General features: G+C 49.3%; 111 protein-coding genes, 7 tRNA genes, 2 rRNA genes and 3 pseudogenes (1 of these 123 running past the window's edge). 112 read left to right on the top strand and 11 right to left on the bottom strand.

The window, feature by feature from the left end:
- From OLM33_06190 to OLM33_06425, 48 genes are all read left to right on the top strand, one after another.
- A 23S ribosomal RNA gene (locus OLM33_06190) occupies positions 1–99 on the top strand; the annotation flags it as partial.
- Positions 100–427: 328 nt separating this feature from the next.
- Positions 428–543, top strand: a 5S ribosomal RNA gene (rrf, locus tag OLM33_06195).
- A gap of 323 nt (positions 544–866) precedes the next feature.
- A complete protein-coding gene (locus OLM33_06200) occupies positions 867–1,175 on the top strand; it encodes a hypothetical protein (protein ID MCW1713261.1) in 309 nt (102 codons plus the stop codon).
- A 5-nt stretch (positions 1,176–1,180) separates the two neighbouring features.
- Positions 1,181–1,801 (top strand): PilN domain-containing protein, encoded by a 621-nt coding sequence (locus OLM33_06205; GenBank protein MCW1713262.1) that lies wholly within the window; start codon positions 1,181–1,183, stop codon positions 1,799–1,801.
- On the top strand, positions 1,798–2,343 hold the full coding sequence (locus tag OLM33_06210) for a hypothetical protein (GenBank protein ID MCW1713263.1): 546 nt from the start codon (positions 1,798–1,800) through the stop codon (positions 2,341–2,343). Before OLM33_06205 ends, OLM33_06210 begins: the two co-directional genes overlap by 4 nt.
- Before the next feature lie 14 nt (positions 2,344–2,357).
- Positions 2,358–2,939 carry a hypothetical protein gene (locus tag OLM33_06215; GenBank protein ID MCW1713264.1) on the top strand — a complete coding sequence of 194 codons (582 nt, stop codon included), beginning with the start codon at positions 2,358–2,360 and terminating at the stop codon, positions 2,937–2,939.
- Entirely contained in the window at positions 2,906–4,765 is a 1,860-nt protein-coding gene (locus tag OLM33_06220) for a type II and III secretion system protein (protein ID MCW1713265.1), read from the top strand. Before OLM33_06215 ends, OLM33_06220 begins: the two co-directional genes overlap by 34 nt.
- Positions 4,766–4,820: 55 nt before the next feature.
- Positions 4,821–6,527, top strand: a complete 1,707-nt coding sequence (locus OLM33_06225; GenBank protein MCW1713266.1) for an ATPase, T2SS/T4P/T4SS family — start codon at positions 4,821–4,823, stop codon at positions 6,525–6,527.
- Positions 6,528–6,550: 23 nt separating this feature from the next.
- Positions 6,551–7,630, top strand: a complete 1,080-nt coding sequence (locus tag OLM33_06230) for a type IV pilus twitching motility protein PilT (protein MCW1713267.1) — start codon at positions 6,551–6,553, stop codon at positions 7,628–7,630.
- Positions 7,627–7,962 carry a hypothetical protein gene (locus OLM33_06235; GenBank protein MCW1713268.1) on the top strand — a complete coding sequence of 112 codons (336 nt, stop codon included), beginning with the start codon at positions 7,627–7,629 and terminating at the stop codon, positions 7,960–7,962. Before OLM33_06230 ends, OLM33_06235 begins: the two co-directional genes overlap by 4 nt.
- Before the next feature lie 40 nt (positions 7,963–8,002).
- Entirely contained in the window at positions 8,003–8,866 is an 864-nt protein-coding gene (locus tag OLM33_06240) for a hypothetical protein (protein MCW1713269.1), read from the top strand.
- Entirely contained in the window at positions 8,863–9,459 is a 597-nt protein-coding gene (locus tag OLM33_06245) for a hypothetical protein (protein ID MCW1713270.1), read from the top strand. The genes OLM33_06240 and OLM33_06245 overlap by 4 nt, the downstream gene beginning before the upstream one ends.
- Before the next feature lie 103 nt (positions 9,460–9,562).
- Positions 9,563–10,138: an elongation factor P gene (gene efp / locus OLM33_06250; protein ID MCW1713271.1), complete on the top strand. Its 576-nt coding sequence runs from the start codon at positions 9,563–9,565 to the stop codon at positions 10,136–10,138.
- Positions 10,139–10,152: 14 nt separating this feature from the next.
- Positions 10,153–10,557, top strand: a complete 405-nt coding sequence (locus tag OLM33_06255) for a hypothetical protein (GenBank protein MCW1713272.1) — start codon at positions 10,153–10,155, stop codon at positions 10,555–10,557.
- Between the two features lie 63 nt (positions 10,558–10,620).
- Entirely contained in the window at positions 10,621–11,103 is a 483-nt protein-coding gene (locus OLM33_06260) for an Asp23/Gls24 family envelope stress response protein (GenBank protein ID MCW1713273.1), read from the top strand.
- A 74-nt stretch (positions 11,104–11,177) separates the two neighbouring features.
- On the top strand, positions 11,178–11,651 hold the full coding sequence (locus OLM33_06265) for a hypothetical protein (GenBank protein MCW1713274.1): 474 nt from the start codon (positions 11,178–11,180) through the stop codon (positions 11,649–11,651).
- Positions 11,652–11,660: 9 nt separating this feature from the next.
- A complete protein-coding gene (gene nusB / locus OLM33_06270) occupies positions 11,661–12,089 on the top strand; it encodes a transcription antitermination factor NusB (GenBank protein ID MCW1713275.1) in 429 nt (142 codons plus the stop codon).
- A 6-nt stretch (positions 12,090–12,095) separates the two neighbouring features.
- Positions 12,096–13,346, top strand: coding sequence for an exodeoxyribonuclease VII large subunit (gene xseA, locus OLM33_06275; GenBank protein MCW1713276.1), 1,251 nt, complete (start codon positions 12,096–12,098; stop codon positions 13,344–13,346).
- Entirely contained in the window at positions 13,309–14,340 is a 1,032-nt protein-coding gene (mtnA, locus tag OLM33_06280) for an S-methyl-5-thioribose-1-phosphate isomerase (GenBank protein ID MCW1713277.1), read from the top strand. The genes xseA and mtnA overlap by 38 nt, the downstream gene beginning before the upstream one ends.
- 281 nt (positions 14,341–14,621) lie before the next feature.
- Positions 14,622–15,872 carry an adenosylhomocysteinase gene (locus tag OLM33_06285; GenBank protein MCW1713278.1) on the top strand — a complete coding sequence of 417 codons (1,251 nt, stop codon included), beginning with the start codon at positions 14,622–14,624 and terminating at the stop codon, positions 15,870–15,872.
- Positions 15,857–17,152 (top strand): amidohydrolase, encoded by a 1,296-nt coding sequence (locus tag OLM33_06290; GenBank protein ID MCW1713279.1) that lies wholly within the window; start codon positions 15,857–15,859, stop codon positions 17,150–17,152. The genes OLM33_06285 and OLM33_06290 overlap by 16 nt, the downstream gene beginning before the upstream one ends.
- 160 nt (positions 17,153–17,312) lie before the next feature.
- Positions 17,313–19,967 carry an alanine--tRNA ligase gene (gene alaS / locus OLM33_06295; GenBank protein ID MCW1713280.1) on the top strand — a complete coding sequence of 885 codons (2,655 nt, stop codon included), beginning with the start codon at positions 17,313–17,315 and terminating at the stop codon, positions 19,965–19,967.
- A 4-nt stretch (positions 19,968–19,971) separates the two neighbouring features.
- The gene (gene ruvX / locus OLM33_06300; protein ID MCW1713281.1) at positions 19,972–20,388 is read left to right on the top strand and encodes a Holliday junction resolvase RuvX; all 417 of its coding nucleotides are present in this window, start codon (positions 19,972–19,974) and stop codon (positions 20,386–20,388) included.
- Between the two features lie 2 nt (positions 20,389–20,390).
- Positions 20,391–22,973: a DNA mismatch repair protein MutS gene (gene mutS, locus OLM33_06305; protein ID MCW1713282.1), complete on the top strand. Its 2,583-nt coding sequence runs from the start codon at positions 20,391–20,393 to the stop codon at positions 22,971–22,973.
- Positions 22,970–24,694 (top strand): DNA mismatch repair endonuclease MutL, encoded by a 1,725-nt coding sequence (mutL, locus tag OLM33_06310; GenBank protein ID MCW1713283.1) that lies wholly within the window; start codon positions 22,970–22,972, stop codon positions 24,692–24,694. The genes mutS and mutL overlap by 4 nt, the downstream gene beginning before the upstream one ends.
- Entirely contained in the window at positions 24,691–25,653 is a 963-nt protein-coding gene (gene miaA / locus OLM33_06315; protein MCW1713284.1) for a tRNA (adenosine(37)-N6)-dimethylallyltransferase MiaA, read from the top strand. Before mutL ends, miaA begins: the two co-directional genes overlap by 4 nt.
- Before the next feature lies 1 nt (position 25,654).
- On the top strand, positions 25,655–26,488 hold the full coding sequence (gene ispH, locus OLM33_06320; protein ID MCW1713285.1) for a 4-hydroxy-3-methylbut-2-enyl diphosphate reductase: 834 nt from the start codon (positions 25,655–25,657) through the stop codon (positions 26,486–26,488).
- A 17-nt stretch (positions 26,489–26,505) separates the two neighbouring features.
- On the top strand, positions 26,506–28,056 hold the full coding sequence (locus tag OLM33_06325) for a S1 RNA-binding domain-containing protein (protein MCW1713286.1): 1,551 nt from the start codon (positions 26,506–26,508) through the stop codon (positions 28,054–28,056).
- 216 nt (positions 28,057–28,272) lie between these two features.
- Positions 28,273–28,764 carry a peptide deformylase gene (gene def / locus OLM33_06330; protein MCW1713287.1) on the top strand — a complete coding sequence of 164 codons (492 nt, stop codon included), beginning with the start codon at positions 28,273–28,275 and terminating at the stop codon, positions 28,762–28,764.
- Positions 28,764–29,699 carry a methionyl-tRNA formyltransferase gene (fmt, locus tag OLM33_06335; protein ID MCW1713288.1) on the top strand — a complete coding sequence of 312 codons (936 nt, stop codon included), beginning with the start codon at positions 28,764–28,766 and terminating at the stop codon, positions 29,697–29,699. Before def ends, fmt begins: the two co-directional genes overlap by 1 nt.
- A gap of 37 nt (positions 29,700–29,736) precedes the next feature.
- A complete protein-coding gene (locus OLM33_06340) occupies positions 29,737–30,276 on the top strand; it encodes an NUDIX hydrolase (GenBank protein MCW1713289.1) in 540 nt (179 codons plus the stop codon).
- On the top strand, positions 30,266–31,192 hold the full coding sequence (locus tag OLM33_06345) for a tyrosine-type recombinase/integrase (protein MCW1713290.1): 927 nt from the start codon (positions 30,266–30,268) through the stop codon (positions 31,190–31,192). The genes OLM33_06340 and OLM33_06345 overlap by 11 nt, the downstream gene beginning before the upstream one ends.
- A 65-nt stretch (positions 31,193–31,257) precedes the next feature.
- A complete protein-coding gene (locus OLM33_06350; GenBank protein MCW1713291.1) occupies positions 31,258–32,079 on the top strand; it encodes a purine-nucleoside phosphorylase in 822 nt (273 codons plus the stop codon).
- Entirely contained in the window at positions 32,076–33,386 is a 1,311-nt protein-coding gene (locus OLM33_06355; protein MCW1713292.1) for a thymidine phosphorylase, read from the top strand. The genes OLM33_06350 and OLM33_06355 overlap by 4 nt, the downstream gene beginning before the upstream one ends.
- Before the next feature lie 46 nt (positions 33,387–33,432).
- Positions 33,433–33,529, top strand: a tRNA-Sec gene (locus OLM33_06360).
- A 70-nt stretch (positions 33,530–33,599) separates the two neighbouring features.
- Positions 33,600–34,220 carry a dTMP kinase gene (tmk, locus tag OLM33_06365; GenBank protein ID MCW1713293.1) on the top strand — a complete coding sequence of 207 codons (621 nt, stop codon included), beginning with the start codon at positions 33,600–33,602 and terminating at the stop codon, positions 34,218–34,220.
- Positions 34,210–34,953, top strand: a complete 744-nt coding sequence (locus OLM33_06370; protein MCW1713294.1) for a hypothetical protein — start codon at positions 34,210–34,212, stop codon at positions 34,951–34,953. Before tmk ends, OLM33_06370 begins: the two co-directional genes overlap by 11 nt.
- Positions 34,925–36,193 carry a regulatory iron-sulfur-containing complex subunit RicT gene (gene ricT, locus OLM33_06375; GenBank protein MCW1713295.1) on the top strand — a complete coding sequence of 423 codons (1,269 nt, stop codon included), beginning with the start codon at positions 34,925–34,927 and terminating at the stop codon, positions 36,191–36,193. Before OLM33_06370 ends, ricT begins: the two co-directional genes overlap by 29 nt.
- Before the next feature lie 12 nt (positions 36,194–36,205).
- A complete protein-coding gene (gene ftsY, locus OLM33_06380; protein ID MCW1713296.1) occupies positions 36,206–37,135 on the top strand; it encodes a signal recognition particle-docking protein FtsY in 930 nt (309 codons plus the stop codon).
- Positions 37,128–37,664 carry a DUF4416 family protein gene (locus tag OLM33_06385; GenBank protein MCW1713297.1) on the top strand — a complete coding sequence of 179 codons (537 nt, stop codon included), beginning with the start codon at positions 37,128–37,130 and terminating at the stop codon, positions 37,662–37,664. Before ftsY ends, OLM33_06385 begins: the two co-directional genes overlap by 8 nt.
- Before the next feature lie 11 nt (positions 37,665–37,675).
- The gene (gene purB, locus OLM33_06390) at positions 37,676–38,986 is read left to right on the top strand and encodes an adenylosuccinate lyase (protein MCW1713298.1); all 1,311 of its coding nucleotides are present in this window, start codon (positions 37,676–37,678) and stop codon (positions 38,984–38,986) included.
- A gap of 32 nt (positions 38,987–39,018) precedes the next feature.
- Positions 39,019–40,029, top strand: coding sequence for a class II fructose-bisphosphatase (gene glpX, locus OLM33_06395; GenBank protein ID MCW1713299.1), 1,011 nt, complete (start codon positions 39,019–39,021; stop codon positions 40,027–40,029).
- Positions 40,030–40,352: 323 nt separating this feature from the next.
- Entirely contained in the window at positions 40,353–40,814 is a 462-nt protein-coding gene (locus OLM33_06400; GenBank protein ID MCW1713300.1) for an NAD(P)H-dependent oxidoreductase subunit E, read from the top strand.
- The gene (locus tag OLM33_06405) at positions 40,811–42,730 is read left to right on the top strand and encodes a 4Fe-4S binding protein (GenBank protein ID MCW1713301.1); all 1,920 of its coding nucleotides are present in this window, start codon (positions 40,811–40,813) and stop codon (positions 42,728–42,730) included. The genes OLM33_06400 and OLM33_06405 overlap by 4 nt, the downstream gene beginning before the upstream one ends.
- On the top strand, positions 42,720–43,460 hold the full coding sequence (locus OLM33_06410; protein ID MCW1713302.1) for a 2Fe-2S iron-sulfur cluster-binding protein: 741 nt from the start codon (positions 42,720–42,722) through the stop codon (positions 43,458–43,460). Before OLM33_06405 ends, OLM33_06410 begins: the two co-directional genes overlap by 11 nt.
- 184 nt (positions 43,461–43,644) lie before the next feature.
- Positions 43,645–44,121 (top strand): 4Fe-4S dicluster domain-containing protein, encoded by a 477-nt coding sequence (locus tag OLM33_06415; protein ID MCW1713303.1) that lies wholly within the window; start codon positions 43,645–43,647, stop codon positions 44,119–44,121.
- A gap of 1 nt (position 44,122) precedes the next feature.
- Positions 44,123–45,937, top strand: a complete 1,815-nt coding sequence (locus tag OLM33_06420; protein MCW1713304.1) for an aldehyde ferredoxin oxidoreductase family protein — start codon at positions 44,123–44,125, stop codon at positions 45,935–45,937.
- A 58-nt stretch (positions 45,938–45,995) separates the two neighbouring features.
- On the top strand, positions 45,996–46,274 hold the full coding sequence (locus OLM33_06425; GenBank protein ID MCW1713305.1) for a MoaD family protein: 279 nt from the start codon (positions 45,996–45,998) through the stop codon (positions 46,272–46,274).
- 72 nt (positions 46,275–46,346) lie between these two features.
- Here the strand turns inward: OLM33_06425 and cysS are convergent, their stop codons facing one another.
- Entirely contained in the window at positions 46,347–47,750 is a 1,404-nt protein-coding gene (gene cysS, locus OLM33_06430; protein MCW1713306.1) for a cysteine--tRNA ligase, read from the bottom strand.
- Positions 47,751–47,839: 89 nt separating this feature from the next.
- Here cysS and OLM33_06435 point away from each other — a divergent pair, with 89 nt between their 5' ends.
- The 15 genes from OLM33_06435 (at position 47,840) to OLM33_06505 (ending at position 62,934) form a co-directional block, all read left to right on the top strand.
- Complete coding sequence (locus OLM33_06435; GenBank protein ID MCW1713307.1) at positions 47,840–49,315, top strand: excinuclease ABC subunit UvrC; 1,476 nt, start codon at positions 47,840–47,842, stop codon at positions 49,313–49,315.
- Positions 49,312–50,418: a bifunctional diaminohydroxyphosphoribosylaminopyrimidine deaminase/5-amino-6-(5-phosphoribosylamino)uracil reductase RibD gene (gene ribD / locus OLM33_06440; GenBank protein ID MCW1713308.1), complete on the top strand. Its 1,107-nt coding sequence runs from the start codon at positions 49,312–49,314 to the stop codon at positions 50,416–50,418. The genes OLM33_06435 and ribD overlap by 4 nt, the downstream gene beginning before the upstream one ends.
- Complete coding sequence (locus OLM33_06445) at positions 50,400–51,065, top strand: riboflavin synthase (protein MCW1713309.1); 666 nt, start codon at positions 50,400–50,402, stop codon at positions 51,063–51,065. Before ribD ends, OLM33_06445 begins: the two co-directional genes overlap by 19 nt.
- A gap of 15 nt (positions 51,066–51,080) precedes the next feature.
- Complete coding sequence (locus OLM33_06450) at positions 51,081–52,322, top strand: bifunctional 3,4-dihydroxy-2-butanone-4-phosphate synthase/GTP cyclohydrolase II (protein ID MCW1713310.1); 1,242 nt, start codon at positions 51,081–51,083, stop codon at positions 52,320–52,322.
- Positions 52,323–52,346: 24 nt separating this feature from the next.
- A complete protein-coding gene (gene ribE, locus OLM33_06455) occupies positions 52,347–52,832 on the top strand; it encodes a 6,7-dimethyl-8-ribityllumazine synthase (GenBank protein MCW1713311.1) in 486 nt (161 codons plus the stop codon).
- Positions 52,832–54,103: a serine--tRNA ligase gene (serS, locus tag OLM33_06460; GenBank protein ID MCW1713312.1), complete on the top strand. Its 1,272-nt coding sequence runs from the start codon at positions 52,832–52,834 to the stop codon at positions 54,101–54,103. The genes ribE and serS overlap by 1 nt, the downstream gene beginning before the upstream one ends.
- 153 nt (positions 54,104–54,256) lie before the next feature.
- The gene (locus OLM33_06465) at positions 54,257–56,011 is read left to right on the top strand and encodes a WecB/TagA/CpsF family glycosyltransferase (protein MCW1713313.1); all 1,755 of its coding nucleotides are present in this window, start codon (positions 54,257–54,259) and stop codon (positions 56,009–56,011) included.
- A 139-nt stretch (positions 56,012–56,150) separates the two neighbouring features.
- A complete protein-coding gene (locus OLM33_06470; GenBank protein ID MCW1713314.1) occupies positions 56,151–56,462 on the top strand; it encodes a YbaB/EbfC family nucleoid-associated protein in 312 nt (103 codons plus the stop codon).
- A gap of 7 nt (positions 56,463–56,469) precedes the next feature.
- Positions 56,470–57,084 carry a recombination mediator RecR gene (gene recR, locus OLM33_06475; GenBank protein ID MCW1713315.1) on the top strand — a complete coding sequence of 205 codons (615 nt, stop codon included), beginning with the start codon at positions 56,470–56,472 and terminating at the stop codon, positions 57,082–57,084.
- 49 nt (positions 57,085–57,133) lie between these two features.
- Entirely contained in the window at positions 57,134–58,315 is a 1,182-nt protein-coding gene (locus OLM33_06480; GenBank protein MCW1713316.1) for a TRAM domain-containing protein, read from the top strand.
- 1 nt (position 58,316) lies between these two features.
- Positions 58,317–59,486 (top strand): 2-C-methyl-D-erythritol 2,4-cyclodiphosphate synthase, encoded by a 1,170-nt coding sequence (ispF, locus tag OLM33_06485; protein MCW1713317.1) that lies wholly within the window; start codon positions 58,317–58,319, stop codon positions 59,484–59,486.
- A gap of 62 nt (positions 59,487–59,548) precedes the next feature.
- Positions 59,549–61,036, top strand: coding sequence for an IMP dehydrogenase (guaB, locus tag OLM33_06490; protein MCW1713318.1), 1,488 nt, complete (start codon positions 59,549–59,551; stop codon positions 61,034–61,036).
- Positions 61,037–61,425: 389 nt separating this feature from the next.
- On the top strand, positions 61,426–62,508 hold the full coding sequence (gene yedE / locus OLM33_06495; GenBank protein MCW1713319.1) for a YedE family putative selenium transporter: 1,083 nt from the start codon (positions 61,426–61,428) through the stop codon (positions 62,506–62,508).
- A 13-nt stretch (positions 62,509–62,521) separates the two neighbouring features.
- Complete coding sequence (locus OLM33_06500; GenBank protein MCW1713320.1) at positions 62,522–62,737, top strand: sulfurtransferase TusA family protein; 216 nt, start codon at positions 62,522–62,524, stop codon at positions 62,735–62,737.
- 122 nt (positions 62,738–62,859) lie between these two features.
- Positions 62,860–62,934: transfer RNA gene (locus OLM33_06505), tRNA-Val, on the top strand.
- 432 nt (positions 62,935–63,366) lie between these two features.
- On the opposite strand, the gene OLM33_06510 is transcribed toward OLM33_06505, so the two are convergent.
- Positions 63,367–63,870, bottom strand: coding sequence for a hypothetical protein (locus tag OLM33_06510; protein MCW1713321.1), 504 nt, complete (start codon positions 63,868–63,870; stop codon positions 63,367–63,369).
- Positions 63,871–63,899: 29 nt separating this feature from the next.
- Positions 63,900–64,493: a type IV toxin-antitoxin system AbiEi family antitoxin domain-containing protein gene (locus tag OLM33_06515; protein ID MCW1713322.1), complete on the bottom strand. Its 594-nt coding sequence runs from the start codon at positions 64,491–64,493 to the stop codon at positions 63,900–63,902.
- A gap of 376 nt (positions 64,494–64,869) precedes the next feature.
- Between OLM33_06515 and OLM33_06520 the strand changes: the two genes are divergently transcribed.
- From OLM33_06520 to OLM33_06540, 5 genes are all read left to right on the top strand, one after another.
- Positions 64,870–66,438, top strand: a complete 1,569-nt coding sequence (locus OLM33_06520) for a type I restriction-modification system subunit M (protein MCW1713323.1) — start codon at positions 64,870–64,872, stop codon at positions 66,436–66,438.
- Positions 66,435–66,899: a virulence RhuM family protein gene (locus OLM33_06525; protein MCW1713324.1), complete on the top strand. Its 465-nt coding sequence runs from the start codon at positions 66,435–66,437 to the stop codon at positions 66,897–66,899. Before OLM33_06520 ends, OLM33_06525 begins: the two co-directional genes overlap by 4 nt.
- Positions 66,892–68,115, top strand: a complete 1,224-nt coding sequence (locus OLM33_06530; protein MCW1713325.1) for a restriction endonuclease subunit S — start codon at positions 66,892–66,894, stop codon at positions 68,113–68,115. The genes OLM33_06525 and OLM33_06530 overlap by 8 nt, the downstream gene beginning before the upstream one ends.
- Positions 68,112–71,210 (top strand): type I restriction endonuclease subunit R, encoded by a 3,099-nt coding sequence (locus OLM33_06535; GenBank protein ID MCW1713326.1) that lies wholly within the window; start codon positions 68,112–68,114, stop codon positions 71,208–71,210. Before OLM33_06530 ends, OLM33_06535 begins: the two co-directional genes overlap by 4 nt.
- Before the next feature lie 73 nt (positions 71,211–71,283).
- Positions 71,284–72,141, top strand: a complete 858-nt coding sequence (locus OLM33_06540) for a GIY-YIG nuclease family protein (protein ID MCW1713327.1) — start codon at positions 71,284–71,286, stop codon at positions 72,139–72,141.
- A 120-nt stretch (positions 72,142–72,261) separates the two neighbouring features.
- On the opposite strand, the gene OLM33_06545 is transcribed toward OLM33_06540, so the two are convergent.
- Positions 72,262–72,507, bottom strand: coding sequence for a hypothetical protein (locus OLM33_06545; protein MCW1713328.1), 246 nt, complete (start codon positions 72,505–72,507; stop codon positions 72,262–72,264).
- A 731-nt stretch (positions 72,508–73,238) separates the two neighbouring features.
- On the opposite strand from OLM33_06545, the gene OLM33_06550 reads away from it, so the two are divergent.
- The 7 genes from OLM33_06550 (at position 73,239) to OLM33_06580 (ending at position 79,777) form a co-directional block, all read left to right on the top strand.
- The gene (locus OLM33_06550; GenBank protein ID MCW1713329.1) at positions 73,239–74,069 is read left to right on the top strand and encodes a phosphate ABC transporter substrate-binding protein; all 831 of its coding nucleotides are present in this window, start codon (positions 73,239–73,241) and stop codon (positions 74,067–74,069) included.
- Between the two features lie 53 nt (positions 74,070–74,122).
- Positions 74,123–74,962, top strand: a complete 840-nt coding sequence (locus OLM33_06555; GenBank protein ID MCW1713330.1) for an ABC transporter permease subunit — start codon at positions 74,123–74,125, stop codon at positions 74,960–74,962.
- Entirely contained in the window at positions 74,959–75,834 is an 876-nt protein-coding gene (locus OLM33_06560; GenBank protein MCW1713331.1) for an ABC transporter permease subunit, read from the top strand. Before OLM33_06555 ends, OLM33_06560 begins: the two co-directional genes overlap by 4 nt.
- The gene (locus tag OLM33_06565) at positions 75,834–76,592 is read left to right on the top strand and encodes a phosphate ABC transporter ATP-binding protein (GenBank protein ID MCW1713332.1); all 759 of its coding nucleotides are present in this window, start codon (positions 75,834–75,836) and stop codon (positions 76,590–76,592) included. The genes OLM33_06560 and OLM33_06565 overlap by 1 nt, the downstream gene beginning before the upstream one ends.
- Before the next feature lie 62 nt (positions 76,593–76,654).
- The gene (locus OLM33_06570) at positions 76,655–77,806 is read left to right on the top strand and encodes a double-cubane-cluster-containing anaerobic reductase (protein MCW1713333.1); all 1,152 of its coding nucleotides are present in this window, start codon (positions 76,655–76,657) and stop codon (positions 77,804–77,806) included.
- Positions 77,806–78,564 (top strand): acyl-CoA dehydratase activase, encoded by a 759-nt coding sequence (locus tag OLM33_06575; protein MCW1713334.1) that lies wholly within the window; start codon positions 77,806–77,808, stop codon positions 78,562–78,564. The genes OLM33_06570 and OLM33_06575 overlap by 1 nt, the downstream gene beginning before the upstream one ends.
- Positions 78,565–78,811: 247 nt before the next feature.
- On the top strand, positions 78,812–79,777 hold the full coding sequence (locus OLM33_06580) for a TAXI family TRAP transporter solute-binding subunit (protein MCW1713335.1): 966 nt from the start codon (positions 78,812–78,814) through the stop codon (positions 79,775–79,777).
- Between the two features lie 115 nt (positions 79,778–79,892).
- On the opposite strand, the gene OLM33_06585 is transcribed toward OLM33_06580, so the two are convergent.
- Genes OLM33_06585 through OLM33_06600 form a run of 4 tightly spaced genes read right to left on the bottom strand, consistent with a single transcriptional unit; the run spans position 79,893 to position 82,379 of the window.
- Positions 79,893–80,834, bottom strand: coding sequence for an ornithine cyclodeaminase family protein (locus OLM33_06585; protein ID MCW1713336.1), 942 nt, complete (start codon positions 80,832–80,834; stop codon positions 79,893–79,895).
- Between the two features lie 42 nt (positions 80,835–80,876).
- Positions 80,877–81,443 (bottom strand): nitroreductase family protein, encoded by a 567-nt coding sequence (locus tag OLM33_06590; protein MCW1713337.1) that lies wholly within the window; start codon positions 81,441–81,443, stop codon positions 80,877–80,879.
- 2 nt (positions 81,444–81,445) lie between these two features.
- Entirely contained in the window at positions 81,446–81,790 is a 345-nt protein-coding gene (locus tag OLM33_06595; protein ID MCW1713338.1) for a hypothetical protein, read from the bottom strand.
- A gap of 49 nt (positions 81,791–81,839) precedes the next feature.
- Positions 81,840–82,379 carry a prolyl-tRNA synthetase associated domain-containing protein gene (locus tag OLM33_06600; GenBank protein ID MCW1713339.1) on the bottom strand — a complete coding sequence of 180 codons (540 nt, stop codon included), beginning with the start codon at positions 82,377–82,379 and terminating at the stop codon, positions 81,840–81,842.
- 119 nt (positions 82,380–82,498) lie between these two features.
- Here OLM33_06600 and OLM33_06605 point away from each other — a divergent pair, with 119 nt between their 5' ends.
- The 10 genes from OLM33_06605 to OLM33_06650 all read left to right on the top strand — a co-directional run bounded on the left by OLM33_06605 (position 82,499) and on the right by OLM33_06650 (position 94,150).
- Positions 82,499–83,419 (top strand): LysR family transcriptional regulator, encoded by a 921-nt coding sequence (locus tag OLM33_06605; GenBank protein MCW1713340.1) that lies wholly within the window; start codon positions 82,499–82,501, stop codon positions 83,417–83,419.
- Positions 83,420–83,764: 345 nt separating this feature from the next.
- Entirely contained in the window at positions 83,765–86,590 is a 2,826-nt protein-coding gene (locus OLM33_06610; protein ID MCW1713341.1) for an EAL domain-containing protein, read from the top strand.
- Between the two features lie 67 nt (positions 86,591–86,657).
- Positions 86,658–87,146 (top strand): pyridoxamine 5'-phosphate oxidase family protein, encoded by a 489-nt coding sequence (locus OLM33_06615; GenBank protein MCW1713342.1) that lies wholly within the window; start codon positions 86,658–86,660, stop codon positions 87,144–87,146.
- 278 nt (positions 87,147–87,424) lie between these two features.
- Positions 87,425–87,640, top strand: a complete 216-nt coding sequence (locus tag OLM33_06620; GenBank protein ID MCW1713343.1) for a DUF6485 family protein — start codon at positions 87,425–87,427, stop codon at positions 87,638–87,640.
- 139 nt (positions 87,641–87,779) lie between these two features.
- Positions 87,780–89,510 (top strand): C69 family dipeptidase, encoded by a 1,731-nt coding sequence (locus tag OLM33_06625; GenBank protein MCW1713344.1) that lies wholly within the window; start codon positions 87,780–87,782, stop codon positions 89,508–89,510.
- A 30-nt stretch (positions 89,511–89,540) separates the two neighbouring features.
- Positions 89,541–89,729 (top strand): tautomerase family protein, encoded by a 189-nt coding sequence (locus OLM33_06630; protein MCW1713345.1) that lies wholly within the window; start codon positions 89,541–89,543, stop codon positions 89,727–89,729.
- A gap of 201 nt (positions 89,730–89,930) precedes the next feature.
- The gene (locus OLM33_06635) at positions 89,931–90,608 is read left to right on the top strand and encodes a DUF5752 family protein (GenBank protein MCW1713346.1); all 678 of its coding nucleotides are present in this window, start codon (positions 89,931–89,933) and stop codon (positions 90,606–90,608) included.
- Complete coding sequence (locus tag OLM33_06640) at positions 90,608–91,846, top strand: glycosyltransferase (protein ID MCW1713347.1); 1,239 nt, start codon at positions 90,608–90,610, stop codon at positions 91,844–91,846. The genes OLM33_06635 and OLM33_06640 overlap by 1 nt, the downstream gene beginning before the upstream one ends.
- Positions 91,837–92,640, top strand: a complete 804-nt coding sequence (gene otsB / locus OLM33_06645) for a trehalose-phosphatase (protein ID MCW1713348.1) — start codon at positions 91,837–91,839, stop codon at positions 92,638–92,640. The genes OLM33_06640 and otsB overlap by 10 nt, the downstream gene beginning before the upstream one ends.
- Positions 92,630–94,150 (top strand): trehalose-6-phosphate synthase, encoded by a 1,521-nt coding sequence (locus OLM33_06650; GenBank protein MCW1713349.1) that lies wholly within the window; start codon positions 92,630–92,632, stop codon positions 94,148–94,150. The genes otsB and OLM33_06650 overlap by 11 nt, the downstream gene beginning before the upstream one ends.
- Positions 94,151–94,184: 34 nt before the next feature.
- Here OLM33_06650 and OLM33_06655 read toward each other — a convergent pair whose 3' ends face one another.
- Complete coding sequence (locus OLM33_06655) at positions 94,185–94,442, bottom strand: hypothetical protein (protein ID MCW1713350.1); 258 nt, start codon at positions 94,440–94,442, stop codon at positions 94,185–94,187.
- Between the two features lie 268 nt (positions 94,443–94,710).
- On the opposite strand from OLM33_06655, the gene OLM33_06660 reads away from it, so the two are divergent.
- From OLM33_06660 to OLM33_06765, 22 genes and pseudogenes are all read left to right on the top strand, one after another.
- Positions 94,711–94,787, top strand: a tRNA-Arg gene (locus tag OLM33_06660).
- 27 nt (positions 94,788–94,814) lie between these two features.
- Positions 94,815–94,891: transfer RNA gene (locus OLM33_06665), tRNA-His, on the top strand.
- A gap of 12 nt (positions 94,892–94,903) precedes the next feature.
- A tRNA-Lys gene (locus OLM33_06670) sits at positions 94,904–94,979 on the top strand.
- A 38-nt stretch (positions 94,980–95,017) separates the two neighbouring features.
- A tRNA-Lys gene (locus tag OLM33_06675) sits at positions 95,018–95,093 on the top strand.
- Between the two features lie 163 nt (positions 95,094–95,256).
- Positions 95,257–95,538: an N-acetyltransferase gene (locus OLM33_06680; protein ID MCW1713351.1), complete on the top strand. Its 282-nt coding sequence runs from the start codon at positions 95,257–95,259 to the stop codon at positions 95,536–95,538.
- A 124-nt stretch (positions 95,539–95,662) separates the two neighbouring features.
- Positions 95,663–95,746 (top strand) — tRNA-Leu (locus OLM33_06685).
- Between the two features lie 95 nt (positions 95,747–95,841).
- Complete coding sequence (locus OLM33_06690) at positions 95,842–96,237, top strand: DUF488 domain-containing protein (GenBank protein ID MCW1713352.1); 396 nt, start codon at positions 95,842–95,844, stop codon at positions 96,235–96,237.
- Entirely contained in the window at positions 96,234–97,166 is a 933-nt protein-coding gene (locus OLM33_06695) for a DMT family transporter (GenBank protein ID MCW1713353.1), read from the top strand. The genes OLM33_06690 and OLM33_06695 overlap by 4 nt, the downstream gene beginning before the upstream one ends.
- Positions 97,167–97,352: 186 nt before the next feature.
- Positions 97,353–97,862, top strand: a complete 510-nt coding sequence (locus OLM33_06700) for a hypothetical protein (GenBank protein MCW1713354.1) — start codon at positions 97,353–97,355, stop codon at positions 97,860–97,862.
- Positions 97,863–97,871: 9 nt separating this feature from the next.
- Entirely contained in the window at positions 97,872–98,420 is a 549-nt protein-coding gene (locus OLM33_06705; protein ID MCW1713355.1) for a phosphoribosyltransferase family protein, read from the top strand.
- Positions 98,421–98,559: 139 nt separating this feature from the next.
- Complete coding sequence (locus tag OLM33_06710) at positions 98,560–99,192, top strand: glucosaminidase domain-containing protein (protein ID MCW1713356.1); 633 nt, start codon at positions 98,560–98,562, stop codon at positions 99,190–99,192.
- A 56-nt stretch (positions 99,193–99,248) separates the two neighbouring features.
- Positions 99,249–99,620: a holo-ACP synthase gene (gene acpS / locus OLM33_06715; protein ID MCW1713357.1), complete on the top strand. Its 372-nt coding sequence runs from the start codon at positions 99,249–99,251 to the stop codon at positions 99,618–99,620.
- The gene (locus OLM33_06720) at positions 99,620–101,149 is read left to right on the top strand and encodes an NAD(P)H-hydrate dehydratase (GenBank protein ID MCW1713358.1); all 1,530 of its coding nucleotides are present in this window, start codon (positions 99,620–99,622) and stop codon (positions 101,147–101,149) included. The genes acpS and OLM33_06720 overlap by 1 nt, the downstream gene beginning before the upstream one ends.
- Positions 101,150–101,153: 4 nt before the next feature.
- Positions 101,154–101,630, top strand: coding sequence for a tRNA (adenosine(37)-N6)-threonylcarbamoyltransferase complex ATPase subunit type 1 TsaE (gene tsaE, locus OLM33_06725; GenBank protein ID MCW1713359.1), 477 nt, complete (start codon positions 101,154–101,156; stop codon positions 101,628–101,630).
- Positions 101,631–101,644: 14 nt separating this feature from the next.
- On the top strand, positions 101,645–102,304 hold the full coding sequence (tsaB, locus tag OLM33_06730; protein MCW1713360.1) for a tRNA (adenosine(37)-N6)-threonylcarbamoyltransferase complex dimerization subunit type 1 TsaB: 660 nt from the start codon (positions 101,645–101,647) through the stop codon (positions 102,302–102,304).
- 159 nt (positions 102,305–102,463) lie between these two features.
- The gene (locus tag OLM33_06735; protein ID MCW1713361.1) at positions 102,464–102,664 is read left to right on the top strand and encodes a 4Fe-4S dicluster domain-containing protein; all 201 of its coding nucleotides are present in this window, start codon (positions 102,464–102,466) and stop codon (positions 102,662–102,664) included.
- A gap of 2 nt (positions 102,665–102,666) precedes the next feature.
- Complete coding sequence (locus OLM33_06740; GenBank protein ID MCW1713362.1) at positions 102,667–103,797, top strand: 2-oxoacid:acceptor oxidoreductase subunit alpha; 1,131 nt, start codon at positions 102,667–102,669, stop codon at positions 103,795–103,797.
- Between the two features lie 2 nt (positions 103,798–103,799).
- Positions 103,800–104,627 carry a thiamine pyrophosphate-dependent enzyme gene (locus OLM33_06745; protein MCW1713363.1) on the top strand — a complete coding sequence of 276 codons (828 nt, stop codon included), beginning with the start codon at positions 103,800–103,802 and terminating at the stop codon, positions 104,625–104,627.
- Positions 104,628–104,640: 13 nt separating this feature from the next.
- On the top strand, positions 104,641–105,210 hold the full coding sequence (locus OLM33_06750) for a 2-oxoacid:acceptor oxidoreductase family protein (GenBank protein ID MCW1713364.1): 570 nt from the start codon (positions 104,641–104,643) through the stop codon (positions 105,208–105,210).
- 80 nt (positions 105,211–105,290) lie between these two features.
- A complete protein-coding gene (gene rlmD / locus OLM33_06755) occupies positions 105,291–106,655 on the top strand; it encodes a 23S rRNA (uracil(1939)-C(5))-methyltransferase RlmD (protein MCW1713365.1) in 1,365 nt (454 codons plus the stop codon).
- Positions 106,656–107,008: 353 nt separating this feature from the next.
- Positions 107,009–107,620, top strand: a pseudogene (gene prxU, locus OLM33_06760) (thioredoxin-dependent peroxiredoxin).
- 218 nt (positions 107,621–107,838) lie between these two features.
- Positions 107,839–108,618, top strand: a pseudogene (locus OLM33_06765) (IS256 family transposase).
- A 71-nt stretch (positions 108,619–108,689) separates the two neighbouring features.
- Here the strand turns inward: OLM33_06765 and OLM33_06770 are convergent.
- Together OLM33_06770 and OLM33_06775 are read right to left on the bottom strand one after the other, a co-directional pair.
- Positions 108,690–109,010: pseudogene (locus OLM33_06770) on the bottom strand (transposase).
- Positions 109,011–109,084: 74 nt separating this feature from the next.
- Positions 109,085–109,471 (bottom strand): hypothetical protein, encoded by a 387-nt coding sequence (locus tag OLM33_06775; protein ID MCW1713366.1) that lies wholly within the window; start codon positions 109,469–109,471, stop codon positions 109,085–109,087.
- A gap of 453 nt (positions 109,472–109,924) precedes the next feature.
- Here OLM33_06775 and OLM33_06780 point away from each other — a divergent pair, with 453 nt between their 5' ends.
- From OLM33_06780 to OLM33_06800, 5 genes are all read left to right on the top strand, one after another.
- Positions 109,925–110,770: an NBR1-Ig-like domain-containing protein gene (locus OLM33_06780; protein ID MCW1713367.1), complete on the top strand. Its 846-nt coding sequence runs from the start codon at positions 109,925–109,927 to the stop codon at positions 110,768–110,770.
- Positions 110,771–110,795: 25 nt separating this feature from the next.
- Complete coding sequence (locus OLM33_06785) at positions 110,796–111,008, top strand: helix-turn-helix domain-containing protein (GenBank protein ID MCW1713368.1); 213 nt, start codon at positions 110,796–110,798, stop codon at positions 111,006–111,008.
- Between the two features lie 88 nt (positions 111,009–111,096).
- On the top strand, positions 111,097–112,686 hold the full coding sequence (locus tag OLM33_06790; protein ID MCW1713369.1) for a type I restriction-modification system subunit M: 1,590 nt from the start codon (positions 111,097–111,099) through the stop codon (positions 112,684–112,686).
- Positions 112,683–113,780 carry a restriction endonuclease subunit S gene (locus OLM33_06795; GenBank protein ID MCW1713370.1) on the top strand — a complete coding sequence of 366 codons (1,098 nt, stop codon included), beginning with the start codon at positions 112,683–112,685 and terminating at the stop codon, positions 113,778–113,780. Before OLM33_06790 ends, OLM33_06795 begins: the two co-directional genes overlap by 4 nt.
- A 12-nt stretch (positions 113,781–113,792) precedes the next feature.
- Positions 113,793–115,343: the start of a type I restriction endonuclease subunit R gene (locus OLM33_06800; GenBank protein ID MCW1713371.1), read on the top strand. 1,668 nt of this gene lie beyond the right edge of the window; only the first 1,551 of its 3,219 coding nucleotides appear in the window; its start codon is at positions 113,793–113,795; the stop codon falls past the right edge of the window.

Here is a 115,343-nt window from a genome sequence, read left to right on the forward strand (position 1 = left end):
AGTAAGGTGTCCGGAAGACTACCGGTTTGATAGGTTGGGGGTGTAAGCGGGTAACGCCCGTTGAGCTGACCAATACTAATACACCGAGGCCTTAACCTCATAAAATCCTTATTGACCTGATTTTGGGTCATATTTGAGCCGAAAGGGCGAAACACTCGGTCCAGTCTTCTCAACGTATTAATATACGTCATCGAAGCCTGCCCCTTCGAGTTTCATCCCTTTCCATCTCAAATCTAACCCAAAATCACGAGATGTGATAAAATAGGGCGTCAAATCAAAAAGCAATGCACAGGCGAAGAGATTTGCGAGTTTTTGCAAGTTTATAGAGCGAGTCAAGCGAAGGCGTATATGAATACGTTGAGCGCAGGCGAGCGAAGATGAACGCAGCAAAAACAGCAAAGATCGAAGCCTATAGAACATACAAGTTTCTGGTGGTAACAGAGGAGGGGACACACCCGGTCCCATGCCGAACCCGGCAGTTAAGCCCTCCATCGCCGATGGTACTACGAAGGGTATTCGTGGGAGAGTAGGTCGCTGCCAGAATTACATTAAGAAAAAAGCTCCGTGCATACGCACGGGGCTTTTTTCTTGCTAAGCTGCCAGAGATATTCTACCCACTTCAAAACGGCGCCGAGGAATCCAGGTATCTTGTCGGCGCTGCCAGAAAGACCCTGATAGAGAACATAACCAAGGCCGCAAAGGCCAATGGTATAGAGATAACAGCAATAGAACCTGCCCAGATAGCACTGGAAAGGGCAGTAACTCCGATAACACCTGTCTCTGATGCCTCAGTCTTTATATATGCGGGCAAGACGAGGTCTGTCCTTATTTTTTCCTGGAAGGGCAACGGTATTTTTTATCGCACTATGTCCATCGGCTTTACAGGAATTTCTTTTGTGGACGAATCCTTTAATGAACAGTTGAACGCTGAATATAACGCATTTGCGAGGGAGGTCCACTCTTCCCTGCAGTTCGCCCTTTCCCAGATAAGGGGATTCAAGCCGGACATGTTCTTTCTCTTTGGTCCCGGGGCAACTCAGGATCTCTGCGAATTCCTCAAGGAATCTCTCTCCATACCTGAAATAATGGTCTCCGACCCTATTTCGATCCACGGCCTCGATTTTGACAGCAGCGCCGGTTCGTGGGACATCCCTATAGGACTTGCGCTGAGGTAGCGGCCATGGTCGTTAAACTGGATCTGAGGCTTCCGGGAAAAGAGACCAGGGAAGAGCGCGAATCGGGCCTTAAACACCTGCTGCTCTTCGCAGCCGTGTTCCTCTTTGCGATCGCCTCCACCCTGGTTTTTATGATCGGAGGGTGGCAGCTCTACTCCCTCAGGAGCCAGAGGCTTGAACTCAATGAGGGAGTCCTCTCCAATACAGAGAAGATCGCCATAATGGACAAGGAACTTGGAAGGATAACCGGGGAGATGACAAAGCTCGAGTCAACGCTCGACTATCTGCTCTCAGACATCCCGTCTGTCGAACTATTGACTTCCCTTGCAAGGATAATACCTGCGGATATCAATGTGGAGTTCCTCTCTCTGACTTCATCGAGGCTTACCCTTTCAGGTACCGGCAAAAACGAGGAACAGATACTTCTGTTCGCAAATGACCTGAATGAAGCACACTTTGCCAAAGGTGTTTCCGTTCCGGTGATCAGTCCCGGCACAAGGAACGGGGTAAGCGTCAGAACGTTCAAACTCGAATGCACTCTCCTGCCCCTTGATCAGATCATAGCCGCAGGGCGCCTGACAGAGATCAAAAAGACGGACAGCGACAAAGAGGAAGAGACGTTATGACCAGGGTCGATTTTGAAGATCTTACAAAAAAACAGATCGCGGTCGCTGTACTGGCTGTCGTTGTGATCATGACCGTACAAATCTACTTTATTAGGCACATAAGAAACACAAGGGCGGGAATCGAAGAAGCTGTGAGGGAGAACCAGCTTACAGAAAGGATCTTTAAGGCAAAGACAGACGCAGTTTCGAGATATAAGACAGGCTTCAACATAGACAACGCATCCGCGCCTACAGAAGTCGAATCAGCGACCAGGTTCTACTCCGTTCTGATAAATCTTCTGCAGATGACCGGTTTTGAAGACGCAGTCGTTGTGAAGGTGAATGAGAGCAAAGATGCGGTAAGCTTCAAGGTGAGCGGGGAAGCGGCGTATTTCTCGCTGCTGGATCTGTTTTCCTCTTTCAGGCAAAGCTCCCATTTGATGAGAGTGCTGAACCTCGAGCTGACAGGACTGACGGACGGTTATGTTTCCTACTCCTATACGATAGAATGCAGGATAGCATCTGTTTCCGAACCGCCTAAAACTGAGAAGCAGAATAACTGAAGAGGCTGATCACGATGGATCTATCTTTGATCAAGACAAAACTGAACAGGTCAAAATTTTTTTCAAGCATAAGGATCCCTGTCTCTCCCGAAGAAAAGAAGGAGCTTTTGCATTTCCTTTTGCTCTTTCTCCTTTTTTCGGCGGCGGCAGTTACAAGCGTGGGAAACTTTTGGTGGCTCAATACTTCAAAGGATGAGGTGAATATCAGACAGATGCCGCAAATGCCTGCAGGAAGCGAAATAAACGCAAGGCTGAGCGCATTTGCACGAAAATATGACGTATTCATGAAATACCGTAATGATAGCAGACAACTTGTGGAATTAGCTGAAGCAGTTGGCAGATATCCTGTAGCGTTACTGCCCAAGCCAGTTGCGCAGGAGTTTGCGGTCCCTGAGTTTGCACCGCAGGTAAGGATAAAGGCACTGGTAGTTATGGGCAACGGTGGAGTGGCGACACTGGATATTGAGAACGAAGCACCGGGCTTGATAGTAAGAGAGGGTACCACGTTCGGCGGAGGAAAGGGTAAAATAACAGCTATAGATCCCAAAGGGGTGAGTTGGACATGGGCAAACAAAAAATATCGCACAGACCTGTAAGGGCACTTTTACTGACGCTTGCTCTTCCGGTCATGTCGGCGGCACTTTTCCTGACGTTTTTCTTCGTCAGCCCTGCCGGAGCTGTAACAACTACAGCAAGATCGGGAGAACTCACCTCTATAATCGAAGGGATGAATGTAAAACAGGTAGGGAGCACTCAGGTAATGCTGGAACTCAGGGGCACTTCGATGAGCCTGCCTGTGCAGGGACCGACTACAGGCAGCGCAATAACACTCATATGGAGAGACATCCGTTTTCCCAGAAATACAGACAAGAAGGACTGGTGGGACGAATACGGATGGGATGTGCTCAGAATAAAGGAGAAAGAGAGCGAAGAGTGGTATCAGGATTATGAATACAACCTTGTCCAGAGGATCAGAGTAGTATCAAATGATCAGCAGGGACTTACGATGAGCGTTGTGGGTGAAAAACCTCTCGTGCTCAAAAAAATTGCCGGAATGCCGGGAGCAGACAGGATCATGCTGACTTTGGAAACTGTAACAGATATCGTTCCGCCGGCGCCGCCCAAGCCCCGTGCCCCTGTCCAGGGAGATCCCCTCGGCATGTATTCGCCCGTGACGCTTGAACTGAGGGACATCTCCGTCAGGGAGGTCTTCCGGATGCTTGCTGACCTTCACAAGCTGAATCTGGTCATTGACAGTTCTGTGCCTGACAACCTCATGACATTCTCATTCAGGAATGCAAAGTTCAGCGAAGTATTTGCATATATGCTCAGGATGAACGACCTGACGTACGCCCTGATGGGCAACACTCTGGTCGTAGGTACCGCTGAGAGCATCGGAAAGACGCTGGGAAAGAACATAACAAAAGAATATAAGGTCGCATACGGAGATATCACAAAGTTGCCGGCGATAATAATGGGGCTTGTGACTCTCCCCAAACCTCCCGTTGTTGATGAACGGCTGAGGGCCCTCTATGTTACCGGCACTGCGGAACAGCATATAGAAGTTGAATCGCTGATGAACAGGATAGATCACCCCGGAAAACAGGTGATGCTCGAAGCCAGGCTGATAGAGATCAACGACGGGGCCCAGCAGGAGATCGAGACTCTCATTTCCTCTGTCTACAAAGGCTGGCTCTTCACATATGGGGCACAGGGGCTGACATCTGAGTACACGTACGCTAATGACCTTGTGAAAATCAAACCTAACGTTAACCCTACAGGTACGACTACACAGGGCGAGATGCCTATCTTAGGAACTGACTCGACGATGCCTGTAAACGTAGTCGACCCTACTATGAAAATGCTGGATGCGGGACTGAGAGCGATGGAGTCGGACAACAAGGGCAAGATCCTTGCTAATCCTTCCGTGGTAGCGCTTGACGGACAGAAGGCTTCAATAAAACTGACCCATAACTACCTCTACCAGTCAGGACTTGACGAAAGCGGCAATCCCGAGTTCACTGAGCAGGAAACCGGTCCTACTCTGGATATCACTCCGACCATTGGAAGGGACGGTTTTGTAACGCTGAAGCTGAAGATATCCACCGGAGAGATCGTTCAGTTCAGGGACAGCGGCATTTCAGAGGTCCCTGAAACTACCAAGCGCGAAGTGGACACTCAAATAAGAGTCAGGAACGGTGAGCTTTTTGTCATAGGGGGCCTTTATCAGGAAAATAAGACCAAGGGAGTGACAAGAGTCCCGATCCTTGGTTATATACCCCTGATCGGAGAACTTTTTAAAAGCAAAACTGACAAGCACTCCAAGTCTGAAATGGCCTTTATCGTAATGCCGCATATATTGGATGTGCCTACAGGGTCTGCCGAGATCTTCGACATGCCCGGCAAGAGCCTGATACAGTAACAAAGGTCAAGACTGACCGATGAACTGAATATCTCTTTCGGAACGGGGGAGAGCCATGAAACCGATAAGGACACTTAAGCTTGGAGAACTTCTTGTAAACGCGGGGGCGATATCACCCGCCAACCTTCAGGCTGCACTTGGCGAGCAGAAGGTCTCCCACATGCGTCTTGGGGAAGTGCTTATCAAAAACGGCTATCTCACAGAGATGCACCTTGCCGAGGCACTGAGCGCACAGCTTGACATACCCTTTATCTCGCTGGTGAAAGAGAGGCCCAACCAGAATGCCCTCTCTATGATCCCTGAAAACGTTGCCGCAAGGCTCAACGTCATACCGCTCTCCCTCACATACGACGGCAGGATCACTGTAGCTATGTCCGATCCCATGGACACCCTCGCTATAGATGAGATAAACATGCTCACCAACAGGGAAGTTGACATCAGGATCGCTACCGCAAGCGACATAAACAAGGCCCTCTCGACATACTACAGGGTCCAGTCCAGCGTGGAAGATGCCGTACAGGACGTCATGAAGCAGACAGCGAGCATTTCAGGAACGACGCCGATCATGCCCCAGATGGCGCCTCAGGACATCGCTACCGTCAACACGGAAGATGCCCCCGTTGTACGCCTTGTAAACAGCATACTTGAACAGTCAGTCAAGGAGAAGGCCTCCGACATACATATCGAGCCGACTGATTCAATTACAAACGTAAGGATGAGGATCGACGGTACGCTGTTTTTGACGACGGAGATCCCGAAGAACCTACATGCCCCGCTGATCGCGAGGATCAAGATACTCTCGGGGATGGACATAGCTGAAAAGAGACGCCCCCAGGACGGAAGGATACTTATCAAAGTCGGCGGCAAAAAGATGGACATGCGTGTATCGACCCTTCCTTCGATCTTCGGGGAAAAGGCGGTGCTTCGTCTCCTCGACCAGGACAACGAACACATCGGTATAGAGAAACTGGGTTTTGAACATGGCCAGGCTGAAAAGCTGAGGCAGGTAATAACTGCCCCGCACGGGATCATACTTGTAACTGGGCCTACGGGAAGCGGCAAATCGACCACTCTCTATTCTCTCCTTGAACTTATCAACAAGCCTGAAGTGAACATTATTACGATAGAAGATCCTGTTGAATACACGATACCCGGACTCACGCAGGTCCAGATAAACGAAAAGATCGACGTTACCTTCGGCAGCGCTCTGAGGTCGATACTGAGACAGGACCCGGACAAGCTGATGGTGGGTGAAATAAGGGACCAGGAGACGGCGCACCTTGCCGTGAGGGTCGCACTTACGGGGCACCTTGTGCTGAGCACGCTCCACACCAATGACGCGCCGGCATCTATCAACAGGCTGGTGGACATGGGGATCCCCAATTTCCTGATAGCCTCTTCGATCCGGTGCATAGTGGCCCAGAGGCTTGTAAGGAAGCTGTGCCCGAACTGCAAAAAAGAGATGAACGTCACCCAGGAGATGGCCAAAGAGATAAAGATGCCGGAAGGGGCAAAGATATACGCCCCGGTAGGCTGCGCTTCATGCCGGTTCACAGGATACAGCGGAAGGACAGTAATCGGAGAAATAATGGTTATCGACACAGAACTCAGAGATATGATAAACAACGCAAGGCCGCAGCATGAGATAAAGGACTACGCCGTGAACAACGGCATGGATACCCTGCGCGATATAGCGAGGAAAAAGGTGCTCGACGGCACTATCAGCGTGGAAGAGATGCTTATAACAACGATGTTCGACTGACATCAGACCGGAGGCTGTGTAATTTGGCTATTTTTGACATAAATAATCTTCTGCTTGATGGTGTAATGAGCAGTGCAAGCGACATCCACATATGTTCGGGAGCAAAACCTGCATTAAGGATAAACGGAGTCCTGGTGAGGCGCCCATATTCCGATTCTGTAACTTCGGCAGACATGGACAATGTAATGAACACCCTGCTTTCCCCGGACCAGCTCCAGAAGTTCAAGGACGAGAGAGAGTTCGACTTCAGCTTCAACTTCTCAAGCGGACCTGATTTTAACCAGCGCTTCAGAGGGAACTTTTCTTATGAACGCGGCAATCCTGTCCTTGCACTAAGGATAATAACCCCGATCATCAGGACGGTGAAACAGTTGATGCTTCCTGATGAAGTGAGGAACATCGCACACAAAAACAACGGCCTCTTCATAGTCACGGGACCTACGGGCTCGGGAAAATCAACGACACTGGCGGCCGTCATCCAGGAGATAAACCTTACCCGCCCGGCCCACATAATCACGATAGAAGACCCCATTGAATACATATACAACTCTGCCGAATCGATGATCCACCAGCGTGAGGTGGGAAGCGATACAAAGAGCTTCTCGGAGGCATTGAGGAGGGCGATGAGACAGGACCCGGACGTTATCATGATCGGTGAGCTCCGGGACCTTGAAACGATCTCCGCAGCTGTAACCGCAGCTGAAACGGGACATCTCGTGCTGACTACGCTTCACACACCGGATGCTCCCCAGAGCATCGACAGGATAATCGACGTTTTCCCCCCGGGACAGCAGCAGCAGATCAGGATACAGCTCTCTTCCATCCTCATCGGGATACTCTCGCAGCAGCTTGTGCCCCTTGTGACGGAGACAGGCAGGATGGTCGCCACAGAGCTTCTTGTAGCAAACAATGCGGTCAAGAACTACATCAGGGAGGCCAAGACCTCTCAGATAAAGAATGCGATACAGACAGGTTCGGCGCTTGGCATGCACACCATGGATCAGGATCTTGCGAGGATGTATCGGGAAGGTCTCATAAGCAGAAAAAATGCTATTGCTTATGCTTATGATATAAAAGATCTGGAAAGATTTATGGGAGATTGACTTCAAATAAGGGAAGTATCCTTGCGGGGGCTCTGGCGGCATGTTTTATAGCCGTCATAGCTTCTTTTTGTATCGCTGCGACACTCCGGAGCAGCGTTATGATTTTTACTTCCGCAAAAGAATGCCTTGAGATCGAAAGTACCAGGAGATCGGTTTTGTCCACGCTCTATTCTGGCAGTATCCCAAACAGTTCTGACTACCATAATGTCCATGTGGTTTTTGAAGGACTCTCTTCCGACGATAAACTCATTATCATACGCATAGAAAAAGACGGCTTCCTGAAAGTGAGGAGATCATATGTGGTATGGCCAAAGGAGGAGTGGCAGCAGTAGGGGATTCTCCTTGCCGGAAATACTCGTAGGCATTACATTGATGCTTATGATCACATTCCCGCTGCTCCCGGCCTTGAAGGCCTCAGCAGACAAAACAGTTTCATATTTCGATTACATGAGGGCGCATGTCAGAACATCAAGGACAAAAGCGATCCTCAAATCGCCTGTTTTTTATTGCGGCCTCGGGATGCCGGTCAGCCCTTCGAAATATAAGCGATCATTCGGCAGCCAGAAATTCGACCCCTTCAGATGGGAGGGACCGATCGGCGTCTGCAAGGGACCAAGCGGACTCGATAAGAGTGAACTGAGGATATCATACTCGAGAAAAGGCAGCACAAAAGCAGCAGATGCTGTTGAGAGCAATCTCGATGAAGCCAGGTTCATGCTTCATAAATTTCCTGAACCCAATGAACTCGGGGAGAGCTTCTCGGACAACTCTCCCGACATAAGGAACTGGGTCTTTTTTCCATCCTCTGTCCCGCCGGCAACTCCATTCTGTGTGACCGGTCTCAGTGGGAAGGAAATTACCGTGAAGAACAGCATGGATGCCTCTTTCAGCATCTGCAGGGGCGACAGGGTACACCACCTGAGGGCATTGAGGGTGTATGTCCTGAACGACTGCCTCTATACCAAGGATTTCAGGTCTCCCGGCGATCAGCCGCGAGTACCGGGCATAATGGACATCCGATTTGATGTTGATGTGCCGAAGAAGACCGTCGCTGTATATATACTTGCGAGGGGAGACAAGCTTTACGACTCTCCACAGGAAATTTCAGGAAAAGAGAAATGGCCGGAAGAATATATTGGGTACTGGATCGAAAGAGGATCCAGGTACAGGCTTTTCGCCTCTAAAACAGTCTGGCATCTTCCAAACCTTAAGGAATACGAACTCTTATGCGAATGAAAAATTTCAGGAAAAAAGGTACGATCTTAGTCTCGTTGCTCGCATACAGCTGTATGGGAATGACGATAGTCCTCTCCCTTCTCGCAGTATCATGCAGGTATTCTGCTTCCGCCAAATGGGAAGAACAGCTTCTGAAGAGGGAAAACGCAGCACTGCAGGCTGAAGCTCTCATGAGGAGCTGGTTCAGGGTCTCTGCAGAAGGCGGAAAGATCGCAGCCCCGTCAGAATTTACACTGGACGTAGAACCTCTTGACGATCCATACCTGGAGATACCCGACGGGATCCTGAACGTGCTGAACGGTAAAGAGAAAGATGTTACCGTTCAGGCCGAGATAATCGATCAGAATTACAGCGACTCATTTTTACCGGAAGCGGAAAGGCTGGAGATCCCAAGGGGGACTCCAGCGAAATTGCTGCTGATGAAGGACGGAGCGAGTCCGGACGTATGCATTGCCAAAAGGTACTGCATACGCATAAAGGCGCTCCATCGAACTCTGGAGGAGACCCCGCTTGTCCTTACGGAAAGTGTTGTCGTTATATGCGGATCTGCCGGAGATCTGCACGCGATAACGTTGTACACAAACAAACAATAGCGGATAAAGACAAACTGCCTTTTTTTATGCTATGATAATGCGGCGTATCCATGATGGATGAGTACGCAAGATGTTTTGTGAAAGAGTACGGGGAGGTTTTTAAATGGCACAAATTGTGGACACAAGCGATTTTCGTCCGGGGCTCAAGATCAAATGGGAAGGCGGTATGTGGGTCATTCTTGAATGCTCCCATCATAAGATGGGAAGGGGAGGCGCTATTGTAAGGGGCAAACTCCGCAACCTCGAGACCGGTTCCTCAGTTGATCAGTCTTTTAAGTCGGGAGAACGCTTTGAAAGGATAATCTTTGACGAAAGACCGGCCCAGTACCAGTACAAGGACGGAGACAGCTATGTCTTTATGGATATGGAATCGTATGATCAGGTCTACCTTTCCGAAGACATGCTCGGAGATGCGGTAAAATACCTGATAGACGACCTTGAGGTAAATTTCGACATGTATGAAGGCCGCGTTATGGGTATAGAGCTCCCGAACTCGGTCGCAATGCAGATAACGGATACACCTCCCGGATTCAAGGGAGATACGGCTTCAGGCGGGGGCAAGCCTGCGACTACAGAGACAGGTCTTGTCATAACGGTTCCGTTCTTTGTCGAGAACGGCGAGACGGTCCTTGTAGACACCAGGACAGGTGAATACCTGGAAAGAGCAAAGAAATCATAAGGGGAGGGATCCTAATGAGCGCACGGGAAAAGATAGCTTACCTAAGAGGATTGATCGACGGGCAGAAAGTAGCGGACACGCCTGAGAAAGAAAAGTTTTTTGCTGCGTTGGTAGATGCCCTTGACTCTTTGGCTGAGGCAATGGAGGATCACGAAGAGGTCCATCAGGAGCTCAACGACTACCTCGAACAGCTTGACGAGGATGTGAGCGAGCTTGAGGACGATCTCGACGCACTTCTTGAAGAAGAGTACGAAGATGAGTGCGAAGACGATTACGAGGATTTCGACGAGGAAGAGTACGCCTCAGTGACTTGTCCCGAATGCGGCAAGGATTTCTATTATGAGCCGGCTGCCTATGACGAAGACGAGGATCTCCTCTGTCCGCACTGCGGAAAGCCGTTCAAGCATCCGGAAGATTAACGCGCCGGAAGTCGATATCGATCCGTCAGTGTCACACCAAGTTTTAAAAGGAGGAATAACCGCATGGTCGCGAACAACAAAGAGGACTTCGTGATAAGCGAATCCGGAGAAAACGAGGAGATCGGTGTAGGGACCACTATCGATCAGTCAAACCTGGAAGGCAAGATCCGCATTTCTGAGGACGTCATAGCCCAGCTTGCTACAAAGGCTCTGAACAGCGTTGAAGGTGTAACTCCGGCAAATCCCGGCCTTATGGCTAACCTGCGCCTTGGAAGGAAGACTGTCAATGGTGTAAGGATCTCCATATCCGACGGTGAAACACCGGAGATAGTAGTTGATGCATATATAGCGGTAAAGTATGGCCTGCGCATCCCCGATGTCTGCTGGGATGTCCAGGAGGCCGTCAAGGAGCAGATAGAACGCTTTACAGGCTACTCGATCAAAGGTGTAAACGTATACGTGCAGGGAGTCACATTCGGAGAGAAAAAAGAACACTCCGCTCCGGAAGCAGAGGCCGCGTACAGCACATTCAGCGAAGAGGCCTGATCTGATCGAATTTACAGGAGAAGGCCGGTTTCCTGAAAAAGAAACCGGCCTTCTCGATCAAGAGGTGAAAAAGGATGCTTTTCTTATGGACTACTACCAAACTTGGCAAGATATGGCTCGACGGCGATTCTATCAGGCAGATCGTCTCAAAAAGGCTGCCCGAAGGTTATTACTGTCAGGAGATATCATTTATAGGCGACCAGAACCTTCTGAATATCTACATAACTCTGCCTGAGGGCGGAAATGATGAAGAAAAGGCAAGGCTGGAAAAAAAATACACAGACATCTTTACCAAGTCGGGAATGACGGTCCATATCAACTGGATCAGCATAGCGCCTCAGGACAACCCGAAGATCAATCCGGTATGGACCATGCCGCTGTTCTGGGCCGGAGCAGCCGCGGGCCTGACCGCTCTTGTCCATCTCGGTCTGAAGGGTATACTTTGGTCCCTGTTTGCCGCTATCATCGGCTACGGGATATCCTGGATACTGCTTACCGAGGACGGCAAAAAACAGGTTTCTGCACTGATGCAGCAATTCAGGAGATGATATCAGGAAATGTCGTCCAGATCCCAATTGCGGCACAGATCGCGTGAAATAGCGCTCCAGCTCATTTATCAGCTTGATGTCAGACCATCTGCGAATATTGATGAAGCCATAGAGCTTTACCCTTCTGAAGATGAGCCGGAAGGGGTCTTTGATTATGCCTGTGAACTTGTCAGAGGCGTAATGGATAACATGGACGCGATCTCGGATCTTCTGAGGGAAAATATAATCGGATGGAGACCCGAAAGAATGGTCGCAGTCGACAAGGTGGCCATTTCTCTTGCCCTTTATGAGGGGATAATATCAAAAAAAGTGCCTGTCGCAGTATCAATATCTGAAGCTGTGGAACTGGCAAAAGTTTTCGGCACAGAAGAATCAGGCCGCTTCGTTAACGGAGTTCTCGGCAGAATAGTAAGGAAGGAAGAGTCCCTCCCTAACTGAAGCGCCATGTTCAAATACGAAAAAGAGGCAGTTTTTACCGTAGATGAAGTCACCAACAAGATCCGGGAAGCAATATATGCCTCCGGAGAACTTCAGAACATCTCAGTAAAAGGGGAACTTCTGGGATTCAAAAAACACTCCAGCGGCCATGCTTACTTTACGATCCTTGGAAACGAGGCAAGGATCTCGTGCGCCCTCTTCCGTTCAAACGTATCTTCAGTGATTCTGTGGCCCAAAGACGGCGACGAGGTCCTTGTGAGAGGCAAGGTGGATGTCTACGGTGCGAGAGGTTCATATCAGATATATGCTTCCAGTCTGCTCCCTCTGGGCGAAGGTGCCAAGGCAAGGGCTAAGGAGCTCCTATTTAAACAGCTTTCAGCCGAAGGCATCTTTGATATCAGGCACAAGAGACCACTCCCTCCTTTCCCCCGTAAAGTTGCTGTTATAACTTCTCCTACAGGAGCTGCCGTCCAGGATGTCATAAAAATATCGTCGACAAGGTATCCTGCTTCCAGGCTGCTTGTGGTCCCTAGCCTGATGCAGGGCGCAGGTGCATCATCAGAGATAAGGGAGGCCTTTTCCAGGTGCGCGGCTTTGGATGACCTCTCTTTGGTCATGCTTGTCAGAGGCGGCGGAAGCAGGGACGACCTTGACACCTTCGATACAGAGGAAGTCGTCAGGTCGATACGTTCCTGCCCTGTTCCCGTGATAACGGGGCTTGGACATCAGGTCGACAAGACCCTCTCAGATCTTGCGGCAGACGTATATGCGCCCACACCGTCGGGAGCCGCGGAAAGAGTCTTCCCTGATTCCAGGGACCTTTCATTTTTTCTGAAAAATTCAACGAGGTCCATGCATGCTCATCTGAACAGCAAGATAGCAAAGACAGGTTCGGGGCTTGAAGATTCAAAGAGAAGGATCATTTTAAGCATCGTCAGGGGGTTGATCGCCCCTGCTTCCGAGTATCTGAACAATGTCCGGGGCTCCCTTTCCTCAAACGTCCTGCACAGGCTTTCTGAATATGAAACGAAAATCTCTTCCGCAGCCGGGGCACTGAACAGCCTTTCACCTTTGAACGTGATGGCACGCGGCTTCACGATATGCAGGGACAGCGAAGGCAGGATGGTCAAGGAAGCTGCGTCTCTTGCCGAACATCAGAATATTGAGATCTGCTTCAGAGACGGACACGCCGATGCTGAAGTGACCTCTATATTCAGGGATGACCGAAAAAGATACGGGTCGGCCGATGCTTCCTGAAACCATTGAATGGATCGGTGATGTGCCGCTTCTTAAACTTCTCGACCAGAGAAAGATCCCTTTCTCTGTAGAATTCAGGGAATGCCGCACTTATGAGGAGACTGCCGACGCTATTGAGGACATGACGGTAAGGGGCGCACCGGCAATAGGAGTTGTGGCCGCTTACGGGATAGTTCTGGCAGCGCGGGAAGATATGATGAAAATCGATGACGCTTTTTTAAGACTGTCCGCAACAAGACCGACGGCTGTAAATCTTTTCTGGTCCCTGGAGAGGATGCGCTCCGTTTACAAAAACAGCATGGGTGCTCATGACATCTGCGCCATTCTTGAATCGGAGGCTGAAAAGATCAAAGAAGAGGACATCGAGATCAACAGAAGGATAGGCAAAAACGGAGCCGCACTGCTTCCGGATAAAGCAGCGGTCATAACGCACTGCAACGCCGGTGCTCTTGCGACAGCCGGGTACGGCACCGCACTGGGTGTCTTCAGGGCTGCCAGGCGATCCGGCAAAGAGTTGAAAATATTCGCGGATGAGACCAGGCCGCGCTTCCAGGGAGGAAGGCTGACAGCCTTCGAACTCTGCGAAGACGGTTTTGACGTGACAGTGATCTGCGATTCTATGGCCCCTTTCCTGATGTCAAGGGAGAAGATAGACGCTGTTATAACGGGAGCCGACAGGATAGCGCTGAACGGGGACACTGCAAATAAGATCGGAACATACGGGCTTGCTGTCGCGGCATATAGGCACAGTATCCCGTTTTATATAGCCGCTCCGTTAAGTACGATAGATTTTAACTGCCCGGACGGAACCATGATCCCGATAGAAGAGAGGAACCACTCTGAGGTGCGCAGGATAGGCAATGAATTGATCGTACATGAAGCGGCGAAGGTCTGGAACCCTGCATTCGACGTCACCCCCGCCGAACTGATAATGGCAATAATAACGGAGGATGGCATCTTTGCCCCTGCAGAGATAAAAAAACTGAAGATATAGTCATTTCATATTTTTTTATTCAAAAAACTGCCTGGCATTTTCCCTTCTCACTCACAAATGACTGCACCGATCAATTTACTCATAAATAATTTAAACCGGAACTGCGTTATATTCTTTTGAGTGGTAATATTTAACCAGTAAGCACTTTCATGCCATATGAAAAAACTGACATTACTTGTGACTTTGGGACGGGAGTGGTGCCTTTGGATCGTTTCCATGTTCAGGCCATCAGGAGTTTTTATTTATCGTTAAGAAAAGAGTGACGGGAAGGAGGCTGTATTGTGAAAAAGGAATTCATAATAGCTGATAAAGGCCTGGCTCCGGAAGGCCGCAGAAGGATCGACTGGGCATGGGAATACATGCCTGTACTAAGACTGATAGCCGAGAGGGAAGAAAAATACAGGCCGCTTGAAGGTCTTGTCATAGGATGCTGCCTGCATCTTGAGGCAAAGACAGCCTGCCTGCTCAAGGTCATGAGCCGGCTCGGGGCGACAGTGGCCACAGCCGGGAGCAACCCCCTTTCAACGCAGGACGCGATATGCGCGGCGCTTGCCGAAGAAGGCATACACGTATTCAGCAGGAGGGGGATGACCTCTCAGGAATATTCCGACAATATAGAGGAGATGCTCAGGTGGGATCCTCAGATAATAATAGATGACGGCGGAGACGTTGTTTCGATGATAGTAGAAAAACGAAGGGACCTCATCCCGCAGATGCTCGGCGGGTGCGAGGAGACTACTACAGGCATAAAGCGCCTCAGGTCGATGCAGTGCGAAGGGCTGCTCCCTTTCCCGATGCTTGCTGTAAATGACGCACAGAGCAAATACCTTTTCGACAACCGATACGGGACCGGACAGTCCGTCTGGGACGCAATACTGAGGACGACCAACCTGATCGTCGCAGGCAAAAACGTTGTCATAGCGGGATACGGATGGTGCGGAAAGGGAGCTGCGAAGAGGGCCGCTGGGCTCGGCGCCAGGGTGATCGTTGTCGAAATCGATCCACATAGGGCACTTGAAGCGCTGATGGATGGATTTGACGTAATGGACATGCTTGACGCATCAAAGATAGGCGATGTCTTCGTAACAGTTACGGGAAACACAAAGGTCATCCGCAGAGAACACTTTATGCGCATGAAGGATGGAGTGCTCCTGTGCAACGCCGGACACTTCGATGTCGAGGTCTGCATCCCCGACCTTGCGGAGCTTGCAGTAGACGTTCTGGAGACCAGGGACAATATACGCACCTATATTCTCCCTGTCGGCAGGAGGATACATCTGCTTGGCGAAGGAAGGCTTGTCAATCTTGCCGCCGGTGACGGACACCCCGTAGAGATAATGGATATGAGTTTCGCAATGCAGCTCCTTTCATGCATTTACATCAGCGACCACAAGCTGGGACCGGGGCTCTACAACGTCCCTGCGGAACTCGACTGCCGTGTGGCAGAACTGAAGCTTGAGTCGCTCGGCATCAACATCGAACAACTCACTCAGGAGCAGAAGGAATATCTGGCTGCATGGAGAGAGGCATGATGAAGCAGCAGTACAGGGATGTAGTGGTCTGGGATGCCGAAAGGACGTTGGCGGAGAGATGCGACGTAATCACAGAAGGGGACCGGATCTCATCAATACTCCCTGCCGGAACGCTGAGTTCAGGCTGCGCATACGAGGGAAGGGGAAGGACAGCGCTTATCCCGGGGTTTGTAAATGCACACGGACATGCCGCAATGACCCTTCTCAGAGGCCTCGGAGAAGAGCTTCCGCTCATGGAATGGCTGCAGGAAAGGATCTGGCCTGTCGAGAACGGGCTTGACGGGGATCTTGTAAAGGCCGGCACCAAGCTCGCGATACTGGAGATGCTCTCGACAGGCACAACATGCTTCGCCGACATGTATTTCTTCATGGACAGGGTCGCTGAGGCGGCACTCGAATGCGGTATGAGGTGCGGGTTATCAAGGGGTATAGTCGGTGACAGCGACCGAAGCAAACTGAAGGAAAACCTCAGGCTTGCGGATGACTTCAACGGTAAAGACGGACTGATAAATGTCCAGCTTGGGCCCCACGCACCCTACACTGTACCTCAGGAACTTATGAAAGAGATCGCGAAGACAGCGAAGGATACCGGCCTGGGCGTTCAGCTCCACTGGCTTGAAACATCTTCTGAATGGAGCATAAGCGGTCTTGAGGGCAAAATAACGCCCGAAGAATACCTTTCAGAGACAGGTATGATCGATGTCCCCAACCTCCTGCTTGCACACTGCGTGTGGGTAAGACCGGAGGCTTCCGCCTTCTATGCGCGGGACAACGTCACCTTTGCCCATAACCCCAAAAGCAACCTCAAGCTTGGCAGCGGCGTTGCTCCTCTTCCGGCATTCCTTAAAGCAGGAGTCAGGGTCGCCCTTGGGACTGACGGAGCCGCAAGCAACAACAGGCTCGACATATGGGACGAGCTTCGTTTCGCCGCGCTCACACAGAAGGGCATCGTTAAAGACCCGACCCTTGTTGCCTCGGTCGAAGCGTTCAGGATGGCCACAGTAAACGGAGCCATAGGACTCGGGTTCAGGGATGTCGGGCTTATAAGGGAAGGCTACAGGGCCGATATGATACTGATAGATCTGGATCGGCCTCATTATGTGGGATGGGACAGTGAAAACCTGCCGGGATTCCTTGTATACGCAGGATCCTCTTCAGATGTGAGAGGGACCGTAGTTGCTGGCAAAATGCTGTATAAAGACGGAGATTTTGTCTTTACCGACAGAGAGAGGATCATAACCGAAGCAACAGAGGCCCGCAGGAAACTTACCGGGCGCTGATGGCAGGATCTGGCCAATAACCGATTTTTTTCAAAGCGGATCTGGCACAAATGGCACAGATCCGCTTATAATAATTTGATGTTTTTAATTTACCTGCAGGCCGCCTTTCTGATCACCATGAAGGGTACGGCTTCAATCTATAATTACAGGGGGCACTTATATGCAGTACAGGAGCGGAAAAGAACTAAGGGAACTATTTCTTTCTTATTTTGAGGAGAAGGGATGCAAAAGGTATCGCAGCTTCTCGCTGGTACCCGATGATCCAACTCTGCTTTTCACCATAGCGGGGATGGTCCCTTTCAAGCAGTATTTCCTGGGACTGAAGACCCCCGAGGTAAAGAGAGCCACTACCGCACAGAAGTGCGTCAGGACTAATGATATTGAAAATGTGGGACGCACGGCGAGACATCACACCTTTTTCGAAATGCTGGGCAACTTCAGCTTTGGGGATTATTTCAAAGAGGAGATCATCCCGTGGGCCTGGGAATTCCTTACGGAGAGGGTCGGACTTGAGCCGGACAGGCTTTATGCGACGATCTACCTTGACGACGACGAGGCCCATGATATCTGGCGCGACAAGGTCGGGCTCCCCGAAAACAGGATCGTCAGGCTCGGTGCGGATGATAACTTCTGGGCTGCCGGACCGGTAGGCCCATGCGGACCATGCTCGGAAATAATATATGACCAGGGCCCCTCCTTCTCATGCGGAAAACCGACATGCGGAGTGGGATGCGACTGCGACCGTTATCTTGAGATATGGAACCTTGTCTTCATGCAGTACAACAGGGATGAGGCAGGCAACCTCACACCGCTTCCCAACAAAAACATCGACACCGGAATGGGACTGGAGCGACTCTCTTCTGTTGTACAGAGAGTTCCAAACGATTTCGAGACAGACCTCTTCCGTCCGATAATCGACAAGGCATGTGAGCTCAGCGGTGTCAAGTATGGAGCTGATCCAAAAAGCGACATGGCTGTAAAGGTAATTTCCGATCACATAAGGGCTTCTGCATTTATGATAGCGGATGGAATACTGCCCACAAACGATGGTGGCGGGTATGTGCTGAGACGCCTGATCCGAAGGAGCGCCCGCTACGGCAGGCTTCTGGGGATCGAAAGACCCTTCCTTACCGAACTTCTGCAGTCAGTCAGAAACTCCATCGGAGATGAGTATACAGAACTGACTGAACAGGCATGCGCTATCGAGCAGATACTCAAAACGGAGGAAGAGCGTTTCTCAAAGACTCTGTCACAGGGAAGCGACCTGCTTGATTCAGAGATAGCCAAGCTCAAAAAGAGCTCCGTAAGCACACTGCCTGGAAGCGTGGCATTCGTACTGTACGACACTTACGGATTCCCTCTCGAACTGACCGAGGAAATGTGCGCTGAAGTCGATATAAAAGTAGACAAGGACGGATTTGACAGGTCGATGGAAGACCAGCGCGAACGCGCCAGGGCTTCAAGTAAGCAGACCAGTTCGATCATTTCCAAAAACGCCTATACTGAGATAGCCGACAAAATAGGACCGAGCAGCTTCTGTGGGTATGACACCGTGACCAGTGACTCTGAGATCAGGGCGATCATATCAGAAGGCAAAGAAAAGGAGTTCATATCCGAGGGAGAGACCGCGGACATCATCCTTTCAGATACACCCTTCTACGCCGAAAAGGGCGGACAGGTAGGGGATACGGGAGTTTTGACCGCCGAAAATGCGATCTTCGAGGTAGAGGACACCATTTATCCCGTGAATGACTTTATCGTTCACAGAGGCAGGCTGCTGAAGGGGAGCCTTAAGAAGAACCAGCCCGTAACCGCATCCATTGACGCGGCAAGAAGAAGGAACATACAGAGACACCACACAGCGACGCACCTTATACACGAGGCTCTCTCAAAGGTGCTTGGCCAGCATGTGCGTCAGGCCGGATCGATAGTAACTCCTACTTTCTTAAGGTTTGACTTCAACCACTTCGCTCCCCTTACAGACGACCAGATACGGGAGATCGAGTCGATAGTATATGAGCAGGTGCTTCTTGACCTCCCGGTTAAAACGACCGTAATGCAGATAGAAGAGGCGAAAAAGACCGGAGCAAAGGCCCTCTTCGACGAAAAGTACGGTGACGAGGTCAGAGTGCTTGAGATTCCGGGATACTCAACTGAACTTTGCGGAGGAACGCATGTCAAAGCCACTGGTGAGATCGGCGTGGTCAAGATAATGCGCGAAGAGGGGATCGGCTCCGGCGTGAGGCGCATAAACGCCATAACCGGACAAAACGCGCTTGAGACCTTCCAGCGCTTCAGCACATTGTCCGGAACACTGGCATCCATGCTGGGAGAAGACCTTGATTCCATCCTCAGCAGGGTCGAGGATCTGCTCGACGAAAAGAAGATACTTGAGAGGAAGAACAGAGAACTTCAGGTCAAAGCAGCCCTCTCCGACATAGAGGAGAGCATCAGGCCCTGCGCGACCGCAAACGGCGTAGACCTCATCATGGAAAAATTTGAGAACATGAACCCCGATCTGCTCAGGCAGGTAGGAGACAGGATAAAACAAAAATACCCCGTGGCTGTGATCATGCTTGCGGGCATAGGAGAAGAGAAGCACGTAACTCTGACCTCAATGGCGAGTGAAGAGGCTGTCTCAAAAGGGATCAGGGCAGACGAATTCCTCAGGGAGATAGCCGACCTCATCGGAGGAAGAGGCGGCGGAAAGCCGACGCTCGCTCAGGGCAGGGCTCCTGACGCAGGCAGGCTCGGCGAAGCTATCAGCAAAGCACCGGATATCTTCGCAAGGCTCGCGTCGAAGTCAGGGAGCTGACCGTTTGGACAGGATCGTTGCGGTCGACATAGGGTCAGTAAGGATCGGAGTGGCGGTAAGCGACCCGTTTGGCAGCTTTGCCCAGGCGCTTACCGTTTTGATCGCCAAGGACGACTGGATAGAGGAACTGAAAAAGATAATGGACGGCTACATGACGACCAAACTTCTTGTAGGGCTGCCTCTCAGGACCGGGGGAAATGAAGGCCCTGAGGCTGAACACATCAGGGCCGTTGCCGAAAGCATCAGGGAGAGGCACCCCTCAGTTGAGATCATATTCTGGGATGAAAGGTTCACAACTGTGATAGCGCAGCAGTCCCTTCTGGAAGGCGACGTTTCAAGGAAGGGACGTAAGGGGAAGGTGGACAAGATCGCGGCTTCCATTCTTCTTCAGAGTTACCTCGACCGGAGGAGGGAAATATAAAATTGCAGATCCCGCAGGGGACCAAAATGACCCCCATGCTGGAGCAGTATGTTTATTGGAAAGAGCAGTATCCTGACTCTCTTCTCTTTTTCCGCATGGGCGATTTTTATGAGATGTTCTTCGAAGATGCCCATACCGCATCTACGGTGCTTGATATTGCCCTAACTTCAAGATCAAAGGAATCCGAAAATGCCATACCGATGGCAGGAGTGCCCTTCCATTCTGTAGATTCCTACCTTGCAAAACTCGTTTCGGCCGGATACAGGGTGGCCATCTGCGAACAGGTCACGATCCCTGACGGCAGAAACCTCGTCCAAAGGGAAGTCACCAGGCTCGTAACGCCCGGAACGTGGCTCTCCGAGGGAAGCGATTCCGACGGCAGCCTCGCGGCATGCCTGTTCGACGGTAAAAACGTGTCTGTCGCGCTCCTCACAACAGCAACGGGGACACTGAAAGCCGGAACATTCAGGATCGAAGAGGCCATATCGCTCTTCTCCTCTTTCCGTCCCGCGGAAATACTTGTCAAAAACGGACAGGCAGAAAATCTGAAAGAGTTCTATCCGGAATGCACAAAGATCAGCATTGTCGAAAGGGAGAGGGGAGAGTTCGATATAAGGACCTCTTCAGAGTGGCTGTGCAGAAAATGGGGCATAGCGACCATGAATTCCATGGGGCTGGATGACAGAGATCCGGCCTGCGGAGCGGCCGCGGCTGCCCTCAGATATCTTGAGGAGACCCAGTTCTCAAAGGCACTGCACGTCACGCAGCTGATCCCGCTTCTTCCCGAAGAATACATGATCCTCGACAGAAACACCGTAAGCAATCTTGAACTTACCGAACCGTCTGACATTTCACTCTTTGCCGTCCTTAACAGATGCCGTACCGCGATGGGAAAGAGGATGCTCAAAGAGTGGATACTATCCCCGCTGCGGGATATCGATCTTATCAATAAAAGGGCAGACGCAATTGAAGAACTGGTGACCGACGGTTCGTTCCGTTCAAGGATGGGCCATCTGCTCTCATCTTGCGGCGATATGGAAAAGGCAATAAGCAGACTGACCCTCAAAATGGGATCGCCTTATGACCTGCTGACTGTCAGGGAGACGTTGAACGCCCTTCCCGACCTGGTATATCTGATGTCCGGGAGAAAAAGACTCTCCTTATGGACTGACGGGATAGACCTTCTTGAAAGCCTGGCATCACTTCTCGGTTCTGCCCTTGCAGACTCTGTTCCACGTTTTGTAAGGGATGGAGGGGTCATAAGGGACGGCTATGACTCCGGACTTGACGAATGGAGAGATAAGGCCGCGCACTCATCGGCATGGCTGGAAAGGTTTGAGGAAGAAGAGAGGCAAAGGACCGGGATAAAGAACCTAAAGGCGGGAGTCAACAAGGTCTTCGGCTACTACATTGAAATTCCAAGAGGAGGCCTTGACAGGGTCCCCCGGGAGTACATAAGGAAACAGACGCTTGTGAATGCCGAGCGCTTCATTACTGAGGAGCTCAAAATATTTGAAAAAGAGATGTTCAGCGCAGAGGAGGAAATGCTTGCCATTGAGGAGAGGCTCTACGGAGAACTTCTGGAGACCACCCTTTCAAAAAGCACTGAGATACTGGCCGCTGCTAAATTCATCGCATTCGCTGATGTTTTCTGCTCCCTTGCCGATATCGCATCTGAGAGGCGCTATGTCCGTCCCGTCATAGACAGAAGCACGGACTTTACTGTAAAAAACGGAAGGCACCCCGTTATTGAGGTGATGCTCGGAAGGCATCCATTTACGCCGAACGACCTGTCCCTCAGTGAATCTTCCGGCAGGAGGATCGCCATAATCACAGGCCCCAACATGGCGGGAAAATCGACATATCTCAGGATGGCAGCCCTTATAGCCATAATGGCCCAGATGGGTTCCTTCGTCCCAGCCGAGAATGCCAGGATAGGAATGATCGACCGTCTCTTCACGCGCATCGGCGCGAGGGACGAACTTGCCAGGGGGCAGAGCACATTCATGGTCGAGATGGTTGAGACGGCGAACATCCTAAGGCATGCCACAGACAGAAGCCTTGTCATACTTGACGAAGTAGGCAGGGGGACCTCTACATACGACGGGCTGAGCATCGCATGGTCGGTCATAGAATATTTGCAGGGCCAGGAGGGCAGAAGGGCTGCGGTGCTCTTCGCCACACATTACCACGAGCTGACCAGGCTGGCTGATATGCTGCCCGGCGTCACCAACCTCAGCATGGCGGTCGAAGAGACAAAGGACGGTGTGACGTTCCTCCATAAAGTGGTCGAGTCCCCCTCAGACCGCTCATACGGTATTGAGGTCGCTCGGCTGGCCGGAGTTCCCTCGATAGTGCTCAGAAGATCAAAGGAGCTTCTGGCGGGTTTTGAGTCGTCTGCTGACGGCTCCGGATCCTTTGTACCCTCATCCGAGGAGAGGCAGATCAGGCTTTTTGACGTAAGTTATGAAGCTGTACTTGAGGAACTTGCAGCCTCCGAACCGGATCAGATGACCCCGATGGAGGCTCTTCAGCTTATTTACAGGCTCAGGAAAGAGAGCCGGAAGGTGCTGGACCTGAAATGATAAAGAGACTGGACAGCGAAGTAGCGAGCAGGATAGCGGCAGGGGAGGTCATTGAAAGGCCCTCTTCAGTGGCTAAGGAGCTAATCGAAAACTCTATAGATGCCTCTGCCCGGACTATAACGCTTCATATCGAACAGGGCGGAAAGGCTTCATTCGCAATAGAGGACGACGGATGCGGCATACCGTTCGAAGAGCTCCCGCTTGCGCTTGAAAGATATGCCACAAGCAAAATATCGACACTTGACGATCTGGAGAGCATAACCACACTGGGATACAGGGGAGAGGCTCTTTCAAGCGTAGCTGCCGTCAGCAGGATGGAGATAAGGAGCAGAACGGCAGATTCCGAGACCGGAGGCATCGTTAGATGCGAGGGCGGAGAGATCATCCTCCACACGGAGAGCCCATGCCGGACAGGAACGATGATCCGTGTGGACGACCTCTTCTTCAACCTTCCCGCAAGGCGTAAATTCCTCAAGACGGCGTCTGCCGAGCTCAGGAGAATACTCCAGGTGGTCAATGACTATGCCCTAATATGCCCGGAACTGACTTTCAGAGTCTTCTCAGACGGCAAAAGAATACTGGAGCTTCTGCCTCCGGGAAGCGTAGATAAGGCCCTTCTCAGGCGGTGGGGAGAGGATTCCCCTATATACAGCTCAGCCACATCATTGAACCTGACCTCAATCAGGATGTGGTGGGATCCCATCCCGGACAGCAGGCGGACATCAGTCACGACTTTTGTGAACGGCAGGAGGATACAGGACAGCACGATCAGGTCTGCGATATGCGGCGGAGATTCGGCGGCATATGGCGAATGGCTTGTCATAGTGGACCTTCCTCCTGAGGACCACGATGTAAACATTCACCCGACAAAGGAAGAAGTAAGATTTAAAAACTCTGGAGATATATATAAACTGACTCTGGATACTGCCCGAAAAATATTTGCCCGAAGATTCTCGGTCTCTTCCGGGCGGCCCGTCACTGATGTGGGAGATAGGCCGTTCTCCGGTCCTGAGACCGGTGAGAAGAAATGGTTTGACAGAACTGACCCGATATTCAGCACCGCACCATGGAAACCGGTTTCAGGCATGCCTTCGGACAGGGTTGCATCGCCGGATGATACACTTTTCATGGCGGCGGACCCCCCGAGTGAGATCAGTGCCGAAAAAAACGTCCGCAATTATATTGGCCAGTCAGCCAAGGGATTCCTGATCTTTGATTTTCCGAACGGTCTCGCGATAATCGATCCCCATGCAGCCCACGAGAGGATCTTGTACGAAGAGATCGCTGGCTCTTTCAAAGACGGGATAGCTTTGCAGCAGCTGACCATGACTCTTGAGGTGCCTGCCGCACTGCTGTCCGAGATCAAAATTTACCATGCCGAGCTTGATGAACTTGCCTTTTCTTTTGACGGTGACCGTCTCGCCGGAGTGCCTCTGCTGAGAGGCAAAGCCAGGCTCTCTCCGCTTGATATGCTTCGTTCCGCACTGAGGGGGATCGAATGTGAAAAGGATCCCGACAAGCGGGACAGGGAAGTCTGGTGGAGGATGGCCAGACTTGCGTGCAGGGATGCAGTAAAGCTCGGCAGGAGGTTCGAAAGGGAAGAGGCGGAAGCGCTGCTTGAAAGGCTTGAAAGATGCTCTGTGCCATTTACCTGCCCTCACGGCAGGCCTACGATCTTTCTGATAGAAGAGAAAAAACTTGAGGACTGGTTTGAAAGATGACGGAAAAGGATAAAAAGGTACCGGTAATTGCAATAATAGGGCCGACCGCAGTCGGAAAGACAAAATTCAGCCTTGGATTGGCAGAAAAACTCGATGCTGAGGTCATTTCCGTAGATTCAAGACAAGTCTACCGTTACCTTGACGTAGGAACCGACAAGGTCTCGCATGAGACAAGACGGCATATACCGCATCATCTTATTGATGTGGCCGACCCTGATCAGGTCTATTCTGCGGCAGATTTTGCGTTCCAGGCAGCAGATGCGATCGAAAGGATCAGGAAGAGGAGGAAGACCCCGCTTCTGATCGGAGGCACCCCTTTCTATTATAAAGCCCTCTGCGGGGCACTCTCCGAAGACCTCCCAAAGGACGAAGAAGTGAGACGCGCACTGGAAGATGAAATAAAGGAAAAGGGCCTCGCGGAGCTCCACAATGAGTTACGTTCCATAGATCCTGCGGCGGCAGAAAAGATACACCCCAACGATCCTGTAAGGACCATGAGAGCCCTCGAAATATTCAGGATAACCGGCAGGAATGCCACATGGTGGTACCAAAACCAGTCAAAAATGGAATCGTGTTATGACATATTTTACATAGGGCTTATCAGGGCGAGGACAAATCTATACGATAACATCGCACGGAGGGTCAGGGAACAGTTTGAGAACGGATACCCGGAAGAGGTCGAATGGCTCCTCTCCAGGGGATACTCCCCAAAACTTCCGGCACTTCAGGGGTTTGGTTACAGGGAACTGGTGCGGTATGTCAAAGGGAACTCCACCTATGAAGAGGCGCTTGAAGGCGACATCAGATCAACAAAAGCCTTTTCGAGAAGGCAGATGACATGGTTCAAGCATTTTGGGCCGGCCATGTGGTATGATTTTGACAAATATGAAATGACCGAGGCAATGGATGATGTGATGCCACATTGCATCAGGCATTTGGAACAAGAAAGCAGATGCTGAATTGAAGATCCACATAGCAGACCCGACCGGACTTTGTTTCGGTGTCAGAAGGGCAATATCAAAGCTTGAAGAGGAACTTCTCCGTTCCGGCACAGTCTACTCCCTCGGAAGCCCCATACACAATCCTCAGGAGACCCACAGGCTGACGGGAATGGGGCTTGTCGTAGTCGAATCCGCCGAAGAGGTCCCTGCCGGTTCTGTCGCGTTTATAAGGGCCCATGGCGTGACTCCTTTGCAGGCTGATATACTGATGAAAAAATGCAGAAAAGTGGTCGACGGGACCTGTCCCTTTGTCAAAACTGCTCAAAAAAGGGCAAAAGACCTTTCTTCCGAGGGCTATGTTGTGGTAATATCGGGGGACAGGCATCACCCGGAAGTCAGGGGGATAATGGGCTATGTTGAAGGCGAAGTAGCCGTTGTCTCATCAGAGGAAGGCATTCCGGACAACTTAAAAGGACGAAGGTGCGGCATCCTGAGCCAGACGACCCAAAAAGTTGGTTCGTTTGTTGCGCTCGTTGGTTCTTTTATTAAAGTATCACCTGAGATCAAGGTGTATAATACGATTTGCAAAGCTACGCTTGCAAGGCAGGATTCTGTCTGCAGGCTTGCTTCAAAGGTCGACGGGATGATAATACTCGGGGGCCGCAACAGCGCCAATACAAAAAAATTAGCTGAAATATCCATGGATGTGGGAGTCTCCACGCTTTGGATCGAACATGCCGGAGAGATCGACAGGGGGTGGCTGCAAAACAGGGATGATATAGGCATAGCCGCGGGAGGAAGCACTCCTGACTGGCTGATAAAAGAACTGATACAAAAATTAAACATGATGTAAGCAGGAGGATGTTGGGTATGGTTGACGAGCTTCGCACAGAAGACGGACTTGAAACACAGGCAGCACCGGAAAAAGAAGAAACAATGGAAGAAATGATGCAGCAGTTTGACGTGATGGGTGATTTTCATCGCGGAAAGATCCTTGAAGGCACGATCGTTGACGCTCGTGAAGACGGATGGCTTGTCGATGTCGGCTACAAATGCGAGGGATTCCTCCCGCGCAAAGAGTGGACGCATAAGGTTCTCGTAGAAGAGACAGAGGAACCCCAAAACGGCGAAAAAGTCAGGGTGCAGATCACAAATATCAGCCAGGGCGAAGATGCACAGCTCAGCCTGAGCCGTTGGCGCTGCGAGTTTGACGAACGCTGGAACAAGCTTGAGGAAGAAGCGGCAAAGAATGAAACTGTTACTGTAAAGGGACTCCGCAAGGTCAAGGGCGGCCTTATCGTAAGCTGCTACGGGATAGAGGGCTTCATTCCCATCTCACACCTTGCCGAAGACGGACGTACCCTGAATCCCGCCCGTCTGCTTGAACAGGATTTCCAGGTAAAGCTGATAGAGAAAGACCGCCGCAAGCGCCGTCTTGTTCTATCTCGCCGCAGCCTTATGGAAGCTGAGATGGCAGAGATCAGGCAGTCATTCTATGATCAGGTCAGCGAAGGTGACATACTTGAAGGAGATGTCAGCAGCATCACCTCTTTCGGTGTTTTTGTAAATCTCGGTGCGATGGAAGGTCTTGTTCACGTCAGCGAACTCTCATGGCAGCGCAATGCCAAGGCCAAGGACGTTGTCTCAAAGGGCGATCACATCAAGGTAAAGGTGATCGGCATCGATAAGGAGAACAACAGGATCTCCCTCAGTCTGAGACAGACTCAGTCCGACCCCTGGGAAACAGCGGCTGAACGCTGGAAACCCGGAGTAGTCGTAGAGGGTACGGTTTCCAACCTGACAGAATTCGGTGCTTTTGTAGAGATAGAACCGGGAGTAGAGGGGCTTATACACATAGGCGATCTCAGCTGGACAAGGATCAAGCATCCTAAGGAAGTCCTCAGGAAGGGACAGAAGATAGAAGTCTCCGTGCTTGAGGTCGACCAGGACCGCAAACGCATCAGCCTGGGCTATAAGCAGCTTACCGATCCATGGAAGGATGTAGCGGAGAAATACAAGAAGGATATGGAAGTTCCTGTCAAGGTAGTAAGGATAGCGGACTTCGGGGCCTTCGTCGAACTGGAAGACGGCATAGAAGGTCTGATCCACATTTCTCAGGTCAGCCAGCAGAGGATAGAAAACCCCAGAGAAGTGCTTTCCGAGGGACAGGAAGTGACGGCAAGAATACTCGACGTGAATCCGTCGGAACGCAGGATGCGCCTTAGCCTCCGTCCCGCCCATGAAGAGCCGCTGAGGAAGCCAAAGACAGAAGAGGCTCAGCACACTGAGGGACAGAAAGAGGACCGTCCCCGCCGCCGCCGTTCTGATGTCGAAAAGAAAAGGAACGACAACCAGCTTCCCCAGGAAGAGACAAACGTGACGATAGGAGAATTTTTAAAGCAGGCAGAAGATCAGGAGTAGCTTGTTCCGGATCTCCGCAATAAAGATCATTATCCCCATGCCTTTTATGAGAGGCATGGGGATTTTCTGTTAAAATACTTATTGTAAATGCAAAGGTATCGAGATCACGGTGGGACTTTCCCGCTTATAGCCGTCAGAAAATATCACGGTTTTTTTCTGGCCCAAGCATACGGAAAACCGTTGTGATGATTTTTTAACAGATTTGGAGGAGTTCTGATGACAGTCAGAAATATATGCGTCTATCCGGATCCGATTCTAAGGGAGCCAACAGAAGAAATAACATCTTTCGATGAAGTGTTGGCTGATCTGGTCGAAGACATGTGGGAGACTATGCATGTCTCCGATGGCGTAGGCCTTGCCGGACCACAGGTCGGCATGCCCAAAAAGATCGCGGTCATAGAGTATAACGGAGAAAAATTTGTCCTTATAAACCCTGTGATAGTCGAAAAAGAGGGATCTAAAACCGTTGAAGAGGGCTGTTTGAGTTTCCCCGGCATATATGAAAAAGTGGATTCCCCGGAGAAGATAAAGGTGCGTTGGCAGAATGAAAAGGGTGAGTATGAGGAAAAAGAGATCGATGGATTTCTGGCATGCGTCTTCTCCCATGAGATCGACCATCTTAACGGCAAGCTTCTTATAGACAGGGTCTCGCCCCTAAAAAGGCAGTTCCTAAAAAAGAAGATCGCAAAACAGGCAAAGGAGCAGTAATGGCCGGGATGCTTCGCTTCGGTTTCTGCGGTTCCGGTAGATTCGCTGCTGAGTGTTTATCTATTATTGCCGGAAAGGCAAGGCCCGAATGGGTGATTACGAATGCGCCAAGGCCTTCAGGAAGAGGACTCAGGCTGCAGAATACCCCCGTATTCGAAAAAGCTGAGGAGCTTGGCATAAAGATGCGGACAACGGAAAAACTTTCTGCTGACAAGGAGACTCTGGAATGGATAGGAATAAATGTTCCAGATCTTATTCTTGTCATTGATTTCGGACATATTATAAAAGAACCTCTTCTGAGCATGGCTCAGCTTGGATGCATTAACATACATCCTTCGCTCCTTCCCGCGTACAGGGGGTCCGCGCCTGTTCAAAGGGCTTTAATGGACGGACTGGAAGTAACGGGAGTCACGATATTCAGGCTGGATGAGGGAATGGATTCAGGTCCCGTCCTTGCCCGGATACCCGTAAGGGTCGGCATGGAGGACGACACTCCTTCCCTGCTCAAGAAGACATGCACTGCAGGCTGTGAAAAACTGCTTGAGTATTTGCTGGATATCCCGGCAGAAAACTGGGTTTTTGTACCTCAGCCGGAAGAAGGTGTTTCAACAGCTCCTAAAATTGAAAAATCAGAGGGAAAAATAGAATGGGAAGCCAGTTCACGGGAAATATTCAACAGGATAAGAGCTTTGGCAGACGCGCCGGGAACATACTGCTTCCACGAAGGAAAGAGGCTTAGGATACACAAGGCGATGCCTGCCTCGGCTTCAGGTATGCCCGGTGAGTTGGTCGGTGTCTTTGACGGCTTTCCTGTCATTGCATGCGGGGAAAGCTCACTTCAATTGCTGCATGTACAACCGGAGGGAAAGAATGTTCGCAGCGCCGACGAGTGGCTGAGAGGAAGCAGGATGAAGCTCGGCGATAAACTTGACTGAGGAGCTGAAAGCTGTGGAAAACATTCAGAGACATGCCTTGAGAAACATAATAAACACGGAGAACATTTATTCGGGTGCGATACTCGATCTCAACATTGACCGTGTCCTATTTCCTTCCGGATGCGAAAAGATAAGGGAGGTAGTGAAACATAAATCCGCTGTCACGGTCCTTCCCGTACATTCTGACGGGACCGTTTCCCTTGTATGCCAGTACAGGCATGCCGTTGACGAGGACCTCTACGAGATACCGGCAGGCCTGATAGAACCTGGCGAAGACCCTGCAGAGACTGCGGTGAGAGAACTTCAGGAAGAGATCGGATACAAACCGGGCAACATAGAAAAGATCTTCGAGTTCTATACTTCCCCGGGTTATTCGACAGAAAAGATAATATTCTTCTACGCCACTGATCTTGAACCGTCAAAACTGGCAGAAGACGATGACGAATTTATAAAGGTACATAATTTTACCATCCCCGAAATGAAAGCTATGATCGACTCCGGAGAGATCAAAGACGGAAAGACTATCATGGCTTATTGCTGGCTGGCGGCAAAAAAGGCAGAAGAAAATGCGATTTGATGCATCGGATGGCTCCGTTTTTCAGAATACCCTCGGCAGTTTCAGGGACTATATCATGCTTGAGAGAGGCTGCAGCGATAATACGCTGAAGGCCTACGCATCAGACCTTGGACAGTGGTATTCTCACTGCAAAAGGATGGGATCTGACCCTATGCTCCTCAATCCGGACAATATCGCGCGGTTCCTCCGTGAACAGTCTGCCAGGGGCATGTCTAAAAGCACAGTCCAGAGGAACGCCGCAGTGCTTAACTCCTTTGCAAGATATCTGGTATACGACGGCATCACAGAGAAAATGCCGATCCTGGATCCGCTCCCCGCAAGGGACAGGATCCTCCCTCAGATAATGACGGAGGGTGAGATACAGAGGCTCATAAACTGCTGCGAGGACGGGACTCCCCTGGGCAAAAGAGACAGGACAGCGATCGAACTCGCATACGGAACGGGGATGAGGGCATCAGAGCTCTGCTCCCTGAAACTGAAGGACATTGACAGAGGCGGAGGCCTTATCTTCACCAGAGGCAAGGGTGACAAGGAGAGATGTGTCCCCTATGTCGGCGGTGTCAGGAAAGCTGTAGATGAATACATCGACGACCACAGGCCCAAACTTGACAGGTACAGGGAACCATGGCTCCTCCTGACAAAATCAGGAAGAAAAATGAGCAGGGAGTTTCTCTGGAGGCTGCTCCGTAAAAGGGGAAACCAGGCCGGCATATCTCCATCGCGCCTCCATCCTCATGTCCTGAGACACACATTTGCCACACACCTGCTGAGAAAAGGGATGGACCAGCGGACATTGCAGGAATTGCTCGGACATTCCTCAATACTGACGACTGAGAAATACACACATCTGGATCTTGAGGTCAGAGATCTTTATGACAAATTTTTCCCGAGGAGCGGGACCGAAGAGGAAAACTGAACCACAGCCTGCTTCAAATGGATCATATTCAATAATGCACAGATGACATCAAGGAGTGAAAAGCGATGCTCTATTCAGAAAAATTGTCTGAGGCGGTCAGATCCCTGTCAGGAAAGATAAGCACAATGCCTGATGTTGCCATCATTCTTGGTTCGGGTCTGGGAAGTGTTGCGGAGAGCGTTGAAGGACCGAAAGTGATCCGCTACGACGATATCCCCTTCTGGCCACGCTCGACAGCTCCGGGACACGCAGGAAAACTCGTATTCGGAAAACTTGAAGGGGTCAATGTCGTGATAATGCAGGGACGCGTTCATTACTACGAAGGCTACACGATGGAAGAGGTCGTCCTTCCCGTGAGAGTTCTCGGCCGCCTGGGAATAAAAACTCTGGTCGTGACGAACGCTTCCGGCGGGATCAATGAAGATATCCCTCCGGGCGGAATAGTTGCCATTGAAGACCACATCAACTTTATGGGAACGAATCCACTGATCGGAGAGAACGACGACGAGATCGGGCCACGTTTCCCTGACATGACGGAAGCTTACGACAAGGAATATATCATAAAGCTCGAGACGGCGGCAAAAGCAGAAAATATAAGACTGGACAGAGGTGTGTACATAGCATTTTCGGGACCATCCTTCGAAACGCCGGCCGAGATACGGATGGCAAAAACATTGGGTGCCGATCTGGTCGGGATGTCGACAGTCCCGGAAGTTATAGCTGCCAATCATATGGGGATCAGAGTCTGCGGAATTTCCTGCGTTGCAAACGCGGCTGCGGGAATTTCAAAAAATAAACTGGCTCACCAAGAGGTCCTGGACACAATAAAAGGAAGCTCTGAGTCACTTTGCAGGCTGATCTTTGCTTTTTTGAGGGAGATAAGATGACTTCATTCAACGGGATCGGGTTCATCGAAAAGAAGAGGGACTGCGGAAAACACACCGGTGAGGAACTTCATGCTTTTGTAGATTCTGTTATGCGGAAAGAAATGCCTGACTATCAGATATCTGCGTGGCTTATGGCCGCTTTTCTGAACGGCCTTGACGATGATGAGCTGATGCACTTTACAATGGCCCTCGCTCTTTCCGGCGAGACCCTCACATATCCGCCGGAAGACAGGATCATAGACAAACACAGCACCGGGGGAGTGGGAGATAAGACTACACTGGTCCTCGTCCCGCTGGTTGCCGCATGCGGCTCCCGGATATCCAAGCTGAGCGGACCCGGACTCGGATTTACCGGAGGAACTATCGACAAGCTTGAGTCTATTCCCGGCATGGACATGCACCTCAGCGACGACCGTTTCAGGGAGCAGGTCAATACTATCGGCTGCGCTGTCTCAGGGCACTCCCTGAAACTGGCCCCGGCTGAGGGCAAATTTTATAAGCTGAGGGACGTCACAGGCACTGTGCCGTCAATACCCCTCATAACCGCCAGCATCGTCAGCAAGAAACTGGCGGGCGGGGCATACGGATACCTCTTCGACGTCAAATGCGGCAGCGGAGCCTTTATGAGTGATGCCGGGCGGGCAATGGAACTTGCAGGCAAACTGACAGATGTATCCAAAAAGCTCGGGAAGGTCTGCCTTTCAGTAATAACGGACATGGAACAGCCCCTCGGTGAATGGGTGGGAAACTCCGCGGAAGTATATGAAGCTGTAGAGGTGCTCTCCGGAAGAGGCCCTTCCGACACCCGTGAACTGTGCGTAGCGCTGGGAGCTGCCATGCTTGAAATGTCCGGAAGGGCAAAGAGTCGTTATGAAGGGGCGGAACTCGCCTCAAAAGCGCTTGACGACGGATCAGCGCTCAACAAATTCGGCGAGATGATAGCCGCGCAAAACGGCGACAGTGCTGTTATCAGGGAGCCTCAAAAAGTGCTTCCCAAAGCTGCTTTCACCTATGAGATCAGGTCAGGAAGGGACGGTTATCTCTCAAAACTTGACGCACTGCTCATCGGAGAAGGCCTCAGGACTTTGGGCGGAGGCCGTCTTACCCAGGAGGATGTCATCGACCCATCGGTGGCGATCCAGCTTTTGCATAAGGTCGGATCCAGGATCTCCCGGAACGACGTCCTGATAAGGATATTTTACAACAGCGAAAGCAAGCTTAAGGATTCGCTTGCCTGTTTCGAAAAATGCTGGGAAGTTTCCGAAAAGGCCGAAAAGAGAAAACTCATCCTCGATACGGTATATTGAAAGTTGAAATTCAGCGCCCTTTCTGCTAATCTACGAAAGCCTACATGGAGGCGAGTTTCAGCTGGTGCTGAGCCCGGACTTCAAATCCGGTGGGGGTCGGTAACGCCGGTCCCGGTGTGTTCGATTCGCACACGCCTCCGCCATGTTGATAATGCCCTGCACTCAGTGCGGGGCTTTTTGTGTTATTATAAATTCTCGTAAAGGTGGGATATCATGTTCATAACCTTTGAGGGGATCGATGGTTCAGGAAAGTCAACACAGGCGGCTCTCTTCTCGAAATGGCTTTCAGAAGAGAAGGCGCGCGATGTGATCCTGACGAGGGAGCCCGGAGGCTGGCCGGGCGGTTCTGTTCTGAGGGAGATCGCCGTAAGCGGCTCTTTGAAGCATAAATGGAGCGAAGCATACCTCTTTATGCTTGACAGGGCCGAGCATGTTGCTTCTGTCATTCAGCCTGCCATAGATGCCGGAAAGGATGTTGTATGCGAAAGGTATCATGATTCAACGCTCGCCTACCAGATATGGGGAAGGGGCCTGCCGCTTCACATATTTGACGAGCTGGCGAGGCTTTCGTCTTTTCCTGTACCGGATATCACGATCCTTTTCGACATACAGCCCGAAAGAGCGCTGAAAAGGGTCAGGTCGAGGGGCAACCCGGATTCATTTGAGAACGAGGGCAGTTCCTTTATGGAAAAGATCAGGGAGGGATATCTTGCCCTTTCTAAACGGGACCCCGAAAGGTGGCTCGTAATAGAGTGCAGTTCGGAAAGCTCAGAAGAAATATTTGAGAAGATGGTCAGGTTGGTTTCATCAAGGAGGATCCTGAGTGATAAATGACTCTTTGGCAGTTCTGGAAGCCTCTCAGGGGTGGAAAGAAATAGTCGCGGCTGTCGGGATGAAAAGGTGTCCCCAGTCTGTTGCTGTGGTCCTGCCTGAGACCATACAGAAAATGTTTGTCGAAAATTACGGCAAACTTATCCTCGGAGACAGTCCTGTCTGGAAGGACGGTGCTCATCCGGATCTGGTACAAGCCGGCAGGCATCTTGAACCCCCATCCATAGACGACTGCAGGACGCTTCAGGGTGAACTCGCGCTGCACCCACTGGTTTCGGACCGAAGGATGGCAGTTATATGGTCTGCCGATAAATTGTCTTTGGAGGCTTCCAACAGCCTTCTTAAACTTACTGAAGAACCTCCCGAACACGGATGCATCCTCTTCGTTTCTGAGGAAGACAAGCTGATACCGACAATAAAAAGCCGCGTCTGGTCTGTCAGGATAGATCTGCCTGCAGAAATGGCGCAGGCAAGGCCTCATCCCGGATCGCCCGAAGAATGGGCTGAGTGGATCGCGGACGGGAGAAAAAAGGATCCTGAAATACTCTGTCTTGAAATAGGGAGTTGGATCCGGCATTTGACAGAAAAAGGAAATTTTAAAAGGGCGGCAGAGCTGGATTCTCTTGTAAGGCTGATGGGATCAAAAAGGCTTTCTGTCCCAATGATCCAGGATCTGACCTATATGGTCGTCAAGGAGGGTATTCCCTGTGAACAAATATTTGGCAATATTCGGTAAGCCAAGGTACCTTGGCATTTTAGCATACAGTTCTGACGAAACGATCGAAAAAGGTACGACAATTGTGGTCGAATCTTACAGAGGAGAGGAGACGGCTGTGGTCGCCGGTCTCCTTACCCCTGAACAGGAGGGAGAATACAGGCTTCTGAGAAATGCTTCTGAACACGGAGATTCTTCATCAAAGACATCTGAACCCCTTGTTACAGACCTTTCGTTCATTTCGTTTGCCACAGACGAAGATATTCGAATGGCAGAGGAATACAGGGAGGAAGAACGGGAAATATTAAAAAGTGCGATAGAACTGCTCAAACCGCATGAGCTTGAGATGAAGCTGATCGACGTTGAGTTTCTGAGGCAGCGGAGAAAACTCTTTTTCTATTTTTCATCTGAGCAGAGGGTGGACTTCAGGGCCTATGTACGCGACCTGGCAAGAGAGTTCAAGACAAGGATCGAACTTAGGCAGATCGGAGTGAGGGATGAGGCCAAGATCATCAGGGGACTCGGTCCCTGCGGGCAACCCTGCTGCTGCAGTTACTGGCTCAACCAATTTGCGCCGATATGCATCAAGATGGTAAAAGAGCAGAACCTGGCTCTCAATCCGGCGAAGATCTCCGGGATCTGCGGAAGACTTATGTGCTGCATGTGTTACGAACACAACGTATATAGGGAACTTTGGGAAAAACTGCCAAATCCGGGAACTAAAATCAAGACGCCGGGCGGCAATGTCGTCGTCTCGGGAGTGGAAGTCCATACTAACAATGTCCGGTGCTACATACCGTCACGGGGAGAGATAAGGATACCGATAGACCGGTTCGCTGAATTCAAAGAGACTATTGTCTCAGGCAAGGACTGGATAATAGAGGAAGAGAAGGATAACATGCTGCCGCTCAGGCCGCACAGTGAGCTGCCAGAGATCTTTGGCGGGTCAGGCTCAAAAATGCGCAAAGATAAAGATGACGGCAGGAGAGAGAGACGAAATGAGAAACAGGATACAGCAGAAGGCCCTGAGGGGGGGAGCAAGCCAAACAAAAAGAAGAGAAGGCCCAGAAAACTCCCTGCTGCACAAAAAGAACAGCATGTTGAACCGGACAGAAAAGAGCATGTGAAAAAACTTCCGCAGATGATCCAGGTAAAAGAAAAGGAAGTCGAAAAACAAGGTATTGCAAGGGAAAAACCAAGGCGTCCAAGGCGGAGAAGATCCGGGGCAAAGAAAACCGAGAGATCGATACCCGAAGAGTAGGAGGGAAGCACTTTGGATCTTTTTAAAAACCTGGCCCAAAAGCTCAAGAACACCGGAAACAAGTGGACACAGGGCATATCCAACCTATTTTCGGATGAACCAATTTCTGACCGCTTCTGGGAAGAACTTGAAGAATTGCTTATTCTTGGTGATGTCGGCATAGATCTGACTGAAAAACTGATCGAAAGGCTGAAACAGAAGGCAATAGACGGAAGGATATCAAGGACCTCAGAGCTCAGGGCGGTTTTTTCTGATCTGCTTGTCCAGCAGCTCAAGAATGTCAAGGGAATGGGTGCTGCCCTTGATATAAGCAGTCAGCCTGCGGTCATACTCATGATCGGAGTCAATGGAAGCGGAAAGACGACAACATCGGGAAAACTGGCTGCCCAGCTGAAGAAGGATGGCAGGAAGGTCCTTCTTGCCGCCGCCGATACGTTCAGAGCTGCAGCCATTGAACAGCTTAAAGCTTGGGGCGAGAGGACAGAAGTCCGCGTAATAGCCCAAAGCCAGGACAGCGATCCTGCCGCGGTGGTCTTTGATGCCATCATGGCTGCAAAAGCCGGAAATTATGATGTGGTCATAGCAGACACCGCGGGAAGGCTCCATACAAAATCCAACCTGATGGAAGAACTTGCCAAGGTTTACCGCATAGTGAAGCGCGAGATCCCGGAAGGTCCGGCGGAAGTCCTCATAGTTCTTGACGCAGTGACGGGCCAGAACGGTTTCATGCAGGCGGAGACTTTCAGCAAGGTGATGCCCGTTACCGGTGTAGTTCTGACAAAATTCGACAACACCTCCAAAGGCGGGATAGTTCTGGCTATCGCCGAAAAACTCGGTATGCCGATAAGATATGTGGGGTTGGGTGAAGGCATCGACGATCTCCAGCTTTTCGATCCTAAGACTTTCATAGATACGCTCCTTGACTCGGAAGGCAATGATTGAAGGCAGGCATCCCAGGGACCCACAAGTCAAGAAGATAGTTGCCCTTTTGGTCCCCAGAGGGGAAACGGAGGTATTCGAGACTGCGAGCGGACTTCTCGCTGATGTCTGGGGAGAGCCTGAACGGATAAGCCCGTTTATCCCCTTCACATGGACCAACTATTATGAAGATATCGCTCCGGATCTGGACAGGTGTTTCTTTTCCTATCCGGGGCTTTTTACCATGTCTGAGCTCCCGGACTGGAAGATAATGACGTGCAGGCTGGAAAAGGAAACAGGGGCTTCAAGAAGGGTCAACCTTGACCCGGGTACCATAGACGGAGCAAGGCTGCTTCTGGCATCTACCAAGGGACAGGCACACAGGATATATCTCAGGGACGGTATCTTTGCAGAGGTAACACTGTGCAGAAGAAAAGGCAAATGGGAAAGCTTCTTCTACACATTTCCCGATTTTAAAAGCGGAGCATACTTTGAGTGGCTCGAGACTGTCCGGGAGGACTGGAAAAGAGAAAAGAACTCTGTTGGAATGTAGGGGGTAATGAGATGATCGAACGCTATGAAACTCCTGAAATAAAAACTATATGGAACGACCAGAACCGTTTTCAAAAGTGGCTTGACGTGGAACTTGCCGTATGCAGGGCATGGAACGAAGCCGGCAGGATACCTGACGAAGATTACAGGAATATAGTCGAAAAGGCATCATTCAGGGTTGAAAGGATCCGTGAGATCGAAGAAGTTACTCAGCATGATGTCATCGCATTCGTATCAAACGTGGCAGAGTGCATAGGGGAGTCGGGCCGATATGTCCACCTTGGCCTGACGAGCAGCGACGTCATAGACACAGCCTCCTCCCTCCTCCTGTCCGAAAGCCTGGACGTTGTCCTTGCATCCCTGAGAGATCTCCGCACGGTCCTTGGCCGTAAGGCAGTTGAGTACAAAATGACCCCATGCGCTGGGCGTACCCACGGGATCCATGCAGAGCCGACCACCTTCGGACTCAAGCTGCTGAACCATTATGCCGAGGTCGGGAGGGACATAGAGAGGATCACGCAGTCACAAAAGGAAATAATGGTCGGAGGACTCTCCGGCGCAGTAGGCACATATGCGAACTGTCCTCCCGCCATCGAGGCAAGGACCTGTGAGTTGCTTGGCCTCTCTGTTGACCCGGTTTCAACGCAGGTCATCCAGAGGGACAGGCACTCACGCGTAGTTACAGATGCCGCAATATGCGGGGGTTCGCTTGAAAGGATGGCGCTTGAGATCCGCCACCTGCAGAGAACTGAAGTCCTGGAAGCGCTTGAACCATTCAAAAAAGGTCAAAAGGGCTCGTCGGCAATGCCCCACAAGAAAAATCCGATACTATGCGAGAGAGTCTGCGGAATGGCAAGGCTTCTGAGGGGCTACACTATCCCGGCGGTCGAGAATATAGCCCTTTGGCATGAACGTGACATCAGCCACTCTTCGGTGGAGAGGGTCATGTGGCCGGACGTGTTCCACCTTGTTCTGTACATGACAAAAACCATGACTAAAATAATAAGCGGACTCACAGTAAATTCAGAAAAGATGAAAGAAAATATTGAAATAACAAAAGGCCTTCTTTTTACAGGCAGAGTACTGGTCGAACTTGTTGAAAGGGAAGGCATCAGCAGGGAAGATGCTTACGTAATAGCACAAAGTAATGCGATGAGGTGCTGGAACGAAAAAACACCACTGCTTGAACTCCTGAAAAATGACCCGAGGATCAACAAAATGAGTGAGAGTGAGCTGGAATCTTTATTTGATTTGGAGTATTATCTAAAGCATATAGATGAGATATTCGGCAGATTTCCCGAATTGCAGAATATCCCTGTATAAAAATAATACAAAATAATATGGAGGATTTGCAAATGGCTGCTCCAGACAGAAACATTGCTCTCGAAATGGTTCGTGCTACGGAAGCTGCGGCTATGGCCGCTGGACGGTGGATGGGACGTGGGGACAAGAACGGAGTTGACGGCGCCGCTGTAAATGCTATGCGGTTCATGCTCAACAACGTCAATATGGACGGTCAGGTCGTAATCGGAGAGGGAGAGAAGGACGAAGCTCCGATGCTCTTCAACGGGGAAAAACTCGGCACCGGATGCGATCCGCAGGTCGACATCGCGGTCGACCCTATCGACGGGACACGTCTTACGGCCCAGGGACTCCCGAACGCGGTCAGCGTAGTTGCGTTTGCAGAGCGTGATACTATGTTTGACCCACAGCATATTTTCTATATGGACAAAATAGCTACAGGTCCTTTTGCGGCACATGCGATAAACATTGATGCCTCTCCCTCGGACAACATAAGGGCCGTTGCAAGGGCGCTCAGAAAATCGGTCGAAGACGTGACAGTCATTGTACTTGACAGGCCGAGGCATGAAGAGCTCATCAAGGAGATCCGTTCCATGCACGCAAGGATCAGGCTTATCCCCGACGGAGACGTTGCAGGGGCTCTTTCAACATGCAAACCAAATTCCGGGATAGACCTCCTAATGGGGATAGGCGGCTCTCCCGAAGCAGTAATAACAGCATGTGCAGTTAAGTGCGTCGGAGGCAACATGCAGTGCAAACTTTGGCCGCGCAACGACGAGGAGAGGGAGAAGTGCAAGGAAAAGGGTATGGATGTGGAGAAAGTCCTACACCTAAATGACCTAGTAGCATGCGAGAACGTATTCTTTGCCGCTACAGGCGTCACCGACGGCGACTGGCTGAAGGGCGTACGCTATGCGGGAGATGTGGTCCACACATCATCGCTCGTTATGAGGGCAAAGAGCGGCACCATACGCTACATCGACGCGATCCACAACGTTCAGAAGCTGGACGAGATCAGCGGGATCAAATACGGAGCACAGTCGACCTCAGTATCTTTCCTCTAAAACACGAATTGCCGCTCGGATAATTGACATTTGGGCAGCCCGATAGTTTGGGCTGCCTCTTTCTTGATCATCAGGCCGTTCATGCAAAAAACGGAAATTAATATCCATTATTTACCGTCCTGACATTTAATAATATCTTTGATTTTTGAATATGGTGATATAACTTTGTATTTTCTTTGTGAACGCCGCCTTTATTTTAATATTTTGTGAATTTACTGTTATTACATTAGTAGAATTATTTGAATATTTTAACTTGACATTCAATGGTGCAGTGATAATCTTGATGGCAGTTGATCCACAAGTATATGCGAGGGGGCGGTCTTTTGGGGGAGATCGATCGAATCGCTGAGGTTTTGCTTACCTATAAGCAAGATCCCAGGTATTTGCTTGCTGTTCTTCTCGATATCCAGGAATCAGAAAACTACATATCAACGGAGGCAATGCGTGCTGTTGCCCAATATCTCGGCGTCTCGGAAAGCCGCGTTTTTGCCGTTGCGACCTTTTACCGGACGCTGAGCATGAAAAAGAAAGGAAGAAAGATCATACGTGTCTGCATGGGCACCGCATGTCACCTGCGCGGCTCTGCCGCAGTGCTCCATGAGCTGGAGAAAAGGTTTGGCATAAAAGCGGGAGACGTGACTGAAAACGGAGAATTCACACTTGAAACAGTGAACTGTGTCGGTGCATGCGCCCTGGCTCCGGTCATCACCTGCGGCGATGATTCTTTTGGCAGGATGGACCCTGCCAAAGCTGCAGAACTTATCACAAAGGGGGCCTTTGAATGAAATTCGGGACCCTTTCCGCCCTGAGATCCTACAAAGAACAATTATCGAACAGAACGAGGTCCGGCAAAGAAATATGGGTATGCGGCGGACCGGGATGCGTTGCTAACGGCAGTCCTGCCGTCGCGGAGGAATTCCAAAGGCTTATCGGACAGAGATCTTCAGAGGGACCCCGATCCTTCTGGCAAAACCTCAAGGTGATGATCTGCCGTGAAGACCAAACCTTCAGGACAGGTTTGACAGGATGTATGGGGCCATGCGAGAACGGTCCGATAGTACATGTCGAACCTGAAGGCTGGTATTACCGGAAGGTCACGCCGGAGGACGCCGCCGGCATTCTGGATTCTTTGAAGGAAGGGCGCCCATACATGGCAAAAGCCATGTACGGCAAAGACGGTAAACCATCTGAGGATCCAACGGCTGAAAACATCCCTTTCCTTTCCGGACAGAAAAAGCTCGTCCTTGGCAATATGAGCAGCATGTCCCCTCTGGACCTGGAAGACTATCTGGCGCACGGCGGTTACTCAGGGCTGCTAAAGGCCCTTGAAAGCATGACGCCTGAAGAGGTCTGCGCTGAGGTCAGGGAATCAGGCCTGAGAGGCAGAGGCGGAGGGGGCTTCCCGGCCGGGGTAAAGTGGGAATCTTGCCGCGGCTCGTCCTCTGAGAAACGCTATGTTCTGGTAAACGGCGATGAGGGGGACCCCGGGGCATTTATGGACAGGGCGCTTATGGAAGGCGATCCCTTCTCTGTCATAGAGGGCCTGACCATAGGAGCATACGCTGTCGGCTCAAGCGAAGGCATTATCTATGTAAGGCATGAATATCCGCTCGCAGTAAAGAGACTTACAAACGCAATAACCATTCTTGAAGAGGCCGGCCTTTTGGGAAAGGACATCCTTGGCACAGGATTTGACTTCCATGTTGAGATCTGCAAGGGCGGGGGAGCTTTTGTCTGCGGCGAATCCACTGCGCTCATGACCTCAATCGAGGGAAAGCCCGGAGTCCCGAGGGTCAAGTATATAAGATCCACAGAAAAGGGCCTCTGGGGGTCTCCGACTGTCCTGAACAACGTTGAGACCTGGGCGAATGTTCCGCTGATCATAACAAACGGATCATCCCGGTACAGGGAAACAGGTTCTTCCAACAACTCCGGGACAAAGGTCTTCGCGCTGGTCGGTAAAGTAAAGAACACCGGACTTGTCGAAGTGCCTATGGGAACCACTCTAAGAGAGATGATATACGGCATTGGAGGAGGAGTAGCCAAGGCCCGGCCCTTCAAAGCGGTACAGACAGGCGGTCCGTCCGGCGGATGCCTTCCCGCGTCGATGCTCGATACCCCTGTCGACTTTGACAGCCTCGATCAGGCAGGTTCAATGATGGGATCGGGCGGCATGATCGTCATGGACGACAGGACCTGCATGGTGGACATTGCACGGTATTTCATCGATTTCCTTGTTGAGGAATCCTGCGGTAAGTGTGTACCATGCAGGGAAGGACTCAAAAAAATGCAGATAATACTGCACTCTCTTACCGGAGGCATGGGTCAGGAGGGTGACACCGACACCCTGAAAGAGCTGGCAGAAAGCATCTCAGACACGGCCCTTTGCGCATTGGGGCAGTCTGCAGCTAATCCTGTGCTTTCTACGATCAGATATTTTTATGAGGAATATGTTGAGCATGAAAGGGAGCACTTCTGCAGAGCCGGAGTCTGCACGGGAATGTTCCGGATAACGATCGATGAAGAGAAGTGCACAAGCTGCGGCCTTTGCTCAAAGAGCTGTCCGACCAAAACCATCGAACTCGCGGGGAGCGGGAAGTACCGCATTGAACAGGCAGGCTGCATAAAATGCGGTGCCTGCTTCGAAGTCTGTCCCTTCTCATCCGTTGAAATAGTAAACGAGGTGAGCAATGATGATTGAGATAACGATCAACGGCACACCGATAAAGGTCAAAAAAGGCACTATCCTGCTGCATGCGGCGCAGGAAAACGGGATAGACATCCCGACCCTTTGCGATCACGAGGGACTAAATCCTGAAGGCAACTGCAGGCTCTGCTCCGTGGAGATAGAGGAACCCGGCAGAAAAAAGATAGTTGCTTCCTGCATGTTCCCGGTGACAAGGAGCATCTCTGTGGAAACAGAAAGTGAAAGGGTAAAGAGAGCAAGAAGGACAGTCCTTCAGCTTCTCATAAACAGAAATCCCAAATCCCCCGTCATCCAGCAGCTCTGTGCCCGGTACGGCGTCAGCCGTGAAGAGCGGTTCGCTTTTGAACCTGATCTCTGCATAAGGTGCGGCAGATGCGTAAGGGCCTGCGAAGCAAACGGAACAAAAGCTATAGAGCTTGTAGGCAGAGGCTTTGACAGACACGTTGCGCCCCCTTATGAGATGGAAACAGATGCATGTATAGGCTGTCTCTCCTGTGCTACTGTATGTCCGACCGGAAAGATAACTTATGAGGAGTCTCCGGGAAAGAGGAAGATCTGGCATAAGGAGTTCGATGTCCTTCAGTGCAGGAGGTGCGGCATGTTCTTTGCCACAAAAGAAATGCTTGACTGGGCAGGAAGGCCGGAGAACGACCGCGACTACTGCGACCACTGCCAAAAATATATTGAAAGCGTCAAGTTTTTGACAGGATCTCAAAATAAATAAAAGCATCAACAATATCTGTCCTTCGACCCGCAGTATCTCATGAAGAAACTGCGGGCACTGGGCAGCGGGAGCGATCCCGCCGCCTGCCGCTTAGCAAAGAAGGGGACCCTTTACGGGTCTCCTTTTGTCTTTACACGACCCGGTCACATACGGGAATCCAAAAAAGTACAGGGAGGAATGCGGCATGGAAATGATACTTATAACTTCGCCGGAGAAATGCATCGGCTGCGGGACCTGTGAACTGGCATGTTCACTGTCCCACAACGGGGAGTGCAGGCCGGCGATATCCAGAGTCAACGTATTCAGGTTCGCGAAGGGCAGCAACGTCCCGATGATGTGCTTCCAGTGTGAAGAAGCGGCATGCATGGCGGTCTGCAAGACGAAAGCCCTGATACGTGACGAGGAGACAGGCGTAGTGAAGGTGGAGGACGACAAGTGCATCGGATGCAGGATGTGCGTTATGGCCTGTCCCTTCGGGAACATTGCGTTCGACAGGGTCGCAAAAGTCGCGATCAAATGCAATCACTGCGACGGAGAGCCCCTGTGCGCTGAATTCTGCCCGACTGCAGCGATCGAGTATGTACCTGCCGATACCGCAACGCTCAACAGGAAAAAGGCGTTTTCGGCCAAAATGAAACAGGCTCTTGAGGAGGTGAAGTAATATGGCAGGCTGGACAGAGACTATCCTGAGGGTAAACCTGACGGAAGGCACGGTCAAAAAGGAAGCCCTCGATATGGATGCGGCAAAGAAATACCTTGGCTGCAGAGGCCTGGGAGTATATTACTACATGAAAGAGGTCAGGCCCGGAGTCGATGCACTGGGACCCGAAAACAACCTTATCTTCGCAACCGGAGTCCTGACGGGAACTATGGGTTCCAGCACGGGCAGATATGAAGTCGTGACCAGGGCACCGCTGAACGGGGTGCTTGCCGGGTCAAACTCGGGCGGATACTGGGGTCCTGAACTGAAATATGCAGGTTATGACATGGTGATCTTTGAAGGGCAGTCTCCAAGACCCGTCTATCTTAACATCTACAACGGAACGGCGGAACTTTGCGATGCATCAGATCTTTGGGGCAAAAATGTTCCTGATACCACCGGCGCGCTTCTTGCCAGACACGACCCTGACGCTAAAGTTGCATGCATTGGTCCGGCTGGTGAGAACAAGGTCCTCTTCGCCAACATAATGAACGATGACCACAGGGCGGCAGGACGCAGCGGAGTAGGGGCCGTCATGGGATCAAAAAACCTTAAGGCGATCGTAGTCAGGGGAACGAAAGGTGTTAAGATTGGAGACAAGGATAAATTCCTCGCCGCTGTAAGGGCAAGCAAGAAACTGCTCAAGGAAAACGCTGTCACCAGCGGAGGGCTTCCCGCATTCGGAACGAACATTCTCGTAAATATCCTTAACTCGGTAGGTTCGCTTCCCACAAGGAATTTCCGGGAGTCGCACTTTGAGACGGCCGACAAGGTAGGCGGCGAATCGCTTGCAGCGACCAGAATGTACAAGAACAAGGCCTGCGCCTTCTGCTCCATAGGATGCGGAAGGGTGGCATGGAGCGAGGGTAAATACGCCGGTGAGGGCGAGGGTCCGGAGTATGAATCAGTCTGGTCATTCGGCCCGGACTGCGGCATCGATGACATTGACGCCGTCAACAAGGCCAACTTCATCTGCAACGAGCTTGGCCTTGATACGATAACAATGGGAAGTACGATCGCCGCGGCCATGGATCTTTACGAAATGGGCGCCATAAACAAGGAAGAGGCCGGCCATGATCTCAAGTTTGGAAACGCAGACGCGCTTATTGACCTGGTAGAAGCAACCGCATACAGAAAAGGCTTTGGAAACGAACTGGCTGAGGGTTCCTTCAGACTGGGAACAAAATATGGACATCCCGAAGTATCGATGACAGCAAAGAAACAGGAGATGCCCGCATACGACCCGCGCGGAATACAGGGCATAGGACTCAATTACGCCACTTCGAACAGGGGAGGCTGCCATGTCCGCGGATATACAATATCCCCTGAAATACTCGGCTTACCGGAGAAACTCGACCAGCAGTCGACAGCGGAGAAACCGGCATGGGTAAAAGGTTTCCAGGACCTTACCGCGGCAGTTGACTCTGCGGGAATGTGTCTTTTCACGACATTCGCCCTCGGCGCACCAGCGATAGCGAGTGAGATAACAGGCGCTTCCGGCGTAGAATACACCGGTGATGACGTTGCGGCTGCCGGAGAGAGGATATACAACCTCGAAAGGCTCTATAACCTCAGCGTCGGATTCACAAAAGCTGACGATGCTCTTCCGGAGAGGATGTACAATGACCCGATATCCTCCGGCCCCATGAAGGGGAATGTGAGCAGGGTGCCTGAAATGCTGCCGTACTATTACGAGGCAAGGGGATGGGATGAAAACGGAGTTCCTACTCCGGAGAAACTTGAGGCACTTGGATTAAGGGAGTTCATGACCATCTGAGCTTCATCCTGACACGTAAGATCGTATCAGTCACATAGAAGCAAATCTTTCAGGGGGGATGAGAGTGATCAAGGTCGGTTTTTTCGCTGATATAAGGACCATGGTGGGGGCAAAAGAGGTAATGATGCCCTGCAGGCCAACTCTTGCACTTCTTATGGAGGATCTGTGCGCAAAATACGGAAAGGCTTTCCGGGATTTCTGCATGGACGGGGATAAGATCTCAAAGCGGGTCAACATCCTTGTCAACGGACACCACATGCTCCATCTGCAAAAGGACGACACCCCGCTCAAGGACGGGGATGACGTCAGGATCTTCCCACTGATCGGCGGAGGTTAGATACTGAACAGGCAATAAAAGATCCCCCGGACCCTGTTTTTCGGGTCCGGGGGATCTTTTATATTTAGATGGTTATATCTGCCTTTTCCAGCGTGCTCCCTGGGGAGTGTCCTCAATGATTATTCCCTTTTCTGCAAGCATATCCCTGATCTCGTCAGAGCGCCTGAAGTTTTTGTACTTCCTTGCCTCCGCCCTCTCTTCCAGAAGCGCGTCGATATCCTCGTCCGGATCGTCACAGTGGTCTTCGCTGAAGAAGCCGAATACGCAGTTGACTTTTTCAAGGAAGTCCCTGGCAGCCTTTATGCCCTCTTCGCAGAAACCTTCGTTTTCGGTCAGATGGACATTTACGGCCCTTACGACATCGAAAACGCAGCCGAGCGCTCCCGCTGTGTTGAAGTCGTCCTCCATAGCCTCGGTGTATCCAAGGGAAGCCTTTTCGACTGCCGCGGACAGGGCGTTGTCTTTTTGACACGGTCTCCGGTTCGCAGCTGCGAATTTCAGGTCTGCATAGCAGTTGTTGATCCTTTCAAGTGCGCTCTGTGCCTGGTCAAGCCCTTCTTTAGAGAAGTTGATGGGCGAACGGTAGTGTGCGCTCAGCAGGAAGAAGCGGAGCACAAGAGGGTTGAACCTTTTCCTGATGTCGCGGACAGTCATGAAGTTGCCGAGAGATTTGGACATCTTTTCCTTGTCGATCATAATGTATGCGTTATGAAGCCAGTATTTGACGAACTGACAGCCTGAGGCGCACTCAGACTGGGCTATCTCGTTCTCGTGGTGGGGGAATATCAGGTCGCTTCCGCCGCCGTGGATGTCTATCGAGTCGCCGAGATACTTTGTCGACATCGCACTGCACTCTATATGCCAGCCGGGGCGTCCCTTGCCCCAGGGGCTTTCCCAGAAGGGCTCCCCGGGTTTGCTGGCCTTCCATAGGGCGAAATCGAGCGGATCATTTTTCCTCTCGTCAACTTCTATCCTTGCTCCGCTTTTCAGTTCCTCGATACCCTGTTTAGAGAGCTTGCCGTATTCGGGGAAGCTGACGACAGAGAAGTAGACATCCCCGTCTTTTTCATAAGCGTGTCCCTTTTCGATAAGAGTACCGACTATCCTGATGATCTCATCGATCTCGTGCGTAGCCCTCGGGTTTACTGTGGCTCTTTTGATCCCAAGCGAATCGGCATCCTCAAAATACTCGCCTATGAATTTTTCCGCCAGTTCGGGGACACTGATGCCCATTTCGTTGGCACGCCTTATCATCTTGTCGTCAATGTCGGTAAAATTCTGTACGAAGATGACCTTGTAGCCCGTACTCTCAAGATATCTTCTGAATACGTCAAAAAGCACGAAGGGTCTCGCGTTGCCGATGTGGAAAAAATCGTATACGGTCGGGCCGCAGACGTAAAACCGTACCTTTCCTTTTTCTATCGGTTCAAATGGTTCCTTCTTCCTCGTAAGGTCGTTATAAACTGCCAGAGCCATAATGGCACCTCCTGAATGCTACTTTATCCATACTATGATATCCTATACCATGAACCCGACATCAGCAATCACGGAAAGGACCATATTTTTTGAAGAGAGAAGACCTGCTGCACCATATCAAATCATTCCCCGACAAACCAGGGGTCTACATGATGCGTGACCCCGACGGAAAGATCATCTATGTCGGCAAGGCCAAATCGCTCAGAAAGCGGGTCTCATCCTATTTCCGCCACTCAGGCTTCGCATCGCCCAGATTGAGGAAGCTGGTGGAAAGCATATCGGACATATCCACGATCAGGACGGAGACAGAGATAGAGGCGCTTATCCTGGAAAACAGGCTGATCAAACTCTATCAGCCCTTTTTCAACATAGACCTAAAAATGAACGAACGCTACGCATACATAAAGGTCACATCGGAAAAATTTCCGAGGATAGTGGTTACCAGACACAGACAAGAAGACGATGCCGTCTACATCGGCCCCTTCGTAAGGGTATCAGAAGTCAGGGAACTGCTCCGCCTTATTGAGAGATATCTGCCCCTTCGCTACTGCAAGGGGGAGATAAAGGAGTCCAATAAGAAGATCCGTCCATGCATGAGACATGCGCTGGGGCACTGCCTTGCACCGTGCGCAGGCCTCTGTTCAGAAAAGGAGTACAGGGAGAGGACTGCGGACGTTATAATGATGCTGCAGGGAAGGGGCCTTGAACTTGTCGAAAAACTCCGCAAAAGGATGGACAAAGCCGTACAGGAACTTGAGTTCGAAGAGGCTGCGGTCCTCAGGGACACGATCCGCGCAATATGGAGAGTCAGCCGGCAGCGGAACAGCATACCCGAGATAGAGACTGGCAGAGATAACAACTGGGAGACTCTGAACCGTTTACAGGAACATTTAAAACTGCCCACGCTGCCATGGCGTATAGACGGGTTCGACATATCGCACACTTCCGGCAAGGAGACCGTCGGCGTTGTTGTTGTCTTCGAACAGGGATATCCGAACACCTCCCTTTACAGGCGCTTCAACATCAGGACCGTCGTGGGCATAGACGACTTCAGGTCAATAAAGGAGACTCTTCTCAGGAGATACAGGAGATGCATCGACGGTCAGGAGCCGATGCCGCAGCTTATACTTATTGACGGAGGATCTGTTCAGCTCGAGTTTGCCATGGAGGCAATGAAGGAGCTCGAGCTCACCGACATACCAATAATATCGCTGGCGAAAGAAGAAGAGGAGATTTACATCCCGGATCGAAAAGAGCCTTTGCGCCTGGATCGTACCGATCCCGCACTCAAACTTCTGCAGTATGTCAGGGACGAATCCCACAGGTACGCTATAACTTCCCACAGGGCTGCCAGAAGCAGGAATTTCAGAAGGAGCAAACTGGAAGAAGTCCCCGGTGTCGGACGGACAAAAGCTGCTCAGCTGATCACAAAATTTGGAAGTACCAGGGCTATAATGGATACTGCGGAAGAAAACCTTGCCTCCGCGCCGGGCATAGGAAAAACGCTTGCCCGCAGGATACAGGAATATCTCAGACAGGCTGATGAAGGGAGCGGTCAAAAATGACGACCCGGAACCAAAGGACACTGGACGAACATTATATGAGGACCGCCCTCTCCCTCGCACTCAACGGGACTGCCTCCGTAAGCCCAAACCCGCGCGTCGGCTGTGTGATCGTACGCGATTCCGCGATAATCGGTTCCGGATGGCACAGGTGCTGCGGGGAGCCTCATGCCGAGGTCGAAGCTGTAAGGAATGCCGGCGGCGATGTCAGGGGAGCTACTGTATATGTGAACCTGGAACCCTGCTGCCATCAGGGCAGAACGCCCCCGTGCGCTCACATGCTCATTGAGAGGGGGGTATCCAGGGTAGTTGTTGGTATGACGGACCCTAACCCAAAAGTAGACTGCATGGGTGAAAGGATGCTAAGGGATACGGGGATAGAGGTTACAAGCGGCATCCTCGAAAAGGAATCCAAATGGATAAACAGGGGATTCATTAGAAGGATGAAAATGGGACGTCCCTGGATAACACTCAAGACTGCCTGCTCACTTGACGGGAACATTGCCCTTAAGGACGGATCAAGCAAGTGGATCACAGGTGAAGCTTCCAGGAGAAAGGTCCACATGATGAGGGCTGAGAGCGACGCTCTTCTGTCCGGGATCGGAACAGTCCTCGGTGACGATCCGGCCTTTACTGTAAGAGAGGCCGAAGGCAGGACACCATTAAGGGCAATACTTGACAGAAGGCTCAGGACTCCGCTCAACGCATCTCTTTTCAGTGAAAAAGGGCTGATATTCTTTACGGGAAAAGACGCTCCCACTAAAAAAATTGAAAGTATCAGGGCGCTCGGAGCAGAGGTTTTTATTATTGATGCCCCGGAAGAGCGGGAGCCGGATTATGTTATGGCTAAATTGTGTGAAATAGGTGTAAACTATCTGATGGTCGAATGCGGGGCAAAACTTACCGCTTCGCTGCTCCGGCGCGGTCTTGCGGACGAAATATCTCTCTTCATGGCGCCCAAACTGCTCGGAAGCGGGATCCGCTTTACGGAGCATCTTAAATTGGATTCGCTGGAAGATGCGATCACAATAAAGGATATGCAGATATCTCCATGCGGGGAAGACATCTGGATAAGGGGGGTGCTTTCATGTTCACCGGACTTATAGAGACAGTCGGCACTGTTTCCGCCATACATCCAAAAGGCGATGTCTGGCAGATCGACATTGAGGCACCGAAAATTGCCGGCGAGCTCAGGATCGGCGACTCCGTATCCATATCGGGAGCATGCAGCACGGTCATACGCTTCGACAGCAGGTCGTTCAGCGTTGAGATAATGGAGGAGACGAGGAGAAGGACAAAGCTGGGCACCCTCAAGAGCGGTTCGCGGGTGAACCTTGAGAGGGCGATGATGCTTGATTCAAGACTTGACGGACATATCGTGTCGGGACACATAGACGGACTTGCCGACGTCCGGAAGATAGAGATCGGCCCAAAGACCAGGAAATACTTTTTCAGGGCCGATCCGGAGATACTTTCCGGGATCGTCCCAAAGGGGTCTGTGGCGGTGGACGGCATAAGCCTCACCGTTATCGACGTTGATGCGGAGACCTTTTCCGTCGGTATCATCCCGACTACAATATCGGATACTACTCTCTCTGAACTTAAAGAGGGTGATGCGGTAAATATAGAGACTGATATGATCGGAAAATATATCACAAAATTTCTTAATACACGTTTTTCCGGCGCACAAGGCGGCGAAGAGATGAAAAATTCTCTCACATGGGATAAACTTGTAAAATATGGCTGGGCCTAGGGGGATCATTGAGTAATGTTCAACACGATCGAAGAAGCACTGAATGACATCAAGCAGGGGAAAATGATCATCGTCGTTGACGACGAAAACAGGGAAAACGAGGGTGACCTGGTTATGGCGGCAGACTGCTGCCGGACAGAGGACATCAATTTCATGATAAAAAACGCCAGGGGGCTTGTCTGTGTACCGATCGGGGCCGAGCAGGCAAAAAGGCTGCAGCTCAACCCCATGGTGGAGCACAATACTGATGCGCACGGAACCGCCTTCACAGTTTCCGTCGACCATCTCAAAGAAACTACCACAGGCATTTCAGCCGCAGAGAGGGCAATAACCGCGAAAGCTCTGGCAAACCCTCTCTCCAGGGCAGATGACTTTCGCCGGCCCGGACACATTTTTCCGCTGGTCGCGCGTCATGGCGGGGTCCTGAAGAGGGCCGGCCACACCGAAGCTGCCGTGGATCTTTCCCGCATGGCCGGATTCAACGAAGGCGGAGTCATCTGCGAAATAATGAATGAAGACGGAAGCATGGCAAGGCTCCCTCAGCTAATTGAATTCGCGGCTAAGCACGGAATGAAGATAATATCTGTCGAAAATCTGATAAGGCACCGCGTGATGAGGGAAAAACTGGTGAGGCGTGAAGCGACCGTACACATGCCGACCGCATGGGGAGACTTCATCTGCCACGCCTACACAAGTCCTTATGGTGAAAACCCTAATGAACTGCACCTTGCCCTGGTAAAGGGGGAGATCCAGGGGGTGGATGATGTCCTCGTAAGAGTACATTCCGAGTGTTTCACCGGAGACCTGCTCGGTTCACTGAGATGCGACTGTGGTCCCCAGCTGCACAAGGCCATGATGATGATAGAAAAAGCGGGAAGGGGAGTCCTTCTTTACATGCGGCAGGAAGGACGCGGCATAGGACTTCTTGCCAAGCTCAAAGCCTATGAGCTTCAGGAAAAGGGAATGGACACCGTAGAGGCAAATGTTGCACTGGGATATGCTCCGGATGCCAGAGATTACGGAGTTGGGGCGCAGATCCTTGCGGATCTGGGTCTCCGAAAGATAAAACTTATGACCAACAACCCAGTCAAAATTACCGGACTGAAGGGATACGGACTTGAGATCACGGAAAGGGTCCCTATCGAAGTCGACCCAAACCCGTACAATGAAAAATATCTCAGCACTAAGGTCTGCAAGATGGGACATGTACTGAGCAACTCAATGTGTCTGGATATGGAAAAAGAAGAAGCAAAATAAAGGATCATAAAGGGGAGAGCTGAAATGAAAATAGTCCAGGGAAACATGATAGGAAGCGGCCTGCGCTTCGCGATAATAGCATCAAGGTTCAACGAACTTATCACAACAAAGCTTATTGAGGGGGCCAAGGATGCCCTGACAAGGCATGATGTTCGTCATCAGGACATCGATGTTTACTGGACACCCGGAGCATGGGAACAGCCTGTCGTTGCAAAAGAGATAGCGATGAGCGGGAAATATGACGCGATAATTACATTGGGAGCCGTTATCCGCGGCGACACCACCCACCATGAGTATGTTGCGGGGGAGGCTGCAAAGGGACTTGCTCACGTCGGACTCGATCACCGCATTCCCGTTGCATTCGGCATAATAACCTGTGACAACCTTGAGCAGGCTCTTGCCCGCTCAGGAAGCAAAGCCGGAAACAAGGGAGCTGATGCGGCCCTTGCCGCGCTCGAGACAGCCAACCTGCTTAAGGAGGTCCGCAAGGACAGGGGAGCTGAAGCCTGATGCTTGATATGAAATGGGTGAGGGAGCATACGGACGAAGTAGCCGCCATGCTCGCCAACAGGAATTACACATTCCCGCTGGATAAATTTGTTGAGCTGGATTCCCTGCGCCGCGACGCCTTGCTTGAGGCGGAAGCTTTGAAGGAGAGACGCAACGCCGGAGCCAAAGAGGTCGGAATGAAAAAGAAGGCCGGTGAAAATGCCGACGTGCTTATGGAAGAGATGCGCCTTATCGGTGAAAAGGTAAGGGAGCTCGATGAGAAAACGGCCGGGATCCAGGCCGAGCTCGACGACCTTGCTATGAGACTTCCCAACAGGCCGCACAGTTCGGTTCCCATTGGAACTGACGAAAACGACAATGTTGAGATAAGAAAACACGGCAAACCAACGGAGTTCACATTTGCACCCAAAGCGCACTGGGATCTCGGGGAACCCCTTGGCATAATGGATTTCGAAAAAGGGGTCCAGCTTGCGGAGAGCCGCTTTACAGTTCTCAAGGGAGCAGGGGCCAGGCTCGAAAGGGCTCTGATGAATTTCATGCTTGACCTTCATACGACAGCGCATGGATTTACCGAGATCGCCCCTCCTATACTTGTCAACACAGCAACGATGAGCGGGACAGGCCAGCTTCCCAAATTTGCAGAGGACCTCTACAAGTGTGCGAACGATGACCTCTGGCTGATACCCACTGCCGAAGTGCCCCTGACTAACCTGCATGCCGGCGAAATATTGAGCGAGACGGACCTGCCGAAATACTACTGCGCCTTCACCCCATGCTTCAGACGTGAGGCGGGCAGTTACGGCCGCGACATGAGAGGCATGCTCAGGCAGCACCAGTTTGACAAGGTCGAAATGGTCAAGCTCAGCACCCCCGAAAGAAGCTACGAAGAGCTGGAACACATGACAAACTGCGCGGAAAAAGTGCTTCAGCTGCTGGGCATACCATACAGGGTAATATGCTTATGTACGGGTGACATGGGCTTCGGTGCGGCGAAAACATATGATATCGAAGTATGGCTCCCGAGCCAGGACTGTTACCGTGAGATCAGCTCCTGCAGCAACTGTGAAGATTTCCAGGCGAGGAGGATGGGCACAAAATATCGCCCGGCGAACGGCGGCAAACCCCGCTATGTCCACACCCTCAACGGATCCGGCATAGCCATTGGAAGGTGCCTGATCGCACTGATGGAAAACTTCCAGAATGAAGACGGGAGCATTACCGTTCCCGAAGTCCTGCGTCCTTACGCGGGAGGCCTTGAAACCGTAAAATAAAAAGCGCTGAGGGGTAATTGCGACGGGTCAGGGGAGTGGCACAGCCCCCCTGACTTTTGTTGTTTACGTTCTCTTTTGTTATACGCGCAAACATGGTAGGATAATCAGGGAGGGAGTTGATCCCTTCTGATGCAGACAAAGGAAGGGTCATTGATGTTTGACAGCAATTACACACTGACAGTCCTGCTCGTGCTGTTTGTAGCAGTCATATGCATATTCATACAGAGATTCTTCAAAAAATACCTTGAGAGCGACCAGTATTATTACCTCAAGGATATTACCCTGGTCGCCGCATGGGCTCTTTGCGGGATATGGGCGCCTGACAGGCCTCTCAGGATAACGATCGCGGCGGGTGTCGCTGCGGCATGTATTGGATTCTGCCAGAAAGTCACAAAGGGAAAAAATCTCCGCTTCCTCTATTTCATAGTCGGCCTCGGATTTTCGCTCTTCGGGCCAAGGATAGCCTTCATTGAATTTTCCCAGGGCGAGTACTACTACCTCTCTTACTTCGCTTCGATAGCTATCAGCACGCTTTGGATCGGGGTCTTTCCGATATTCTTCCAGGAGATAGATGAGATCCCCGGCATGTGCGGCCTTCTGCTCACAGTAAGCTGGACGCTTGTCTCCACTGTCATAATGCTGTCCTCGCAGAACCTCAGAGAGGCAGTACAGCTCTGTATCATCGGAATGGTCCTCATACTGGTCTTCTGGAGCAGACATATACATGCGTACAGGAGGCTTACAGAACCGCTCACCGCACTTTGGGGGACCCTGTTCGCAGGTCTTTCGATATTCGGTGTGAGCAAAGGCGTCGCATTCTACACGCTTGCAGTTCTTCCGCTCGGGCTCTTCATGCTCCCGCTTATTGAAACGTCGATAAGCGTAGTGAGCGCAGCATTTTCGCCAAAACCCACAGGCAACCTTATCCTCTACCGTAAACTCCTTAGCAGGGGCATGGACCATGCTACTTCGGTCCATACGGTCGTAATGATATGCGCGTTCATTGGATGCATAGCCGCCTTCATTCAGATCGGAACAGCCAGTTTCTTCGTCCTTCTTACCGCTGCAGTGGCTCTGTCGACTGTCACCTGGATCTTTTTCAGATATGCTTCGAAGTCGGATAGGAGTCAGGCCAGAAAACCCGGTCTCTGGGGCATCAGGGTCGACAATATATCACTCAACTATGCAATTACCCAGGTACAGCACTGGATAAACAAAGGAACGGACCACTGCATTATTGTAACTCCTGATGCGCTCGCGGCCCTGAGGAGCAGAACAGACTCAAGATACAGAAGGATAATCAGGAATGCCGCATTGGTGCTTCCTGACGGGGCGGGCCTTATTGCCGCCCTCAAGCTGCTGCATACTCCTATCCAGGAAAGGATACCGGGTGTAGAGTTTACTGAACACATCTGCAAAAGGGCATCATACGAGGGATGGGGGATCTGGTTCCTGGGCGGAGCTCCGGGTGTTGCCGAGGCAGCGGCAGTCAAACTTTCCGAAAAATACCCGGGACTCAATATCGCCGGGACAAGGAACGGGTTTTTCAAGGATGAAGAGAATGATGCGATCTGCATAGACATCAGCAGATCGGGTGCCAAGGTCCTGTTCGTAGGACTGGGTGTGCCGAAACAGGAATACTGGCTTGAGGAAAATCTTGTTAAAACGGGAGCGACGGTCGGTATGGGAATAGGCGGTACAATGGATGTGATATCAGGAAAGCTGACAAGGGCTCCAAGGATTTGGCAAAAGCTCTGTCTTGAATGGCTTTACCGTACTATTCAGGAACCATGGCGCTGGCGCAGGATACTCAAATTGCCCGAATTTGCCTTCTATGTACTATTAACGGCCCTTCACCTTGACACATTTAACCCAAACAGCTCCGAAGAAGAGTCTGAGGTCATCTGAAAGCTTTCGGAGACCAAACAAATAATCAATATTTCATAACAACTATACGTATTTTGCATATGGCGCTAATAATAATATCGTTGTATACTTTCTGTTTAATCAAACTTTATAACGTCTTTATCGAAGGGAAGATCATTATATGAAGATGGATAAACTCTTGAAGCAGGCTCAGCGGATGCAGGCGGAAATGGCACTGGCGCAGGAACAGCTTGCAAATACTGTTGTTGAGGGAGTTTCTGGCGGAGGAATGGTCAAGGCCAGAGTGAACGGCCACGGAGATGTCCTGTCGGTCTCGATATCTCCTGAAGTTGTAGACCCACAGGATGTGGAAATGCTTGAAGACCTCATCATCTCGGCTATCAAAGAAGCGATCCGACAGAGCAGAGAGACGGCCAACAGCAAAATGAATTCAATTACCGGGGGAATGGGCGGATTTCCCGGTTTGATGTAACTTCAGCATGTCAGCCACTTCTCTGCCCGGTTCAGTATTTAAGCTAATAAAACTATGGAGCAGACTTCCAGGCGTGGGAGAAAAAACCGCCCGGCGTATGGTTTTTTTCATCCTTAAGCAGGACCCCGCCTGGGTCAGTGAGTTTGTATCAACAATAAGCCAGGTCAGGGAAGAGACACATCACTGCGGTGAATGCGGCGGCATCACTGATATAGAACCTTGCTCTGTCTGCAGGGACAAAATGAGAGACCGGAAAGTCATGTGCATCGTTGAAAGCGATGAGGATTGTATATCGATCGAGCAGGCAGGAATATTTAACGGACTTTACCATGTGCTCGGAGGACAGGTATCGCCCCTCGATGACCAGGATATACCGGAGGAAAGTATAGGAAGGCTTAAGCAGAGGATCTGTGATCTTAAGATCGAAGAGATAATACTTGCTACCGCTCCCAGGATCGAAGGAGATCTCACTGCATTTGCGATACAGGACGCGCTCAGGGGAATACCGGTCAGAATATCAAGGCTGTCATACGGCCTTCCGGTAGGGGGAAGCATAGGTTACGCGGACAGGGTCACGCTTCATATGGCAATGGAATCGAGAAAGGAGATGCCCGGAAAATAGACATAAACTTATGAACAATAGTGAAAGAATGCGGCAAAAATATAATCGAATGAAAGGAGAAAACAAAATGTCGTCAGGATCCGGTCTTTCAGCTGTTATGAAAAGATTGGTAAGGGCAGTGATGGTATTTATATGTGCGGCAGCCGGCTATCAGATATCAAAGATAGTCATTGAGCAGAACTGGTGGCCGTCTGTGACACTGCTGCATCCGATCGCAACAACTGTTTTTATTATTATTCTTTCAGCATGTTTCGGCTTTATTCTTGCACCTCTATTCTGGTTCAGCGTAAGTAAATTCGCTCAGTTCACTGAATCAAAACTTCAGAATACGAGTGTACCCGAACTTACTGTAAGCCTCCTCGGGCTCATCCTGGGCCTCTTGCTGGCAAATCTTATAGCAATGCCAATGTCCAGGATCCCCGGAGGGATCGGGGTCTATATAGCGGTGCTGCTGAATGTGGCTCTGGGCTATCTGGGACTTCGCTTCTTCGCCAAGAGGAAAGATGACATATGGGGCGTAATAACAAATATAGGAGATATAAAGCTGCGCCTTCCAAAGCGTAAAAAGAAAAGCAGGAACGGCGAGGAAGAAAAAGAAACCGACATTGAGGTCGCTCCCGAGTTCTATTACTCGATCCCCAAGATACTCGACACCAGCGCCATCATCGACGGCAGGATCCTTGATGTGGCACAGAGCGGCTTCCTTGAGGGGACTATAGTACTGCCCAGGTTCATACTGGCAGAACTTCAGGGAGTTGCCGATTCCACCGATCCTCTCAGAAGGACCAGAGGAAGAAGGGGGCTCGCAGTGGTCACTGAGCTGCAAAAAATCAGGACACTGAACATAGAGATCCCGGAGACGACACTGAAGGACCTTGAAAGGGAAAAGGTCGACGAAGCCCTTGTCGTTCTTGCCCGTCAGCTTAACGGGAAGGTTATCACGACTGACTACAACCTGAATCAGATAGCACAGATAGAAGGCGTGTCTGTGCTCAATGTAAACGACCTGGCAAATTCGCTTAAACCGATGCTGCTTCCCGGCGAAAACGTGGAGATCGACATAATCCGCATCGGCAAAGAGGCCCATCAGGGAGTCGGATATCTGGATGACGGAACTATGCTCGTCGTAGAAGACGGCTACAAAAGGATCGGCGAGAGGGTAAAGGTAACTGTGACCTCTATGCTGCAGACTTCGGCCGGAAGAATGGTCTTCGGAAGAATACGTCCCTAGTATGAACAAGGAAACCTGGTCCTTCATCATAGTGGCTGGCGGAACGGGCTCCCGTCTCGGAGGGACTCCGAAACAGTTCCGCTTTCTCGCAGGCCTTCCGGTCTGGAAATGGTCCGCGATGGTCGCTGAAAAACTTTGGGAAGAAGGAGCTGTCGAAGAACTGCTCCTTGTCGTGCCGGAGGACCGTATTGCCGAAGCGGAGGCGGAGTCCTGCCTCAGGGTCCCTACGCGCCTCACAGCGGGAGGCGCCACAAGGTCAGAGTCAGTTATGAACGGATTAAGGATTTCATGCGGGTCTCACGTGCTGGTGCACGATGCGGCCCGCCCTTTTATTACGGCAGAACTCTGCAAAAAACTTATGAAGAACGCCTTGGTCCACGGAGCTTCTGTACCTCTTCTTGCCTGCTCCGATTCCCTGAAGAGGGTAGCCTCGGGAAAGATGATTTGTGCCGACAGAAATGAGTACCTGAGGACACAGACACCGCAGGCTTTTGAAAAAACACCTCTGATCGAGTCGATAACCTCATACGGCTTTGACGGTACAGATGAGGCAGCGGCGTGGATAGCCTCAGGAAGAAATATATCCCGCACAGATGGCTTGGAGTCAAATTTTAAGATCACGACACAGTTTGACTGGGAGACTGCCTTATCAATGACCGGAGCTTCAAAGGTCCAAAGGACAGGGCACGGTTATGACATACATAGGCTCGTCAATGGCAGAAAACTGATCATTGCCGGGGTAGAGATAAAAGATGCTGAACTTGGCCTTCTGGGCCATTCGGATGCAGATATAGTGATGCACACAGTAATGGACGCCCTGCTTGGAGCAGCCGGACTTCCCGACATCGGAACGCTCTTTCCGGCCTCGGAGGCAAAATGGAAGGATGCGGACAGCGGAGAGCTGCTCAAGACCGTGGTGAATAAAGTCCGTTCCGAGGGATGGAGGATCGACTGGGTCGACGTTACACTGGAAGCCCAGTCGCCAAGGATCGGGCACATGGTCCCTGATTTTATCAAAAGCGTCGCTTCTTACATATCTGAAAAAACCTGCGAAGTGAATTTCAACATGAAGGTCAAGTCAGGAGAGGGCTGCGGATCGGTGGGCCGAAACGAGTGCATGGTCTGTCACGCTGTCGCTTCACTTTCAAGATACCAGTGGGATCAAGGGTGACAGCTCAATACAAAAGAGCTGCGGAAGCCCCAAACATATATCAGAATACGGAGGCAATAGAGATGACAAAAAAGAGAGCCAAAGAAAAGTTTGTTGATTATCAGGGCTTCACGTTTGACGACGTACTGCTTGTCCCGGGGTACAGCGAGGTCGTACCTGCCCAGGTGGATGTGTCGACAAAACTGACGCCACAGATATCCCTCAATATACCGATCTGCAGCGCCGCGATGGATACTGTTACTGAAGGCAGGCTTGCGATAGCGCTTGCCCGTGAAGGCGGGATCGGGATCCTTCACAGGAACCTTCCTGTTGAAAATCAGGCGGTGGAAGTCGACAAGGTCAAAAGGTCTGAGTCGGGAGTCATCGTTGACCCTTTCTTCCGTCATCCGGAAGACCTCGTGAGGGACGCGGTGGCGCTCATGGAACACTATCATATCTCAGGCGTGCCGGTCGTAGATAAGGATGTCAGGCTCGTTGGGATCATTACGAACAGAGACCTGAGATTTGTAACGAACCTGGATCAGCCGATATCGAACGTTATGACGAAAGAAAATCTTATTACGGCACCCATAGGGACCACTCTTGAAGATGCGAAGACGATCCTTATGGGCACAAAAGTTGAAAAACTGCCCATTGTCGACAAGGACGGCAAGCTTAAGGGACTCATCACTATCAAGGACATCCTGAAGGCAAAGGCGTTTCCTAACGCTACAAAGGACCAGAGGGGACGCCTCAGGGTAGGAGCTGCCATAGGCGTAGGGACAGACGCTTTCGACAGGGCTGATGCGCTTGTAAAGGCCGGCGTCGACACGATCGTAGTCGACACCGCGCATGGTCATTCCAGAATGGTCATCGACACAGTCGCCAGGCTGAGAAAACTTTATCCCGACCTCCCGCTTATTGCAGGCAACATAGCCACGGCAGAGGCGGCAGAAGCATTGATCGATGCCGGCGCAGACGCGGTGAAGATAGGGATAGGCCCGGGTTCTATATGCACGACCCGCATAGTGGCAGGGATCGGCGTTCCTCAGGTCGCGGCTGTCATGAACGTGGCTGAAGCAGTCCACAAAAGGGGCAAGACTGCTATCGCAGACGGCGGGATCAGGTACTCCGGAGACATAGTCAAGGCTCTTGCTGCAGGCGCCGATGTGGTAATGATCGGTTCCCTTTTTGCAGGCACCGAGGAAAGCCCCGGAGAGGCTGTAATATACAGGGGCAGGTCATTCAAGAGCTACAGGGGCATGGGTTCTCTTGGAGCAATGAAGGGCGGCTGCAGCAAGGACAGGTACTTCCAGGAAGGATCTGCCGAGGACAAGCTCGTTCCCGAGGGTATAGAAGGAATGGTCGCACATAAAGGCTCTCTTTCCGGCGTAGTCTACCAGATGGTGGGAGGCGTACGTTCCGGCATGGGGTATGTAGGAGCCCCCAACATAGAAGAACTTCACAGGGAGTCCAGATTTGTACAGGTTACTGCAGCCTCGATGAAAGAGAGCCATCCGCATGACATAGTGATCACGAAAGAGGCTCCGAACTACTGGGCAGACGAATGATCGGCCGGATCGACATCTGCGGATAATATATCAATTCAGAGGCAGTGAACAAAACTTAACGGGGATCTGCCTCTTTTTTTTTCTAAATAAAATTTATTCTTGATATGACTTATTTGGTTGATTTGATATATAATGTTTGGCGTGCTTGATCTTGAACATATTCTTCTAACCATAGGAAGGAGGCAACGCAATGGCGTGATTTATAAGTTTCGGGTCCATGTACTGGACCTTCCGCCTTTCGATGTCTTTTTCCAATAGAGTGACAGTTGAGGAATATCTTTTCAACCCCTTTCACTGATATCCTCCGACATCTCCCTGTTTGAACTGACACCGGAAATATCCAAAGTTACAGCAATGCCCCTGACGTTCAAAATCTAAGGAGGTCAACCATGAATCGTGTGCTGATGTCTAAAAACGGCCCTGCGCTGGCAGGAGCCATTATTGGTGTTATTGCAGCCTTGCTTGTAAAATTCGGAAACCCGGGAAACATGGGCGTCTGTGTTGCCTGTTTCACCCGTGATGTCGCCGGAGCACTTGGACTCCACAGGGCAGGGATCGTCCAGTATCTGCGTCCCGAACTTGCCGGGTTTTTACTGGGATCTTTAATTTCTGCACTCATATACCGTGAATACAAACCAAGGGGCGGTTCTTCCCCGATGATACGCTTCGGACTGGGCTTCTTTGCCATGGTTGGTGCACTGGTATTCCTTGGCTGTCCCTGGCGGGCATATCTGAGGCTTGCCGGAGGGGACTTCAATGCATTTGCGGGAATAGCCGGACTGATCGCCGGGATCGCGATCGGAATAATGTTCCTTTACAGAGGATTCAGTCTTGGTGCATCTCGTCCCAACCCGAAAGCAGCAGGATTATTTATGCCGCTGCTGGCAATTGGCCTTCTTGCACTGCTTCTTCTCAGGCCACTGTTCGGTGCTGAAGGGACCGGACCGATATTCTTTTCAGAAAAGGGTCCGGGCTCAATGCATGCTCCGATACTTATCTCACTTGGCGCAGGACTCCTGGTGGGGTGGCTTGCGCAGAGAAGCCGCTTCTGCACTGTAGGAGCCATACGCGATCTTATAATGCTCAGGGATACCCACCTTTTTAAAGGTATCGTGTGCTTCATAATTGCGGCTTTCCTTACAAATTTTGTTTTAGGGCAGTTCAAACCAGGATTTGAAGGACAGCCCATAGCACACACGATGCATCTGTGGAATTTCCTTGGCATGGTGCTTTCCGGACTCGCCTTCACATTGGCAGGCGGTTGTCCCGGACGCATGTTCATAATGTCAGGCGAGGGTGACTCCGATGCAGGGGTCTTTATTATGGGGATGCTCGTAGGGGCAGCTTTTGCACATAACTTCAGCCTGGCCAGCTCGGGCACCGGAGTAGGGGCCTACGGCATACCGGCGACAATAGCCGGACTGGTCTTCTGTTTCGCCGTCGGTTCATTGTTTATGAACAGGGTAGAGTAGGAGGTCTTTATAAATGGAAACCAAAACAGTTGACGCACGCGGCCTTTCATGCCCGCAGCCGATAGTAGAGACCAAGAAAGTTCTTGATAAAATAAGCGGCGGAAGGGTAGAGGTACTCGTAGACACAGTTACCTCAAGGGAAAATGTTCTGAGGTTCGGAAGAAATGCCGGATGGCAGGGATCCTTTGAAGAGACGGATGGCGCATTCAAGGTAATCCTGGAGAAATAACAAATAAGGAGCACTTCCCTCGCACGGAAGAGGTCGTGATTTTCAAAGCTGAGAGGGAAGCGCTCCAAAACCTGACAAACTATTGACAGGACGTACATTAGCTAGTAAAATCTCATCTCGTTGGGCGATTAGTTCAGAGGTAGAACGCTTCCTTGACACGGAAGAGGTCAGAAGTTCAATTCTTCTATCGCCCACCATATTGGTAATAAAAAGACGGGCAAAAGCCCGTCTTTTTTTGCTGAGCAATGGCTGAGCAGTTGCTGAGCGAGAGCTGAGCGGTTGTAAAAGCATGCGGAGACTGCATCCGCCAGGGAATTAGCGTCCTTCGGACGCTGGGGAATTTGCTCGCCTCGCATCGCGGAGAATCCAATCTTAAAGCCTTGATCTACGTCACCTCTGAGAGCTTCCAGACCGGTTCCTGTTGGACCGGATTTCGAATCTCCGCGTCTCCACCAACAACTCAAATAGACCCCAAAGGCCGCGGGGGTTCAAAATCCCCGTCGTCCCCGGACGCCTCTTAACGGGGACCCAGTGGCTTGTGGTTTAGGTTTTAAACATTCAGTAATAGCAAGGATTTAGAGACACTGGATCTCCGATTTAAGCATTCGGAGACGACGAAGATTGTGGTTCTAACGACCACTCTTGTTTAGCGTATAAAGTTTATTCACTAATACTTTTTTAACTGCTTCTGCTAGTTTCAGAAAATATGACGTGTCTAAATCAACTGAAAGAATATCAAAATGACGACTGATGGTAAGAAAACCATTCTCCATAGGATATTCTTTCAGTCTCCGCGTAGGGTTCTTCTTGTATTCAGAATGGGCAATTGCTTTATTCCTTAAATCTATGATCATTTTATGAAAAGCAATAGCTTCTTCTCCAATCATATCTTTTATTTCTCTTTGCTCATTTTTCCCAAATTTTGGGGTGCCTGTTGCGAACTCATCTTCTGAGTTACCAGAGAACGGCCTTGAGTAAGAGATTATTGCAGCAATAAGAAGGGCAGAGCGAACCTCAAAATCGCTTGAATTTACGGGGATCTCATTAAGGCGTATTAAGTACTTAATAGCCTGGTCTAGATCTTTAATCGATATACTAGTGCGATTGAACTGTCTTTCTAACTGTACATTCATAAAACTTACCTCACAAATGGGGTGGGTAATTACAGGAGTAACTCCATGTAACTTCTGACCAGCTTGGACACTCCAAATGTTTCCGCCATTTTCATAAGTGTGTACAGGTTCTTATCCTTCCTTAGAACGTAACGTTTGACCGCATCGGTGACAACAGAGATGTCCATCCGGTTCCTGCTTCGGAGACAGTCGCAGATCGTTCTCTCCAGTCCGTAGACAATAACAATATACCCGAACATAGTTGTTAATTTTGTAACTCCAAGATCATGCAGCTCCCTCTTGATGGAATACACCGTAAATCTTTCTTTCCGAAGCTGGGCAATGTTGTATCCTGCAGGCACTGTAACTGTATAGGAAAGGGGATCTCTGTCCGTAAGGTCATGCAGAAATAAGGCTGTCTCATGTGAGTAAATGATTTTCGGGCGTCTCAACTGGGCAATGAACATCTTATCGGCCAACTCGTCTGGGAGGATATATACACCGAATGCAGCACGCTCCAGTTCTCCTGACTTTACCAACAGGCGGAGACGTTCGTTTGATACTCCTGCTTCATTTGCTTCAGCAGTTGTGACAGTTCCTTCCTTTTGCATCAGGAGCGTTTTCAGTTTTTCCGGGATAGGCAAATCGATCGCCTCCAATTTGATTTTAATGCTAGGATTGTACATGAAACTAACATAAAAACCAATAGTGTTGAACTTTCACGCTGCAAATAACTTCGAAACAAGCATAAAAATCAAGCATGCAGGAGAGCTGAATATAAAAGATCATCATTATTAAACATTGTTAATATTTTAATAGATTTATGATACGATTAGGTATAATCTATGAAGACAGTTTTTTGTGATGCTGTTACTTGCCATTTAACTATACGTTACAAACTGCCAATCGATAAAACTTAAAATAAAAATCTGCAGAATCTGTCCGAAACAGTTCTGCAGCCATTGCATATATTGACAAAAATATCATATTAATAGAATAGAACACGAGAGGAAGCAGAAAATGGCTGACAACAGAAAAGAACAGGAACGTGCCGAGCTTCACCGGACTATATGGAACATTGCCAACGACCTCAGGGGAAGCGTAGACGGATGGGACTTTAAACAATATGTTCTGGGGATGCTCTTTTATCGCTACATTTCAGAAAACATGACCGTCTACATAAATAGGGGAGAATGGGAAACGGGCAACAAGGATTTCGACTATGCAAAGATCTCGGACATTGAAGCAGAACAGGCCCGGGAAGATTTGGTCAAGACAAAAGGCTTCTTCATACTGCCCAGCGAGCTTTTCGAAAATGTCCGCACCAAGGCGAAGGACGACGAGAACCTCAATGAGACCCTGGAGCGCATCTTCAGCAACATAGAAGCTTCAGCGCAGGGGACAGACAGCGAGGACGATTTCAAGGGACTCTTTGACGACATAGACGTAAACAGCAACAAACTTGGCAGTTCCGTGTCAAAACGCAATGAAAAGATGGTCAAGCTCCTGAATTCCATTGCAGAGATGAAACTTGGGGATTACAAGGATAATACAATAGACGCGTTCGGAGACGCTTATGAATACCTTATGGGTATGTACGCCTCCAATGCAGGAAAGAGCGGCGGCGAGTACTATACGCCTCAGGAAGTATCCGAACTTCTGACACGCATTGCATTGGTGGGGAAAACAGAAGTGAACAAGGTATATGACCCGGCCTGCGGTTCCGGCTCCCTGCTCCTTAAGTTTGCAAAGATCCTTGGCAAAGACAAAGTCCGTCTCGGCTTCTACGGCCAGGAGATAAACATAACTACATACAACCTCTGCCGCATAAATATGTTCCTTCATGACATCGATTATGACAAATTCGACATTGGACTTGGTGACACACTCATAGACCCACTTCACTGGGACGACGAGCCCTTCGAGGCGATCGTCTCCAATCCTCCGTACTCGATCAACTGGAAGGGCGACAGCGACCCCATTCTGATCAACGACCCGCGCTTTTCCCCTGCGGGCGTGCTTGCGCCAAAATCCAAGGCGGACCTTGCGTTCATAATGCACTCTCTTTCATGGCTCTCGACGAACGGAACGGCAGCCATCGTCTGCTTTCCGGGAGTTATGTACAGAGGCGGGGCGGAAAGGAAGATCCGGCAATACCTCATCGACAACAACTATGTTGACTGCGTCATCCAGCTGCCCAGCAACCTGTTTTACGGGACAAGCATTGCTACCTGCATAATGGTTCTGAAGAAGTCAAAGCCCGAAAACAGCACGCTTTTCATTGACGCTTCAAATGAATTCGTCAAGGTAACGAACAATAACAAGCTTACGCAGGATAACATGGACAAAATCATAGATGCCTTCAGGACAAGAGAGGACATTGAACATTTTTCGAGGCTTGTGCCCAACAGCGAGATCGAAGAACAGGACTATAACCTTTCTGTCTCCACCTATGTGGAACAGAAGGACACACGGGAAGTTATCGATATTGCCAGGCTCAATGCGGAAATAGAAGAAATCGTGGCAAGGGAGCAGGTCCTGCGGGATGAGATAGCCAGGATCATTGTGGAAATTGAGGCAGGAGCATGAACAGGGACTTCCAGTTTCTTGTTTACCGATCTGCGAACCAAGATGTCTCCGTAAGCGCGATCATAAAGGATGAAACTGTCTGGCTGACTCAAAAGGGAATGGCAGAATTATTCGGTGTAAATATCCCCGCTATATCAAAGCATTTGCAAAATATTTACGAAGAGGGCGAATTAAACAGGGATGCAACTGTTTCCAAAATGGAAATAGTTCAAACCGAGGGCGCAAGAACAGTCAAGCGTAATGTCGATCTTTATAACCTTGATTCTATCATTTCTGTGGGATACCGTGTGAGTTCTGCGCGCGCTACCCACTTCCGTATCTGGGCTACCGGAGTACTGAAAGAGTATATGACAAAGGCGGAGAAAGAATACGAAGTATTCAACAAGACCCAAAAGATCATTTCCGATTTTGACAAGGAAGTTAAGCGACTCTTGGAGAAGAGGTACGAAACAGATGAGTAAATTGGAAGAATTGATCAGTGAGCTTTGTCCAGATGGTGTGGAGTATAAAACCCTTGGAGAAATTGCCACAGATATTTATCGCGGATCAGGCATTACAAGAGACCAAGTTACACCAACAGGAACACCTTGCGTACGTTATGGTGAAATATATACAACATATGGTATTTGGTTTGAAAAATGTGTTTCGTTCACTAACGAGAATACTATTACCAACAAGAAGTATTTTAAATATGGTGACCTTCTGTTTGCCATTACTGGTGAAAGTGTCGAAGAAATAGCGAAATCTTGTGTGTATATTGGACAGGATATATGTTTGGCCGGTGGCGACATTGTTGTCTTGAAGCATAATCAAGACCCTAAGTATCTTTCATATGTGTTATCAACGACGGATGCACAGAAACAGAAGAGTAAAAATAAAGTTAAGAGCAAGGTCGTCCATTCCAGTGTCCCGGCAATTAGTAAAATCATAATCCCCCTCCCCCCGCTTTCTGTGCAGCGTGAAATTGTCCGTATTCTGGACAATTTCACAGAGCTTACAGCAGAGCTTACAGCAGAGCTTACAGCCAGAAAAAAGCAGTATGAGTATTACAGGGACGAGTTAATAATGTTTCCCGACTGTGAAATAAAGCCATTTGGACAAATAGCGTCTATTGTCCGGGGGGCTTCGCCACGTCCAATTAATAACTTTATAACTGACGATGAAAACGGTATTAATTGGATAAAGATTGGAGATGTAAGTACTGGTAGTAAATACATTACTTCCACAAAAGAAAAAATCACACAAGCAGGTGCAAGAAAATCACGATTTGTAAGCCCTGGGGACTTTGTGCTTTCAAACTCAATGAGTTTCGGACGCCCTTATATTTTGAAAACGGAAGGGTGTATTCATGACGGTTGGTTGTCAATAAGTGATTTTGAAGAAACATTCACATCCGATTTTCTTTACCACTTACTCAGTTCAAGTGTAATTCAAAAAACTTTGGCTCAACGTGCTTCGAATGGTACAGTGCAAAATTTAAATGCAGATATTGTAAAATCTCTCGAACTTCCTGTTCCGTCAAAAGACATACAAAAAAAGATCGTTTCGATCCTCGACCGCTTCGACACCCTGTGCAATGACCTGACAAACGGTCTGCCTGCCGAAATCGAAGCTCGGCGCAAACAATATGAATATTACAGGGACGAGCTGCTTACCTTCAGGGAGGCGAAGGCTTGAACAAATATAATATCGTTGCCAGTACCGATGAATCGACAGTTGTTGCCGAATATACCCCTAATTATGTGCGTTCCTCCAAATATCAGAGTGAGGCGGAACTTGAGCGGGTATTTATCAGCATCCTGGAATCACAGGGTTATGAACACCTGAAGATCAGCAATGAAGCCGAACTGACAGCGAATCTGCGAAGACAGCTTGAACTGCTGAATAACTATTCCTTTACAGAAGGCGAATGGAAAAGATTTTTTGCAGAATGCCTCGCCAACACCAACGAGGGTATTGTTGAAAAGACCCGAAAGATCCAGGACGACCACATCCAGATACTAAAGAGGGATGACGGCACGACCAAGAACATCTACCTTCTCGACAAGAAGAACATCCACAACAACCGTCTGCAGGTCATCAACCAGTATGAGGAGCCGGGCGGGAAGCATGAAACAAGGTACGACGTTACCGTCCTCGTAAACGGCCTTCCCCTCGTGCATATCGAGCTTAAGAGGCGGGGAGTGGCTATCAGGGAAGCCTTCAACCAGATCAACCGCTACCAGCGGGACAGCTTTTGGGCTTCATCAGGCCTCTATGAATATGTTCAGATATTCGTTATATCCAACGGGACGCACACGAAGTACTACAGCAATACCACCCGAAACGCGCACATAAAGGAACAGCTGGGCAGGGAAAGAAAAAAGAGCAAGAAGACAAGCAACAGTTTTGAATTTACCAGTTACTGGGCAGATGCAAACAACAAGACCATTCCCGACCTTATGGGATTTACAGGTACATTTTTAGCCAGGCACACCATCTTAAACATCCTCACAAAATATTGTGTATTCACCTCTGAAGAACTCCTCCTTGCAATGCGCCCATATCAGATAGCCGCTACAGAACGTATATTGTCCCGCATCATGATATCTACCAACTATAAAAAGATGGGAACTTTGGATGCGGGTGGATATATATGGCACACCACGGGCTCAGGCAAGACCCTGACGAGTTTCAAGACAGCACAGCTTGCCTCGCTCATGCCCTATATCGACAAGGTGCTATTTGTCGTGGACCGCAAGGACCTGGACTACCAGACCATGAAAGAATACGACCGTTTCGAGAAGGGAGCGGCAAACGGCAACACGTCAACGAGGGTGCTCCAAAGACAATTGGAGGACAGGAACGAAAAGGGAAGCCCGCACGAATATAAGATCATAGTCACCACGATCCAGAAACTGGACATCTTTATACGAAAAAACAAGCAGCATGATGTCTATAAAAAGCATGTTGTCCTTATCTTCGACGAGTGCCACCGTTCGCAGTTCGGAGACATGCACCAAGGTATTGTCAAGAGCTTTAAGAATTACCATATATTCGGCTTTACCGGAACGCCAATATTTGCCTCAAACGCAGGTTCCGCAGGCGATCCGCTCCTCAGGACTACAGAGCAGGCCTTCGGCGAAAAGCTGCATACATATACTATCGTGGATGCCATCAACGACAGCAATGTCCTGCCCTTCAGGATAGACTTCATAAATACCATCAAGATGCCCGACTATATAGACGACAAAAAAGTTTATACCATTGACCGTGAAAAAGCACTGGCAGACCCCAGGCGGATAAGCGAGATAGTTTCGTATGTCCTCGATCACTTTGACCAGAAGACGAAACGAAGCAGCTTTTACACCTTTACAGCGAAATGGGAAGAACAGGACAAGGATGACAAAAGAGCCAGGATAGAAAATCGTGAGACAAGGCGGCTGGCGGGTTTTAACTCAATATTCGCTGCCGCTTCGATCCCGATGGCAATCAAGTATTATGCGGAGTTCAAAAAGCAGACAGAGGCAAAAAAGCGCAAGCTTGTCCTGGCGACGATCTTCAGCTTCAGCGCCAACGAGGAGGAGCCCGAAGGCCTGCTTCCCGATGAAGACTTCAACATTGAAAACCTCGACCAGAGTTCGAGGGATTTTCTTGACTCAGCGATAAAGGATTACAACGCCGTTTTCAACACGAATTACGATACATCTTCGGATAAATTTCAAAACTACTACAAAGACCTTTCCCTGCGAATGAAAAACAGGGAGATAGACATCCTGGTCGTAGTAAACATGTTCCTGACCGGATTTGACGCAACCACTCTGAACACCTTATGGGTAGACAAGAACCTGAGACAGCACGGACTTATCCAGGCGTTTTCACGGACAAACCGCATCCTCAACAGCGTCAAGACATTCGGGAACATCGTCTGTTTCCGTGACCTTAAGGATGAGACAGACAAAGCGATTGCACTCTTTGGCAACAAGGACGCGGGGGGCATAGTGCTTCTCAAGACATTCGATGAATACTACAACGGATATAATGATGACAACGGACATAAGCCCGGTTACGAGGAGCTGATCAAAGAACTTGAAGAGCAGTTTCCGCTGGGACAGCCTATCGTGGGAGAAGAATCCCGGAAGGAATTTATCCGACTTTATGGAGCAATCCTGAGGCTGAGAAACATCCTTACCTCTTTTGATGACTTTGCCGGAAAAGAAATACTCTCAGAAAGAGACTTCCAGGACTATCAGAGCGTTTATATAGACATGTACCAGGAATTCAGGAAAGGCTCGGAAGCAGACAAGGAAAACATCAACGACGATATTGTTTTCGAGATCGAACTGATCCGGCAGATAGAGGTAAATATCGACTACATCCTCATGCTTGTAGCCAAATACCAGCAGTCCAACTGCAAGGACAAGACCATCCTCACGACCATCGACAAAGCCATCAATTCGAGCATTGAGCTACGCAGCAAGAAAGAGCTTATAGAGCGTTTCATTGAACAGATCAACGTCTCGTCACAAGTGGACGAAGACTGGCGCACGTTCCTTGACGAAAGCAAGGAAGAAGAGATCTCCGCACTGATAGAGGAAGAAAAGTTAAAACCGGAAGAGACCCGCCGTTTCATTGCAAATGCACTGCGCGACGGAACGCTGAAGACGACCGGCACGGCAATTGACAAGATCATGCCCCCGGTATCAAGGTTCGGAGGCTCCCGCACGGAAAAGAAGCAAGGCATCATAGAAAAACTCATGGCCTTCTTCGAGAAGTATCTGGGGCTGGTGTAGGAATATTAAGTCTATTAAATCAGATGGTGCTATAAGTATGAATAATCGAGGGAAAAATATTACTTTATTTCTCATGGATGGCTCGGCTACAGGCCGTATAAAGTGTACTCTTGCCAACTGGACCGGCATCGCATACAAAATACCCAGAACTGAAATCGACAGCTGTCGGGAACGCAATGACCTCAAACAAAGCGGTGTTTATTTTCTTTTTGGTACATCGGAAGAAACTGGCAAAAGCGTTGTCTATATTGGGCAAGCCGGATCAAGGAAGAAAGGTGAAGGGATCCTTTCACGGCTATTGGAACACAAACGCAACCCTGATAAAGATTACTGGACAGAAGCTGTTATTTTTACCACATCAAATGACTCCTTTGGAGCGACAGAGATAAGCTATCTTGAAAACCGATTCTGTAATATGGCAATAGAAGCTGAACGCTATAAAGTTAAAAACAGCAACGATCCTGCTCCCGGCCATATCACTGAGGAAAAAGAAAGCGAACTCGAAGAGTTTATTGACTACGCAAAGATAGTAATGGGTACACTTGGACATAGGGTATTTGACCCTCTCATCATAGACAGAAAAACTGAACCTGTACCGATGCTGCAATCTGACGATGATAAAATCCTATTCTTTAAGAATAAAATCAGAAAAAGCGGAGAAATCATAGAGGCAAAATGCAAACAAACAGAAGAAGGTTTTGTTGTCTTAAAAGGAAGCATGATTTATAAGATTGATTCAGATCATATTTCACCTGGATTAAAAAAAGCCCGTGATAATGCGTCAATAGACAAAAACGGGATTTTGCAGGAAAACGTCCTTTTTCTGAGCCCATCATATGCCGCAGCTTTTGTAATCGGAAGAAATGCCAACGGGCTAATTGCATGGAAGAATCTAGCGGGGAAGACCTTAAAAGATATTGAAAGCATATAAATTATCAATATTCAGAGAAACGCCTACAAACACCAGGAGGCATAAAATAACCACATGCCTCCTGGTGTTATAAAGATTATTTTAAGTAGATCATTTCAAAACGAACACAAACTGCCCTAACTACACTATGCCCTCCAGTTTATCTGTCCACCATTGAGCAAGTTCTGCCCTTTGCGTCATAAGGATCTCGGGCGGGTACTGGGGCTTGCCATCAGGATTAACAGCATCCATAAAGGTCTTGATTAGGATATGCAGTTCCTTGCCGTCTTTTGCACCATATTCATATTTATTCTTCATGATGGCTTCAGCGGAATAACGCATGCCGAAAGCAGTCTGGGTATGGCTTTCGACCCCCATCATCTTCATAGCACCGTGTCGGGAAGCACGTTGTCGTTGCCGGCGGGGAAGAGGTACGGGGAGTCTTCTGGGGCCAGGTTAAGTTTTTTTATCCTGCCCAGGAGGTCTAATGCCTGACTGGATAGAGGAATAACATGATCGGCCTGTATGTCCGTCCTCTTGGAAGGTGTCAACCATACATTCCGGTCAAGGCAAAACTCTTCTCACTTGGCAAAACGTACGTTTTTAGGCCTTGTGCAGGTGAGCATAAGCAGCTATAAGGCGCAGATGTTCCGCCGGCTTTTTTCGCTCTCTTTTGCCGTCTTGTAAATCCTGCGAAGCAGGTCAATATCGGCAGAGGCTGGCAAAACAAGCACCGTACTTTGCAGTAAACATACTACGACCTGCGCCTTGACAAAAACTACTCTTGGTGTGATATTAATAAACCTGTAATGATTACAGATTTTCCCGGAAGGCGGTGGCGTACTGTGGCATACACATGATCTGTTTCCCATAAAATAATGCACGGGATGCGTTACCAATTTGCTGCACATTCAGCCTCCGGGTCAGCTGCCTTTTTCTCCTTTACAAGGCAGTAAACTTCCAAACTCATAATTCCCCAAAAAGCTGATTCCCTGCCGCGGATTACTGACAAAGTACTTCCGGAGCCCTTTTGTGGCTTCAGGAGTATTTTCGTGCATATGTGTGATCTGCCTGTATCCCCATAATTTAACTAAAAAATAAGGAGATGTAACTGAATTATGAAAAAAATGATCGTTTCAATGGCACTGACGATAATGCTGATGGCTTCCTCGGCCGTCGCCGCGCCCCTTGATGCTTTTAAAGGTCAGAAAGGTAATCTTGACATAGCCGGAGGAACTGCCCACATTCCCGTAATGAAAGAAGCGGCGAAGCGCATCATGTCTGTTAACACTGACATCCGCATTACAGTAGCCGGCGGAGGTTCAGGGGTCGGAGTCAAACAGGTCGGAGAAGGACTTGTTACGATAGGGAACACCGGTCGGGCACTGAAAGAAGAAGAGATATCAAAGTACGGGCTTGTCTCCTTTGCATTCGCAATTGACGGTGTGGCAGTAGTAGTCAATCCTGCAAACAAGGTCGATGCTCTTACGACCCAGCAGGTAATTGACATTTATGCCGGCAAGATAAAAGACTGGAAAGAACTCGGAGGCGAACCCGGATCGATCAACGTCTTCAGCAGAGAAGACGGAAGCGGTACAAGGGAAGTCTTCACAGAAAAAGCTATCAATAAGGGAGAACTTGCGCCCTCCGTAAACGTAGTCAGCTCTAACGGGGCAATGAAGACTGCTGTTGCACAGGACAAGCGCGCGATCGGATATGTCGGGATCGGGCACATTGACAATTCAGTAAAAGCTCCGAAATTTGACGGAACGGTCCCATCACAGGAAAACGCAGCCAACGGCAAATACAAAGTTACCCGCAACCTTTACATGAACACAAAAGGGGATCCTCAGGGACTTACGAAGCTCTTTATCGACTACATATTCAGCCCTGAAGGCGCCGAGATAACGAAAGACAGCGGATATATCCCGCTTCCCGCAAAGAAGTAAAGTGTGAGCGGGGGGAGAGTATTCTCTCCCCCCAACAAAAGCAGGAGAATAATTTGAAATACAATAAAAACACCCCTATCTGGTTGAAGGCATCGGCTGTATATGTCACATCACTTATGTCAGCCCTTTTTGTCTTTATCACTGTCTGTGCACTTGATGGATTATTCAGGAGCGGCCCTTCTCTGTTCGGCTCTGTATGGGATCCAGAAGGGGGACGATTCGGGATAATGCCTATGATCTGGGCAAGCGGACTTCTCTCTCTTTCATCGCTGATAACGGGCTGGGCATTCGCAGTAGGATGCTGTTGTTTTATCCATGGTTTCGGCCCGAAATGGGCATCAGAGCTGCTGGCCAGGGTCCTGAGGATCATGACCGCAGTACCTACTGTAGTTTATGGTTTTGCATCTGTTTTTCTTCTTGTCCCTCTTATAAGAAACGGCCTAGGAGGCTCCGGGTTTTCCTGGCTGACAGCCTCCATTGTGCTAAGCCTCCTTATTATGCCTACTATGGTGCTTTCTATGGACAGCGCCTTCAGAACTATAGAATCCGAGACCAGGCTGACATCTGCAGCACTGGGTTTCACCAGAGAACAAAACATCGCGATGGTCGTTCTTCCGGCATCCAGGCAGTGGATATGGTCTTCCGCGCTTCTGGGGTTCGGACGTGCCGCCGGTGATACACTGATACCGACAATGCTCGCAGGGAACGCGGTCCAGTACGCTAATACGCCGCTGGACGCAATGAGGGCACTTACCGCGCACATCGGGCTCGTCCTCTCCTCAGATGTCGGAGGCACGGCATATCTTTCGCTTTTCGTAGCGGGAGGGCTACTCCTTTTTGTCAGCATTTCAGCAAACATACTCTTCCGCCTGGTGAGGAGGAAGTCACTATGATGAGGGTAAAACTGCTGCGGCTTCTTGCCTTTATATCTGCATTCTTTGTCATTGGTTCTTTTATGTTGCTGATCGGATTTCTTTTCTACCACGGCACGCCTGTTCTTGACGCAGGGCTCTTCTTCGGGGAGACAGATCCAATCGATGCGATAATCGGCACACGTCCTGTCTGGGACGGCATATGGCCCGCTTTTGCGGGAACTTTATATCTTATAGCTCTTACAATGGCTGTTTCACTGATCCCCGGGATAGGGTGCGGGATATACCTTGCCCGCTACGCAAAGGGAAAAAAGAAAGAGATGCTTTCTATGGCTGTGGACCTGCTGGCAAGCGTCCCTTCCATCGTTATGGGCCTTTTCGGATTTGTGCTGATCCTACTGCTCAGACGAACTTTTGCGCCTGACGCGACCACATGTATCAGTCTTGCAGCATTCTGTCTTGCTTTGCTTGTAATGCCTGCTCTTGTGGTAACCACACGGACATCGATAGAGAGCCTCCCCGAGTCTCTTGTCGTCACTGGCACCGCACTTGGATTTACGGAACATCAACTGCTTCGACATATTTTGATCCCGGCAGCCGGCAGGGGGATACTTGGCGGGATCATGCTGGCGATGGGACGGGCTGCTGAAGATACGGCAGTTATCATGCTTACCGGAGTGGTCGTCAATTCCGGACTGCCTGCCGGACTCGGCTCCAAGTTCGAAGCTTTGCCTTTTCTCATTTTCTATACTGCCGCTCAGTATGTCGATCAGAATGAGCTCCTCAGAGGGTTCGGGGCTGCGTTGGTCCTCCTTGTCCTTTCCGCCGGACTACTTTATGCTGCGTCCAAACTTCAACGAACTATGGAAAAACGCTGGAAGGGAGCAAGATAATGGGTCTCTGTGCAGAAATTGAAAATTTATCTGTTTCATTTCACGGCAGAAAAGCTGTCAACGGAATAAACGCGTCATTGCCGTCAGACGGCATAACTGTTCTTATAGGACGCTCCGGTTCCGGGAAGACGACATTTTTAAGGGCTTTGAACAGGCTCAATGAGACGTTTGACGGACATGAAGGGTCGGGGAGCATACGTTTGTTACTGGGAGGCGAAATGAAAGACATTTACTCTTCAGGAATATTGACCCCGACTGAATTGCGAAGAAAAGTCGGGATGGTTTTCCAGACTCCCAATCCTCTTCCGCTGAGCATACGAAGGAACATCATGCTGCCGCTGGAACTCATGTTGGGATCCAGGGGATCTTTCGCTGACGAAAAAATGGAAACGGCACTCAAGACAACAGGTCTCTGGAATGAAGTCAGAGACAGGCTTGATACGCCTGCAAACAGACTGTCCGGGGGGCAGCAGCAAAGACTCTGTCTTGCAAGGGCTCTGGCCCTTGAACCGGAGATCCTGCTTCTTGATGAACCCACAGCTTCTCTGGACAAGAGGTCTGCTGAGCAGATCGAGGACCATCTGCTGTTCCTTAAAGACAGATATTCCATCGTTATGGTATCTCACAGCGTAAGACAGGCACTTAAGCTAGGAAGCTACTTTGTACTGCTTAAAAATGGCACTGTTGCAGCTTCATTCTTTAAAGAGGAGCTTCCGGAAGGGAAAGATGCTGAAAAAGCACTGACCGACCTTCTTTAATGAGTTTCTGACAGTTCCTTGTAAATCTATCTCGAGATCACATTTTTAAGGGGATATACGAAATGCACGATATCGGACCAATTTTTGAAATGATGAGAAATGAAGTTGCAATGGGTCCCATCCACATAAAGGAGATAAGCGAGAAAGGCATTCCCATTATAGGAACCTATTGTACTTACACACCCTGGGAGCTGATCAATGCAGCCGGCGGGATCCCTGTTTCGCTGTGCAGTACAAGTGAAAAACCGATAGGTGAGGCAGAGAAGCACCTTCCCAGAAACCTCTGTCCGCTCATCAAGTCCAGCTATGGCCACGCACTTACAGATACCTGCCCTTACTTTCATTTTTGTGACATGGTCCTCGGTGAGACGACCTGCGACGGCAAAAAAAAGATGTATGAGTATCTGCGAGAAATAAAGGAAACTTATGTAATGCAGCTGCCGCAGACAGTGAACGGTTTGAACAGCATGAAGATGTGGAAGGATGAGATCCTGCTTCTCAAAGATTTTCTTGAATCAAAATTCAATGTGGAGATCACCGGCGAAAAACTTTCTGCCTCCATTAAACAGCGCAATGAGATACACAGTACGATGATGGGATTTTACTCTCTTGCCTCCCTCCCATCGCCGGTCCTTACGGGCAAGGAGATCATGCTGGGATCTGATTACCTTAAGTTTTCCTTTGATTACGAAAGGACAATGGAAGTAATAAGAGATCTGACTCTAAAGCTTAAAGAAAACTATGCTTCGGGAGAAAGGCGGATCGATCCTTCTGCAAAACGTATCCTGATAACCGGATGTCCAATGGGAAAGTCGCTTGAAAAGATCGTAGACGCTATCGAATCGAAGGAAAACGGGGGAGTCGTAGTCGGATTTGAGAACTGCGGAAATCTTAAATGCTCTTCATCTTTGGTTAACGAGTATTCAGATCCTATAGACGCTATAGCTGACAAGTATCTCAATATTCCATGCTCGGTAATGTCACCCAACTCAAAAAGACTTGAACTTATCAAAAAATACGTAAAGGAATACAGGGCAGACGGCGTCATAGATGTCATTCTCCAGGCTTGCCACACATACGCAGTAGAAACCCGCTCAGTACGCGAATTCCTTAATAGATCGGGCATCCCTTATATGGCTGTGGAGACCGATTATTCTCAGGGCGATACAGGCCAGCTTGCCACAAGATTTGGCGCTTTTATAGAGATGCTCTGATGTATACCGCAGGAATAGACATAGGGTCATCGAATATAAAAGCCGCGATCTGGGACGGATCCTCTTTTGAAGTATGGAGTCAGCCTACCGGGTGGGATATCAGCGAAACATCGGAGGCCGTGATCCAGGTCCTTTTGGACAGATCTTCCCTGAAAATGGAAGATCTGCACCAAGTTGTTGCTACCGGTTACGGAAGAAAGATGTGCCGTTTTGCCGGAAGATCTGTGACCGAGATAACCTGTCACGCTGCGGGAGCCTTTCATTTGGTCAAGGATGCGGAGACTGTTCTGGATATCGGCGGACAGGACGTAAAGGTAATAAGGCTGGACATCGAGGGTAAAGTTACAGATTTCCTGATGAACGACAAGTGTGCCGCCGGTACGGGACGATTCATCAGCAATATGGCAGTTCTGCTGGGTTACAGTCTTAAAGATTTTTCGGATATACCTGCGGAAACTGAGATCAGTAAAATATCTAGCATGTGTACAGTTTTTGCCGAATCAGAGGTGATAAGCCTCCTTTCCGGGGGAGTGGCAAAAGAGAGCATTGCACTTGGGCTCCTTGATTCGATCGCGTCAAGAGCAGCAGGGATGGTCATTCGCATTTCAGACAGAGGACCTGTGGTACTTACAGGCGGTCCTGCACTCAACAAAAGGCTTGCCACGCTTATTTCGAAGCACCTGGGTCGGCCTGTCCTCACCTCGGAACTGGCGCAGTTCTCCGGTGCTATAGGTGCTGCACTGATAGCAGCGGAATAAAGGAAACGTTCAAGAAGGGAGGCGGTCCGATGGTCGTAAAGGGATTTTGACAGAATAAAACGAACCTTCCGCACGTTGTGCGGTTTAGCGTCGGACATCCTTCACTTATTACCCTACCTCTGAAAGGTGAATTTTCTTTATTTTCAGGGGACGGGGGCAAAGGGACTTATCTGTTAAATATCCCATGAATAATTTGTATTACTGCGCTGTTTTCTGTTTGACCGCAACCTGATGAAAAAATTAAGGAGTGAATGTTTTGAACAAGATAAGATTCTCGGTAATGGTTCTTGCAGTATCGCTTATGATCGCCTTGCTTGCACTTCCCTCGGTGGCCCAGGAATACGTAAACATAGGAACTGGACCCACAGGCGGGACGTACTATCCTGTAGGTTCAGGTATAGCAAAAATTTGGAGCGACAACGTACCGGACCTAAAGGCTACGGCACAGGCCAGCGGAGGTACCCGCAACAACATCCAGCTCATGGAAGCCGGTGACGCGGAAGTAATCTTTGCGGACGGCCTTTACTATGACGCATACAACGGCCTGGCAAGCTATATCGGCCAACCGAAGAAATTCATCCGCGCTCTTGTACCTCTTTATCCTGAGGCGGTGCATATCGTTGTCCTCAAAGGAAGCGGAATTAAAAGCATCCAGGACCTTAAGGGCAAAAAAGTATCAGTCGGAGCTGTAGGCGGCAGTGTATCCCTTACAGCGGAGACCCTTTTTAAACATGCAGGGCTTGACCCGAAAAAAGATATGAAGCTGGAATATCTCGGACATGCAGAGTCTGTCAATGCTTTTATGGATAAGAACATTGATGCAGCAGTTACAGTTGGAGCCATTGGGATCGCAAGCGTTGTCGAACCGATGACGCTTGGGATAGTTGAACTTATTGACGTATCGAATGATCTTGTCGAAAAAATGATCAAGACTACACCATATTTTGCAAAAATGACTATCCCAGCGGGAAGCTATAAGGGTCAGGAAAAAGATGTTAAAACCTTCAGCAGCCCCAATATCCTTGCAGTACACGAAAAAATTGGAGAAAGTACAGCTTATATGATGACCAAAACGCTTTTCCAAAACAAAAACGACCTGGTAGTTATCAGCGCAAGGATGGCTGCAATGGACGCGGCAAAAATAAAGGACATCAAGATCCCTCTTCATCCGGGTGCGATAAGATATTACAAGGAGATAGGGCTCATAAAGTAACGGCACTCATTTTGCAAATAGAATTTAGGTATATGTTCATTAAGGATATTCCTATACATATTCGCGGGAACCGGACCAATATCCGGTTCCCGCGAATATAGTTTTTGTCGTCGGATCAGCCCTGGATCGCCTGACCAATCTCCCTTTTCTTTGCGTTTTTATATACGGCTGCTGCAGTCGTCAGACCTACAAGCGACATCCCTACCGTCTTGAAGAAATTGCTTTTTCCCTTATAGGGAGGTGTTACAGACCCTCCCAGCAGGGTACTTATCTTGTGTACCTGTTCAGGCTTGAGCAGGCCTTCTTTTATCGGCTGGCTGAGGTCTCCGCTCTCTTCCATGGCGTACTCCAGATCGGCGTATGCTGTATCAACAACGTTCCAGAGTGCGGCGGGATATTCACGCATAGAGGGCGAATAAGAACCGACTCCGACGAAGCACTTGTCCGCAAGAAGAGCTGGGTCGTTCGGTAGGACCGGCTGTGTGGAAGTAGTTGCCGTTATAACTATCTCGCTTTTTTGGAGCAGTTCTGAGGCATCGCCGCACAGTGTGCACTTCACACGGCGTCCCAGCAATTTCTCAAGGTCATTTGCGAATGTGTCTGCCTCTTTACGGAAAGTATCGTAAAGGAATATCTCTTCGATCTGACGAACTGTAGAGGCGAACATTGCCAGATGAAGCCCCTGCATCCCAGTACCGACTATTCCAAGCCTTTTGCTCCCGGGATCTGATAAATACCGGACAGCAAGGCCCGCAGCGGCACCGGTACGCAACGCCGTGATCTTTTTAGCATCCATGATGGACAGTATTTCTCCGCTTTCAGGATCTTTCCAAAGCACTACTCCGTCCAGGGTGGGCTTTCCCTTTTTGTAGTTTTCAGGGAAAAAGGAGAGTATCTTCGTGATAAGAGCATCAGGGGCAAAACATGGCATATAGATCATTTTATTGCCGCCGTGAGCAAAGAACGCCCTGTCTGGAATGTAACAGGTGCCTTTGTCAAAAAGGACGTAAGCATCAGCCACTGCTTCCATAACTTCATCGGTTGAAATTGCCTGCATTATTTCGTTTCCGTTAAGATATAGCATTTTTCCACCTCTCTCTTACTTTTTCATATTGGACAAAGAACGGTATACGACCGCCTCTTCCACACCGCAGCGCCAGATAGGGCAGGGACTCTGATCAGGCCAGCCCATATCGACATAGGTGACTACATCGTAATGTTCGGGGATAGAGTAGTGTTTTATCAGCCTCTCGCGCATCACATCCGAGAAAGTGAGCCAGCAGCCCCCCAATCCGTATGCGTGGGCAGCAAGGACGATGTTCTGAGTAGCCGCACCGCAGTCCAGAAGCAAGTTAAATGGAGGCATAAGCTTATTTGCATCGTAGCAACGCCTGTCCTGCATCACAACTACATGGACCGGTCCGCCCGGAACATCGCTTCCTTCAAACAGTCCGGGTTCAACATCTTCGCGTATAACCATATATCTTATGGACTGCAGGTTACAGCCATGCGGACCCCAAAGCCCGGCCTTAAGCACCTTGTCGATAAGTTCATCGTCGACATAGCGTTTAAGATCCCACTGGCGTACCGTACGCCTCTGATAAATTACCCTTTCAAAGACTTCCTGTTCCTCGGGAGTGAGCCATTTGGGTTCGTGTACGCTCAAATCTACAGGTTCGCCCGCGATCCTTTTTTTGCATAGCCTAATATCGTCGTTGCAAAGCGATATTCCACCAGTTCGTGCGAAAGTCCGCGCCTGTCCCAGACCCGAAGCATTTTCTCAACTGTTTCAGTCTGATCCACGGGAAGCGGTGTGCCGAAATAGGCGCTTTCGTATGTCGGGATCTCCAATGTGTGGTGACAGCGTTCACGCATCCTGGCCCTGAATTCGACCTCGTTCAGTTCCATCAATTGTTCTTCACTGAGAACAAAGAGGCGGGTCAGTTCCTCAGCTGTAACTCCAAACAGGCGAGCCAGGTCTTCAGTAACAGAATCTTTGCTTTTTTCGCTCATCTCAACATCTCCTTTAACATTTGTGTTTTCAGGTCTTTTGTTAAAAAAACTAAATCGTTAATATTTCAACAGGATGCTTTGTGTGACCCAGAAATTTATGCAGTATATCCCCGGTCTTTACTTTCATGTAGCCGGTCGTTGTACCGTCGCTGCATCCATACCATTCTTCCTCGGCAACGTCCTTGTCAAAAACTATTCTTAAGGCGTCTTTTTTATCGAGCAAAGCACTAAATACAGTGGCAGAGCCTATTTTTGTTCCGAGCATCTTCTCCATCAGTTCTGCAGGTACAAAAGAAAGACGGGAAATTCCAAGAGCCGATGAAAATTCCTTTGATTTGAATGGTTTATCACCACAAGTGATGAAAAGATAAAATTCAGTCTGCTGACGATTGCACAGAAAGAGCGTCTTCACCATCTTCATTTGCAGCTTTTGATTTACCTGAATGCAGTCCTCCATCGTTATGATCTCTTCGGTCTCGACGCGCTGAAATGGGATCTCAAGTTCCATCAACGTTTTATAGACCTTTTCATGCAGCGGAGTCTGATAAAACTCCGGCACAGTCGTTAAGATGTCACTGATAAACAACATACCGATCCCTCCCTTTCTCTTGTTTACTTTTGCAGAGTATGTCATACTATTATTGATTACAAAAGCGGCATTTTATCATGGAAGGTATGACAAATTCAGATGGATAAATGCAGGAATAAATGAGCATTCAAAAATACCTCGTATTTATTAAAACCGTAGAGCTAGGCAGTTTTACGAAGGCGGCCGAAGCACTGGGTTATTCACAGTCCGGCATCAGCCGAATGATCAGCGACCTGGAGAGGGATTGGGAAGTGCCCCTTCTTGAGCGTGGGCGTTCGGGCGTGAACCTGACTTCCGACGGCCTCAAACTGCTTCCTTACGCAAAAAACATCTGCAGCGAACATGAAAAGATGCAAATGCAGATCAGCGAGATGCATGGACTTCAGTCCGGATTGATTCGTATTGGTGCTTTTGCAAGCATGGCGACCAACTGGCTTCCTGACATGATAAAAAGATTCAAAGGGGATTACCCCCATATAGAATATGAGCTTCTCCTAAGTGATTACGCAGAAATAGAAAACTGGATCCTTGAAGGGCGTGTTGACTGCGGCTTCCTCAGGCTGCCCACAAAACCCGAACTGGAAACGGTATTTTTGGAAAATGACCGTCTGCTAGTAGTACTGCCGGAGGATCACCCGATGGCGGAACACGATTGCTTTCCCGCATCAGCTTTGTCTGACGAGACCTTTATACTTCCTCAAAAAACAATGGAACCCGAAATTGCCGAAATCATCACACGATATAGGATCAAGCCAAAGGTGCAGTTTGTGACCTGCAGCGATTACGCCGTAATGTCGATGGTCGAATGCGGCCTGGGCATCAGCATACTGCCGGAGCTCATGCTGAAAAGGACCCCGTACCGGATAGTAGCCAAGGAACTTGATGTGCCTGTCTGCCGTAAAATCTGTCTGGCGATGAGAAATAAGAAAAACCTCTCACTTGCAGCTAAGCGCTTTTTGGATTATCTCCAATATCGAAACACCCCCGAGAATGGCCGCTCTTTAAGGACGTTAAAAGAGGACCTGACACAAGGGTCTTAGGCAAATTGATTAAACAAAAAAAGGATTTCTTGCTGAGATAGCTTCCGGTTACACTGAAATTTGTAATTCCAATTAACCGGAAAAACACCGAAAAAGGTTTCAAAAAAAGACGTCTTTTCCCAGAAACTGCATTAAATTCCTCGTAGACGATTAAGAAGCTAATCAGTTAAAATACGGTAAGCGAAGTATATGAAAAACGAATCATTTAATATTATTTATTTACCTGAATACATTTCTACTTACGTTCTTTAAGTCTAAAATCTTCTATCCGGTCAAACCTACATATCCATCCTTATAAATGGTCATTTTAAGATGGATTGGGCTGAAAAGAAAGAAGGGTTCTTTATGACAGCAGATAAAAATGAAACTAAGGATCCTTCTGCAAACAATGGCGAAATGGACGGAAGGAAAACAAGGATCAATTCGATCATCCTCTCTGTGATCGTATTGTTGGTGGTTGCCCTTCATCTGCGTTTTGCATGGAACAGATACAACGATATTGCCTCATCTGAAGCAGTCATGCTTGCACAATCCATGGAATCCCTTTTACATCCGGAGCACATATCAGAATTATCCGGCACAGAAAAAGACCTTGATAACCCTGCGTACATAATGACAAAACTTAGTCTGCAAAAGCTTGTTGAAACAAATAATCCAATCAGGTTCGCTTATTTATTGGGTGAAGATAATGGAAGCATGATATTTTTAATAGATTCAGAATCACCTGATTCACCGAATTATTCGCCACCGGGACAAATTTACGAAGAAGCAGGAGAAACTGACTGGCTGCCTTTTAAGACAGCTAAAACAGTTCTTACTGAACCTACGACAGATAGATGGGGGACTTGGATCAGTGCTCTTGTACCCATAAAAGACCCTGCTGACGGAAGAGTCATTGCTGTACTCGGACTAGATTATTCGGCATCTCAGTGGAATGACCGCATATGGGAGCGCATGATCCCGGATATAGTAATTGTAATAAGCCTGCTTATACTATTTTTGGTAATGCTCAGAACATGGAACCAACATTCTTTACTTATAAAACTCAACAAAAAAATGGCTTTTAATGAGGCTCTTTACCGGAGTGTTTTTGAACAGGCTCCTATTGGGATCGCTATTGCGGATGAAAACAGGTATGTATCTCAGTCAGAATATGGGCAGATGAATGCCAACCCCATGTTCGAACAAATAATTGGATGGAAAAATGAAGATTTGTCTAAAATTAACTGGACGGACATAACTCATCAAGAAGACCTTAATTTAAATATCAAAAAATATGAAGAGTTCAAAGAGGGCAAGACCGGCGGCTATTCTATAGAAAAGCGTTTTATTAAGCCTGACGGATCGACGGTATGGACAAATATGAAGGTATCCCCTTTGCTCGGCTACTCTGATGCCAGATCATACCATCTCTGCCTGCTCGAAGACATATCTGCGCGCAAGGCAGCTGAGGAGTCGCTTAAAGAGAGCGAGAGGAGCAAATCCGTTCTTCTTTCCCACCTTCCCGGAATGGCATACAGGTGCAGTTATGATCCTGACTGGACAATGCATTTTGTTTCTGACGGTTGCATGGAACTGACCGGATACTCACCGGAAAGCCTTTTGAATAACAGGGATCTCTCGTTTAACGATCTCATAGCACCGGAATACAGTGACAGGCTATGGAATGAATGGAAGCGTATCCTTGCTGACAGGCTGCCTTTTAAACATGAATATGAGATCATAACGGCTGAAGGAAAACGAAAATGGGTCCTTGAGCTTGCAGAAGGCATATTTAATGACCAGTGCGAGGTTGAAGCTCTTGAAGGGATCATCATCGACATATCAGACAGGAAAGAGGTCGAAAATCTACTCAGATATACCAATGAACATGATAGATGGACCGGCCTGTTTAACAGATATTACCTTGAAAACATGCTTAAACATGACGCAGGCAAGGATTTTTATGAAAAAAGAGCCCTAATCAGCATTAATTTGGGTTCAGTACAGTCATTGACAAGGGTTTATGGATTTCATTACACACAGGATCTGATCAAAAAAACAGCCAACGCGTTCAGCGAATATTCTACTGATAAACGAATATTGTTTTCGACATACGAAAACCGTTTCGTTTACTACATGAAAGGTTATAAAGACAGGAATGAATTGCTTGAGTTTACTGAAATTCTGATAGAGATCCTGGAATCCCTGCTTGCAACTGAAAGGATAGGCGGCGGCATAGGGATAATGGAATTAGAGAGTTACGACGATATAGATGTTGACACCCTTTTGAAAAAACTTCTTATTGCCTCTGAAAAAGCGATCAAAATTTATGACGACAATTTTGGAGCATGTTTTTACGATGAAGAAATGGAAATAGAAATAATCCGTGAGCAGGATATAAAGAGTGAGCTTGCCCGGATCGCTGCCGGTGAAAATATTGAAACCCTTTTTCTCCAGTTCCAGCCTATCATTGACCTTAAATCAGACAAGATAAAGGGGTTCGAGGCATTGGCCAGGATGAAAAATGAAAAACTTGGCCTGGTTCCTCCTCTGGAATTTATTCCTGTGGCAGAGAAGACTAAACTTATTATCCCTATTGGCTATATAATTTTTATGCAGTCATTCCGTTTCCTCAACAGGCTGAAGGAAATAGGGTACGAGAACATCAACATTTCAGTCAATGTCTCTGCAGTTCAGGTTTTGGAAAAGGATTTCACTGTCGAGCTGCTCAATATTATTAAAGAGATGCAAGTTGATCCCAACAATATTATTGTTGAGATCACAGAGTCGGTGTTTTCTTCAAATTATGAGGATATTAATAAAATTCTTGGTGAGCTGAGAAACTCAGGGATCAAGATCGCAATAGATGATTTTGGCACAGGTTATTCATCTCTTGCAAGAGAACAGGAATTAAATGTTGATTGTCTGAAGATAGACAAATATTTTATAGACAAGCTTCTGGAGGTAAATCCTGATTATGCTATAACGGCAGAAGTAATATCGATGGCGCACAAGATGGGCCATTATGTTACAGCAGAAGGGGTGGAATATGAAAACCAAAAAGAATATCTTATTAAAAACGGTTGTGACAGTTTCCAGGGATATCTCTTTGCCAGACCGCTTGACGAAGATGAAGCTGTAAAAATTCTGATAAAAGAGAAAAACATTGACCAGAATACCGAAATATAAATAATAAGCGTTTATAACCTGATGTAGATATTTAAAGCTTATTATCAAATGAAACGAGGCGATAAGTATGTTCAGAAGCATGAGAAGATGCAAACAGCTCTTGTCCGATAAAGATACTGAGGCTGTAGTGAAGAGATGCACGAACGGTGTCCTTGCATGCTGCGGGGATAACGATTACCCATACGCTGTCCCGGTCAGTTTCGTTTATCATAACGAAAAGATATACTTCCATTCGGCTAAGGCGGGGCACAAAATAGACGCGATCCAAAGAAACCCAAAGGTGTCTTTCGCTGTCATTGATGAGGACAGAATAGTCAGCAAGGAGTACACATCATATTTCCGAAGCGTAATTGCCTTTGGCAGGGCAAGGATGGTTGAAGGAGAAGAACGGCTTGAAGCCTTCCGGGCACTTGTTGAAAAATATTCAGGGGACCAGCCTGAGGAGGCAAAACACAAGGAAATTACAGGCTGTACGAACGCATGCATAGTTGCAATAGATGTGGACCATATTACTGGCAAAGAGGCCATAGAATTCGTAAGGGCAAAGAACGGATAAATTATTATACCTAAGAGATAAGGCCATCCGGCATCCGGTAATGTTCCGCTTCGGAACATCCGAATAGCCGGATGGTCACTTTTTTGCATTTCTTCGATGATTATATGGGATAAATTAAAAAACTTCACACTTTAAAATCATACGTATATTATTAACAAATATGTGATATTATAGTTAAAGCTATTATCATATGTAGCAGAATAGCTGTAATATACTAAATTACCCTGTATATTTTAAGAATAAATGTAAGGGGATAGATCAAATAAGGAGGTAATTTTATGAAAGTCCCATTCTGCACCTGTGTTGACCATCAATGCCGCTGCAATCCCATAAATCACCCGCACGGCTGCACTCCGTGCATCGCGAAGTGCCTTGCCGAAAAGGAGATACCTGTCTGCTTCTATCGTAAAATTGACCCCAACATGGACAGGAAGCAGGATTACACGTTCAAGGGCTTTGCCAGATTCGTGACCGACCACGAAGAGAAGTCCTAAAAGTAACAGACATCTTCTCACTTCCAAAGCGCACCGGACAAAAATGGACAGTCTGAAAAGGCTGTTCATTTTTTTATTAACAAAATATCGTCGTTGGATATAAAATATGCCAAGCAACCAAAGAAAGGTGGTGTAAGTTTTGATTAGACTTAGATTTTTATTATTGATCATCCTCACATTCACACTGCAGGCCCCTGCGTTTTCCTGTACGACTACGATAGCGGGCAAGAACGCGACTGCGGACGGTTCCGTTATGGTTTCGCATTCCGACGACGGGCTCAGTGACGCAAGCCTTGTTTTCGTGCCGGCGATGGACCATGCGCCCGGATCGATGCGGCCTGTCTTTTATTCAAATGAATCACTCGGATTCAAGCCTGAATGGGGAGGCACCCAGACTCACAGGCTGATCACCAGGGGAAGGGGCCCGGTCTATGACAAAAAGGGACTGCCCGCCTCTATCCCGCTCGGATTTATCCCGCAGGTCGCCCACACCTACGCCTACTTTGACGCGAATTACGGAATAATGAACGAACACCAGCTGACGATAGGCGAGTGCACGGACCTGGCAAAAGTACACCCGGAACCGGAGCCCGGAAAAAGAATATTCTATTCATCTGAACTTTCAAGAGTTGCATTGGAGAGAACAAAGACTTCCCGGGAAGCCGTAAAACTGATGGGCGGGTTGATCGAGACCTACGGATATTACGGAACAGGTGAGACCCTTCTCGTCGGTGATCCGAATGAAGGCTGGGTCATGGAGATGGCCGGCTGCGATATGGACGGGTCCGGAGGCGTATGGGTAGCCCAAAGGGTCCCGGATGACAAGATATTCGTCGCGGCAAACCAGTTCCGCATAAGGGAGATAGATCCGAACAGCCCGGACATAATGTTCTCAAAGAACATATTTGAGATCGCCGAGAAAAAGGGATGGTGGAAGCCGTCCGACGGAAAGCTCGATTTTGCTAAGGTCTACGGAGACGGGGAATTCCACCACCCATACTATTCGCTCAGGCGTGTATGGAGGGCGATGTCGCTCCTTGCCCCGTCGCTCGGACTTTCACCGTGGGCAGAGGACGCGTTCACAAAGGATTACCCTTTTGCGGTCAAACCGGACAAAAAGGTCACCGTTGAAGATATCGCCGCCATACACAGGGACAACTACGATGGCACGGAGTTCGATCTCACCGTGGGTCTGGCTGCCGGACCGTTCGGAAACCCGACGAGATATGAGGGCAACGCCGAGTCCGTCGCGGACTCCGAGGGAAAACTTACAACGCTTGTGGGTGAATTTGAGAGGCCGCTCGATATTTATCGCTGCGTATATTCCTACGTTGCCCAGTCCCGCAGCTGGCTGCCCGATGAGGTCGGAGGAGTCCTCTGGTTCGGCCCCGACAGGCCCTCTACGAACGCACTGCTGCCTTTCTACTGCGGGATGGCGGACCTTCCGAAGGAGATCCAGCAGGCAAACATACTGGACCTGAGGATGGACAGCGTATGGTCGGCCTTCAACTTCGTGGCGAATTACTGCACGATAAAGTGGTCGTATATGATAAAGGACATAAGGGAAGTCAGGGAAGAGGTTGAAAAGAGGGCCTTCGCCGTGCAGGATCTTCTTGAGACCAATGCCGTGGAGCTGCTGAAGAAGGGCAGAGTGGCAGAGGCAAGAAAAATGCTGACCGTATACTGCAGCGAAAATACCGTGGAAGTGCTCGATGCATGGCACAAGCTGGCAGAAAGGCTCTATGTCAAGTATAATGACGGATACCTGAACACAGCCGAAGAGATAGGACAGCCTCTTTTCTATCCTTCCTGGTGGCTGGAAAAAGTCGGTTACGGAAACGGACCTACCGATTACCGCAAGAAAAAATAATATCTTCATAATCGTCTGGAGGTGAAATATATGCCGGTGATCAAGATCGATTGTTCCGCTATGGAAGTCGAAAAGAAGGAGCAGCTGATAAAGTCTCTCACACAGACAGCCAGCAGCATAATGGGCATCCCAGAGGCCGCCTATGTGGTCCTCATCAATGAAATGTGCAAGGACAACATAGGGGTGGGGGGAGAGATGCTGTCAAAGAAACAGCACTGAAGAACGCCTTCTGTCTATTTATCGTAAATCACGGACATCCCGAAAACTCCGGGGTGTCCGTTTTTATCATTTCAGACTTTAGATCGCTAAAGCTCACAGGCTGAGTGTAATTTTTTAACATGGATCACTTTATGTTATACTACTAAGATATTCAGGCATAACAGGGGAGATGAGAATGCAAGTTAAAGGGGGAATAAGATAATGGCAGATGCAAAGATCAAACCTTTCAGATTTATGGAGTCCGCAGTCCTGCTCCTTGCGACGGGGATAAGGGCACAGACGCTCCGTGAGTTGTATGCAGGCCTTAAACAGGTAGATGACAGTTCGATCTACTTCCATTTCTGGGGGCGTATGGTCAGGCCCCACATTTCTGAGTCGGAATTCAACAACGACTTCGCCTCATGGATAAACAGCAGTCTCAGGGATTTCAAACTCGCAGAAGCTTTGGGGGCCATAAACCCGGTCAAATTCCAAAACTTCGACGATATACGCAATGTTATTCTGGATATCCTTGACAAAAGGCTGGAAAACGATGATTTCCTAAGCTGGAAGAAAGCAGACCGTGACTTCCATTTCATCGCATGTAAAAAATTGGTCTTCGACACGGGGACTGAGGCTGCCTCCCTTGAAGAATTTCCCGATGCCGTGAGAAACTGCAGCAGAGAGAGCTTCTTCTACCATTTCATTGACGGCAGGAGGCGTTCTCCCGAATGCAAGGATGATTTTACGTTATGGCTTGAGCAGTTCCCCGAAGAGTCCGCGTCTTTGAGGAAGAGGCTCAAAAATGTCGATTCCTACCTCTTTTCCCTCTCTGAACTCAAGGCACAGGTCTTATCGATAATCGACGACTGGAAGGCCGGCAAAGGGGGCATGATGTGATGTCTGAGATGCTGAATAAATATGCCGAGATCATAGGGTCCGCCGCGATGGACAGCCTCGTCAGGGTCGCTGACAGGCTGAAGGGCAAAAAGATAGTCCATGTCAATTCCACAAGATCAGGCGGAGGAGTGGCCGAGATCCTTTCTTCGATGATACCCCTGTCCAAAGAGCTTGGTCTTGATGTTTCGTGGGAAGTGATCGAGGGCGACGAATCATTTTTCAACTGCACGAAGATGATGCACAACACCCTTCAGGGCATGCCGGGGGTGCTGTCTGACCGTCAGAAGGAGACTTACCTTGATACCGTCCGCAGGAACGCGGAGAAGCTCAAGGATATCCTGGGGGATGCCGATTATGTGTTTATTCACGATCCTCAACCCGCTGCGCTGATCCACAGTTTCCCGAAAAGGAAGGGGAAGTGGGTCTGGAGATGCCATATAGATGTAAGTGCTCCCAACAAAAGCGTCTGGAAGTTTATCAAAGAACAGGTATCCGCTTACGACGCCTCGGTCTTCTCCCTGCCCGACTTTGCCCAGAAGCTGCCTCACCCGCAGTTCCTCATCACACCGAGCATCGATCCCCTCTCGGAGAAGAATATCCCGCTCGAAAGGGACGAGATCGAAAAAACTTATAATGATCTGGGCATCCCCATGGATAAGCCGATCGTGCTTCAGGTATCGAGGTTTGACAAATTTAAGGACCCCCTGGGTGTCATAGAGAGCTACCGGATAATAAAGGAACATGTGGACATCAGACTAGTAATGGCGGGAGGAGAAGCCGACGACGATCCTGAGGCACTCGAGATACTGAGGGAAGTCGAGGACGCCGCAAAAGGAGACCCCGATATATCGATCCTCATGCTTCCTTCCGACTCGCACAGGACGATCAACGCACTTCAATCGGGCGCCGATGTGGTAATGCAGAAATCGATCCGCGAAGGCTTCGGCCTTACCGTTACGGAAGCAATGTGGAAAAACAAGGCTGTCATAGGCGGCAATGTCGGCGGGATAAGACTCCAGGTCATAAACAGATTCAACGGTTTCAGGGTAAGGACGCCGGAGGGTGCGGCCATAAGGACGCGATACCTGCTTTCACACCCATGGAAAAGGGAGAGGATGGGGAAAAACGCCAGGGAATATGTCCTGGAGAATTTCCTTATCACCGGACATTTGAAAAGATACATTACGATGCTCATCTCTCTTGATCTGAAAGAAGGGCCGTGGGAGAGATGGTTCTGAAGCCGCCCAGGCTCACACCAGAAGAGTATGTGCATTTCTTTTCAGCATACGACCGTGTCTCGCCGCTGCTGATCAGTGATTATGACGGAACTCTAGCCCCTTTCAGAAAGGAGAGGGAGAAGGCTGTTCCCGGGGCGCAGACTCAGGATCTTCTTGGTGCGATCTGTGACGCCGGCGGAGAAGTGATCCTCGTCTCGGGAAGGTGCGCAGAGGAAGTCCGGCAGCTTGTATCTCTTCCTGTGGAGATATGGGGGTGCCACGGCATGGAAAGACTCGGCCCCGACGGCCTTTTGGAGAGGGCGGAGGTGTCGCCCGAAGCGCTGAGTAAAATGAATGAATTCTCCTGGCTTTTCGGGGATTTTCCGAATAGGTCTGTCGAGGTCAAGTATTCGGGGATAGCTCTTCACTGGCGCGAGAACAGAGAAACTGCCGACCGTTACGCCGAATTTTCGCGCGATATAACCAATGCTGCAACTGAAGCAGGCCTGAGGATCCTTCCTTTCGACGGAGGGATTGAATTCATGATGCCTGATTTTTCAAAGGGAAACGCTCTGCGCAGGATATGCAGCGAGCATCCGTATTCATCCCCCATATGCTATATGGGGGATGACATGACGGATGAAGACGCATTTGTCGCCGTAAGGGAAAGGGAGGCGGGGGTGGCCATCCTTGTCTTCAGCAAACTTCGCGAAAGCCATGCGAACGTATCGATACACAACAGCGAAGTAAACACATTCCTGGAGTTCTGGCTGCATAGGATGGCGAAGAAAGGGAATGGTACCGATGAAAGATAATAAAGGCCGGTTCCTTGTCGTGTCCAACAGACTTCCTGTGACGATGACCAGCAATGACAACAAATGGGAGGCAAAATCCTCCTCCGGAGGACTGGTGAACGCACTGGATCCCGTACTCAAGAACAGGGGGGGATTCTGGGTCGGATGGCCGGGCACATGCGAAGAGGTCAAAATGTCCGTCCTGAAAGAAATACTCGGTCCTATATCAAAGAAGAACGGATACAGATTCATGCCGGTACTGCTTACCAAAAAAGATATAGAAGAATACTATCACGGTTTTTCAAACTCCGTCCTGTGGCCGCTCTTTCATGATTTTCAGTCAAGGTGCGATTTTCTGCCCGAATACTGGGAGGGATATATCAGAGCAAACGAAAAATTTGCCAAAGTCGTTCACGGACATGCCTCGGAAAACGATTTTATCTGGGTCAACGACTATCAGCTTATTCCGCTGGGATCTATGCTTCTGAATAAAAACCCCGACCTGAGGTCGTCTTTCTTCCTGCACATCCCCTTCCCAAGCCTGGACGTTTTCATGAAGCTTCCCTGGAGGAAGGAGATCCTTTACCAGCTGACATGCTACTCTCTCGTCTGCTTCCAGACTCAGAGAGACAGGAGAAATTTCATAGAATGCGTAAGGGTCTTCTACCCGGGCGCGACAGTCTACGGCAGAGGACATGTCATCAAGGTCAGGATAGACGACAGGGCATTTCTTGCAGGCAGCATGCCTATCAGCATCGACTATAGGCGTTATTCGTCATTGGGCAGTTCAGGTCCTGTTGTAAAAAGAGCAAAACAGATCAAAGATGAGATATATACTGAAAAGATGATGATCGGAGTCGACCGTCTCGACTATTCTAAGGGAATACCGCAGAAGCTGAAAGGGTTTGACAAGTGTCTTCAGGAACACCCCGAACTCAGAGAAAAATTAACGCTCTTCCAGCTCGTTATCCCAAGCAGAGATACGATCAACGAGTACAGGGAGCTCAGGAACGAGATAGAACTGCTGATAAGCGAGATAAACGGCAAATATTCGACCACAAGGTGGACGCCGGTGATCTGGCGCCACGGGTCGCTTCCGGAAACCGAACTTTACGCCGCATACCGTGCGGCAGACATCGCTATCGTGACTTCGCTCAAAGATGGGATGAACCTGGTGTGCAAGGAATACTGTGCAAGCAAGGGAAGAAAAGGGGGAGTCCTTATCCTGAGCGAGTTTACGGGAGCTGCCATACAGCTTTCCAAAGGGGCAGTCCTGGTCAACCCCTATGACGTTTGCGACGTCTCTGAATCTATTTACAGGGCATTTATGATGGATGAAGAAGAGCAAAAAGCAAGAATGAAGTCAATGAGGGAAGCGATAAGGAGGCAGGATGTATTCTGGTGGGTCGATAATTTTCTGAGAGCCGCAGCGGGCAAGAAACTCGGAGATTTCCCGGAACAGGATCTTCCCTCCCTCTGGCCCGGTCTTTTTAAGATCAAACAAAAATATAACGCCGGGAAGCCTTCATAGGTCCCCGGCGTTATATTCAGCGCATCTCTGATCGTTACACGAGGTTTACGAGCTTTGCCTTAACTCCGTGTACCTCGTTCAGCTTCTTGTTGAGCTCTTCAGCGAGATCTTCGCCGCAGCAAAGCTGAAGGATAAGTATCCCAGACGGCGAGCAGGTATTGTCGCAGGTCTGGTCGTGGAGGCCGAGCCTTGTTTTGATATGGCATCCGTACTCGGTCAGTATTTTTTGTACCTCAACGGCGGTCGTCTCTCTCTGTTCGATCTTTACAGCCATTATCTGGAAACAATTCATGAAAAGATCCCTCCCGATATCCATAAGTTTGTATAATGTATGTGACGTATCTATGATAGCAGAATCAGAGGATCATGCCTGTTAACAGTATCGGACAGAAATGATCAAAATTTATCAAAATACTGACTTTCACATATTGCGTCGGAACATGCGCAGATAAACGCAAAACGGGAGATCTCCCTCGGTTTTATAAACCCTTGACGACTTGACAGCGACGGAGTATTCGTTATAATGTCTCTCGTGCTTCGGCAGAGGCAGTGTGAGGCGTGCGCCTGTAGCTCAGCCGGATAGAGCAACTGCCTTCTAAGCAGTGGGCCGGGGGTTCGAGTCCCTTCAGGCGCGCCACTTTGAAAACTGAACAAGCATTGAATGGTGAGCATAGCTCAATTGGTTAGAGCACTGGACTGTGGCTCCAGAGGTTGCGGGTTCAATTCCCGTTGCTCACCCCACTTTTTTGTTATGGATCGTTAGCTCAACTGGCAGAGCACCTGACTCTTAATCAGGGGGTTACAGGTTCGATTCCTGTACGATCCACCATTCTTTTTTTTAAATACCGTTTCTGCAGCTTTCTGCGTGGATCGTTAGCTCAACTGGCAGAGCACCTGACTCTTAATCAGGGGGTTACAGGTTCGATTCCTGTACGATCCACCATTCCGTTTATCCCAAACCAAAATAAATATTTTTGTTAAACATCCGCGGGCATCGGTTGCTGTCGTTCTGTCGCGCTTTACATCGCGGATCAGTCTTGTTATCCTCTGATCACAGCTGCGGACGATGACTGCTTTACGAGATCACAGGGAAGGGCCGGTGCATTATGGAAATACAGAAGGGGAACGGCAGGTTTTACATCAGCTCCGACGAAGGCGGCGAGGAAGCCGAGATAGTATTTGTCAGCCAAAGCAAAGACGTCATATCGATCGAGAGGACCTTCGTGCCCGAGGCCATGAGAGGCCGCAATATTGCAGGACAGCTGCTGCAGAAGGTCGTCGAGATGGCGCGCGCGGAAGGGCTCAAAATATACCCGGAATGCCCATACGCCCAAATGGTGTTGACAAGAGGAGACGAATACAAGGACGTGCTCTGGACGAACGATTGACCGCTTCGGCCGGCCTGTCCGACAAAAGATACGGGCAAAGCAGAGGGACTATGAGCGGCATTTCTTTATTGCGCTTTGAATAAAAGCAGGGTAAAATCTACCCTGTTCTGAACGCCGTTGGAATGCGAGAGTGGCGGAATTGGCAGACGCGCGGGACTTAGGATCCCGTGTCCATGACGTAGGGGTTCAAGTCCCCTCTCTCGCACCATCCCATATTTCCCTCCAAACAGGCTCTCCCTTATAATGTATATAATGATCCTTCGGACCAAATGATGTCAGGACCCTCGAAAAGGAGTGGCGGCCATGAGCATTGAAATAAAACGTATATACGACCAGACAGACGCCGGTGACGGCAAACGGATCCTGGTGGACCGGCTGTGGCCCAGAGGGATGACGAAGGAAAGGGCGGCCCTTTACCTCTGGATGAAGGATATAGCCCCCAGCCCGGCTCTTCGGGTCTGGTTCGGAGGCGATCCGAAAAAGTTCGATGAATTTTCACGAAGATACATGGAGGAACTGGATACGGACCCGACAAAACAGGGGGCTGTATCGCAGCTTCTGGAGATCTGCCGGAACGAAAAGCTGACGATTTTGTACGCATCAAGGGAACCTTTGATAAATCATGCGATCATCATAATGAATTATCTGCAGAAAAAACTGGCAGACGGCACCGAGGCAGGACAGGGCAGCCGGACATGAACGGCGATAACATGAAAAACGGAAGCGTGCGTCTCGCATACGCGGCGGCCTTCGGACACACTGTAATTACGGGGCTCTCCTTCATGTTCTCGAAGATAGGGCTGCTCTACAGTACCCCGTGGGACCTGCTCGCATACAGGTTCACCGCGTCTTTTGCCGCACTGATGGTGATGGTCGCCTTCGGATGGATCAGATTCAGCTTCACATGGGAAAGGATAAGAAGGATAGTCCCGCTCTCTCTGTTCTACCCCCTGTCCTTCTTTGCCTTCCAGACCTTCGGCCTTTTGTATCTGACCTCATCCGAGGCAAGCATCATACTTGCCACGATGCCCGTATTCACACTGATACTAGCTTCCTGTTTTTTAAAAGAGAGATCTACGCTGCTTCAGAAATTCTCTGTGTTTCTCTCTGTAGCGGGAGTCGTCTACATCACAGTCAACAAAGGCGCGGAGTTGAATTTTGCAAGCCTCATAGGAGTGGCGATGCTCCTCTGGACGGCCATTTCCTTTTCCATTTACAGCATAATGCTGAAAAAAGTGGCAAGGGACTTTTCCATAATCGAGATCACCTGCATCATGACCGTGATAGGCTTTATCTCCTTCAATGCGATGTCGATCGCAAGACATGTGATAAACGGGACTCTGAGCAGCTTCTTCGTGCCGCTCGCCGAACCGGGATTCATCATCGCCTTCTCATATCTCGGCATACTGTCATCACTGGTGACTTCGCTGCTGACCAATTACACGCTTTCAAAGATCGACGCCTACAAAATGTGTGTCTTCATCAATCTGAACACAGTCATATCCATCATTGCCGGAGTGGTCTTCCTCAAGGAAAATTTCTACTGCTACCACGCGATCGGCTCTGTTATGATAATCAGCGGCGTAGTGGGGACGAATTGTCTGTCCGGAAGGAATATCAAAAAATAAGACCGGACCTGCCGCGCATCCTCTTTTCCTGCTTACAAATATTTACTGTTTCGCCGGGCAGGAGTTTACTCTACTTACATTATCGTTTTATTATTTTCTAATAACAATATCTTTCTTGACAAATATTTCACACAGGATTATTTTATCCGGTGTTGAATTATCGAGTGGAAGATATGGGAAAATCCCATGCTGATCGTCCACGCACTCGCGCTGGCATGTCTGAACATAGGAGCCAACATCAGCTTCGGAAAGATCACGGGCAGCATCGCGGGCGTCGATTCAAACATTGACCACCTTGCGATCTATTCATCCCTTGCAGACATGGGATCTTCCTTCTTCGGAGGAGGTCCGGTCGAGGCAATAATCTCAGGGACGGCTACGGCTCCGAATCCGATCAGATCCTCAGTTATGATGATGCTTATCATGGCCGCGATACTGCTCTTCAAACTTCTCCCGACGATAGGGAAGTATGTCCACAGCGCTTCGATAGCGGGCTTTTTGTTCGTGCTCGGAACATTTGTCACATTCGCCACCAATATCCAGGGAGCCATCGCGTCAGTTCCCGCGGCAAACGGCCCCTTCGGCTTCTCTCCGTGGGGGATGGTCATCGGAGCAACTGTCCTTGTTTCAGCAAAATGGAATCCGTTTTTTGGACTTCTTGCCGGAGTCCTTATCAAGATAATATTTTCACTCTAGGAGAAGATCATGAACGAATATTATGAACTTAAGATATGCGGGCTCGTAAGAAAGCTGAAAAAGGTAAAGGTGGCTCCGGATCTCGTGATCGCGTCCTTCGTGATGCTTGGAGACACACAGCTGATCGAGAAGTGCGCGGATGAGCTTTTTGATAAGATGAAAGATATAAAGGATCTTGACATGCTGGTCTGCCCGGAAGCAAAGGGTATACCGCTAACGCATGCGCTGGCTGTGCGCCTGGGAGTGGATTATGTCGTGGCAAGGAAATCCGTAAAGGGATACATGGAAAATCCTATCACTTCCGAAGTCAAATCGATAACGACAAATGAAAAACAGATCATCGTCATCGACGAGATCGACGCAGCCAGGCTGAACGGGAAAAGCGTCTGCGTAGTGGACGACGTAGTATCCACCGGCGGCTCGCTCCGTTCCCTCGAGGCCGTGCTCGCGAAGACGGGATGCACGGTGATAAGCAAGGCTGCCGTCCTGCTTGAAGAGGGCGGATACAGCGGGGAAGACCTGATCTACATTCAGAAGCTTCCTGTATTCAAAGCCTAGATAATTACCTGACCGACAAGAGGAGGTACCGCTTTTTGACCGAAGCGGTGCCTTTTGTTGTTTGCTCCTTTTGCGTGATGTCTGCTCTGTTTGTGTTATTATTAAAAGTGCAGCTACGATACGCGGAGGATATATCAGTATGAAAAAGTTTTTAAGCGTGATGATCCTGGCAGTCTTTGCCGCCGTTGTTTCATGCCATGGTGCTGAGGCAATGACCGTGGGCGAATTTTATTCGCTGGCGAAAAAACATAAGCACATACAGCCATTTGCGGTGACAGTCCAGAGCGCCTGTGAAACGGGACACTGGACCAGCGAGCTCTGGATCAACGGATACAACGGGGCGGGGCTGAAAGTTTCGAAGGAATGGCTAAGCGCGAACAAGCCCTACATCACAAAAAGCAGCGTTGAGAGCAGCAAAGGAGTCTATGGGCAGGAGACCTCAAAATTCAGAAAATACGGCTCTCCCGAAGAATTTTTACGCGACTATGAAAAAAAAATCCGGGAGGACTATCCCAGATGCGCAAGGAACAGGGATAATATATGGGGTTATTTTGCCGGACTTTACGACGGCAAAAAGGGCAAATGGGCGACAGACCACAAATATTACGACAAACTTACTGTAAAGGCGATCAAGCTTGCCCCCGAAATTTACGGCTCAGAGTGGAAACAAAAACTTATCAGGGACTTCAAGGTCGCATCCAGGCGAAAATCTCTTACAGGCTGGCAGATCGATATCATCCGCAGCGAATTCAAAAAGGCCGGAGTGCTGTAGGAAGGCGCTTTGCGGAAACGAAGCCATGATCTTATATCAAAAAGCAGGTGTATTGAATGATACGCGGGATCGGAATAGACATCTGTGACATCTCAAGAATGCGCAAGGCTGTCTCAAGAGAAGGATTCTGCAGGCGTGTCTTCTCTGAAGGCGAGAGAGCCTATGCGGAATCCAAAGCGGACCCGGCGGCACACTACGCCGCGGCCTTTGCTGCGCGCGAGGCTTTGTCAAAAGCGACCGGTTGGGGGATAGCGGGGCTTGGGCTCAACTCCTGTTCGATCGAAAGGACCCCTTCGGGCCCAAGGTTCGTATTTGACGAGGAGGCGCTTTCAAAGTTCTCAAAAGAGGGGATCGACAACGTCTTCCTCTCTATATCCCATGAAGCCGGCATAGCAGTGGCAGTCGTCATACTGGAGAAAAACCGATAATGATGAGATATTACGATCCCGAAGACATACGGCAGGCCGATGTCCTTGCGACAGAGAAGTACGGCATCCCTTCGCTCGAACTGATGGAAAACGCCGGCACAAATGCCGCAGCGGAAGTATTGAAAAGGTATCCTGACGCACGCAGTATCCTCATCCTTGCCGGTCCCGGCAACAACGGGGGAGACGGTTTCGTTGCAGCAAGATGCTTTCTGGACAAGGGCCTCGACGTAAAACTTATCCTGTCTGCCGATCCCGGCTCTTACAAGGGCGACCCACAGATCAATCTAGACAGGCTGGTCAGATCATATGCCGGGAAATGCACTGTCCAATGTTCGAAAGATCTCACCGACGATGAGATCATCAGTTATGCAGATGACGCCGGCTGCGTGATCGATTCCCTTCTCGGCACGGGTTCAAAGGGGGCCCCGAGGGGGGAGGTCGAACGTCTGATCAGGCTGTGTGAAAATAATAGGGCAGTTGTAGCTTTTGATATTCCAAGCGGAATAGACCCAACAACCGGTAGAATTTACGACCCATGCGTAAAGGCGGACCTGACAGTCACATTCCTCGCGGCAAAAAGGGGGATGTGCTTCTCTCCCGCTTACGAGATGTGCGGGACTGTCGTGACAGCGAGCATCGGGATATCTCCCGACAAGGTCCTTGCCGACAGGAAGAGCATCCTCTCATTCGCGAAAGAGGATATCGTACCTTTGCTTCCCGAACTGCCAAGGGACATCCATAAGGGCAGCAGAGGAGGGGTACTCGTCGTAGGAGGATCCGTGAACTACAGAGGGGCGCCGCTGCTGGCCGGGCTCGGTGCGCTGCGTTCAGGTGCCGGACTTGTCGTCCTCGCGCTGCCCGACTTCATGATCGACGCTGCATCGCTCTTTCTGCCCGAAGCCATATTCGTGCCGCTGAGTACCAAAGGCGATGAAATAATTCCCGGGAGCGCCGCGGATGCTGTTGCGGCGTGGGAGAAAAGGTGCGGAGCCTGTGTCGTGGGTCCCGGCCTCGGCAGGAGCGCTTCAGCCGGATCGGTGGTCGAATGGTTCTGGAAGAACTGGGACAAGCCCCTCCTGGTCGACGGCGACGGCCTCTATTTCCTCTCAGCCGACCGCAGACCTATATACAGGGAAGATGCGGCGCTGACCCCTCACGGCGGAGAGGCCGCAAGGCTGCTTGGCATAACGCCAGAAGAGGTAAATATGTCCAGAACGGAAGCTGCTTCATCCATGCTGAGGATAGCCGGCAGCGTCCTGCTGAAGGGTATGGACACGGTCGTATGTTCCAAAGGCAGGGAGATCACGATAATCAAAGGGGGCTCTCTCTCCCTTTCCGTCCCCGGCTCAGGCGACGTCCTGAGCGGTGCGGCAGGGGCGTTTATGGCATCCGGCATGCCGATCAGCGATGCACTGCTCGCTGCGGCTTCGGCGCACGCGGCGGCCGGAGCGCTGTTGGAAGATAGGCACGGAGTCAGGGGAACACTTGCAAGGGAGATAGCAGATGCACTGCCTTTCACGCTCAGCTGAGAGAATGCGGATCACGACGTCCGGAGAAGAGGAGACCCGGCAGCTCGGAGCTTTACTGGGGAGGCTGGCTTTTCCGGGCCTTACGATACTCCTTCACGGGGGCCTTGGGATGGGCAAGACCGTCCTGACCCAGGGGATAGGCAGTTCGCTCGGTCACCGTGGGATCAAGAGCCCGACCTTCATCCTTGTATCAGAGCACGATGGAGATCTCCCGATGGTACACGCAGACCTCTACAGGCTGGATTCATACGTGGAAGCCGATGCCCTTGATTTTGAAAATTACATAGACAGCGGATGCCTTCTGGTCGTCGAATGGGCTGAAAGATGGCACACCCCGCCGCTGAAGGACACGCTGGACATAACTATAACGAACGGGGAGGACGACGAGAACAGCAGGACGATAACGGTCAGGGCACTGGGAGAGAGAGCCATAGAGATGCTTGGCAGGCTTTCGGACGAAGTTTCGAAAAACATTCGGTAAAAAAGAGGGAGATCATGAAGATCCTGGGAATAGACTGCACGACTAAATTTACAAACGTTGCCGCCGCATCGGACGGTGCCGTACTGGCCGAGGTGAGCCTCGAGCTCGGAAGGAAGCAGTCGTCCCTTTTGCCCCTTATAGTGGAAAGGGTGCTCTCGGAGAGCTCTATGAAGTTATCGGAGCTGGAACTTATAGCCGCTGCAAACGGTCCCGGATACTATACGGGCATAAGGACCGGGATAGCATACTCCGCAGCTCTTGCAAAAGGCCTTGGGATAAACATACTGCCCGTCTCGTCGCTTGAAACGTTCGTACATGACCTCAGGACAGCCGGCATACCGCTTGCCCCGATAATCAAGGCAAGACAAAACTGCATATACTGCGCGCTCTACTTTTCTGACGGAAGAGAGCTCAAGCCGTTTGTATATCCAAAGTTCTGTACGGCTGCGGAATTTGCCGATTTTCTGACGCTCTATCCCGAGACACTGCTGGTGGGGGATGACGTTGCCCTTTTCAAGGAGTTCTCGGTACTTCCGAACAATGTGCTGCCGAGGGCGACAGGACGCCCGGGACAGACTGCTCTGATCGGCGAATACCAGAAGCACCTTTCGATACCCCCTGAAATGATACAGGGAGCTTACCTGCGTGAACCTGACATCGGCCCGACTTCATAGATTTCATAAATATTGATGCTATTGTCAGAATATAAAGAATTTAATCTTTTCCTTGAATAAATGTGAAATCTTTGTCATAATACCCGAGGTTATGCCAATCGATACTATCAATGGTTGACAGACAAATATGATTAGATGTGGGGAAGGAAGGTGGGTTTTTTGGCGAAGAAGTTCGACATCGATGTAATGACCAAATGGTGCAAAGGATGTGGTCTCTGTATCGCTATATGCCCGAAGAAAGTTCTTGAACTGAGCGAGCAGGTTAAGTGTGTTCCTGTCCGCCCCGACGACTGCATTGGCTGCCACCAGTGCGACAACGTCTGCCCTGATATGGCAATAACAATTAAGGAGCGTGACTGACAATGGCCCAGGTTGAATTCTGGCAGGGCAACAAAGCGATAGCCATGGGTGCTATTGCGGCCGGATGCAGATTCTTCGGAGGTTATCCGATAACTCCCTCGACAGAGATCATGGAAGTTATGTCCGAAGAGCTTCCGAGACTCGGCGGTAAATTTGTACAGATGGAAGATGAGATCGGCGGTATCGCAGCTACGATAGGTGCTTCAATTGCTGGCTTGAAAGCAATGACAGGCAGTTCCGGCCCCGGTATCTCCCTTAAGCAGGAACTTCTTGGTTATGCATATATTGCGGAAATTCCTATGGTCCTTGCTGACGTTCAGCGCGGCGGCCCTTCCACAGGACTCCCCACAAAGGTTTCTCAGGCTGACGTGATGCAGGCTAAATGGGGAACTCACGGCGACCACGCAACGATAGCCTATGCCCCCTCTTCAATACAGGAGTGCTACGAGATCACGGTCAAAGCGTTCAACATGGCTGAGCGTTTCCGCCAGCCCGTCCTTGTCATGGCTGACGAGGTCGTTGGACACATGCGTGAAAAGATCGTCATCCCCGAGCCGGGATCATTCGAGATCGTGAACCGCAAGAAGCCCACGGTATGCCCCGACGAATTCGTCCCCTACAAAGCGGACGACGACGACATCCCTCCGATGGCGGCATTCGGTGACGGCTATCGCTGGCATGTAACAGGCCTTACAAGCAACGACTGGGGCTTCCCGACAAACGAAGCCGACGAGATCGACAAGAAGGCAAACCGCATCATCCGCAAGGTCGATCGCTGCCGCGACGAGATCGTCGAATTCAAACAGGAAAGCATGGAAGATGCCGAAATAATGGTCGTTTCCTACGGAAGCGTCTCACGTTCAGCGCTCCGCGCGATCCGCGAACTCCGTCTTGAGGGAGTCAAGGTCGGACATTTCCGCCCCATTACTCTCTGGCCCTTCCCGGACAAGGAGATCGCAGAGATCGCAAAGAGAGTAAAGCACATAATCGTTCCCGAACTCAACGCAGGACAGATGGTCGGAGAGGTAATCAAAGCCGCGGCAGGCAAATGCGAAGTCCATGCCAGGAACCTCATCAACGGCGAGCTTTACAAGCCTGACCAGATCATGTCCTTCATCAAGGAGGTGGCGTAACTATGCCCCGCGAAGATGTAAAGAAACTCCTACGCACGAAATTTATGCCACACATCTGGTGCCCGGGATGCGGACATGGGATCATCATGCACGCAATTCTCCGCGCGCTTGCAGATCTTCAGATACCAAAAGAGAAGATATGCATCTCCTCAGGTATAGGCTGCTCAAGCCGTATGCCCGGATACATCGATGCATGCACGCTCCACACAGCACACGGACGTTCACTCGCCTTTGCGACCGGAGTCAAGCTTGCTAATCCTGAACTCACCATTGTCAACGTAATGGGTGACGGCGACGGCACTGCCATCGGCGGCAACCACTTCATCCACGCCTGCCGCCGCAACATAGGCATCACGGCAGTCGTAATGAACAACAACATCTACGGCATGACGGGCGGCCAGGCCTCCCCGACGACACCGGAAGGCGCATTCGCGGCAACGGCTCCCTACGGTGCGATAGATCCTACATTTGACATCTGCAAACTCGCCGAGGGTGCAGGCGCGACATATGTTGCCCGTGCAACGGTAGCTCAGCCCGCAATGTGCGAGCAGATACTCAAAAAGGCCATCCAGCACCAGAAGAAGGGCTTTGCGGTGGTAGAGCTCGTCACCTTCTGTCACACACAGTTCGGCCGCAAGAACAAGCGCAGCCGTCCGATGGATAACATCAACTATCTTAAGGACAACTCAGTCATGAAGGCCAAGGCCGATACGATGACTGCAGAGGAACTCAAGGGCAAGATCATCATTGGCGAGTTCGTCAATATCGAAGACGCCCGCGAATACACTGAGCGCTATGACGAGATCATCGCCCGCGCGCAGAAGGCATAGGGGGTAACGGATCATGAGCCATCGTTTTGAAATTCGCGTTGCTGGATCCGGCGGACAGGGAGTCATCCTCGCCGCAGTGATCCTTGGTGAGGCTGCAGCACTTTATACGGAAGGCCTCAATTCGGTACAGAGCCAGGCATACGGTCCCGAAGCCCGCGGCGGTGCTTCCAAGTCGGAAGTAGTCTACGATCTTAATGAGATCGACTACCCGAAGGCAGCACATCCCAACCTTCAGGTTATCCTTACTCAGAAGGCAGCCGACCAGTACAGCCACGACTCAGCCAAGGGAGCCACGGTCATCTTCGATGACTTTTTCGTCACGGATCCCCCGAAGCTTGATGCCGATGTCTACCTTCTCCCGATCGTAAAGACCGCAAGGGAAAAGCTCGGCCGTGAACTCGTCGTCAACATGGTCGCACTCGGCACAGCAGCGAAGGTCCTTGAAGTCAAGAACCTGACAAAGCCCGAAGCGATCAAAAAGGCTATCCTTGCAAGAGTCCCCAAGGGCACAGAAGAACTTAACGAAAAAGCCTTTGAATACGGCTATCAAATGATGGACGAGGCAATGGCTGCAAGGAAGTAGAAACACATCTGATATAATTTCAGAGGGGGCGGGGAGATTTCCCTGCCCCTTTTTCTATACTGCCTTTTTGGAGGAATAACATGCTTCAGGGTGAAATAAGGAAATTTAAAATTACGGAGATAAACAACGAAGGAGAGGGCATAGTAAGACTCGGAGATGAACGCTTCGTTGTCTTTGTTCCCGATGCGCTTCCTGAAGAAGATGTCACATGCCGTATTGTTCAGGCAAAAAAGAATTACGCTGTCGCAAAGGTCCTTGAGCGCCATAATGACTCATCCAAGAGGATAAAACCGCTTTGCCCGGTTTACGGAAAGTGCGGAGGCTGTCAGCTTCAGCATATAGATTACTCGTCACAGCTTGAACTAAAGAGAAAGACTGTATATGACGCGATCAAAAGGATCGGGGGAGTCTCGGAACCTTCTGTTAATAAATGCATTCCTTCTCCCTCGCAGTGGGCCTACAGAAACAAGGCCTCTCTCCCCGTGCAGACCGGTCGAAGAGGGAAGTTTTCGGCCGGTTTTTATAAAAACAGGAGCCACGACATCGTTCCATTTGCGGGCTGTCCCGTTCTGCTTCCAAAGCTTGAGTCAAACGTCTGCTCACTTATAAACGATCTGAAGGATGCCGGATTTATAGGCTGGAACGAAAAAGAACGCCATTTTATTGGTTTTATAAGACATATTGTCCTTAGGTCGGCAAAATTCACCGATCAGAGTTTATGCGGGATCGTCGGGGGAAGACCCGCCGAAAAAAATGAGATCCGAAAGCTGGCAGGGATCGCAAAAGCACATTCCGATGACCTGACGGGCATGGTCTTCAACAAAAACACTTCGACCGGCAACTTTATATGGGGAGATGAATTCTCGACCATATACGGCACGCCCGTCATGCAGGAAAAGCTCGGAAAGTTCACTTTCAATTTTGAGATATCCTCATTCTTCCAGATCAACTCCGGGCAAGCCCTTGAGCTCTATAAATACGCATCAGAAGCCGCGGCCGGTGACGTATGCGGAAATATCCTTGAACTCTATTCGGGCGCCGGTACGCTTACCGCCTTTCTCTCAGAGCGTGCCAGACATGTAACTGCGGTGGAGGAGTGGCCTCAGGCTTCAAAATACATGAGGATCAACGCCGAACTGAACGGACTTGACAACATAACGCCCCATTCGGGCTCCGCCGAGGAAGTTGCGGAAGCCCTCTCCGGCGAAAAATTTGACACGGTCGTTCTGGATCCTCCGAGGACAGGTTGCGATCCGAGAGTCATAGCTTCGATCGTCAAAATAGCGCCGAAAAAGATCGTCTACGTCTCCTGCGGTCCCGCAACGCTCGCACGCGACATAAAGGGGCTTATATCCAACGGCTGGTCGATCGAAAACATCCAGCCCTTCGACATGTTCCCCCAGACAGGACATGTTGAGACAGTGCTTACGATGGCAAGGTCGTAAAAATCAGATAGGGAGCAGAGATGTCAATTATAAATAAAAGCCTTTTGCAAAAATTTGATTAGTAAATATTTGCTCATTCAAGTACGCTCCAAAAGCTCTGACACCCCCGACAGCTTTTTTCAAAATCAGCCGCATATCAAATTGTGCAAGTAACATTAAAAATAAAGAGGCCGCTTTCTTATCTGGTAATTTCCAGATATATTGTTATAATGTTAAATGATATACATTTTAAATAACGAAATAATTATTCAATTTGCAGAAAGCAACAAGTTGGTTATTAGAGGTATAAGCTGTACATTTACAGTCGAAGCTTCGCATCATGAAATAATATAAAATATATAGGGGGTAAGAAAATGATCAAAGTAGGAAGCAAAGCACCGACATTTACTGCGTCTGCATTTCATCAGGGAAAGTTTACAAAAGTGGATCTGGCCGATTATGCCGGAAAATGGGTAATGCTGTGTTTTTACCCGGGCGACTTCACATTTGTCTGAGGCACGGAAGTTTCAGCAGTTGCTGAAAAATACAGCGAATTTGAAAAATTAGGCGTCACAGTACTTTCCATTTCCGTCGATTCTCCGTTTGTCCATAAAATTTGGAATGATCATGAACTTTCAAAAATGATCAATAAGGATATCCCTTTCCCCATGCTTTCGGACCAGGGCGGAAAGATCGGCACTATGTACGGTGTTTACAATGAAGAATCAGGAACTGAAACACGGGGCCGCTTCATAATTGACCCCGATGGCGTGATCCAGTCATTTGAAGTGCTTACGCCGCCTGTCGGCAGAAACGTAAGTGAAGCATTGCGTCAGATAATGGCGTACCAGCTTGTTCGTGAGACCAAAGGAAAGAATGTAACTCCCAGCGGCTGGAAGCCGGGCAAAAAGGTCCTTTCCCCCGGAATTGGCCTGGTAGGCAATATCTGGAAAGAGTGGAGCGTCAAAGAAGCCTTTGACGACTAAACAATAGAAATACCCGGGACAGGCGCGAGCCTGTCCCTTTTTAATGCTTTTATTTACAACCCGAGAGTCATTTCCTCTATAATTTCATATGGACAGGCAAAAAAACTAAGATAGAGTAGAATCAAGTTCGCAATTTTGCTGAAGAAAAGATATAGCAAAGCCATTAGGGCTCCTTTAAACTAAATGTGTTCGAGACACTTACAAAAAGGAGAATCCCAATGGCTTTGAAAAAGAATAACACAGGACTTGAAGAATTGCTACTGCAGTGTCTGTCGGAACCCGACCCGATGCTTTCCATGCTGGACTGGCTTTGCAGCAGGCTCATGGAAGCAGAGATTTCAAATAAGGCAGGCGCGGACAAGAATGAACACTCTGAAACCCGTACCGGCTACAGAAGCGGCTATAGACCCAGAAGACTTGATACGAGAATGGGAACGATGTATCTGATGGTCCCCAAGTTAAGGACTGGCGGCTATATCCCTTTCTTCATTACGGAGCGCAAGCGCAGCGAGAATGCATTGATACATGTGATACAGGAGGCCTTTGTCCAGGGTGTTTCAACAAGGCGCATGGAAAAGCTGGCTAAGAGCCTTGGCATTGAAAGCATATCAAAGAGCCAAGTGAGTGAAATGACCAAAGGGCTGAATGACCAGGTAAGTTCATTTCGCACGAGGGATCTTTCAGGCACTACATATCCCATCCTCTGGACAGACGCTCTTTATGAGAAGGTCCGTGTGGACGGAAGAGTAATAAGCATGGCCGTGCTGATTGTGTGCGGAGTAAACAGAGAAGGACAGAGAGAGATACTGGCATTAGAACCGATGATGGAAGAATCCAAGGAGAGCTATTCACAGCTTTTCAGGAATCTTAAAAAACGGGGCTTGAGTGGACCTGTTCTGATAGTGTCGGATGCTCATTCCGGCCTGAAATCAGCAATAGCGGAAGAATTCCCGGGTGCTTCCTGGCAGCGTTGCAAAGTGCATTTCATGCGCAACATTCGGTAGTGCGGAAAATTTTGTGTAAACATCCCCGAGCCGGTCTGTAACCATGAATTTAGTGGATTCTTCGTTCAACAGAGCAGTTTCACCCTGTCGCCGAAGTGTATCACCAGATTGTCCATAATTGCCGGCCAATCACGAATTTGCTGAGTCCACTTTTCTGTTACCTGCATCGTAACCAAATATAGCATCTTCATCAGGGCGTCATCGGAAACGAAGGCGCTCTTTGTCTTTGTAACTTTCCGCAGCTGTCTGTTGAAATTCTCTATACTGTTCGTTGTGTAGATCATTTTCCGGATCTCAGGGGAATATTTGAACATTACTGAAAGTTCGTTCCAGTTATTCCTCCAGGATCGTACAGCAATAGGATATTTCTTCTCCCACTTCTTTTCAAGGTCATCCGAGGGACGGTGTGGCTGTGTCCCTCGGTATACGGAGAAAAGGCGGGTGTTTTATACACCCATTTCTAAAAATGTTTTTTGAATTTTTTCTTTGCGCCTTCGATTGATTTCCACGCAGCGTTTGGAGCGACGTCTTCGATACGGGCAATCTCATTTACTGATAAGCCGTCCGCTAACATTAATAAGCGGCGCTTTTGCGTTTCCGAAAGCTTGTCCAGCGCAGTGTTGATCCGAGCGGCGTCTTCTTCGCGTATCAAATCGGTTTCGGGTGTAGTGTCTGTCGCATACTCGGGTCCCTCATAATCGATAGCGTCGAGCGAATAGCAGTGGTAGCGCTCCTTGCGGGCGAGATTGCTCTCCTCGCGTCGTGATGCTGTTATGTAGTTGCCGATTTCCTCATTGACTTCAACTTCTGATGTGGTTCCGTCTGCGAATTTCCATTGAATTTTCATGCGTTGTGTCCTTTCCGCCTGTGTGCGGATGAGGGCGACAAGGACACATAAAAAGTCGGTGCTTCGATGTACACCGACCGTTACACCTGAAAAATGGGCATGACAAGGCACGGTGGGTACATCCGAGGCTCCGAACACGGCGTTTGCCGTGCTTGGAACTTCTTATGTATCCCGCCGCCTTAATGCGCATCTCAGGCTTTGAGATTTATTTTTCGATATTGGGAACGTCTACACGAATCGGTTTAAATGGTTTTATAACTTTTTTTGAACATTTTCGTGTAAAAGGATTGATTTTTGACTTGTTTTGTAATACAATGAAGATGTTATTTTTTACCTTCGGGCAGTCTCAATCTCCGATCCCTCTATCTGAGATAAGGATATCAAGACGCGACGGTACAAAAAATTACTCAGGGATGGTACATCTGGTACAAAGTCTGGTACAACAAAAGTGAGGTGGTTCGCATAAACGCATCTGAGTTTTTTAAGAAGGTATATCCCTACCTGAACAATCAAAAAAATCAAGGCGTGTTTGTTACGAATTGCTTCATCGCAGCCGGTAGCACAGTGTTTTCGCTACCGAGGCTCAAGACAAAGCAAACGAGCGACAACCTTGAATATCAGCGGATGCTTTATAAAGGTGGTAGGCAAATAACAACTGACATGAAGGCGAGCTTTCCTGACCCGTTTCCGTTAGATTCTTTATCTGAGTTCTTTGCCGATAATATAGGAAAAGATAGACTTCGCGATGTCATGACAGCTTTTGCAATACCTGTTTCTGCCGAGTCGGACAGGTTATTACTATCAAAATCACTGGCATATCAGTTCCAGCTGCTTATTCAGAGCGAAAGCAATGATGTCGATGATATCGTCGCTTTAAAATATCAACAATTGCTGTTAGAGCCTGACACGCAGCCTGTGAAGCGAATGACTCCGCTTTATCCGGGAGATAGTGCTTGGGTTCTTGAATGTAAGCCGCAGCGCTCTTATTCGGTTCACTGCTACGATAAATTCCAGCACACGTGGGTAATTCGAAATAATGGGACTCAGACATGGCGTGGTCGCAAACTCGTTTTTGCAAACTGCAATGAAGTGCGGCCAAAAGCTGATATAAACACCATTGATATACCGGATACACCGCCAGGTAAGGATATAAAAATAACCACAGACTTTGATGCCCGTGGTTCTGAAGGGAAATTCGATTGTGTTTGGGAGATGCAAGACAGCGATGGTGAAAACTGTTTCCCTAATGACATGAGGAAATTTAACATTTCAATAAATATAAAATTCAAAGCAGATTAACACAAGATACATGGAGGTTATTAGTGTGAGCGAAAACAATATAGAAAAATGGTCGACCTTAAAGGAAGTGCAAGAGTATCTTGGTGTTGGGAGGGAAACTATTTTGCAGTGGATTGCAAAAAGAAATATGCCCGCCTATAAGGTAGGCAGGCTATGGAAGTTTAAGCTGTCCGAGGTTGACGAATGGATACGTTCGGGTGGCGCTGCAGATAATTCCGACTCAATGGATTCTGATTAAGTCCAATTTATAGGACACTAGATAGATTATTATTAAACTGGGGCAAAGCCAGAAAAAAATCTAAAGATTAAGAAGTGAGGAGAAAACTATGGCGAAAGCAAAAAAAGAGGTAAAAGAACAGCCTGTCGAGCAGGTGCTTTGGGCTGCTGCGGACAAGCTGCGTAAGAATATGGATGCTGCTGAATATAAGCATATTGTTCTTGGGCTTATATTCTTAAAATACATATCGGACAACTTTTATGAGTTGTATCACAAACTTGAAGCGGGCGAAGGTGACTATGCCGGAGCCGATCCAAATGATCCTTATGAATATCGCGCGGAAAATGTTTTTTATGTTCCGCCGCAGGCGCGCTGGGATTATCTTCAGAGCCGCGCCAAACTGCCGACGATCGGTAAGGACATAGACGACGCAATGGACGCCATCGAAAAAGACAATCCATCCCTTAAGGGTGTTTTACCGAAAGAATATGCTAAAGAAAAACTTGATAAGCAATCGCTGGGTGGGCTGATAGACCTTATCAGCACCGTCGCGCTAGGCGATAGCGTGTCCCGTTCCAACGACGTCCTTGGCAGAGTTTACGAATATTTCCTCGGCCAGTTTGCCCTGGCAGAGGGTAAAAAGGGCGGGCAGTTCTACACACCCCGCTGTGTAGTTCAGTTGCTCGTTGAAATGCTCGAACCTTACGAAGGGCGTGTTTTCGACCCATGCTGTGGTTCTGGCGGTATGTTTGTTCAGAGCGAAAAGTTTATCGAAGCTCACGCAGACCGCTACAATGGCAAAGCAAAGGAAATCGATAAGCTGTTTGAAAGCGTTGTATCAGTTTATGGACAGGAAAGCAACCAGACTACTTGGCGGCTATGTAAAATGAACCTTGCTTTACGTGGCATCGACAGTTCAAACGTGAAGTGGAACAATGAAGGATCATTCCTTAATGATGCGCATCCGGATCTTAGGGCTGACTTCGTTATTGCGAATCCACCTTTTAATGACAGCGACTGGTCCGGTGAGTTGCTTCAGACCGACGGACGCTGGCAATATAGCCGTGAAACGCCGCCACCACCGAATAATGCAAACTATGCTTGGATTCAACACTTCATTTATCATCTGAATCCGAAGGGCGCTGCCGGTTTTGTTTTAGCAAAAGGATCGCTAACTTCAAAGACCAACGGTGAAGATAAAATCCGTAAAGCACTTATTGAAGCAGGTTTGGTGGATTGTATCGTTAACCTGCCTACAAAGCTGTTTTTAAATACACAGATACCGGCTTGCTTGTGGTTCCTTTCCCGTGCAAAGGAAAGCGACCCCAGCCACCCCCGCCGTGACAAGATACTGTTTATCGACGCGCGGAATATGGGTAAGCTGATAAATCGCCGCACGCGTGAACTTACCGATGAGGATATCAGCACTATTGCCGATACATATCATAACTGGAAGACAAGCGAAGGATATGAGGATGTACCCGGCTTTTGTAAATCTGCGCTTGTATCAGAAGTTGCCGCACTTGATTATGTTCTAACACCGGGACGTTATGTAGGATTGCCGGATGAAGAGGACGATTTTGACTTTGAAGAGCGTGTCCAAAAACTGTCGGTAGAGCTCAAGGGGCAGATGGAGGAAAGCGTAAAGCTGGATAAAAGGATAAAGGAGAATCTGGCGAAAGTAGGGATTGAGCTATGACAGAGTTTAGAGAGTGCCAACTGCGAGATATAGTTTGCTTTGGAAATGGTAAAGCTCGACCAAAAGCAGAAGGAAACATCCCGGTATATGGTGGCAACGGAATTCTTGAATATGCTGACCAATTCAATTATGATGGAGAAACAATTATCATTGGTCGAGTAGGTGCTTATTGTGGAAGCGTTTTTTATGAAAACAGACCTATTTGGATATCCGATAATGCTTTAGCAGCAAAACCTAAAGGGAGTAATTCTACCAAGTATTTATACTATTTATTGAAGTTATCGGATCTTAATCAACATGCTGAAGGTTCATCACATCCATTGATCACACAAACATTATTAAACTCAGTTGAGGTAATGTATTGTGAGGATGTAATTATTCAAAAAGCCATAGCGGAAGTTTTATCCTCGCTTGATGATAAAATCGACCTTTTAACCAGGCAGAATAAAACGCTAGAAGACTTGGCTCAGACGTATTTTAGAAAGTGGTTTGTTGAGGATGCAAGCGAGGATTGGGATGTCGTTCCTATTTCCAGTAAATATAATATTCTATTGGGAGGCACACCATCTCGAAAAATTGAATCTTATTGGAAAAACGGTACAGTAGGGTGGATAAACTCAGGTAAGGTTAACGATTTTAGAATACTTGAAGCAAGTGAATTTATTACTGAAGAGGCACTACAAAAATCTGCTGCTAAATTACTACCTGCCGGAACAACGGTAATTGCAATCACAGGTGCAACATTAGGGCAAATAAGTATTATTGAGTATTCGTTTGCCGCTAATCAATCAGTAATTGGATTAGTACCAAAAGCAGAATTATCAAACAATTTCATTTATTTGTGGCTAAAAGAAAATCTGGATGCACTTGTTAGTCGGCAAACAGGAGGAGCTCAACAACATATTAACAGTGATGATGTTAAAAGTTTTGAAGTGGTTGTTCCAAACTCAAAAATGGTGAACTTGTTTAGTATAGTTATCGATCCAATGATGGAAAAAATTTCACGAAACTGTTTTCAAATACTTATTCTACAAAAACTACGCGACACGCTTCTCCCGAAGCTAATCAGTGGTGAAGTGAGGGTGAAACAATAAGGAGGCGAAAAAATGGCAAAACTATGCGAATCTGCAATAGAAGAAATGGTTATTGAGGAGTTGCAGAGCCTCGGCTATACCTACATATCCGGAGTTGACCTCGCTCCGGACGCTCTGAATCCCGAACGCAGCAGTTACGGGGATGTATTGCTTCTGGGTCGGCTTCAGACAGCAGTGCACAAGCTGAACCCGACCATCCCCGCTGATGCCATTCAGAGCGCGGTTCGTAAGCTGTCGCGAATAGCCACCTCAAACTTACTCGCTGATAATGAGGAGTTCCATAAAATGCTCGTGGATGGCGTTCCTGTAGAATACCGCAACGACAGCGACATCAAAGGTGACACTGTTCGGGTAGTAGACTTCGATTGCCCTCTTAACAATGAGTTCCTCGTTGTCAACCAGTACACTGTTGTTCAGAACAACAATAACAAGCGGCCCGATGTACTCCTGTTTGTTAACGGTATTCCGCTTGTAATATTTGAATTAAAAAACCCCGCTGACGAGAACGCCACCTGCCACAAGGCATATGAACAGCTGCAGGCGTATAAGTTAGCGATACCGGGTTTGTTTACATATAACGAAATTTGCATTATTTCCGATGGTTTAGAAGCAAAGGCTGGATCCCTTACCGCGCCATATTCCCGTTTCAGTACATGGAAAACCAAAGACGGTATCAAAGAAGCCGCTAAATTTGACAACGAACTTTCAACCTTAATTCATGGGTTGTGCAATCCCACAACGTTGATTGACTACATCCAAAGCTTCGTGACCTATGAAAAGACACAAACCGAGGACAAGGTCACACATATAGTAAAGGTGGAGACGGTCAAAAAAATCGCTGCTTATCATCAGTATTATGCCGTCAATAAAGCATTGGAGCAGACAATCCGCGCCAGTGGTTATTCAAATAAATCTACCAATATGGTTCGGGAAGACCCTGCAAGCTACGGGTTACCCTCCGCTTCCGATCAGCCAAAGGGTGACCGTAAGGCAGGCGTTATCTGGCACACACAAGGCTCCGGCAAATCACTTTCGATGGTATTTTACACCGGTAAAATCGTCCGAGCCTTAAATAATCCAACCATAGTGGTCATTACAGACCGAAATGATCTTGACGATCAGCTGTTTGACACATTCGCAGGCAATAGCCAACTCTTGCGCCAACCACCCACACAAGCGAACTCCTGCGAAGAGCTGAAAACACTATTGAAGGTTGCGTCTGGGGGCATCGTCTTCACGACCATACAGAAGTTTATTCCGGATAACAACGAATCGGTTTATGAACTGTTGTCTGACCGTGACAACATCGTGGTTATTGCTGACGAAGCACATCGTACCCAGTATGGATTTAACGCTAAGCTCCGTGACATTAAAGAAAACGGCGAGGTAGTTGGTCAGCGGATTGCTTACGGTTTCGCTAAGTATATCCGTGACGCGCTTCCAAACGCCACATTTATTGGGTTCACAGGAACGCCTGTTGAGAAGCAGGATGCGAACACACCTGCTGTCTTTGGTAACTATATTGATATTTATGACATCGCTCAAGCAGTTGAGGATAAGGTT

This window comes from Synergistaceae bacterium DZ-S4, assembly GCA_025943965.1.
GTDB classification, from domain to species: domain Bacteria; phylum Synergistota; class Synergistia; order Synergistales; family Synergistaceae; genus Caenicola; species Caenicola nitritireducens.

Excerpts from the sequence above, each read along its gene's own strand:
- OLM33_06200 (MCW1713261.1), top strand. The coding sequence starts at position 867 with ATGTCCATCGGCTTTACAGGAATTTCTTTTGTGGACGAATCCTTTAAT.
- OLM33_06205 (MCW1713262.1), top strand. The coding sequence starts at position 1,181 with ATGGTCGTTAAACTGGATCTGAGGCTTCCGGGAAAAGAGACCAGGGAA.
- OLM33_06210 (MCW1713263.1), top strand. The coding sequence starts at position 1,798 with ATGACCAGGGTCGATTTTGAAGATCTTACAAAAAAACAGATCGCGGTC.
- OLM33_06215 (MCW1713264.1), top strand. The coding sequence starts at position 2,358 with ATGGATCTATCTTTGATCAAGACAAAACTGAACAGGTCAAAATTTTTT.
- OLM33_06220 (MCW1713265.1), top strand. The coding sequence starts at position 2,906 with ATGGGCAAACAAAAAATATCGCACAGACCTGTAAGGGCACTTTTACTG.
- OLM33_06225 (MCW1713266.1), top strand. The coding sequence starts at position 4,821 with ATGAAACCGATAAGGACACTTAAGCTTGGAGAACTTCTTGTAAACGCG.
- OLM33_06240 (MCW1713269.1), top strand. The coding sequence starts at position 8,003 with ATGCTTATGATCACATTCCCGCTGCTCCCGGCCTTGAAGGCCTCAGCA.
- OLM33_06245 (MCW1713270.1), top strand. The coding sequence starts at position 8,863 with ATGAAAAATTTCAGGAAAAAAGGTACGATCTTAGTCTCGTTGCTCGCA.
- efp (MCW1713271.1), top strand. The coding sequence starts at position 9,563 with ATGGCACAAATTGTGGACACAAGCGATTTTCGTCCGGGGCTCAAGATC.
- OLM33_06255 (MCW1713272.1), top strand. The coding sequence starts at position 10,153 with ATGAGCGCACGGGAAAAGATAGCTTACCTAAGAGGATTGATCGACGGG.
- OLM33_06260 (MCW1713273.1), top strand. The coding sequence starts at position 10,621 with ATGGTCGCGAACAACAAAGAGGACTTCGTGATAAGCGAATCCGGAGAA.
- OLM33_06265 (MCW1713274.1), top strand. The coding sequence starts at position 11,178 with ATGCTTTTCTTATGGACTACTACCAAACTTGGCAAGATATGGCTCGAC.
- nusB (MCW1713275.1), top strand. The coding sequence starts at position 11,661 with ATGTCGTCCAGATCCCAATTGCGGCACAGATCGCGTGAAATAGCGCTC.
- xseA (MCW1713276.1), top strand. The coding sequence starts at position 12,096 with ATGTTCAAATACGAAAAAGAGGCAGTTTTTACCGTAGATGAAGTCACC.
- mtnA (MCW1713277.1), top strand. The coding sequence starts at position 13,309 with ATGACCGAAAAAGATACGGGTCGGCCGATGCTTCCTGAAACCATTGAA.
- OLM33_06290 (MCW1713279.1), top strand. The coding sequence starts at position 15,857 with ATGGAGAGAGGCATGATGAAGCAGCAGTACAGGGATGTAGTGGTCTGG.
- alaS (MCW1713280.1), top strand. The coding sequence starts at position 17,313 with ATGCAGTACAGGAGCGGAAAAGAACTAAGGGAACTATTTCTTTCTTAT.
- mutL (MCW1713283.1), top strand. The coding sequence starts at position 22,970 with ATGATAAAGAGACTGGACAGCGAAGTAGCGAGCAGGATAGCGGCAGGG.
- miaA (MCW1713284.1), top strand. The coding sequence starts at position 24,691 with ATGACGGAAAAGGATAAAAAGGTACCGGTAATTGCAATAATAGGGCCG.
- OLM33_06325 (MCW1713286.1), top strand. The coding sequence starts at position 26,506 with ATGGTTGACGAGCTTCGCACAGAAGACGGACTTGAAACACAGGCAGCA.
- def (MCW1713287.1), top strand. The coding sequence starts at position 28,273 with ATGACAGTCAGAAATATATGCGTCTATCCGGATCCGATTCTAAGGGAG.
- fmt (MCW1713288.1), top strand. The coding sequence starts at position 28,764 with ATGGCCGGGATGCTTCGCTTCGGTTTCTGCGGTTCCGGTAGATTCGCT.
- OLM33_06345 (MCW1713290.1), top strand. The coding sequence starts at position 30,266 with ATGCGATTTGATGCATCGGATGGCTCCGTTTTTCAGAATACCCTCGGC.
- OLM33_06350 (MCW1713291.1), top strand. The coding sequence starts at position 31,258 with ATGCTCTATTCAGAAAAATTGTCTGAGGCGGTCAGATCCCTGTCAGGA.
- OLM33_06355 (MCW1713292.1), top strand. The coding sequence starts at position 32,076 with ATGACTTCATTCAACGGGATCGGGTTCATCGAAAAGAAGAGGGACTGC.
- tmk (MCW1713293.1), top strand. The coding sequence starts at position 33,600 with ATGTTCATAACCTTTGAGGGGATCGATGGTTCAGGAAAGTCAACACAG.
- OLM33_06385 (MCW1713297.1), top strand. The coding sequence starts at position 37,128 with ATGATTGAAGGCAGGCATCCCAGGGACCCACAAGTCAAGAAGATAGTT.
- purB (MCW1713298.1), top strand. The coding sequence starts at position 37,676 with ATGATCGAACGCTATGAAACTCCTGAAATAAAAACTATATGGAACGAC.
- glpX (MCW1713299.1), top strand. The coding sequence starts at position 39,019 with ATGGCTGCTCCAGACAGAAACATTGCTCTCGAAATGGTTCGTGCTACG.
- OLM33_06405 (MCW1713301.1), top strand. The coding sequence starts at position 40,811 with ATGAAATTCGGGACCCTTTCCGCCCTGAGATCCTACAAAGAACAATTA.
- OLM33_06410 (MCW1713302.1), top strand. The coding sequence starts at position 42,720 with ATGATGATTGAGATAACGATCAACGGCACACCGATAAAGGTCAAAAAA.
- OLM33_06415 (MCW1713303.1), top strand. The coding sequence starts at position 43,645 with ATGGAAATGATACTTATAACTTCGCCGGAGAAATGCATCGGCTGCGGG.
- OLM33_06420 (MCW1713304.1), top strand. The coding sequence starts at position 44,123 with ATGGCAGGCTGGACAGAGACTATCCTGAGGGTAAACCTGACGGAAGGC.
- OLM33_06425 (MCW1713305.1), top strand. The coding sequence starts at position 45,996 with ATGAGAGTGATCAAGGTCGGTTTTTTCGCTGATATAAGGACCATGGTG.
- cysS (MCW1713306.1), bottom strand. The coding sequence starts at position 47,750 with ATGGCTCTGGCAGTTTATAACGACCTTACGAGGAAGAAGGAACCATTT.
- ribD (MCW1713308.1), top strand. The coding sequence starts at position 49,312 with ATGACGACCCGGAACCAAAGGACACTGGACGAACATTATATGAGGACC.
- OLM33_06445 (MCW1713309.1), top strand. The coding sequence starts at position 50,400 with ATGTTCACCGGACTTATAGAGACAGTCGGCACTGTTTCCGCCATACAT.
- OLM33_06450 (MCW1713310.1), top strand. The coding sequence starts at position 51,081 with ATGTTCAACACGATCGAAGAAGCACTGAATGACATCAAGCAGGGGAAA.
- ribE (MCW1713311.1), top strand. The coding sequence starts at position 52,347 with ATGAAAATAGTCCAGGGAAACATGATAGGAAGCGGCCTGCGCTTCGCG.
- serS (MCW1713312.1), top strand. The coding sequence starts at position 52,832 with ATGCTTGATATGAAATGGGTGAGGGAGCATACGGACGAAGTAGCCGCC.
- OLM33_06465 (MCW1713313.1), top strand. The coding sequence starts at position 54,257 with ATGTTTGACAGCAATTACACACTGACAGTCCTGCTCGTGCTGTTTGTA.
- OLM33_06470 (MCW1713314.1), top strand. The coding sequence starts at position 56,151 with ATGAAGATGGATAAACTCTTGAAGCAGGCTCAGCGGATGCAGGCGGAA.
- recR (MCW1713315.1), top strand. The coding sequence starts at position 56,470 with ATGTCAGCCACTTCTCTGCCCGGTTCAGTATTTAAGCTAATAAAACTA.
- OLM33_06480 (MCW1713316.1), top strand. The coding sequence starts at position 57,134 with ATGAAAGGAGAAAACAAAATGTCGTCAGGATCCGGTCTTTCAGCTGTT.
- ispF (MCW1713317.1), top strand. The coding sequence starts at position 58,317 with ATGAACAAGGAAACCTGGTCCTTCATCATAGTGGCTGGCGGAACGGGC.
- guaB (MCW1713318.1), top strand. The coding sequence starts at position 59,549 with ATGACAAAAAAGAGAGCCAAAGAAAAGTTTGTTGATTATCAGGGCTTC.
- yedE (MCW1713319.1), top strand. The coding sequence starts at position 61,426 with ATGAATCGTGTGCTGATGTCTAAAAACGGCCCTGCGCTGGCAGGAGCC.
- OLM33_06500 (MCW1713320.1), top strand. The coding sequence starts at position 62,522 with ATGGAAACCAAAACAGTTGACGCACGCGGCCTTTCATGCCCGCAGCCG.
- OLM33_06510 (MCW1713321.1), bottom strand. The coding sequence starts at position 63,870 with ATGAATGTACAGTTAGAAAGACAGTTCAATCGCACTAGTATATCGATT.
- OLM33_06520 (MCW1713323.1), top strand. The coding sequence starts at position 64,870 with ATGGCTGACAACAGAAAAGAACAGGAACGTGCCGAGCTTCACCGGACT.
- OLM33_06525 (MCW1713324.1), top strand. The coding sequence starts at position 66,435 with ATGAACAGGGACTTCCAGTTTCTTGTTTACCGATCTGCGAACCAAGAT.
- OLM33_06530 (MCW1713325.1), top strand. The coding sequence starts at position 66,892 with ATGAGTAAATTGGAAGAATTGATCAGTGAGCTTTGTCCAGATGGTGTG.
- OLM33_06540 (MCW1713327.1), top strand. The coding sequence starts at position 71,284 with ATGGATGGCTCGGCTACAGGCCGTATAAAGTGTACTCTTGCCAACTGG.
- OLM33_06545 (MCW1713328.1), bottom strand. The coding sequence starts at position 72,507 with ATGAAGATGATGGGGGTCGAAAGCCATACCCAGACTGCTTTCGGCATG.
- OLM33_06550 (MCW1713329.1), top strand. The coding sequence starts at position 73,239 with ATGAAAAAAATGATCGTTTCAATGGCACTGACGATAATGCTGATGGCT.
- OLM33_06560 (MCW1713331.1), top strand. The coding sequence starts at position 74,959 with ATGATGAGGGTAAAACTGCTGCGGCTTCTTGCCTTTATATCTGCATTC.
- OLM33_06565 (MCW1713332.1), top strand. The coding sequence starts at position 75,834 with ATGGGTCTCTGTGCAGAAATTGAAAATTTATCTGTTTCATTTCACGGC.
- OLM33_06570 (MCW1713333.1), top strand. The coding sequence starts at position 76,655 with ATGCACGATATCGGACCAATTTTTGAAATGATGAGAAATGAAGTTGCA.
- OLM33_06575 (MCW1713334.1), top strand. The coding sequence starts at position 77,806 with ATGTATACCGCAGGAATAGACATAGGGTCATCGAATATAAAAGCCGCG.
- OLM33_06585 (MCW1713336.1), bottom strand. The coding sequence starts at position 80,834 with ATGCAGGCAATTTCAACCGATGAAGTTATGGAAGCAGTGGCTGATGCT.
- OLM33_06595 (MCW1713338.1), bottom strand. The coding sequence starts at position 81,790 with ATGAGCGAAAAAAGCAAAGATTCTGTTACTGAAGACCTGGCTCGCCTG.
- OLM33_06600 (MCW1713339.1), bottom strand. The coding sequence starts at position 82,379 with ATGTTGTTTATCAGTGACATCTTAACGACTGTGCCGGAGTTTTATCAG.
- OLM33_06605 (MCW1713340.1), top strand. The coding sequence starts at position 82,499 with ATGAGCATTCAAAAATACCTCGTATTTATTAAAACCGTAGAGCTAGGC.
- OLM33_06610 (MCW1713341.1), top strand. The coding sequence starts at position 83,765 with ATGACAGCAGATAAAAATGAAACTAAGGATCCTTCTGCAAACAATGGC.
- OLM33_06615 (MCW1713342.1), top strand. The coding sequence starts at position 86,658 with ATGTTCAGAAGCATGAGAAGATGCAAACAGCTCTTGTCCGATAAAGAT.
- OLM33_06620 (MCW1713343.1), top strand. The coding sequence starts at position 87,425 with ATGAAAGTCCCATTCTGCACCTGTGTTGACCATCAATGCCGCTGCAAT.
- OLM33_06630 (MCW1713345.1), top strand. The coding sequence starts at position 89,541 with ATGCCGGTGATCAAGATCGATTGTTCCGCTATGGAAGTCGAAAAGAAG.
- OLM33_06635 (MCW1713346.1), top strand. The coding sequence starts at position 89,931 with ATGGCAGATGCAAAGATCAAACCTTTCAGATTTATGGAGTCCGCAGTC.
- OLM33_06640 (MCW1713347.1), top strand. The coding sequence starts at position 90,608 with ATGTCTGAGATGCTGAATAAATATGCCGAGATCATAGGGTCCGCCGCG.
- otsB (MCW1713348.1), top strand. The coding sequence starts at position 91,837 with ATGGTTCTGAAGCCGCCCAGGCTCACACCAGAAGAGTATGTGCATTTC.
- OLM33_06650 (MCW1713349.1), top strand. The coding sequence starts at position 92,630 with ATGAAAGATAATAAAGGCCGGTTCCTTGTCGTGTCCAACAGACTTCCT.
- OLM33_06655 (MCW1713350.1), bottom strand. The coding sequence starts at position 94,442 with ATGAATTGTTTCCAGATAATGGCTGTAAAGATCGAACAGAGAGAGACG.
- OLM33_06680 (MCW1713351.1), top strand. The coding sequence starts at position 95,257 with ATGGAAATACAGAAGGGGAACGGCAGGTTTTACATCAGCTCCGACGAA.
- OLM33_06690 (MCW1713352.1), top strand. The coding sequence starts at position 95,842 with ATGAGCATTGAAATAAAACGTATATACGACCAGACAGACGCCGGTGAC.
- OLM33_06695 (MCW1713353.1), top strand. The coding sequence starts at position 96,234 with ATGAACGGCGATAACATGAAAAACGGAAGCGTGCGTCTCGCATACGCG.
- OLM33_06700 (MCW1713354.1), top strand. The coding sequence starts at position 97,353 with ATGCTGATCGTCCACGCACTCGCGCTGGCATGTCTGAACATAGGAGCC.
- OLM33_06705 (MCW1713355.1), top strand. The coding sequence starts at position 97,872 with ATGAACGAATATTATGAACTTAAGATATGCGGGCTCGTAAGAAAGCTG.
- OLM33_06710 (MCW1713356.1), top strand. The coding sequence starts at position 98,560 with ATGAAAAAGTTTTTAAGCGTGATGATCCTGGCAGTCTTTGCCGCCGTT.
- acpS (MCW1713357.1), top strand. The coding sequence starts at position 99,249 with ATGATACGCGGGATCGGAATAGACATCTGTGACATCTCAAGAATGCGC.
- OLM33_06720 (MCW1713358.1), top strand. The coding sequence starts at position 99,620 with ATGATGAGATATTACGATCCCGAAGACATACGGCAGGCCGATGTCCTT.
- tsaE (MCW1713359.1), top strand. The coding sequence starts at position 101,154 with ATGCGGATCACGACGTCCGGAGAAGAGGAGACCCGGCAGCTCGGAGCT.
- tsaB (MCW1713360.1), top strand. The coding sequence starts at position 101,645 with ATGAAGATCCTGGGAATAGACTGCACGACTAAATTTACAAACGTTGCC.
- OLM33_06740 (MCW1713362.1), top strand. The coding sequence starts at position 102,667 with ATGGCCCAGGTTGAATTCTGGCAGGGCAACAAAGCGATAGCCATGGGT.
- OLM33_06745 (MCW1713363.1), top strand. The coding sequence starts at position 103,800 with ATGCCCCGCGAAGATGTAAAGAAACTCCTACGCACGAAATTTATGCCA.
- OLM33_06750 (MCW1713364.1), top strand. The coding sequence starts at position 104,641 with ATGAGCCATCGTTTTGAAATTCGCGTTGCTGGATCCGGCGGACAGGGA.
- rlmD (MCW1713365.1), top strand. The coding sequence starts at position 105,291 with ATGCTTCAGGGTGAAATAAGGAAATTTAAAATTACGGAGATAAACAAC.
- OLM33_06775 (MCW1713366.1), bottom strand. The coding sequence starts at position 109,471 with ATGAAAATTCAATGGAAATTCGCAGACGGAACCACATCAGAAGTTGAA.
- OLM33_06790 (MCW1713369.1), top strand. The coding sequence starts at position 111,097 with ATGGCGAAAGCAAAAAAAGAGGTAAAAGAACAGCCTGTCGAGCAGGTG.
- OLM33_06795 (MCW1713370.1), top strand. The coding sequence starts at position 112,683 with ATGACAGAGTTTAGAGAGTGCCAACTGCGAGATATAGTTTGCTTTGGA.